At 71.9% G+C, this 115,343-nt stretch carries 82 protein-coding genes and 11 pseudogenes (2 of these 93 running past the window's edge); 42 read left to right on the forward strand and 51 right to left on the reverse strand.

What is annotated here, in order from left to right; all coding sequences use genetic code 11:
* The 4 genes and pseudogenes from ACOBQB_RS02185 to ACOBQB_RS02200 all read left to right on the forward strand — a co-directional run.
* A protein-coding gene (locus ACOBQB_RS02185) for a DEAD/DEAH box helicase (RefSeq protein ID WP_423590343.1) crosses the window boundary here: on the forward strand, positions 1-823 show its 3' portion. It extends 593 nt beyond the left edge of the window; 823 of the gene's 1,416 nt are visible here — the last part of the coding sequence; the start codon falls outside the window, past its left edge; it ends in the stop codon at positions 821-823.
* An 88-nt stretch (positions 824-911) separates the two neighbouring features.
* Positions 912-1,589, forward strand: a complete 678-nt coding sequence (locus tag ACOBQB_RS02190) for a class I SAM-dependent methyltransferase (RefSeq protein WP_423588323.1) — start codon at positions 912-914, stop codon at positions 1,587-1,589.
* 125 nt (positions 1,590-1,714) lie between these two features.
* The gene (locus ACOBQB_RS02195) at positions 1,715-2,053 is read left to right on the forward strand and encodes a hypothetical protein (RefSeq protein ID WP_423588325.1); all 339 of its coding nucleotides are present in this window, start codon (positions 1,715-1,717) and stop codon (positions 2,051-2,053) included.
* Between the two features lie 148 nt (positions 2,054-2,201).
* Positions 2,202-2,498 (forward strand): annotated as a pseudogene (locus ACOBQB_RS02200) (NUDIX hydrolase); the annotation flags it as partial.
* A gap of 133 nt (positions 2,499-2,631) precedes the next feature.
* On the opposite strand, the gene ACOBQB_RS02205 reads toward ACOBQB_RS02200, so the two are convergent.
* Positions 2,632-3,384 carry a TioE family transcriptional regulator gene (locus ACOBQB_RS02205; RefSeq protein WP_423588326.1) on the reverse strand — a complete coding sequence of 251 codons (753 nt, stop codon included), beginning with the start codon at positions 3,382-3,384 and terminating at the stop codon, positions 2,632-2,634.
* A 58-nt stretch (positions 3,385-3,442) separates the two neighbouring features.
* Here ACOBQB_RS02205 and ACOBQB_RS02210 point away from each other — a divergent pair, with 58 nt between their 5' ends.
* Positions 3,443-4,684: an erythromycin esterase family protein gene (locus ACOBQB_RS02210; protein ID WP_423588327.1), complete on the forward strand. Its 1,242-nt coding sequence runs from the start codon at positions 3,443-3,445 to the stop codon at positions 4,682-4,684.
* A gap of 164 nt (positions 4,685-4,848) precedes the next feature.
* A complete protein-coding gene (argB, locus tag ACOBQB_RS02215; RefSeq protein ID WP_423590344.1) occupies positions 4,849-5,709 on the forward strand; it encodes an acetylglutamate kinase in 861 nt (286 codons plus the stop codon).
* Positions 5,710-5,777: 68 nt separating this feature from the next.
* Here argB and ACOBQB_RS02220 read toward each other — a convergent pair whose 3' ends face one another.
* The 5 genes from ACOBQB_RS02220 to ACOBQB_RS02240 form a co-directional block, all read right to left on the reverse strand.
* Positions 5,778-6,302, reverse strand: coding sequence for a GNAT family N-acetyltransferase (locus ACOBQB_RS02220; protein ID WP_423588328.1), 525 nt, complete (start codon positions 6,300-6,302; stop codon positions 5,778-5,780).
* A 98-nt stretch (positions 6,303-6,400) separates the two neighbouring features.
* Complete coding sequence (locus ACOBQB_RS02225) at positions 6,401-7,981, reverse strand: amidohydrolase (RefSeq protein ID WP_423588330.1); 1,581 nt, start codon at positions 7,979-7,981, stop codon at positions 6,401-6,403.
* Between the two features lie 15 nt (positions 7,982-7,996).
* Positions 7,997-8,878 (reverse strand): ABC transporter ATP-binding protein, encoded by an 882-nt coding sequence (locus ACOBQB_RS02230; RefSeq protein WP_423588332.1) that lies wholly within the window; start codon positions 8,876-8,878, stop codon positions 7,997-7,999.
* A complete protein-coding gene (locus ACOBQB_RS02235) occupies positions 8,875-9,999 on the reverse strand; it encodes a FecCD family ABC transporter permease (RefSeq protein ID WP_423588334.1) in 1,125 nt (374 codons plus the stop codon). Before ACOBQB_RS02235 ends, ACOBQB_RS02230 begins: the two co-directional genes overlap by 4 nt.
* Positions 9,996-11,069, reverse strand: a complete 1,074-nt coding sequence (locus ACOBQB_RS02240) for a FecCD family ABC transporter permease (protein ID WP_423590346.1) — start codon at positions 11,067-11,069, stop codon at positions 9,996-9,998. Before ACOBQB_RS02240 ends, ACOBQB_RS02235 begins: the two co-directional genes overlap by 4 nt.
* Positions 11,070-11,340: 271 nt before the next feature.
* Here ACOBQB_RS02240 and ACOBQB_RS02245 point away from each other — a divergent pair, with 271 nt between their 5' ends.
* Positions 11,341-13,044 (forward strand): ABC transporter ATP-binding protein, encoded by a 1,704-nt coding sequence (locus tag ACOBQB_RS02245; protein WP_423588336.1) that lies wholly within the window; start codon positions 11,341-11,343, stop codon positions 13,042-13,044.
* A 77-nt stretch (positions 13,045-13,121) separates the two neighbouring features.
* Positions 13,122-14,906, forward strand: coding sequence for an ABC transporter ATP-binding protein (locus tag ACOBQB_RS02250; protein WP_423588337.1), 1,785 nt, complete (start codon positions 13,122-13,124; stop codon positions 14,904-14,906).
* Positions 14,907-14,977: 71 nt separating this feature from the next.
* On the opposite strand, the gene ACOBQB_RS02255 is transcribed toward ACOBQB_RS02250, so the two are convergent.
* From ACOBQB_RS02255 to ACOBQB_RS02275, 5 genes are all read right to left on the reverse strand, one after another.
* Positions 14,978-15,667, reverse strand: a complete 690-nt coding sequence (locus tag ACOBQB_RS02255; RefSeq protein ID WP_423588339.1) for a hypothetical protein — start codon at positions 15,665-15,667, stop codon at positions 14,978-14,980.
* Positions 15,668-15,842: 175 nt separating this feature from the next.
* Entirely contained in the window at positions 15,843-16,052 is a 210-nt protein-coding gene (locus ACOBQB_RS02260; RefSeq protein ID WP_423588340.1) for an MbtH family protein, read from the reverse strand.
* Positions 16,049-30,352, reverse strand: coding sequence for an amino acid adenylation domain-containing protein (locus tag ACOBQB_RS02265; RefSeq protein ID WP_423588341.1), 14,304 nt, complete (start codon positions 30,350-30,352; stop codon positions 16,049-16,051). Before ACOBQB_RS02265 ends, ACOBQB_RS02260 begins: the two co-directional genes overlap by 4 nt.
* Before the next feature lie 182 nt (positions 30,353-30,534).
* A complete protein-coding gene (locus ACOBQB_RS02270; protein ID WP_423588342.1) occupies positions 30,535-31,524 on the reverse strand; it encodes an iron-siderophore ABC transporter substrate-binding protein in 990 nt (329 codons plus the stop codon).
* A 194-nt stretch (positions 31,525-31,718) separates the two neighbouring features.
* Entirely contained in the window at positions 31,719-33,089 is a 1,371-nt protein-coding gene (locus ACOBQB_RS02275) for a lysine N(6)-hydroxylase/L-ornithine N(5)-oxygenase family protein (RefSeq protein ID WP_423588343.1), read from the reverse strand.
* 250 nt (positions 33,090-33,339) lie between these two features.
* Here ACOBQB_RS02275 and ACOBQB_RS02280 point away from each other — a divergent pair, with 250 nt between their 5' ends.
* The gene (locus ACOBQB_RS02280; protein WP_423588345.1) at positions 33,340-34,287 is read left to right on the forward strand and encodes a methionyl-tRNA formyltransferase; all 948 of its coding nucleotides are present in this window, start codon (positions 33,340-33,342) and stop codon (positions 34,285-34,287) included.
* Between the two features lie 122 nt (positions 34,288-34,409).
* Positions 34,410-35,178: pseudogene (locus ACOBQB_RS02285) on the forward strand (NPP1 family protein).
* Here ACOBQB_RS02285 and ACOBQB_RS02290 read toward each other — a convergent pair.
* Genes ACOBQB_RS02290 through ACOBQB_RS02300 form a run of 3 tightly spaced genes read right to left on the reverse strand, consistent with a single transcriptional unit; the run spans position 35,168 to position 38,310 of the window.
* Entirely contained in the window at positions 35,168-36,544 is a 1,377-nt protein-coding gene (locus ACOBQB_RS02290) for an ankyrin repeat domain-containing protein (protein ID WP_423588346.1), read from the reverse strand. The pseudogene ACOBQB_RS02285 and the gene ACOBQB_RS02290 sit on opposite strands and share 11 nt — an antisense overlap.
* Before the next feature lie 56 nt (positions 36,545-36,600).
* A complete protein-coding gene (locus tag ACOBQB_RS02295) occupies positions 36,601-37,611 on the reverse strand; it encodes a HEAT repeat domain-containing protein (RefSeq protein WP_423588347.1) in 1,011 nt (336 codons plus the stop codon).
* Positions 37,612-37,614: 3 nt separating this feature from the next.
* A complete protein-coding gene (locus tag ACOBQB_RS02300; RefSeq protein ID WP_423588349.1) occupies positions 37,615-38,310 on the reverse strand; it encodes a HEAT repeat domain-containing protein in 696 nt (231 codons plus the stop codon).
* Positions 38,311-38,451: 141 nt separating this feature from the next.
* On the opposite strand from ACOBQB_RS02300, the gene ACOBQB_RS02305 reads away from it, so the two are divergent.
* Positions 38,452-40,119 (forward strand): serine/threonine-protein kinase, encoded by a 1,668-nt coding sequence (locus ACOBQB_RS02305; protein ID WP_423588351.1) that lies wholly within the window; start codon positions 38,452-38,454, stop codon positions 40,117-40,119.
* Between the two features lie 139 nt (positions 40,120-40,258).
* Here ACOBQB_RS02305 and ACOBQB_RS02310 read toward each other — a convergent pair whose 3' ends face one another.
* A complete protein-coding gene (locus ACOBQB_RS02310; RefSeq protein WP_423588352.1) occupies positions 40,259-40,993 on the reverse strand; it encodes a TetR/AcrR family transcriptional regulator in 735 nt (244 codons plus the stop codon).
* 220 nt (positions 40,994-41,213) lie between these two features.
* Here ACOBQB_RS02310 and ACOBQB_RS02315 point away from each other — a divergent pair, with 220 nt between their 5' ends.
* The gene (locus tag ACOBQB_RS02315) at positions 41,214-43,538 is read left to right on the forward strand and encodes an MMPL family transporter (protein WP_423588353.1); all 2,325 of its coding nucleotides are present in this window, start codon (positions 41,214-41,216) and stop codon (positions 43,536-43,538) included.
* A 43-nt stretch (positions 43,539-43,581) separates the two neighbouring features.
* Here ACOBQB_RS02315 and ACOBQB_RS02320 read toward each other — a convergent pair whose 3' ends face one another.
* From ACOBQB_RS02320 to ACOBQB_RS02335, 4 genes are all read right to left on the reverse strand, one after another.
* Positions 43,582-44,286: a PepSY domain-containing protein gene (locus ACOBQB_RS02320; protein WP_423588354.1), complete on the reverse strand. Its 705-nt coding sequence runs from the start codon at positions 44,284-44,286 to the stop codon at positions 43,582-43,584.
* An 80-nt stretch (positions 44,287-44,366) separates the two neighbouring features.
* Complete coding sequence (ctaD, locus tag ACOBQB_RS02325; RefSeq protein ID WP_423588355.1) at positions 44,367-46,079, reverse strand: cytochrome c oxidase subunit I; 1,713 nt, start codon at positions 46,077-46,079, stop codon at positions 44,367-44,369.
* Between the two features lie 167 nt (positions 46,080-46,246).
* Complete coding sequence (locus tag ACOBQB_RS02330) at positions 46,247-47,488, reverse strand: hypothetical protein (protein ID WP_423588356.1); 1,242 nt, start codon at positions 47,486-47,488, stop codon at positions 46,247-46,249.
* Between the two features lie 145 nt (positions 47,489-47,633).
* Complete coding sequence (locus ACOBQB_RS02335) at positions 47,634-47,891, reverse strand: DUF6480 family protein (RefSeq protein WP_423588357.1); 258 nt, start codon at positions 47,889-47,891, stop codon at positions 47,634-47,636.
* A 321-nt stretch (positions 47,892-48,212) separates the two neighbouring features.
* Here ACOBQB_RS02335 and ACOBQB_RS02340 point away from each other — a divergent pair, with 321 nt between their 5' ends.
* The 4 genes from ACOBQB_RS02340 to ACOBQB_RS02355 all read left to right on the forward strand — a co-directional run bounded on the left by ACOBQB_RS02340 (position 48,213) and on the right by ACOBQB_RS02355 (position 53,533).
* Positions 48,213-49,679: an aldehyde dehydrogenase family protein gene (locus ACOBQB_RS02340; protein WP_423588359.1), complete on the forward strand. Its 1,467-nt coding sequence runs from the start codon at positions 48,213-48,215 to the stop codon at positions 49,677-49,679.
* A 30-nt stretch (positions 49,680-49,709) separates the two neighbouring features.
* Entirely contained in the window at positions 49,710-51,284 is a 1,575-nt protein-coding gene (locus tag ACOBQB_RS02345) for a GMC family oxidoreductase (protein WP_423588360.1), read from the forward strand.
* Positions 51,281-52,747 carry an APC family permease gene (locus tag ACOBQB_RS02350; RefSeq protein WP_423588362.1) on the forward strand — a complete coding sequence of 489 codons (1,467 nt, stop codon included), beginning with the start codon at positions 51,281-51,283 and terminating at the stop codon, positions 52,745-52,747. Before ACOBQB_RS02345 ends, ACOBQB_RS02350 begins: the two co-directional genes overlap by 4 nt.
* Before the next feature lie 315 nt (positions 52,748-53,062).
* Complete coding sequence (locus ACOBQB_RS02355; protein ID WP_423588364.1) at positions 53,063-53,533, forward strand: peptidoglycan-binding domain-containing protein; 471 nt, start codon at positions 53,063-53,065, stop codon at positions 53,531-53,533.
* Between the two features lie 126 nt (positions 53,534-53,659).
* On the opposite strand, the gene ACOBQB_RS02360 is transcribed toward ACOBQB_RS02355, so the two are convergent.
* Positions 53,660-53,950 carry a hypothetical protein gene (locus tag ACOBQB_RS02360; RefSeq protein WP_423588366.1) on the reverse strand — a complete coding sequence of 97 codons (291 nt, stop codon included), beginning with the start codon at positions 53,948-53,950 and terminating at the stop codon, positions 53,660-53,662.
* A 325-nt stretch (positions 53,951-54,275) separates the two neighbouring features.
* Between ACOBQB_RS02360 and ACOBQB_RS02365 the strand changes: the two are divergent.
* Both ACOBQB_RS02365 and ACOBQB_RS02370 read left to right on the forward strand, forming a co-directional pair.
* Positions 54,276-54,620: pseudogene (locus ACOBQB_RS02365) on the forward strand (LuxR C-terminal-related transcriptional regulator); the annotation flags it as partial.
* A 52-nt stretch (positions 54,621-54,672) separates the two neighbouring features.
* Complete coding sequence (locus ACOBQB_RS02370; protein ID WP_423588368.1) at positions 54,673-55,122, forward strand: SRPBCC family protein; 450 nt, start codon at positions 54,673-54,675, stop codon at positions 55,120-55,122.
* A gap of 86 nt (positions 55,123-55,208) precedes the next feature.
* Here the strand turns inward: ACOBQB_RS02370 and ACOBQB_RS02375 are convergent.
* Positions 55,209-55,594: pseudogene (locus ACOBQB_RS02375) on the reverse strand (carboxylesterase/lipase family protein); the annotation flags it as partial.
* A 7-nt stretch (positions 55,595-55,601) separates the two neighbouring features.
* Between ACOBQB_RS02375 and ACOBQB_RS02380 the strand changes: the two are divergent.
* Both ACOBQB_RS02380 and ACOBQB_RS02385 read left to right on the forward strand, forming a co-directional pair.
* A complete protein-coding gene (locus ACOBQB_RS02380; protein ID WP_423588369.1) occupies positions 55,602-56,090 on the forward strand; it encodes a hypothetical protein in 489 nt (162 codons plus the stop codon).
* 199 nt (positions 56,091-56,289) lie between these two features.
* Positions 56,290-57,504, forward strand: coding sequence for a cytochrome P450 (locus ACOBQB_RS02385; RefSeq protein ID WP_423588371.1), 1,215 nt, complete (start codon positions 56,290-56,292; stop codon positions 57,502-57,504).
* A gap of 52 nt (positions 57,505-57,556) precedes the next feature.
* Here ACOBQB_RS02385 and ACOBQB_RS02390 read toward each other — a convergent pair whose 3' ends face one another.
* The 7 genes from ACOBQB_RS02390 to ACOBQB_RS02420 form a co-directional block, all read right to left on the reverse strand.
* On the reverse strand, positions 57,557-58,171 hold the full coding sequence (locus ACOBQB_RS02390; protein ID WP_423588373.1) for a TIGR00730 family Rossman fold protein: 615 nt from the start codon (positions 58,169-58,171) through the stop codon (positions 57,557-57,559).
* 107 nt (positions 58,172-58,278) lie between these two features.
* Entirely contained in the window at positions 58,279-59,469 is a 1,191-nt protein-coding gene (locus tag ACOBQB_RS02395; protein ID WP_423588375.1) for a cytochrome P450, read from the reverse strand.
* A gap of 130 nt (positions 59,470-59,599) precedes the next feature.
* A complete protein-coding gene (locus ACOBQB_RS02400; RefSeq protein ID WP_423588377.1) occupies positions 59,600-60,772 on the reverse strand; it encodes a thioester reductase domain-containing protein in 1,173 nt (390 codons plus the stop codon).
* Positions 60,742-62,724 (reverse strand): non-ribosomal peptide synthetase, encoded by a 1,983-nt coding sequence (locus ACOBQB_RS02405; RefSeq protein ID WP_423588379.1) that lies wholly within the window; start codon positions 62,722-62,724, stop codon positions 60,742-60,744. The genes ACOBQB_RS02400 and ACOBQB_RS02405 overlap by 31 nt, the downstream gene beginning before the upstream one ends.
* A 63-nt stretch (positions 62,725-62,787) precedes the next feature.
* Positions 62,788-63,231, reverse strand: a complete 444-nt coding sequence (locus ACOBQB_RS02410) for a pyridoxamine 5'-phosphate oxidase family protein (protein WP_423588381.1) — start codon at positions 63,229-63,231, stop codon at positions 62,788-62,790.
* 843 nt (positions 63,232-64,074) lie between these two features.
* On the reverse strand, positions 64,075-64,185 hold the full coding sequence (locus ACOBQB_RS02415) for a CGNR zinc finger domain-containing protein (protein ID WP_423588383.1): 111 nt from the start codon (positions 64,183-64,185) through the stop codon (positions 64,075-64,077).
* A 658-nt stretch (positions 64,186-64,843) separates the two neighbouring features.
* On the reverse strand, positions 64,844-65,335 hold the full coding sequence (locus tag ACOBQB_RS02420) for a GNAT family N-acetyltransferase (RefSeq protein WP_423588385.1): 492 nt from the start codon (positions 65,333-65,335) through the stop codon (positions 64,844-64,846).
* A gap of 345 nt (positions 65,336-65,680) precedes the next feature.
* Here ACOBQB_RS02420 and ACOBQB_RS02425 point away from each other — a divergent pair.
* Positions 65,681-65,974: pseudogene (locus ACOBQB_RS02425) on the forward strand (transposase family protein); the annotation flags it as partial.
* A 58-nt stretch (positions 65,975-66,032) separates the two neighbouring features.
* On the opposite strand, the gene ACOBQB_RS02430 reads toward ACOBQB_RS02425, so the two are convergent.
* The 4 genes and pseudogenes from ACOBQB_RS02430 to ACOBQB_RS02445 all read right to left on the reverse strand — a co-directional run.
* On the reverse strand, positions 66,033-68,303 hold the full coding sequence (locus tag ACOBQB_RS02430; protein ID WP_423588386.1) for an ABC transporter permease: 2,271 nt from the start codon (positions 68,301-68,303) through the stop codon (positions 66,033-66,035).
* On the reverse strand, positions 68,300-68,983 hold the full coding sequence (locus tag ACOBQB_RS02435) for an ABC transporter ATP-binding protein (protein ID WP_423588387.1): 684 nt from the start codon (positions 68,981-68,983) through the stop codon (positions 68,300-68,302). The genes ACOBQB_RS02430 and ACOBQB_RS02435 overlap by 4 nt, the downstream gene beginning before the upstream one ends.
* 79 nt (positions 68,984-69,062) lie before the next feature.
* On the reverse strand, positions 69,063-69,506 hold the full coding sequence (locus tag ACOBQB_RS02440) for a hypothetical protein (protein WP_423588389.1): 444 nt from the start codon (positions 69,504-69,506) through the stop codon (positions 69,063-69,065).
* A gap of 97 nt (positions 69,507-69,603) precedes the next feature.
* Positions 69,604-69,806 (reverse strand): annotated as a pseudogene (locus ACOBQB_RS02445) (transposase); the annotation flags it as partial.
* A 149-nt stretch (positions 69,807-69,955) separates the two neighbouring features.
* Between ACOBQB_RS02445 and ACOBQB_RS02450 the strand changes: the two are divergent.
* From ACOBQB_RS02450 to ACOBQB_RS02460, 3 genes and pseudogenes are all read left to right on the forward strand, one after another.
* A complete protein-coding gene (locus tag ACOBQB_RS02450; RefSeq protein WP_423588391.1) occupies positions 69,956-70,759 on the forward strand; it encodes a hypothetical protein in 804 nt (267 codons plus the stop codon).
* Positions 70,760-71,036: 277 nt separating this feature from the next.
* Positions 71,037-71,870, forward strand: coding sequence for an FAD binding domain-containing protein (locus ACOBQB_RS02455; protein WP_423588393.1), 834 nt, complete (start codon positions 71,037-71,039; stop codon positions 71,868-71,870).
* A 55-nt stretch (positions 71,871-71,925) separates the two neighbouring features.
* Positions 71,926-74,586 (forward strand): annotated as a pseudogene (locus tag ACOBQB_RS02460) (2Fe-2S iron-sulfur cluster-binding protein); the annotation flags it as partial.
* Positions 74,587-74,743: 157 nt separating this feature from the next.
* Here the strand turns inward: ACOBQB_RS02460 and ACOBQB_RS02465 are convergent.
* Together ACOBQB_RS02465 and ACOBQB_RS02470 are read right to left on the reverse strand one after the other, a co-directional pair.
* Positions 74,744-75,382 carry a DUF4232 domain-containing protein gene (locus tag ACOBQB_RS02465; RefSeq protein WP_423588394.1) on the reverse strand — a complete coding sequence of 213 codons (639 nt, stop codon included), beginning with the start codon at positions 75,380-75,382 and terminating at the stop codon, positions 74,744-74,746.
* 673 nt (positions 75,383-76,055) lie between these two features.
* Positions 76,056-77,021, reverse strand: coding sequence for a pirin family protein (locus ACOBQB_RS02470; RefSeq protein WP_423588396.1), 966 nt, complete (start codon positions 77,019-77,021; stop codon positions 76,056-76,058).
* Between the two features lie 126 nt (positions 77,022-77,147).
* On the opposite strand from ACOBQB_RS02470, the gene ACOBQB_RS02475 reads away from it, so the two are divergent.
* From ACOBQB_RS02475 to ACOBQB_RS02485, 3 genes are all read left to right on the forward strand, one after another.
* Entirely contained in the window at positions 77,148-77,507 is a 360-nt protein-coding gene (locus ACOBQB_RS02475; RefSeq protein ID WP_423590348.1) for a tetratricopeptide repeat protein, read from the forward strand.
* A 140-nt stretch (positions 77,508-77,647) separates the two neighbouring features.
* Positions 77,648-78,214, forward strand: a complete 567-nt coding sequence (locus ACOBQB_RS02480; protein ID WP_423588398.1) for a dihydrofolate reductase family protein — start codon at positions 77,648-77,650, stop codon at positions 78,212-78,214.
* A 114-nt stretch (positions 78,215-78,328) separates the two neighbouring features.
* Positions 78,329-79,264 carry a glycosyl hydrolase family 18 protein gene (locus ACOBQB_RS02485; protein WP_423588399.1) on the forward strand — a complete coding sequence of 312 codons (936 nt, stop codon included), beginning with the start codon at positions 78,329-78,331 and terminating at the stop codon, positions 79,262-79,264.
* 76 nt (positions 79,265-79,340) lie between these two features.
* On the opposite strand, the gene crcB is transcribed toward ACOBQB_RS02485, so the two are convergent.
* The 3 genes from crcB to ACOBQB_RS02500 are packed head-to-tail and all read right to left on the reverse strand — an operon-like array spanning position 79,341 to position 80,547.
* Positions 79,341-79,715 (reverse strand): fluoride efflux transporter CrcB, encoded by a 375-nt coding sequence (crcB, locus tag ACOBQB_RS02490; protein WP_423588401.1) that lies wholly within the window; start codon positions 79,713-79,715, stop codon positions 79,341-79,343.
* Complete coding sequence (locus ACOBQB_RS02495; RefSeq protein ID WP_423588403.1) at positions 79,712-80,059, reverse strand: DUF190 domain-containing protein; 348 nt, start codon at positions 80,057-80,059, stop codon at positions 79,712-79,714. Before ACOBQB_RS02495 ends, crcB begins: the two co-directional genes overlap by 4 nt.
* Entirely contained in the window at positions 80,056-80,547 is a 492-nt protein-coding gene (locus tag ACOBQB_RS02500; protein WP_423590349.1) for a fluoride efflux transporter FluC, read from the reverse strand. Before ACOBQB_RS02500 ends, ACOBQB_RS02495 begins: the two co-directional genes overlap by 4 nt.
* 399 nt (positions 80,548-80,946) lie before the next feature.
* Here ACOBQB_RS02500 and ACOBQB_RS02505 point away from each other — a divergent pair, with 399 nt between their 5' ends.
* Positions 80,947-82,320: an amidohydrolase gene (locus ACOBQB_RS02505; protein WP_423588404.1), complete on the forward strand. Its 1,374-nt coding sequence runs from the start codon at positions 80,947-80,949 to the stop codon at positions 82,318-82,320.
* 350 nt (positions 82,321-82,670) lie between these two features.
* Here the strand turns inward: ACOBQB_RS02505 and ACOBQB_RS02510 are convergent, their stop codons facing one another.
* Entirely contained in the window at positions 82,671-83,453 is a 783-nt protein-coding gene (locus tag ACOBQB_RS02510) for a LuxR C-terminal-related transcriptional regulator (protein WP_423588405.1), read from the reverse strand.
* Between the two features lie 187 nt (positions 83,454-83,640).
* Between ACOBQB_RS02510 and ACOBQB_RS02515 the strand changes: the two genes are divergently transcribed.
* A complete protein-coding gene (locus ACOBQB_RS02515) occupies positions 83,641-86,925 on the forward strand; it encodes a cytochrome P450 (RefSeq protein ID WP_423588407.1) in 3,285 nt (1,094 codons plus the stop codon).
* Here ACOBQB_RS02515 and ACOBQB_RS02520 read toward each other — a convergent pair.
* From ACOBQB_RS02520 to ACOBQB_RS02530, 3 genes and pseudogenes are all read right to left on the reverse strand, one after another.
* Positions 86,924-87,885: pseudogene (locus tag ACOBQB_RS02520) on the reverse strand (hypothetical protein); the annotation flags it as partial. The gene ACOBQB_RS02515 and the pseudogene ACOBQB_RS02520 sit on opposite strands and share 2 nt — an antisense overlap.
* 84 nt (positions 87,886-87,969) lie before the next feature.
* Positions 87,970-88,176, reverse strand: a pseudogene (locus ACOBQB_RS02525) (hypothetical protein); the annotation flags it as partial.
* A 953-nt stretch (positions 88,177-89,129) separates the two neighbouring features.
* Entirely contained in the window at positions 89,130-90,785 is a 1,656-nt protein-coding gene (locus ACOBQB_RS02530; RefSeq protein WP_423588408.1) for a penicillin-binding transpeptidase domain-containing protein, read from the reverse strand.
* Positions 90,786-91,013: 228 nt separating this feature from the next.
* Here ACOBQB_RS02530 and ACOBQB_RS02535 point away from each other — a divergent pair, with 228 nt between their 5' ends.
* Positions 91,014-91,883 (forward strand): LysR family transcriptional regulator, encoded by an 870-nt coding sequence (locus tag ACOBQB_RS02535; protein WP_423588410.1) that lies wholly within the window; start codon positions 91,014-91,016, stop codon positions 91,881-91,883.
* Positions 91,880-92,794 carry a serine hydrolase gene (locus ACOBQB_RS02540; RefSeq protein ID WP_423588412.1) on the forward strand — a complete coding sequence of 305 codons (915 nt, stop codon included), beginning with the start codon at positions 91,880-91,882 and terminating at the stop codon, positions 92,792-92,794. Before ACOBQB_RS02535 ends, ACOBQB_RS02540 begins: the two co-directional genes overlap by 4 nt.
* A gap of 100 nt (positions 92,795-92,894) precedes the next feature.
* Here ACOBQB_RS02540 and ACOBQB_RS02545 read toward each other — a convergent pair.
* Positions 92,895-94,327: pseudogene (locus tag ACOBQB_RS02545) on the reverse strand (dihydrolipoyl dehydrogenase family protein).
* A 164-nt stretch (positions 94,328-94,491) separates the two neighbouring features.
* Here ACOBQB_RS02545 and trxA point away from each other — a divergent pair.
* Positions 94,492-94,890: a thioredoxin gene (trxA, locus tag ACOBQB_RS02550; RefSeq protein WP_423588414.1), complete on the forward strand. Its 399-nt coding sequence runs from the start codon at positions 94,492-94,494 to the stop codon at positions 94,888-94,890.
* A gap of 19 nt (positions 94,891-94,909) precedes the next feature.
* On the opposite strand, the gene ACOBQB_RS02555 is transcribed toward trxA, so the two are convergent.
* A complete protein-coding gene (locus ACOBQB_RS02555; protein WP_423588415.1) occupies positions 94,910-95,944 on the reverse strand; it encodes a LacI family DNA-binding transcriptional regulator in 1,035 nt (344 codons plus the stop codon).
* Positions 95,945-96,124: 180 nt separating this feature from the next.
* On the opposite strand from ACOBQB_RS02555, the gene ACOBQB_RS02560 reads away from it, so the two are divergent.
* Positions 96,125-97,564 carry an amidase gene (locus ACOBQB_RS02560; protein WP_423588417.1) on the forward strand — a complete coding sequence of 480 codons (1,440 nt, stop codon included), beginning with the start codon at positions 96,125-96,127 and terminating at the stop codon, positions 97,562-97,564.
* A gap of 262 nt (positions 97,565-97,826) precedes the next feature.
* Here the strand turns inward: ACOBQB_RS02560 and ACOBQB_RS02565 are convergent, their stop codons facing one another.
* Complete coding sequence (locus ACOBQB_RS02565) at positions 97,827-98,903, reverse strand: glycosyl hydrolase family 18 protein (protein ID WP_423588419.1); 1,077 nt, start codon at positions 98,901-98,903, stop codon at positions 97,827-97,829.
* Positions 98,904-98,974: 71 nt separating this feature from the next.
* Here ACOBQB_RS02565 and ACOBQB_RS02570 point away from each other — a divergent pair, with 71 nt between their 5' ends.
* Positions 98,975-99,433 (forward strand): type II toxin-antitoxin system PemK/MazF family toxin, encoded by a 459-nt coding sequence (locus ACOBQB_RS02570; RefSeq protein ID WP_423588421.1) that lies wholly within the window; start codon positions 98,975-98,977, stop codon positions 99,431-99,433.
* Here ACOBQB_RS02570 and ACOBQB_RS02575 read toward each other — a convergent pair.
* Complete coding sequence (locus ACOBQB_RS02575; RefSeq protein WP_423588423.1) at positions 99,408-100,262, reverse strand: TIGR02452 family protein; 855 nt, start codon at positions 100,260-100,262, stop codon at positions 99,408-99,410. The two genes, ACOBQB_RS02570 and ACOBQB_RS02575, sit on opposite strands and share 26 nt — an antisense overlap.
* Before the next feature lie 180 nt (positions 100,263-100,442).
* Between ACOBQB_RS02575 and egtA the strand changes: the two genes are divergently transcribed.
* Genes egtA through egtD form a run of 4 tightly spaced genes read left to right on the forward strand, consistent with a single transcriptional unit; the run spans position 100,443 to position 104,837 of the window.
* The gene (gene egtA / locus ACOBQB_RS02580; protein ID WP_423588424.1) at positions 100,443-101,783 is read left to right on the forward strand and encodes an ergothioneine biosynthesis glutamate--cysteine ligase EgtA; all 1,341 of its coding nucleotides are present in this window, start codon (positions 100,443-100,445) and stop codon (positions 101,781-101,783) included.
* Positions 101,780-103,123 carry an ergothioneine biosynthesis protein EgtB gene (gene egtB, locus ACOBQB_RS02585; protein ID WP_423588426.1) on the forward strand — a complete coding sequence of 448 codons (1,344 nt, stop codon included), beginning with the start codon at positions 101,780-101,782 and terminating at the stop codon, positions 103,121-103,123. Before egtA ends, egtB begins: the two co-directional genes overlap by 4 nt.
* The gene (egtC, locus tag ACOBQB_RS02590) at positions 103,123-103,878 is read left to right on the forward strand and encodes an ergothioneine biosynthesis protein EgtC (protein ID WP_423588427.1); all 756 of its coding nucleotides are present in this window, start codon (positions 103,123-103,125) and stop codon (positions 103,876-103,878) included. Before egtB ends, egtC begins: the two co-directional genes overlap by 1 nt.
* On the forward strand, positions 103,875-104,837 hold the full coding sequence (egtD, locus tag ACOBQB_RS02595) for an L-histidine N(alpha)-methyltransferase (RefSeq protein ID WP_423588429.1): 963 nt from the start codon (positions 103,875-103,877) through the stop codon (positions 104,835-104,837). The genes egtC and egtD overlap by 4 nt, the downstream gene beginning before the upstream one ends.
* Before the next feature lie 59 nt (positions 104,838-104,896).
* Here the strand turns inward: egtD and ACOBQB_RS02600 are convergent, their stop codons facing one another.
* On the reverse strand, positions 104,897-106,186 hold the full coding sequence (locus ACOBQB_RS02600; protein WP_423588431.1) for an extracellular solute-binding protein: 1,290 nt from the start codon (positions 106,184-106,186) through the stop codon (positions 104,897-104,899).
* A 206-nt stretch (positions 106,187-106,392) separates the two neighbouring features.
* Here ACOBQB_RS02600 and ACOBQB_RS02605 point away from each other — a divergent pair, with 206 nt between their 5' ends.
* Entirely contained in the window at positions 106,393-106,617 is a 225-nt protein-coding gene (locus ACOBQB_RS02605; RefSeq protein ID WP_423588433.1) for a dodecin, read from the forward strand.
* Positions 106,618-106,730: 113 nt separating this feature from the next.
* Here the strand turns inward: ACOBQB_RS02605 and ACOBQB_RS02610 are convergent, their stop codons facing one another.
* Positions 106,731-107,219: an LNS2 domain-containing protein gene (locus tag ACOBQB_RS02610; protein ID WP_423588434.1), complete on the reverse strand. Its 489-nt coding sequence runs from the start codon at positions 107,217-107,219 to the stop codon at positions 106,731-106,733.
* Between the two features lie 69 nt (positions 107,220-107,288).
* On the opposite strand from ACOBQB_RS02610, the gene ACOBQB_RS02615 reads away from it, so the two are divergent.
* Positions 107,289-108,293 carry an LLM class flavin-dependent oxidoreductase gene (locus ACOBQB_RS02615; RefSeq protein ID WP_423588435.1) on the forward strand — a complete coding sequence of 335 codons (1,005 nt, stop codon included), beginning with the start codon at positions 107,289-107,291 and terminating at the stop codon, positions 108,291-108,293.
* 137 nt (positions 108,294-108,430) lie between these two features.
* On the opposite strand, the pseudogene ACOBQB_RS02620 reads toward ACOBQB_RS02615, so the two are convergent.
* Positions 108,431-108,571: pseudogene (locus tag ACOBQB_RS02620) on the reverse strand (ABC transporter permease); the annotation flags it as partial.
* A gap of 83 nt (positions 108,572-108,654) precedes the next feature.
* Here ACOBQB_RS02620 and ACOBQB_RS02625 point away from each other — a divergent pair.
* Positions 108,655-111,000, forward strand: coding sequence for an ATP-binding cassette domain-containing protein (locus ACOBQB_RS02625; protein WP_423588436.1), 2,346 nt, complete (start codon positions 108,655-108,657; stop codon positions 110,998-111,000).
* On the opposite strand, the gene ACOBQB_RS02630 is transcribed toward ACOBQB_RS02625, so the two are convergent.
* Genes ACOBQB_RS02630 through ACOBQB_RS02640 form a run of 3 tightly spaced genes read right to left on the reverse strand, consistent with a single transcriptional unit; the run spans position 110,997 to position 114,409 of the window.
* Positions 110,997-111,743 carry a succinate dehydrogenase/fumarate reductase iron-sulfur subunit gene (locus tag ACOBQB_RS02630; protein ID WP_423588437.1) on the reverse strand — a complete coding sequence of 249 codons (747 nt, stop codon included), beginning with the start codon at positions 111,741-111,743 and terminating at the stop codon, positions 110,997-110,999. The two genes, ACOBQB_RS02625 and ACOBQB_RS02630, sit on opposite strands and share 4 nt — an antisense overlap.
* Positions 111,740-113,698, reverse strand: coding sequence for a fumarate reductase/succinate dehydrogenase flavoprotein subunit (locus ACOBQB_RS02635; RefSeq protein WP_423588439.1), 1,959 nt, complete (start codon positions 113,696-113,698; stop codon positions 111,740-111,742). Before ACOBQB_RS02635 ends, ACOBQB_RS02630 begins: the two co-directional genes overlap by 4 nt.
* 3 nt (positions 113,699-113,701) lie before the next feature.
* Positions 113,702-114,409 (reverse strand): succinate dehydrogenase, encoded by a 708-nt coding sequence (locus tag ACOBQB_RS02640; RefSeq protein WP_423588441.1) that lies wholly within the window; start codon positions 114,407-114,409, stop codon positions 113,702-113,704.
* A gap of 96 nt (positions 114,410-114,505) precedes the next feature.
* Here ACOBQB_RS02640 and ACOBQB_RS02645 point away from each other — a divergent pair, with 96 nt between their 5' ends.
* Positions 114,506-115,343, forward strand: partial view of a LysR family transcriptional regulator gene (locus tag ACOBQB_RS02645; protein ID WP_423588442.1) — the 5' portion only. It continues 44 nt past the right edge of the window; 838 of the gene's 882 nt are visible here — the first part of the coding sequence; the start codon lies at positions 114,506-114,508; its stop codon lies off the right edge, out of view.

Raw genomic sequence — 115,343 nt, forward strand, 5'->3', positions numbered from 1 at the left:
CGACCAGGTCCACGCCGACGGTCAGCGGATGCTGTTCTCGGCCACCTTGGACCGCGACGTCGACCAGCTCGTCCAGAGCTACCTCCATGAGCCCGTCGTCCACTCCGTCGACCCGTCCGCGGGCGCGGTCACGACGATGGACCACCATGTCCTGGTCGTCCACGGCCCCGACCGGTACGCCGTCACCACGGAGATCGCCGGCCGCGAAGGCCGCGTCCTGCTGTTCCTGGACACCAAGCACTCCGTCGACCTGCTCACCCGGCACCTGCGGGCCAGCGGGGTGCACGCCGCGGCGCTGCACAGCGGCAAGTCGCAGCCGCAGCGCACCCGGACCCTCGCGCAGTTCAAGAACGGCCAGGTCACCGTCCTGGTCGCGACCAACGTCGCGGCCCGCGGCCTGCACATCGACGACCTCGACCTCGTGGTGAACGTCGATCCGCCCACCGACCCCAAGGACTATCTGCACCGCGCGGGCCGCACCGCCCGGGCCGGCGAGTCCGGCAGCGTCGTCACGCTCGTCCTGTCCGGTCAGCGCCGCGAGATGAGCCAGGTGATGTCGGAGGCCGGCATCGAGGCGACGGTCACCAAGGTGCGCTCGGGCGAGGCGGAGCTGAGCCGCATCACCGGGGCCAGGGCCCCTTCCGGCACGCCGCTCGACGGCGGGCCCGCGGCGCCCCGGCCCAAGAACGTCAACGCCCCCTTCCGCGGTCTCGGCACCAGCAAGGACGCCTCTCGCGGTACGGGCGGCAAGTCCCGCAAGGCGGGCGAGGCCCGCAAACTCGCCGAGGCCCGCAAGGCGGCCATGGTCCGCCGGGGCCGCTGAGCGCTCAGACGCGCGACGCCGACGCGACCAGCTTGCCCTTTCGGCAAGAAATCTTTCCGTACGGCGAGGGCCTGCGCACAGTGGGCGCATGACCACCTCACGAAGCTCCGACACCGCACCCGGGGCCGGAATCGGCACCGAACCGCCCGAAGACGCGCAGCAATTCTGGGACGAGCGCTACCGCGGCGGCACGCAGCCCGGCCGCGGCCGGCCCAACGCCGTCTTCGCCGGTCTCGTCGCCGGCCTGCTGGCTGGCAGCGCCCTCGATCTGGGCTCCGGCCCCGGCGGTGACACCTTGTGGCTGGCGGGGCGGGGCTGGACGGTGACCGCCGTCGACATCTCGCCCACCGCGCTGGCGGGCGTGCGGGCCGACGCGGACGCCGCCGGGCTGGGGGGCCGGGTCCGCACCGAGCACCACGATCTGAGCGTGTCCTTCCCGAGGGGCCGGTTCGATCTGGTCTCGGCCCAGTTCCTCCAGTCGCCTCTCGCCTTCCCTCGGCAGCGTGTCCTGCGGCAGGCCGCCGAGGCGGTCGCCCCCGGCGGCCTGCTGCTGATCGTCGAGCACGCCTCGATCCCGCCCTGGGGCCGCGCGGCCCACCCGGACGTGGAGCTGCCGACGGCCGCCGGGACGCTGGCCGGGCTCGCCCTGGAGGAAGGGGAGTGGACGGTCGAGGGCGCGGAGGCCCGGCAGCGGGAGGCGACCGGACCCGACGGGGCGACCGCGACCGTGGACGACAACGTCATCGCGGCACGTCGCAGGCCGTAAGCCCTGCCCGGACCTCAGCTCCGACCGGGTGACCGCGGTCGGCCCGGTCGTGGCACGCCGCGGCCGGACCCGACCCGGCCGCCAGACTGGGCGGAGCCCGCCGCAGCCGTACACCCGGAGCCCTCATGCCCCAGTCCGCCGCCACCGGAGCGACCGACGCGAACACCTTCCCCGCGCTGTGTACGCACACGCACCTGTTCCCCGGCGCCCGCTGCCGCCTCCAGGGGCTGCCCGACCCGCACGCGTTCGCCGCCGACCCGTGGTCCATCGGCGTGGATCTGCGCTTCTCCGACGACGCGGTCGCCGACGCGGAGCTGCGCACCGGGGGGCCGCAGGGCCCCGTGCTCACCGTGCCGCCCCACACCACGGGTGCGGGCACCCGCATCGGTGAACGCGCTTGGCTGGTCCGGGAGTTCACGCGGGTGGGAGACGAGGTCGAAGTGAAGATCGGCGGCCACGCCTGAGGTGCGCGGAGCCGCGCGCGGCCTCGGCGCCGGAGGCCAACTGGTCGCGCCTCCCGTAGAGTTATGCCGTTCTGGCTTCGACACAAGCAAGGAGGCGGGAGCCGTCGACGCTCACGTGCGGACCCGTGTTTCGGCGTACGCCATCGCCGTGGACGACGACCGGCTGCTGCTGACCCGCTTGTCGGACGCGTCGCCGGTCTTCCTGCCCGGCCTGTGGCATCTGCCGGGTGGCGGTATCGACCCGGGCGAGCAGCCCGTCGAGGCGCTGGCCCGTGAGCTGCGGGAGGAAACGGGGCTCGACCTCGCCTCCGCGCGACTGGTCGACGCGCGGTCGTACGCCGTGCGGCGGCGCGGGGTTGACTGGAACCTCACCGGGCTCTTCTACGCCGTCGACCTCAAGGGCGGGGCGCCTGCGGTGGCCGAGACGGACGGTTCGACGGACGCCGCGCGCTGGATGCCTCTCTCCGGCCTCGAAGACTCCTTCCTGTCACCGGCGGCCGCCGACGCCTTCGCATGGCGGTGTCCACGGAGTGGGGTGGGCCTCTCCTCCCCAGGTAGGAGACAACGCACCACAAGGCTCAGCCGCGTTCGCGTTCGCGTTCGCGTTCGTGTGCGCGGAGGTACGCCTCCAGCTCCGCGGCCCCGGTCAGCATCGCCCGACCGCGGGCGGACAGCCGGCCGTGCCAGTCGCGCAGCGCGGCCTCCAGCGGCTCCAGGCCTCCGGCCGCCCGCACTTGGGCGATCAGCGGGGCGATCTGCTCCAGCAGGTAGCCGCCCCGCCGCAGCTGGTGGGCGAGTCGGGCGTCCCGTACGTCGGCCTCGTCGTAGACGCGGTAGCCGGTCTGCGGGTCACGGCTCGGGCGGACCAGCCCGGCGCGCTCCCATTTGCGCAGCGTCGCGGGGCGGATGCCGAGTCCGCTCGCCAGCGGCCCGATGAACGTGCCGCCGGGCTCGGTGACCGCAGGTTCGGACACAGCGGTGGGGTCCAGATCGCGCAGGGCGCTCTCCACGGCCTGGAGTGTCCGGCGGTCGTCGAGGAGTTGGGCATGGCTCTCGTCGACGAGGCGGAACGCCTCGTCGGGCGATCCCTCGTTCACCGCCCGCATGACCGAGGCGGCCGTCCGGTGCCCGTGGCCGGGCACCAGGGCGAGAAAGGCACGCAGGGCGCGCGCGTGCAGCGGCGTATAGGTGCGGTAGCCGTGGGGTGTGCGGTCGGCGGCCGGAAGGATGCCGGCCTCCTCGTAGTTCCTGACGGCCTGCGTGGACAGGCCGTGCCCGCGTGCCAGGTCGACCGGCCTGAGCCGATCACCGCTTTGAAGGTTCTGCCCCATGTCCCTGCCGATGTCGCGTAAGAGTTTCAACCGAGAGTTCAACGATACCGTTGAGGTCATGGCTGACATCGAAAACGCGGGCATCAAGAAGGCCGACATCAAGGACACCATCCATGCCGTCGACGGCGCCGCCGTCATGAGGGTGCTTCCGGCCCGGCCGAGGCTGCTCGCCCTGGGCGAGCCCACCCACGGCGAGGGCACTCTGCTCGACCTGCGCAATGAGCTCTTCCGGCAACTCGTCGAGGAGGAGGGCTACCGGACGATAGCCATCGAGAGCGACTGCCTGCGGGGCCTGGTCGTGGACGCGTACGTCACCTCGGGCACGGGCACCCTCGACGAGGCCATGGAGCACGGAATCAGCCACGGCTGGGGCGAGTTCGCGGGCAACCGCGAACTCGTGCGCTGGATGCGCGCGTTCAACGAGGGCCGGCCCGCGGCCGACCGGCTCCGCTTCGCCGGTTTCGACGGCCCGCTGGAGATCACCGGCGCCGCGAGCCCCCGCGAGGCCCTCGCCGCCCTGCACGGCTACCTCTCCTCCCACGTGGACGCGGACCTGCTGCCCTGCACCGCGGAGACGCTCGACCGCCTGCTCGGCGCCGACGGCCGGTGGACCGATCCGGCGGCGATGACGGACCCGGCCCAGTCCATGGGACAGTCGGCCGAGGCGCGCCAACTCCGGCTGATCGCCGATGACTTGGCGGCGCTGCTCGACGCGCGGACGCCGCACTTGCTCGCGGCGGCCTCCCGGGACGACTGGGACCGGGCGCGCCTGTACGGGCGTACCGCGACGGGGCTGCTGCGCTACCACCACTGGATGGCGGACACTTCACCCGCCCGTATGGACCAGCTGCTCAGTACACGGGACCAGATGATGTCCCACAACCTCCTCGCCGTCGCGGACCGTGGTCCGGCGCTCATCCACGCCCACAACTCCCATCTGCAGCGGGAGAAGAGCACGATGCGCATGTGGCAGGGCCCGGTGGAGTGGTGGAGCGCCGGCGCGCTGGTGAGCGCCCGGCTCGGCGAGCAGTACGCCTTCGTGGCCACCGCGCTGGGGACGATCCGGCACCAGGGCGTGGACGCGCCGCCGCCGGACACCGTGGAAGGGCTCCTGTACACACTTCCGGTCGACCGCTGTGTCGTCGACGCCCCGCGGCTGGCCGCGGCCCTCGGCGAGACGCGGCTCACGCCCCGCGTGTCGCCGTGGTTCGGCTACTCCGCGCTCGATCCGGCGCACTTGGCGGATGTTGACGGCATGGTGTTCGTCAAGGATGTCGGCCCACGCGGGCCGCAGCGATAGCGCCCCTCTGTCCGCCGTGGGCGGCTTCCCAGCCATCGGATGCTTAGGTTAGGCTCAGCTAAGTGACCGATGCCCTTCGAACACCGCGCCCCGCCCCCCTCGGCGCCCACGCCCCCTCCACCCCGTTCACCCCCTCCACCCCTTTCCCCGACAGCGGGGAGGCGCTGGAGACGCCCCGGCTCAAGGAGTTCCGGGGCCGCACGGTGGTGATCAAGTTCGGCGGCAACGCCATGGTGGACGACGACCTCAAGCGGACGTTCGCCGAGGACGTGGTGGAACTGCGGCGCGCGGGCCTGCGCCCGGTCGTGGTGCACGGCGGCGGACCGCAGATCAGTGCCCTGCTCGACCGGCTGGACCTGGAGGTCCGCTTCGAGGCGGGGCTGCGGGTGACCACCCCCGAGGTCATGGACGTGGCCCGGATGGTGCTCACCGGCCGCGTCCAGCGGGAGCTGGTGGGGCTCATCAACCGTCACGGGCCGTTCGCCGTGGGGATGACCGGCGAGGACGCGCACACCATGACCGCCGTGCGCCGCCCCGCCTGGGTGGACGGCGAGCAGGTCGACATCGGGCTCGTCGGCGACATCGTCGACGTGAACGCGGAGACCCTGACCACCCTGCTGGACGAGGGCCGCATCCCGGTGGTCTCCCCCGTCGCCCGGGGGACGGACGGGCAGGTCTACAACATCAACGCCGACCTCGCGGCGGCCGCGCTCGCGGTGGCGCTCGACGCGGAGAAGCTGGTGATGCTCACCGACGTCGAGGGCCTGTACGCGAATTGGCCGCACAGCACCGAGGTGATCGAGCACCTGACGGCGGACGAGCTGGAAAAGCTCCTGCCCGAGCTGGCGAGCGGCATGCTCCCCAAGATGGAGGCGTGCCTGCGGGCCGCCCGGGCGGGCGTACGCATGGCACACGTACTCGACGGCCGGGCGCCTCACGCCGTGTCGCGCAGGGTCTTCTCCGACGTCCGCCACGGCACGGTCGTGGTTCCTGAGCCGGAACCGAGCGGCGACAGGGAGCGCTGAGAGACGCCTTGTGTACGTGAACCCCGGACCGATGGGCCGGGGTTCACGTGCACAAGACCATAGGAACGTCAGAGCGTTCGGGCGAGGACCCGCGAATTGCGGGTGGGGTCCAGCGAGTCCGCCCAGGCGCGCGGCGCCAGTTCCACCGCGGCGGGCGCGAAGCCGTGCCGGAGGAAGAGCTCGCCGCCGCCGGTCGTCGCGGTGAACAGGGTTTGAAGGGACCGGGCGTCGGCTTCGGTCAGCGCCGCGCGCAGCAGTGCGTCCCCCACCCCGCGCCCCTGACTGCGCGGCGCGACGCAGAAGTTGTACAGGACGCCGGCCGGTCCGCGGTCCTCGGCCGGGTCGGCGGCGTGGACACCCACCCCCAGACAGCCCTCCAGGGTGCCGTCATGGGCCTCCACGACCAGGAAGTCGGTCGCGTCCGAGGCGTAGAGCGACAGGGGGCGCTCGCGCAGCGCTCCCGAGCGGACGAACGGCCGGGACAGCGCCTCCAGAGCGGCGGCGTCCCCCGGGCGCGCGGAACGCACGGCGAGCAGAACAGGCGGGGCGGCGCACGGCGACGGGGCACCGAGGCGCGGGGCGGCCGTGGACAACAGGTTCCCTTCCTCCGGATCAACTAAGGTTAGCCTGCCCTAAGTGAAACCTCAAAAGCCAGCCCGGGCCACCTGAGCCACCGTCACACCACAGGGTGTCAGGAAGATTCGGCGCGGCCGTCGACGTACGTCGTCACGACTTCGATGTCACCGATGCGCGACGTACTGACGCGCCGCGGGTCGTCGCCCAGCACCACGAGGTCGGCGCGCTTGCCCGGAGCGAGGGTGCCCGCGCTGTCGTCCCAGTGGCAGGCGAAGGCACCGCCGACGGTGTACGCGCGCAGGGCCTCGTCCACGGTGATGCCCTCGTGGGGGCCGATCAACTGGCCGGTCTCCGAGGCGCGCTCGACCATGAACTGGATGGCCCGCAGCGGCGCTCCGTCCGTCACGGGCCGGTCGGAGCTGCCCACCAGGGTGACGCCGTGGTCCAGGAAGCCCCGGCCCCGGTAGAGCCACGGGGCCCGCTCCTCGCCCATGATCGCCGCGTAGTCGTCGCCGAAGTAGCGCAGGAAGTTGGGCTGCACCACGGCGCTCACGCCGAGCCGGGCGAAGCGGGCGAGCTGGTCCGGGCGGATCAGCCCGGCGTGTTCGATCCGGTGGCGCGCGGCGGGGCGCGGGTGCGTCCGCTGGGCCCGTTCCAGTGCGTCGAGGGCGACGTCGGCGGCACGGTCGCCGATCGCGTGGACGGCCAGCTGCCACCCGGCGAGGTGGCCGGCCACGATGGTGTCGGCGAGCGCCTCCGGGTCGTCCTGCAACTGCCCTGTGTGGTCCGAGCCGTGGTCCGTGCCGTGGTACGGGGCGGTGAGCGCGGCGGTGCGCGCCATCATGCCCCCGTCGGTGTAGACCTTCAGCGCGCCGATGGAGAGCCAGTCGTCGCCGAACCCGGTGCGCAGACCGAGGTCGAGGGCGCGGGGGGTGTGGTCGGCATCAGGGAGGGCGACGGGATGCAGGGCGTCCGCGGCCACCATGAGCTGGACGCGCAGGGGCAGTTGGCCCTGTTCCCTTGCCAGTTGGTAGGCCGCGAGCTCGGCCGGGCTGTGGCCGAACAGGGAGCCGCCGATGCCCGCCTCGGCGCAGGCCGTCACGCCTTCCGCTCGGCAGGTCCGGGCGGCGTGCGCGATGGCGTCCGCGAGTTCCTGCTGCGTGTGCGGCGGACGGAGCGCGCGTGCGGCGCCCATGGCGCCCTCGGCGAGGAAGCCGTTCTCGTGGGGCACGTCGGCCGGGAGCAGGTCCAGGACGGCGCTGTTGACCACGCATCCGTGTCCGGAGTCGTGCAGCATGAAGACCTTGCGCCCCTGGCTGACCCGGTCCAGCTCGGCGGCGGTCAGATGGCGTCCGAGGGCCCGCTGGTCGTACCCGGCGAGGGCCACCCAGGCGTCCGGCGGCGCCTGCCGCGAGACGGCCGCCGCCACGACCGCGAGCACGTCCTCGACCCGTTCGCAGGGCGCCACACTCGGCGTACGCGCCTTCAGTCCCGTCCACGCGAGATGAACGTGGCTGTCGATGAAGCCGGGCAGCACGGTGGCGCCTTGGAGGTCGACGACCTCGCGGGCGGGCAGCGAGGTGACGGCGTCGTCCAGGCCCACGATCCTCCCCCGCCAGATCCCCACGTCATGGGCGACGGGGCGGGCCGGGTCCATGGTGAGGAAGCGGGCGTTCGTCAGTCGCGTGGAGAGCATCGGGGGCGGTCCGTCCTAGCTGGTCTCGGCCATCGCGGCGACGGTGGGCACGTCGTCCCGGGGGTCATCGGGCAGGTGGCGGCGGGGCGCGGCGGGCACCACCAGCGGGGTGCCGGTCTCGGGGTCGTCGATGATGCGGCAGGGCAGGCCGAACACGTCCTCGATGAGGTCGGCGGTGACGACGGTGGCCGGGTCGCCTTCGGCGGCGACTGTTCCGCCGGCCCGCATCACGATGAGGTGAGTGGCGTAGCGGCAGGCCTGGTTGAGGTCGTGCAGGACGGCCACGACCGTGTTCTTCTTGCGCGCGTGCAGTTCGGCGCAGAGGTCGAGGACCTCGACCTGGTGGGCGATGTCGAGGTAGGTGGTGGGTTCGTCGAGGAGCAGGATGGACGTCTGCTGGGCGAGGACCATGGAGAGCCACACGCGCTGGCGCTGCCCGCCCGAGAGGTCGTCGACGGGGCGGTCGGCGAGTTCGAGTACGCCGGTCTGGCGCAGCGCCTCGGTGACGGCCGCCTCGTCCTCGGCGGACCACTGCTTGAGGAGGCGCTGGTGCGGGTAGCGGCCGCGGGCGACGAGGTCGCCGACCGTGATGCCGCCGGGCGCGGTCGAGGACTGCGGGAGCAGTCCGAGGCGGCGTGCGACCTCGCGCGAGCGGTACGACGCGATGGCGGCGCCGTCGAGATAGACCTGGCCGGAGCGGGGCTTGAGCATCCGCGCGAGGGCCTTGAGGAGAGTGGACTTGCCGCAGGCGTTCGGCCCGATGATCACGGTGAAGGAGTGGTCGGGTATGTCGACGCCCAGCGAGGTCGCGACGGTCCGCTGGTCGTAGGAGAGCGTGAGGTCCTCGGCCCGCAGGCGGGGCGTGGGCCGGAGTGTGGGCTCGGTCGTTGCAGTCATGCGCGGCTCTTTCGCGACTCGGTGATCAGCAGCCAGATGAGGTAGAGCCCGCCGATGGTGCCGGTCGCCGTGCCCACCGGCAGCAGCGTGGGGGCGAAGACACGCTGGGCGAAGAGATCGCTGCCGGCCAGCAGCAGCGCGCCCATGAGGGCGGCGGGCATCAGCGACGGTCCCGAGGACCTGGTCAGCCGGCGGGCCAGCTGCGGCGCCGCCAGGGCGATGAACCAGATGGGGCCGGTGACCGCCGTGGCGAACGCGGCGAGCGCGACGCTGATGACGAGCAGCGCCGTGCGCGTGCGCGGCACGTTGACCCCGAGGGCCATGGCGGTGACGTCGCCCATCTCCACCATGGACAGGCGGCGGGAGAGCAGGAAGGCGAGCGGGAGCAGGACGAGCACCGCCAGACCGATGGCGTTCGCGTGCTGCCAGCCGCGGCTGTTGAGACTCCCGATCAGCCAGGCCTGCGCCTCCAGGGCCTCCTGCCAGGTCGCCCGGGTGATGAGGTACGAGTTGACGGAGAGCAGCAGGGAGCTGACGCCGATGCCGACGACGACCAGCCGGAAGCCCTGGAGTCCTCGGCCGAGCAGGAGCAGGTAGACGGCGCCGGCGGTGAGGAACCCGCCGATCAGCGCGCCGAACGCGATCTGCGCCATGCTGCCGTGCAGCACGGTGATGACGACGAGCGCGCCGACGGCCGAGCCGTTGGTGAAGCCGATGATGTCCGGGCTGCCCAGGGAGTTGCCCGTCAGGCTCTGCAGAATGGCGCCGCTGACCGCGAGGGCCGCGCCGACGCAGATCGCGGTCAGGAGGCGGGGCATGCGCAGGGTGTTGACGATGAAGTCGGCGCCGGGCGATCCGTTGCCCGTCACGGCCTTGAGCACTTCGCCGACGGACAGTTCGAAGTCGCCGGTGGTGAGCGTGACGAGCATGACGGCGATCAGCGCCGCGAACATCGCGGACGTCACGGCGAGCACCCGTCCCTGGACGCGTACGGAGGGGCCGCGCCGTCCGGCGCGGAGCACCGTCCCGCTGATGACGGGACGCGGCCGCCCGGCGTTCTCGCCGCCCGCGCCCGGGGACTTCTCCTCGGCGGGAGCGCCCGCCTCACGTACAGGACTCACAGCATGGCCAGCTTTCGACGACGGCACAGCGCGATGAACAGCGGTGCGCCGATGAACGCGGTGATGATGCCGACCTGGACCTCGCCCGGCGAGCCGAGCACCCGGCCGAGCACGTCCGACCCGATGAGCAGGATCGGCGCGAGCAGCATCGAGTACGCGAGGACCCAGCGCTGGTCGGGGCCGACGATGAACCGGGCGACGTGGGGCACGGCGAGGCCGACGAACGCGATCGGTCCCGCCGCCGCGGTGGCGGCGCCGCACAGCAGCATGACCGCGAGGGCGCCGAGCAGCCGGGTCCGGCCGACGTTCAGCCCGAGGGCCCGGCCGAGCTGGTCGCCCATCGCGAGGGCGTTGAGGGACGGGGCGAGGCAGAGCGCGATCGCCAGGCCGACGGCGACGAACGGGAGGATGGCGTAGACGACTTCGAAGTACCGGCCGGAGAGCGAGCCCACGTTCCAGAAGCGGAACTGGTCGAAGGCCTCCGGGTCGAGCAGCAGGACCGCGGAGTTGAAGGCGTACAGGACCGCGGTCACGGCCGCTCCCGCGACGACCAGGCGGTCAGGGGTGGCCACCTTGCGTCCGGAGGTGCCCAGGAGGTAGACGACGACCGAGGCGACGGCGGCGCCGATGAAGGCGAACCACACGTAGCCGAGGACGGAGCCCACGCCGAGGAAGGCGATGGCCACCACGACTCCGGCGGCGCTTCCCAGGCTGATCCCGAGCAGGCCCGGGTCGGCGAGCGGGTTGCGCGTCAGGGCCTGCATCAGCGCTCCGGAGAGGCCGAGCGCCATGCCGACGAGGAGCCCGAGGAGGGTTCTGGGGATGCGGTAGTCGTGGATGATGATCGACGTCTCGGACCCGTCGGGGTTCCACAGCGCACTCCAGGTCGCGGTGAAGGGAATTCCCCTCGTACCCACCCAAACGCTGAGCAACGCGACGAGGACCAGCGCGCCGAGCGCCACGAGCAGGCCCACGCCCCGCAGGGCGTTCACGGACCGGCCCGCTGCGGGCGGGGCCGCGACGGCGGTCGGCTCTTCGGACACCGCCCGGGTTTCGACCGACAACGACAACTCCCCCTGGCGGCAGTTCAGGCGTCGCACCGCGTCAAGCACGCAAAGAAGTCAAGAACGCAAAGAACACGGCGCGAACGGCAAGTTGAGACTTAGGTGAGGCTAACCGAATGTATCCGGCCGGGTCAACGCGCGGGTGGTGACCTCAAGATGGACGTGCGGCCACGATGGGGAAGCCGAGTATGCAGACGACGCCGGGGTGACGACAGAGGCGCACCGTCTGTTTAGAGTAGCCTTACCTAACCATCTGAACGTCTTCGCGGAGGGCCGCATGCCAGCTGGAGCACCAACCGGGGGGCACGTCCTCCGCAGGGCGATCAGGGGGCAACGACGCCGTATCGTCGCCGCCTCCCTGCTCGGCATGACCCATCAGGGATGCGAGGCCCTGGTCCCTGTGGTCATCGGCGTCGCCATCGACACGGCCGTCGCGACCGGCGACTCCGGGGCCCTGTGGCGCTGGCTCCTGGTGCTCGCTGTCCTCTTCTTCGTGCTGTCCACGTGCTATCGCAACAGCGCGCGGATCACTGAGGGCGCGGGCGAGCAGGCCGCACACGAGCTGCGGCTCGAACTCGGCGCCCGGGTCCTCGACCCGCGCGGCGGCTCCGACGCGAACCGGCTGCCGGGCGCGCTCACCAGCATCGCCACCAACGACGCCCGCCGGGTGGGCTCCGTGGCGACGGTCCTCACCTACGGCATCGCGGCGGTCGCCGCCCTGGTGATCAGCGCGGTGGCGCTGCTCAGGATCTCCGTCCCGCTCGGCCTCCTCGTCCTGCTCGGCATCCCGCCACTGCTGTGGCTCGGACACCGCATCAGCCTGCCGCTGGAGCGCCGCAGCGAGACCGAGCAGGAGCAGGCCGCGCACGCCTCCGGCGTCGCCGCCGACCTGGTCTCGGGGCTGCGGGTCCTCAAGGGCATGGGCGCCGAGTCGGCCGCCGTGGCCCGCTACCGCACGACGAGCCAGGACTCCCTGGCCGCCGCGCTCAGGGCCGCCCGCAGCCGGTCCGGCCACGAGGGCGCCGTCCTCGCCCTGACCGGCGTCTTCATCGCGGTCATCGGTGTCGTGGGCGCCTATCTCGCCATGCGCGGCAGCATCAGCGTCGGCGAACTGGTGGCGGCGGTCGGTCTCGCGCAGTTCCTGCTCGGCCCGTTCCAGCTGCTCACCTACGTCAACGCCGAGTTCGCCCAGGGCCGCGCGTCCGCACGGCGGATCGCCGAGGTGCTGGCCGCGCCCGCCGCCGTGGAGGGTGGGCAGGACATGCCGTCCGACCGGGCCGCGGGGCACATCCGGCTGCGCGGGGTGTCGCTCGGCACGCTGCGCGCGGTGGACCTCGACATCGAGGCGGGCAGCCTGACCGGCGTCGTCACCAAGGACCCGGCCGTCGCCAACGACCTGCTGCACTGCCTGGCCAGGGAGACCGACCCCGCCGACGGCCTCGTCGAGCTGGACGGCGTACCCCTGACCGCACTCGATCCGGACGGGCTGCGCCGCGCCGTCCTGGTCGCCCACCACGACGCCGACCTGTTCGAGAGCAGCCTCCTGGACAACGTGCGGGCAGGCGCGGACGACCAGGCCGGGGCCGCGGTGGTCGACACCGCCCTCACCGCCTCGGCGGCGGACGAGGTCGCCCGGCTGCTGCCCGACGGCGCGGACACGGTGCTCGCCGAACGCGGCCGGTCGCTCTCCGGCGGCCAGCGCCAGCGCGTGGCGCTCGCCCGGGCGCTCGCCGCCGACCGACCCGTCCTGGTCCTGCACGACCCGACCACCGCCGTGGACACCGTCACCGAGTCGCGGATCGCCGCCCGGCTGCGCGACGCCCGCCAGGGCCGCACCACCGTTCTCATCACCACGAGCCCGGCCCTCCTCGCGGTCACCGACCGCGTGATCGTCCTCGACGAGGGCACCGTGTCGGCCGAGGGCCGGCACGCCGAACTCGTCGCCGCCGACGAGGCGTACCGAGCGGCGGTGCTCGCATGACATCCGCGTACGCAAGCGAGACACAGAAGCCGGCGGAGACCGCGAAGCCGGGAGAGACAGAAGAGACCCCCGACACCATGAGCCCTACCAGCACGGACCGCGTCCTCCTGCCGACCGCATCCGCCTCCGAGAGCCTGGCCGCGCTGCGCACCATGCTGCGCGGCCACCGGCTCCTGGCGACGGTCGCCTTCGTGGTCCTGGCCGCGGGCACCGCAATCGGTCTGCTGACCGCTCCCCTGCTCGGGCACATCGTCGACCTGGTGGTGGACAAGCGCGGCTCCGACGCGTTGACGGTGCCGCTGATCCTGCTGGTCGCGGTGGCGCTGGTGCGCGGCGCCGCGACGGCGATCGGCAGCGCCCTGGTCGCCCGGCTCGGCGAGACCGTTCTCGCGGCCGTGCGCGAGCAGTTCATCGAGCGGGCGCTGCGGCTGCCGCTCGAACGCGTCGAGGCCGCCGGATCGGGCGACCTGGTCTCCAGGGTCACCAGCGACGTCTCCGTGATCGCGAAGTCGGTGCGCCAGGCGCTGCCGGAGTTCACCCGCTCCGCGCTCACCATCGTGCTGACCCTCGGCGGACTCGCCGTCCTCGACTGGCGCTTCCTGCTGGCGGCGCTCGTGGCCATGCCCGTCCAGGTGCTCTCCGTACGCTGGTACCTGCGCCGCTCCTCCCCCGTGTACGCCGAACACCGCGTCGCCACCGGGGCCTTGCAGCACCAGCTGCTCGACAGCATCGGCGGGGTGCGGACCGTGCGCGCCTTCCGGCTCAACACCACGCACGCCGGCCTCCTGGAGCAGCGGTCGGCATCGGCGCGTGACCTGGCGCTGCGCGGCATCCACATCGCCACCGGGTTCTTCTCCCGGCTGAACCTCGCCGAGTACCTCGGTCTCGCCGCCGTGCTCGCCGCCGGCTTCGCGCTGGTCGACAACGGCTCGGTGAGCATCGGCACGGCCACCGCGGCCGCGCTGTACTTCTACAGCCTCTTCAACCCGGTCAACGCCGCGCTGTTCCTGCTCGACGACGCGCAGTCCGCGGGCGCGAGCTTCACCCGCCTGATCGGGGTCTCGAACCTCCCCGCCGAGCGCGCGGCGGGCAACAGCGGTGCCCCGGTGGACGGCTCGGTCAAGGTGACCTCGCTCGGCCACGCGTACGCCTCGGGTCAGCCCGTGCTCGCCGACGTCGACCTGGAGATCCGCAGCGGCGAGCGGGTGGCGCTGGTCGGTGCGAGCGGGGCCGGGAAGACCACGCTCGCCAAGCTCATCGCCGGGGTCCACGAACCGTCCAAGGGGGCCATCGCCCTGGGCGGCGTCGACACGCGGGAGCTGGGACCGGCCGGGGTGCGCCGCGCGGTGACGCTCATCAGCCAGGAGGTCCATGTGTTCGCCGGGCCGCTCGCGGAGGACCTGCGCCTGGCGCGGCCCGAGGCCACCGATGACGAACTGCGCGCGGCCCTGACCCATGTGGGCGCCTTGGAGTGGGCCGAGGCCCTGCCCGAGGGCCTCGCCACCGTCGTCGGCGAGGGTGGGCACCGGCTCACGGTGACCCAGGCGCAGCATCTCGCCCTGGCCCGCCTGGTGCTCGCGGACCCGCCCATCGCCATCCTCGACGAGGCCACGGCCGACGCGGGCAGCGCGGGCGCACGCGTCCTGGAGACGGCGGCCGTACGGGCGCTGGAGGGGCGTACGGGCCTGATGGTGGCGCACCGCCTCCCCCAGGCCGCGACCGCGGACCGCGTCGTCGTCCTCGACCAGGGCCGCGTCGTCGAGACCGGCACCCACGACGAACTCGTGGCGGCCGGTGGCCGCTACGCCGCGCTGTGGGCGGCCTGGTCCGACAGCCGCCGGGAGGTTCCCGAAGGGGCCTGAACACACGCCTTCCGCCAACAGGAAAGGGGCTCGACCCGCTCGCCGGGCCGAGCCCCTTTCCGCTGCCTCGCTCACTGGTTCCGCTGTGCGGCTCCGAAGGCGGGCGGCCTCTGCTGGTCCCCGGCAGGGCCGACGTCGCCGTTTTTCCATTCCGGGTCGTAGGCGCAGGGCACGGTGGCGCCGCCGGTGAAGTACTCGCGGTCCGGGTACCAGGTGAAGGACATCCGCTCCTCGCCGTCGTCCCGCTGGACGAACAGGTCCCAGGACGTGCCTCTTTTGCCTTCGCGGTACGACGTGACGTTCCAGCCCTCGTCCTGGAGGAATCGGTGGAGGCGGCGGAGACCGGGGACCGCCTGGCTCGCCGGCACATGGTCGAGGGCCCAACTGTGGCTCATCGCGTAGGCGCCGTCGACGGTCTTGTCCTCAAGTCCCAGCAGCCCGCCGTCGTGGCAGAAGGAGGAGCCGAGCGTGTTCTCCGTGCTGACGCCGATGTCCTCGACTCCGGGGGCGATGGTGCGCTTGAAGCCCAGGACGGTGTAGGCCTTCTGGGAACGCTGGAGGGCGCGGTCCGCCATGTCCTCGGGTGCGACGCGGGGGAAGTCCGTCGACGCCCAGGAGCCCCAGGCGAGCGTGCCGGCGAGCAGCAATACGCCGAGGAGCGCGGCGCCGCCGCATCCCGGAGTGGGGCGGGCCCGAGGGGAGGCCCCCGGCTCGGGCGCGTCGGGGGTGGTGGCGGGGCTGGGCACGTTCTCATCGGGCATACGAGCACCCTAGGCAGGCGCGGCGGCATGGCAGATGGGCGCGGGGACCCGGCTGGCATGAGTACACGTACTCAGGTGGGCTGCGCGTATGGTGCTCGTCCCGTGACGTAGAAGGCGAAACCGCCGCCCCGGAGAGGATTCCTCCGGGGCGGCGGTCAGTTCTGCCGGTCGGCGGTCAGCCCTGGGCGGCGGCCAGGCTCGCGGGGCGCAGGTCGGTCCAGTTGGCCTCCACATGCGCCAGGCAGGCCTCGCGGGTGTCCTCGCCGAAGACGACCCGCCAGCCGGCGGGCACCTCGGCGAAGGACGGCCACAGCGAGTGCTGGTTCTCGTCGTTGACCAGGACCAGGAAGGTGCCCTGCGGGTCCTCGAACGGGTTGGTGCTCATGCGTTGTCACTCCTCGTGGACGGTACGGTGAACAGCTCGGAGAGCGGCTGTTCGGGCTGGGCTGCCACGGTACGCAGCAGCCTCTGAAGTTCGTCGGCCAGCTGCCGCGCCTTGGCGGTGCCGAGCCGGTCGGTCGCGTGGATCAGCCCGCAGTGCACGGGGCCGTCGCCGCGGGGTTCGTAGAAGCTCAAGGTCAGGTCGGCCCGGGCCGTGCCGGTCGGCACCGCCTCCAGCGAGCCGATGCCGCCCTCCAGTTGCTCCAGGTCGGCCTGCTCATGGTGGATCACCATGACCTGCGGCCCCGACGCAGGCAGACCGGTCGCGCGCACGACCTCGTCGAACGGTACTTCCTGGCGGTCCAGGGCGCTCAGCGTGGTCTCCCGCACCCGGGTCAGCAACTCCGCGAAGGTCGGGTCGCCCGCCGTGTCGGTGCGCAGGACGACCGTGTTGAGGAAGCAGCCCACCAAGTCGGCGAGCTGGTCGTCGGTGCGGCCCGCGACCATCGTGCCGATGGGCAGGTCGGTGCCCGCGCCATGGGCGGTGAGCAGGGCCGCGAGCGCCGAGTGCAGCACCATGAACATGCTGGTGCCGGTGGCGCGGGCGAGCCGGTCCACGGCCGCGTGCAGCTCCTCGTCGAGGACGAAGCCCACGTGGCCGCCGGGCCGCCCGGTGCCGTCCGTGAGGGAGGCGCGCGGGCCGTCCGCCGGGAGCGCCAGCTCCTTCGGTACGTCGCTGAGCGCCTGACGCCAGTACGCGAGCTGCCGCCCGCCCCGGCTGCCGGGGTCCGCGAGGTCGCCGAGGACCTCGCGGGCCCAGTCGGCGTAGTCGCCGTACGTGACCGGCAGCGGCTCCCACGCGGGCGCCGCGCCCTGCGTACGGGCCGCGTAGGCCGAGGTGAGGTCGCGGAAGAGCGGGACCACCGACCATTCGTCCACCGCGAGGTAGTGCATGGTCAGCAGCACGGCCTGGCGGTCGTCGGGGCCGTTGAGCAGGTAGGCCCGCAGCGGTGCCTCCGCCTTCAGGTCGGGTGCGTGCGCGGCGAGTTCGGTCAGGCGGCCGTCCAGGTCGGCGCACCGCTCCACGGTCAGCGCGGGAGCCTCGGCCGGCCGCTGGAGCAACGTGCCGTCGTGCTCGACGAACGCCGTGCGCAGCGGCTCGTGGCGGGTCACCACGTCGGCGAGCGCCGCGCGCAGCGCGTCCGTGTCGAGGCCTCCCGGGGAGCGGAGCACGAGCGCGTGGTCGAAGCCGGGACCTCGGCGGTACGTCTCCCACTGGGGGCGCTGGACGGGAGCGGCTTCCCGTGGCCCGTCGTGGCCGTCGGTGCGGCTGTCGGCGCGGCGCAGGGCCGGGCGGGCGGCCGCGGCACCGTCGAGCTTGCCGGCGATCCCGGCGACGGTCAGCGCGTCGAAGACGTCCCTGATGCTCAGCTCGGCGCCGAACTCGGCGCGGATACGGCTCAGGAGCCGCATCGAGGCCATGGAGTGGCCGCCGAGCGCGAAGAAGTTGTCGTGCACGCCGACGCTGTCCAGCTTCAGGATCTCGCAGAACAGGGCCGCGAGCCGGGCCTGCGTCTCGGTGGCGGGGCGGGCCTCGCCGGTCATCGCGGACCAGTCCGGCGCGGGCAGCGCCTTGCGGTCCAGCTTGCCGTTGGGCGTCAGGGGCAGCGGGCCGTCCAGCGGCACGACGATCGCGGGCACCATGTACTCGGGCAGCAGCCCGGCGACATGGGCACGGACCTCCTGAGCGTCAAGTCCACGCTCCGGTACGGCGTCGTCCTCCCGCTCCGGTACGACGTAGCCGACGATGCGGACGATGTCGCCGTCCCGGTCGGGCACCACGGCGGCCTGGGCGACCGAGGGGTGCCCGGCGAGGGCGGCCTCGATCTCCCCCAGCTCGATGCGGAAGCCCCGCACCTTGACCTGGGTGTCGACCCGGCCGAGGAAGTCGAGGTTGCCGTCCGCCCACCAGCGGGCGCGGTCACCGGTGCGGTACATGCGGCTGCCGGGCGCGCCGAACGGGTCGGCGACGAACCGCTCCGACGTCAGGGCCGCCTTGCCGAGGTAGCCGCGCGCGAGGCCGCGCCCGGAGACGTACAGCTCCCCCACCACGCCCGGCGGGACCGGCCGCAGGTGCTCGTCGAGGACGTAGCAGCGCGTGTTGGGGTCGGGGCGGCCGATCGGCACCCGGCCGCCGGTGGGGCCGCCGTGCTCGCGGGCGGGCCACAGGGTGGAGTTGACCGTCGCCTCGGTGAGTCCGTACGCGCAGATCAGGTGGGCCGTCGTACCGAACCGCTCGAAGAGGTCCGGCGGCACGGTCTCGGTGCCGACCAGGACGGTCGACCCTTCGGGCAGTTGGCAGCCGGGCGGCAGCGCGGAGACCAGGGACGGCGGCAGGATCATGTGGGTGATCCGCTGGTCGGCGAGGAAGTCGGTGAGCGCGGGGCCCGCGACGCGCGCCTCGTCGGTGATGAGGACGAGCCGCCCGCCGTGGCACAGGGCCATGGCGAGTTCGAAGACGAAGACGTCGAAGCCGATCGACGCGAACTGGAGCACCCGGCTGTCGTGCCGCAGGCCCATCCGGTCGACGGCGGTGGCGACGAGGCTGGAGATGCCCTCGTGCGGTACGAGGACGCCCTTGGGGCGGCCGGTCGAGCCGGACGTGTAGATCACGTACGCGGCCTGGTCCAGGCCGATGGGCCCGCCGTCGACAGGTGCGTCGGACAGCGTCGCCAGCTCGGCGGCGGTGTCCGGCGCGTCGAGCAGCACCACGGGGACGCCTGTCACGTCGGGGATCTTGCCCGCGACCGGTTCGGTGCCGACCACGAGGGCCGCCCCCGAGTCCTCGATCATGTACGTGAGGCGGTCGCCGGGGTGGACCAGGTCGAGCGGCAGGAACGCGGCGCCGAGCCTCAGCGCGGCGAGCACGGCGGCGACCATGTCCACGGAGCGGGGCACTGCCACACCGACCACGCTCTCGGCGCCCACACCGCGCGCGGCCAGCAGCCGAGCGATGCGGTTGGCGCGGGCGTCGAGCTGCGCGTAGCTGACCGACCGGGATCGGTCCACGACGGCGACCGCGTCGGGCCGCTCGGCGAGCCGCCGCGCGAACAGCGCGGGGAAGGTCTCCTCGTCGACCTCGCGCGGCGCGCCGTTGAAGCCTTCGAGGACCAGCTGCCGCTCGTCGGCGGCGAGGATCTCCGCCTGTGACAGGGGCCGCTCCGGGGCGGAGACGAGCGCGGCGACGAGCCTGCGCAGACGGTCACCGATCCGCTCGGCGGTCCCCTGGTCGAACAGCTCGGTGGCGAACTCCAGGCGGCAGTTCAGCGCGTCGGCGCCGCCGTCGGCGGAGGTGTGCTCGGTGAAGCTGAAGACCAGGTCGAACTTGGCCGAGCGGGCGCGGAACGGCACGTACTCCGGCCGCACGCCGGGCAGTTCCAGCTCGTCGCCGGTGCGGGCGTGGTAGCCGACCATCACCTGGAAGAGCGGGTTGCGGGAGAGCGAGCGCGTCGGGTTCAGCTTCTCGACGACGGCCTCGAAAGGCACGTCGGCGTGGGAGAACGCGGCCAGGTCGGTCTCCCGGACCCGGGCCAGGAGTTCGGTGAAGCTGGGGTCGCCGCTCACGTCGGTGCGCAGCACCAGCGTGTTGACGAAGAAGCCGACGAGTTCGTCGAGCGCCTCGTCGCCGCGCCCGGCGATGGGTGAGCCGAGAGGGATGTCCGTCCCGGCGCCCATGCGGTGGAGCAGGGCGGCCACGGCGGCGTGCACCACCATGAACATGCTGGCGCCACTCTCGCGGGCGAGCCGCCGCAGCCCCTCGTGGAGCTCGGCGTCGAACGCGATGTCGAGCTCGGCGCCGGAGAACGCGGGGCGCGCGGGGCGCGGCCGGTCGGTGGGCAGCTCCAGCTCCTCCGGGGCCCCGGCGAGCGTCGTGCGCCAGTACTCCAGCTGCCGTGCGGCCAGGCTGCCTTCGTCCTCGGGGTCGCCGAGCAGCCGCTGCTGCCACAGCGCGTAGTCGGCGTACTGGACGGGCAGCGGCTCCCAGTCGGGGGCCGTGCCGGCGAGGCGGGCGGCGTAGGCGGTGGCCAGATCGCGCAGGAACGGGCGGTCCGACCACTCGTCGGTGGTGATGTGGTGCAGCAGCAGCACGACGACGTGGTCCTCGGACGCCAGCTCCACGATGGTGGCGCGCAGGGGCAGTTCGGCGGCGAGGGCGAACGGCCGGTTGACGGCCGTGTCGATGATGCCGGGCACCTCCGCCTCGTCGGCGCGCAGGCACTCCACCACGGGGTGCGCCTGCTCGGCGGGCAGCACGCGCTGGAACGTACGGCCGTCGGTGGTGGTGACGAAGACCGTGCGCAGCGCCTCGTGGCGCGCCGTCACGTCGGCGAGCGCGGCACGCCACGCCTCGGTGTCGAGGGCGCCGCGCAACCGCATGACCAGCGGGAAGTTGTACGCGGCCGAGGTGCACTCGATCTGCTGGATGACCCACAGGCGCTGCTGGGCGTGCGAGAGCGGCAGTTCGTCGGGGCGCTCGCCCGCGGTGAGCGCCGGGCGTGCGGGACCGTCGGCGCGCTGGACGCGCTCCACCAGTTCGGCGACGGTGGGCGCCTCGAACAGGTCCCGGATCGCCAGCTCGGTGTCGAGCGCGGTGCGGGCCCGGCTGACGAGCCGGGTGGCGAGCAGCGAGTGGCCGCCGAGCTCGAAGAAGTCGCTGTCGATGCCGACGCTTCCCTCGGGCAGCCCGAGCACCTCGGCGAAGAGCGCGCAGAGCGTCTCCTCCCGCGGGGTGCGGGGCACGCGGCTCGGGCCGGTGGCGCCGAGGTCGGGGGCGGGCAGGGCCTTGACGTCCAGCTTGCCGTTGACGGTCAGCGGCAGGGTGCCCACGGTGACGAGCGCGGAGGGCACCATGTAGTCCGGCAGTCCGGCCTTCAGGTGCTCGCGCAGCCGCTGGACCAGGTCCTCGCCCCGGCCCGCGCCCTCCTCCGGTACGACGTAGCCGACGAGGCGCTTGGTGCCCGCGGTCTCGGTGACGACGACCGCGGCGTGCGCGATCTCCGGGTGGGCGGACAGGGCCGTGGAGATCTCGCCCAGCTCGATGCGGTAGCCGCGTATCTTGACCTGGTCGTCGGTGCGGCCGAGGAAGTCGAGCAGTCCGTCGGGGCGCTGCCGTACGAGGTCGCCGGTGCGGTACATGCGCTCACCGGGCGCGCCGAACGGGTCGGCGACGAACCGCTCGGCGGTCAGCGCCGGCCGGTCGTGGTAGCCGCGGGCCAGGCCGGTGCCGGCGATGTACAGCTCGCCGGGGCAGCCCGGCGGGACGGGGCGCAGCATCGTGTCGAGGACGTAGGCGCGGGTGTTGCGGATCGGCACGCCGACGGTGGAGGTCGCGCTGTCGGTGGTGGAGCCGCCGAGCGTGTTGATCGTGTACTCGGTGGGGCCGTACAGGTTGTAGCCGTAACAGCCCTCGGTGCGGCGCAGCTTCGTCCACACCGTGTCGGGGACGGCCTCGCCGCCGAGCAGGACCAGCGCGGGACGGTGCTTGCCCGCCGTCTCGTCCTGATCGAGCAGGCCCTCTTCGATGAGGAGCTGGGCGTAGGTGGGCGTCACGTTGACGACGTCGACGCGGTGCTCGTCGCAGTAGGCGACGAGCGCCTCGGCGTCGCGGCGCAACTCCTCGTCGCAGACGTGGACCTCGTGGCCCTCGACGAGCCAGAGCAGCTCTTCCCAGGACATGTCGAAGGCGAAGGAGACGGTGTGCGCGATACGCAGCCGCCGTCCACCCGCCGAGGCGATGGCCGGGTCGAAGATCTCCTTCTGGTGGTTGAGCTGCATGTTCGTCAGGCCCCGGTAGGGGGTGACGACGCCCTTGGGGCGGCCGGTCGAGCCGGACGTGTAGATAACGTACGCCGGGTGCTCCAGGCGGCCCGGCGCGCCGTGCGCGAAGGCGGGGCGCTCGGCGTCGGAGATCTCGCCGCCGGGCAGGGCCGCCAGCTCGGCGGCCACGGTCTCGTCGTCCAGGAGGAGTTCGGGGGCGACGGGGCCCTCGGTGCCGCGCAGGGTCGGGGCGACGGCGGCCGTGGACACCAGGCACAGGGGGCCGGTGTCCTCGACCATCAGGCGCAGCCGGTCGGCGGGGTGGTCGAGGTCGAGCGGCAGATACGCGGCGCCGGTGCGCAGGACGGCGAAGAGCGCGGCGACCATCTCGATGGAGCGCGGCAGCGCGAGCGCGACGACCTTCTCCGGTCCCGCGCCGCGGGCAAGCAGCAGCCGGGCGAGCCGGTTGATGTGCGCGTCGAGTTCGGCGTACGTGAGGGAGCGCTCGCCGAAGACGAGGGCGACCGCGTCGGGGGTGCGGGCGACCTGGGCGGCGAGCATGTCGGCGACGGTCTCGTCCGGTACCGGCTCGCGGCTGGCCTCCCACTCGCGGGCCAGCGAGGAGCGCTCCCCGGGCAGGAGCAGGTCGACGCCGACGGTCCGGGCGGAGCCGGGGGTGCCGCTGTCGAGTGCCGCCGCCAGCCGGTCGAGCACGGCGGTGAAGCGGGTGAGGATCGTCTGCGCCTCCGCCGCGTCGAACAGGTCGGGCCGGGCCGCCAGGGTGACCCGCATCCGGGCGCCGGGCGTGACGATCAGCGTGAGCGGGAAGTGCGTGCCGTCCACGTTGGTGACGCCGGTGATGCCGTGTCGCCGGCGCAGGGCCGCCGCGCGGTCCTCGCCGTCGGCGGAGCGCAGCACGAACAGGGTGTCGAAGAGCTTCCGGTGGCCGGTCTCCTGCTGGAGGGTGCCGAGCCCCACGTACTCGTACGGCATGACGGCGGCGCGCTCGGACTGCATGCGGCGCAACAGGTCGAGCAGGGGCTCGTCCGGCGAGAAGGCGGCGCGGGCGGGGACGGTGTTGAGGAACATGCCGATGATGCCGGCGACGTTCGTCACGTCGGCGGGCCGTCCGGAGACCGCGGTGCCGAAGGTGACGTCGGCACGGCCGGTCATCGCGGAGAGCACCAGGCCCCAGGCGGCGTTCAGCACGGTGTTGAGGGTGAGCCCGTGGCGGCGGGCGAGGGCGCGCAGCCGCTCGCTCGTCTCCGGGGTCAGCACGGCGTCGAAGTCGGCCGGGATGACCGGTCCCGCGTCGCGGCCCGAGGGGGCGAGCAGGGTCGGCTCGTCGAAGCCGGACAGGGCCGTGCGCCAGGCGTCGAGGGCGGCCGTGGTGTCCTGCTCGTCGAGCCAGGCGAGGTAGTCGCGGTAGGAGCCGGGGGCGGGCAGGCCGGTGGCGTCGCCGGAGCACTCGTACAGCGTGAAGAGTTCCTCAAGGAACAGCCACGCCGACCAACCGTCCCAGAGGATGAGGTGGTGGGTGACGACGAGCCGGTCCCGGCCGTCGCCGAGGCGGATCAGGAGCAGGCGGCACAGCGGGGCGGAGGACAGGTCGAAGCGTCGGCGCCGGTCGGCCGCGAGCAACTCCTCGCTACGGGTGCGCTGTTCGCCGGCGGGCAGCTCGGAGAGGTCCACCTCGACGAGGGGGATCTCCGCGCCGTCCACGATGAACTGGACCGGGCTCGGCAGGCCGTCGCTGGTGAAACCGGCGCGCAGGCTGACGTTGCGCTCCAGCAGCGTGCGGCAGGCGGCGCGCAGCCGGTCGGCGTCGACGCGCCGGTCGAGGTCGAGGGTCTCCTGGGAGAGGTAGACGTCGAGCGCGTCGCCCGCGTCGTAGGTGGCATGGAAGTACATGCCTTCCTGGAGCGGGGAGAGCGGCCAGACGTCGGCGACCGGATGCCCGGCGACGGCTTCGACGCGGGCCATCTCCTCGGGGGAGAGCTCAAGTCCGCCCAGAGGGCGTGGTGTTGGGGCCGGGGCCTCCTGGGGAGTGCCGGCGGCGGAGGTCAGCTGGTCGAGCAGGGCCCGCAGGGCGGGGTCGACGGCCGCGCCGGACTGGTCCTGCTGGGCCAGCATGGCCTGGAGGGCGGCGGCGGCCTGTCCGGCGTCGGTGGCGGAGACGGTCACGTTGTCGCTGGGCACGGGTGCCTCGGGGGTGGGGGCCGGGGCCGCGTCGGCGGCGGCGGTGGCGAGCGCGGCGGGAGTGCGGTGCTCGAAGACGTCGCGGGGGCTGAGCGTCAGCCCCCGCTCACGGGCGCGGGTGGCGACGGCGATGGAGGTGAGGCTGTCGCCGCCGAGGACGAAGAAGTCGTCGTCAACGCCGATGCCCTCAAGGCCGAGCACGGCGGTGAAGATGTCGCACAGGGCGCGCTCGCGATCGTCGCGGGGCGCGCGGCCACCGGCCCGCGCCGTCACGTCGGGTGCCGGCAGGGCGTTCTGGTCGAGCTTGCCGCTGGGGGTCAGGGGCAGTTCGTCGAGGGCCACGACGGCGCTGGGCACCATGGTCGCGGGCAGCACGTCGGCGAGCGCGGCGTGCAGGGCTTCGGTGTCGGGGGCGGTGGTGCCGGGGCACGGGACCACATAGCCGACGAGGGCACCGTCGCGGACGACCACGGCGGCGCGGGCGACGCCCGGCAGGCCCGCCAGAGCCGTCTCGATCTCGCCGAGTTCGACGCGGTTGCCGCGGATCTTGACCTGGCGGTCGGTGCGGCCGAGGTACTCGACGGTGCCGTCGGCGCGGCGGCGCACCAGGTCACCGGTGCGGTACATGCGCTCACCGGGCGCGCCGAACGGATCGGCGACGAACCGCTCGGCGGTCAGGCCTGGCCGGTCGTGGTAGCCGCGCGCCAGCTGCACACCCGCGAGGTACAGCTCACCGGGCACACCGTCCGGCACCGGGCGCAGGAAGGCGTCGAGGACGTGCAGCCGGGTGTTCCAGACGGGACGCCCGATGGGCACGGCGAGTCCGGCGGCGCCCTCGTAGGGGAAGTACGTCACGTCGACGGCGGCCTCGGTGGGCCCGTAGAGGTTGTGCAGCGGAACGGGGGCCTGCCCGGAGCGGGACGTCAGCTCGCTCCAGCGCCGGGCGTCCGCGCCGGTGAGCGCCTCGCCGCTGCAGAAGACGCGCCGCAGGCTCGCCGCCCAGTCACGGTGGTCGGCGGTGGCCTCCATGACCTGGGTGAACGCGGCCAGCATGGACGGCACGAAGTGCAGGGTCGTGATCCGCCGGGCCCGGATCAGGTCGGCCAGGTACGCCGGGTCGCGGTGGCCTTCGGGGCGGGCGAGGACGACGGTGGCGCCCTCGATCAGGGCCCAGAAGAACTCCCACACGGATACGTCGAAGCTGGCCGGGGTCTTCTGGAGCACCCGGTCGTCGGCGGTGAGGCCGTACTCCCCCTGCATCCAGGCGAGCCGGTTGACGATGGCGCGGTGGGTGACCGGGACGCCCTTGGGGCGGCCGGTGGAACCGGAGGTGTAGATGAGGTAGGCGGGGTGGTCGGGCTCCGCCTGCCGGACCGGCGGCGCTTCGGCGACCCCACCGGCCGCGTCGGTCTCTTCGGCCTCTTCGATGACCAGGGGTTCCAGTCCCGGTACGGCGGGCAGCCGTCCGGCCGACTCCGCCGTGGTCACGACGGTGCGCGCGCCCGAGTCGCCGAGCATGAACGCCACGCGGTCCGCGGGGTAGTCCAGGTCGACGGGCAGGTACGCGGCGCCCGACTTGAGGACGCCGAGGAGGGCGACCATCAGCTCCGCCGAGCGGGGCACGGCGACCGCGACGTGACTCTCCGGACCGGCGCCGCGCGCCCGCAGCCGCCGGGCGAGGGCTTCGGCGCGCCCGTCCAGCTGCTCGTACGTGAGGGTGGTGTCCTCGAAGACGACGGCCGGGGCCTGCGGGGTGCGGGCGACCTGCGCGGCGAAGAGCGAGGTGAGCGTGGCGTCGGGGACCGGCCGCGCGGTGGCGTTCAGTTCGCCGAGCCGCTCGCGCTCCCGGCCGGAGAGCAGGCCGGTGCGGGCGACCGTGCGGGCGGGCTCGGCGACCAGGGTGCGCAGCAGCGCCGCGAACCGGTCGGCGAGCACGGTGACGGTCGCCCGGTCGAGGCGGCCCGCGTCGTGCTTGAACCGCAGCAGCAGGTTCTCGCCCGGCTCGACGACGAGCGCGAGGGGGTAGTGGACGGCGTCGTACACCTCGGCGGCCGTGATGCGCGGTGCGTCCGGCTCTTCGGGGGCGGACACGTCGCCGGTCGGGTAGTTCTCGAACACGACGAGGGTGTCGAAGAGTTCGCCGCCGCCCGCGGTCTTCTGGATGTCGGCGAGGCCGAGGTGCTGGTGGTCGAGGAGCGCCGAGTGTTCGTCCTGGACGCGCCGCAGCAGGTCGGTGAGGGACTCGTCGGGGCGCAGGTCCACGCGTGCGGGCACGGTGTTGATGAACAGGCCGACGGCGGAGTCCAGGCCCGTGACCTCGGTCGTGCGGCCGGACACGGTGGTGCCGAAGACGACGTCCCGCTTGCCGGTGAGGGCGCCGAGCAGCAGGCCCCAGGTGCCGTGGACGACGGTGCTCAGGGTGAGGCCGTGCGTGCGGGCGTAGGACGCCAGTTCGGTGGTGAGGTCCTCGGGGAGACGGGTGTCGACGTGCGCGGTCCTGGCCTGCCCGGTCGCGTCGCCGCCGGTGGCGGGGTCACCGGCGGCCGCGAGGTCCGGCAGGCGGGTCGGCTCGTCCAGGCCGGCCAGCGCCTGGCGCCAGGCGTCGCGCGCCGCGTCCTGGTCCCGGGCCGCCAGCCACGCCAGGTACGCGTGCGGGGCGACCGGCTCGGGCAGCTCCTCGCCCCGGTAGGCGGCGGTCAGTTCGCGCAGCAGGACGGAGACGGACCAGCCGTCGGCGACGATGTGGTGCAGGGTGAGCAGCAGCCGGTGGCGTGCGCCGTCCCGGATCAGGGTGGCGCGCAGCAGCGGCGGCCGGGTGAGGTCGAAGCCCTCGGCGCGGTCGGCTTCGAGCAGGTCGTCGAGGCCGGTGCCGGCGAGGTCGGCGTGCCGCCACGGCAGCGTGACGTGGTCGGCGAGGCGCTGGACGACCTGGCCGCCGGGCAGCTGCCGGAAGGCGGCGCGCAGCAGCGGATGCCGGTCGAGGAGCAGTTGCAGCGCCTGGCGCAGCCGCTCCGGGTCGACGGGCCCGGCCAGGTCGAGGAGTTCCTGGACCACGTAGAGGTCCTGGGCCCCGGCGTCGAACTCGGCGTGGAAGAAGAAGCCTTCCTGGAGCGGGGAGACGGGCAGGGCGTCGGCGTTCAGCTCGACCTCCGGCGCCGACACAGCCGGCACCGCTTCCCCGGCCCGGGCGAGCGCCGCCACCGTACGCAGCCGGAACACGTCACGCGGGCTGATCCGCAGACCGGCCTCGCGGGCACGGTTGACCAGCTGGACGGCGACGATGCTGTCGCCGCCCAGCTCGAAGAAGCTGTCGTGGACGCCGACCGACGGCAGGCCGAGCACGTCCGCGAAGAACGCGGCGAGCGTCGTCTCGGCCTCGGTGGCGGGCGCGTCGGTGCCGCTCACGGCCGTCCAGTGGGGCTCGGGCAGGGCGCGGCGGTCGAGCTTGCCGTTGGGGGTCAGCGGCAGCGGGCCGTCGAGGACGACGACGGCGGACGGCACCATGTGGTCCGGCAGGGTCTCGGCGACCCGGGCGCGGGCGGCGGTCACGGCGGCCTCGTTCTCGGCGGCCGTGCGGCCGTCGCCGACGAGGTAGGCGACGAGCCGCTTGACACCCCGGTGGTCGTCGCGGACGAGGACGGCGGCCTGCGCGATGCCGGGGCACGCCATGAACGCGCTCTCGGTCTCGCCGGGTTCGATGCGGTGGCCGCGGATCTTGACCTGGCCGTCGGAGCGGCCGAGGAATTCGAGGTTGCCGTCGGCGGCCCAGCGGACGCGGTCGCCGGTGCGGTACATGCGGGTGCCCGGGTCGCCGTACGGGTCGGCGACGAACCGTTCCGAGGTCAGCGCGGGCCGTCCCAGGTAGCCGCGGGCGAGGCCGCGTCCGGCGACGTACAGCTCGCCCTCGACGCCGACGGGGACGGGGCGCAGCGCCGCGTCGAGGACGTAGGCGCGGGTGTTCGGGTCGGGTTCGCCGATGGGGGTCGCGCCGGTCCTGTCGGGCTCGGCGCGCCACAGGGTGGAGTTGACGCTCGCCTCGGTGAGGCCGTACGCAACGACGACCTGGACGCGCCCGGACCAGCGGGCGATGAGTTCGCTCGGCACCGCTTCGGTGCCGACCACCAGGACGGCGCCCTCGGGCAGTTCGCACTCCTGCGGCAGCGCGGAGACCAGCGACGGCGGCAGGATCATGTGGGTGGCGCGGTGCCGGGCGATGTAGTCGGTCAGGGCCGGGCCCGCGACGCGGCGCTCGGCGGGGACGACGATGACGCGGCCGCCCACGCACAGCGACATGATGAGGTCCCACACCGTCACGTCGAAGCCGACGGAGGCGAACTGCACGACACGGCTCGTCGCGTCGATGCCGATGCGGTCGGTGGCCGTGGCGATGAGGCTGCCGACGCCGTCGTGGGGGACGACGACGCCCTTGGGGCGGCCGGTGGAGCCGGAGGTGTAGATGACGTACGCGGCTTGGTCGAGCGCGACCGGCACCCCGAGCGCGGTGCCGGGCAGGGCGGCGCGGGCCTCGGCGGTGGCGGGGTCGTCGAGCAGGACGGGGGTGACGTCCGGCGACTGCGGGAGCTGGGCCGCGAGTTCCCGCACGGTGAGCACGGTGCGCGCCCCGGCGTCGGACAGCATGTAGGCGATGCGGTCCTGCGGGTGGTCGGCGTCCAGGGGCAGGTAGGCCGCGCCGGCCTTCATCACGGCGAGCAGGGCGACCACGAGCTGCGGGGAGCGCGGCAGGGCGACGGCGACGACGTCCTCGGCGCCGACGCCGCGCGAGACGAGGAGGCGGGCGAGCCGGTTGGTCTCGGCGTCGAGTTCCGCGTACGTCAGCTCCTCGTCCTCGCAGACGAGCGCCACGGCGTCGGGTGCGCGGCGGACCTGTGCCTCGAAGGCGGCGGGCCAGGACAGGTCGGTGACCTCGCGCGGCGCGGTGCCGAACTCTTCGAGGAGGCGGGCGCGTTCGTCGTCGGTGGTGAGTTCGAGGTGGCCGAGGGGGCGGTCGAGATTCTCGGCGAAGGCGCGCAGCAGGGCGAGGAAGCGGTGCTCGTGGGAGCGGAGCGTCGCCTCGTCGCAGACGTCGGCGTCCGCGTCGAGGTGCAGGTGGATGCCGCTGCCGCCGCGGGCCTCGCCGAAGCTGATGCCGAGGTCGCTGACCGGGCCCAGCCACACCGGGAGGAGTTCGGCGTCGTGGTCGGCGAAGCGCAGGTCGTCGCCGCGGGGCAGGATGTTGACGGTGGGGCCGACGAGTTCGGTCACGCCGTCGACGAGGCCGAGGTCCCTGGCCAGGTCCTCGGCGCGGTAGCGCCCGTGCGCGAGTGCCTCGGAGACCGCGTGGCGCACCTCGGCCACGAGGTCCGTGCCGGTCGTGCCGGGGCGGACGGCGACGCGCAGCGGGACGATGTTGGAGACCATGCCGGGGATGTCCGCCGTGACGGCGTCGCCGCGGGCGGCGATCGGCAGGCCGATGACGAGGTCCTGCTCGCCGGTGACGCGGTGCAGGTAGGCGGCGACGGACGCGATCAGGAGGCGGGACGTGCGGACGCCCGCGCCGCGGGCGGCGGTGTGCAGCGCCTCGACGTCGGCGGCGGGCAGTTCGACGGTGCGCCGCAGGCGGCGCGCCATGAGCGAGGGGGCGCGCTCGACGAGACGTACGGGCTCGGGCCGGTCGGCCATCCGCTCGCGCCACCAGGCGCGGTCCTCGGCGTGCTGCTCGCAGGCGCGGTAGGCCTCGTCGGCGGCGACGAGGCGATCCGGCGTCCACTCCTTGGGCGCGGGGGCCTTCTCGCCGAGGGTGTACAGCTCACCGGCGCGGCGGGTGACGAGGGCGACGCCCATGCCGTCGATGAGGATGTGGTGGTAGCGCTGGTACCACCAGACGCGGTCGTCGGCGAGGCGCAGCAGCGCCTGGGCGAAGAGCGGGCCGTGGGCGAGGTCGGCGGGCCGGTCGCGGTCGGCGGCCATCCACGCGGCGGCGGCGTCCTCGGGGGCGGCCGCGTCGCGCAGGTCGACGACGGGAACGTCCACGGAGACGGCCTTGGACCGCTGGAGGGCCCTGCCGTTCTCTCCGACGACGCTCACGTGGAGGCACCCGGCCTCCTCCACGGCTTGCCGGACGGCGCCGCCGAGACGGTCGAGGTCGATGTCGCCGTGCAGGTCCAGGGCGAAGACGATGTTGTAGGCGGAGCTGTCCGGCTCGATCTGCTGGGCAAGCCAGATGCCGGATTGCCCGCCGGTCACGGGTATCCCGGAAGCGGATGTCCGGTCCGACTCGACGTCAAACATCGTACGAAATGGCCTTTCCCTGGTGGTACGTCGGTGAAGGTGGTCCCGCGCCCGAAGCGGGTCCGCGCGCGGAGCGAGAAGGGACCAGGAGCCGCGTCGTCGACGGCGCGCCGTCCGGCGCGCCGTCGAGTGGTCGTCTCTCCTGGTCCCTCGTCAGCCGGCCCCGCCTCGGCGGAGGGGTGTTACTTGATGTCCGCCAGCATCGGTTCGATCTCGTCGATCGCGTACGGGATGGAGAGGACCGTGTTGAAGGAGAACGCGGCACCGACGTCCGGGTCCTGGTACGGGACGAACAGGTCGCGCTTGTCCTGGTGGACCTTCAGCTTCTTGTACAGCGGCTCTGCCTTGATCCGGTCGTTCGCCTCCGTGCTGGAGGTCACCCACACCAGCCGGTCGACGTCCAGGACGTTCAGCTTCTCGGCGCTGAGGTCGGCGACGTTCGCGCCCGGCTTGGCCAGCTTGTCGATCTCGGGCTTGAGCTTGAAGCCGAGCTCGGAGAAGAAGATGGACTTGGGGTCCGTCTTCGTGAACGCCGAGTACTTGCCCGCCTCGAAGCTGTCGGCGACGGAGAGGGTCTTCTTCGCGAACTCGGGGTGCTTGTCGCGGACGGCCTTGAAGCGGGCGTCGATGCCGGAGATCAGCTTCTTGGTCTCGGCCTCCTTGCCGAGCGCCTTGCCGATCTGGCGGGTCATGACCTGCCAGGACGCGCCGTAGTCGGGAGAGCCCTTGGGCTGGGCGACGACCTTGGTGAACTTGGAGAGCGTCTCGTACTGCTCCTTCTTCATCCCCGAGTACTGGGCGATGACGAGGTCCGGCTTCAGCGCGGCGATCTTCTCCATGTTGTACTCGTCGCGCTCACCGACGATCGTGGGCTTCGTGGAGCCCCACTTGTCCTTGGCCCACGGCCACTTGCCGTACGGCTTCTCCTTGAACCAGTCGACCGCGCCGACCGGCTTCACGCCGAGCGCGAGCACCGCGTCCTGGTCCGACAGGCCGAGGGTGACGACCTTCTTCGGCTCCGAGTCGATCGTCGTGGTGCCGTACTTGTGCTCGACCTTGACGGGGAAGGCGCCGGACTTGGTGCCGCTCTCGCCCGAGGACTTCGTCTCGGAGTTCCCGTCGCCGCCCCCACAGGCGGCCAGGGTGAGCGCGGCGACCGCTGCGACGGCCACGCGGGGGACGTTTCTGACGAGCCTCGTCAGCGCGGGGCGTGTTCCAGTGGACACGGTTGTTCCTTTCACGGGGTTTTCACAATGTGCGTGCCGACGCCCGCGACGTAACGGCGTACGACGGTGCCGCGGCGGGCAAGGCGTGTGGGGGGTGGTTCGGGCGCGGTGCCCCGTGGGGAGTCGGGGCGAGCGGAGGTCTAGCGCCCGGAACCGACGCCGTCGGCGACCGGCCGGGACTCGTCCAGAGCGGACTCATCGTCCAGAGCGGACTTCAGGCCCCGGTCGACGATCGAGTCGAGGATCTCACCGACCCGGATCGCGGTGTTGGAGAGCAGCGACGAGGTGATGCCGTGGGTGTGCTCGGTACCGCCCTGGAGGTAGATGCCGCAGCGCAGTTCCGGGTCGGTCGTGAGGCGGTAGTCGCGCTCGACGCGCACCCGGCCCCGCTCGTCGCGGTGGCAGTGGTTCCCGACCTCGCCGAGGACGCCGAGCGGCTCGGCGGGGCTGTATCCGGTGGCGAGCACGACGACGTCGGCGTCGAGGTCGCTCTCCTCGCCGGTGACGAGCGACTTGATCGTGGCGCGGACCTTGCCGTCGCCCTCCTTGACGCCGGTCAGCCGCGAGACGTTGATGAACCGCAGCCGCTCGGTGCCGAGGACCTTCTCCTGGTACGCCTGGCGGTACAGGTCGTCGATGAGGTCGATGTCCACCACGGAGTAGTTGGTGTTGCCGTGGTAGTCCATCAGCTGCCGCTTGATGTCGTCGGGGGCGGTGAAGTACTCGTCGACCGCCTGGGGGTCGAATATGCGGTTGGCGAAGCTGCTGTCGTCGGCGGGGCTGTAGCCGTAGCGGGAGAAGACGGCGCAGACCTCGGCCCGGGGGAAGCGGCGGTGCAGATACGCCACGTTCTCGGCGGCGCTCTGGCCGGCGCCGACCACGATGAAGCGGGTGGGGTCGGTGCCCTCCAGGCCGTCCACCTTGGCGAGCAGGTCGGAGTTGTGCCAGACGCGGTCGGTTCGCTCGACGCCCTCCGGGACGACGGGGCGAAGTCCCGTGCCGATGACGAGGTTCCGGGCGCGGTGGACCACCGTCTCCGCCCCGGAGCGGGCCGTCACGTCGACGTACTCCACCAGTCCGTCGCGCACGACGGGCTCGACGGATATGACCTCGTGGCCGTAGGAGACCATGTCGTCGACCTTCGCCGCTGCCCACTCCAGGTAGTCGTGGAACTCCACGCGCAGCGGGAAGAGGTTCTTGTGGTTGACGAAGTCGACCAGGCGGCCCTTGCTCTGCAGGTAGCGCAGGAAGGTGTACTCGCTCGACGGGTTGCGGAGCGTCACCAGGTCCTTGAGGAAGGAGACCTGCATCGTCGCGTCGTCGATGAGCATGCCTCGGTGCCAGCCGAAGTTCGGTTGGCGCTCGAAGAAGTGAGCGGTGACGGTCTCCTGCCTGCCGACCCGTGCGTTGTGCTCGCTGAGCGCAAGCGCCATGGCCACATTGGACGGCCCGAAGCCGATGCCAATGAGGTCGTGAATCAAAGGTGCGTCGCCAGGAAGAACCTGAGACATGTCACTCCCATCGTGCGGGACAGCCGCCTGTCAGGCGTGGATGAAAATCAACAGGACCGGGCACACCGAAAGGCGGCGACCAGCGGAACTTAGGTAAAGCTAACCTGATCCGGCCAACCTGTCGACCCGACAAATCGGACAGAGGGGTGCCGAGGGCCGCTGAACTCACCACAGAAGGGCACTTGTTGCACCGTTAGGTAAGGCTTGCTTTACTAAGCGCGGTTCATTTTGCTCTTCAAGGAGGAAACACATGCGGGTCGTCATGTTCGGTTACCAGACCTGGGGCCACCGGACCCTGCAAGCTCTCCTGGACTCCGAGCACGACGTCGTGATGGTGGTGACCCACCCCAAGAGCGAGCACGCGTACGAGAAGATCTGGAGCGATTCTGTCGCCGACCTCGCCGAGGAGCACGGCGTCCCGGTGGTCATCCGCAACCGCCCCGACGACGAGGAGCTGTTCGACCGCCTCAAGGAGGCCGACCCGGACATCATCGTCGCCAACAACTGGCGTACGTGGATCCCGCCGCGCATCTACACGCTGCCGAGGCACGGCACGCTGAACGTCCACGACTCCCTGCTGCCGAAGTACGCCGGCTTCTCCCCGCTGATCTGGGCGCTCATCAACGGCGAGAGCGAGGTCGGCGTCACGGGCCACATGATGGACGAGGAGCTCGACGCCGGCGACATCGTGACGCAGCGCGCGGTGAAGGTCGAGCCGACGGACACGGCCACCGACCTGTTCCACAAGACGGTCGACCTCATCGCCCCGGTGACGATCGGCGCCCTGGACCTGATCGCCTCGGGGCAGACCGAGTTCACCAAGCAGGACCGGTCGCAGGCGAGCTTCTTCCACAAGCGGGCCGAGGAAGACATCCGCATCAACTGGGACTGGCCCGCCGAGGACCTCGAACGCCTCGTCCGCGCCCAGTCCGCCCCCTACCCGAGCGCCTTCACCTTCCACAAGGGCAAGCGGCTCGAAGTCGTCTCCGCGGTCGTCTCCGAGAACCGCTACGGCGGCACTCCGGGCCGCATCTTCTACCGCGAGGGGGAGGGTGTGGTGATCGTCGCCGGCGCCGACGCCCGCACCGGCCGCAACCACGGCCTCGCCATCACCCGCGTCCGGACCGAGGACGGCCGCGAGCTGCCCGCGACGGAGTACTTCAGGTCCATGGGCGGCTACCTCACCAGCCGCCCCTGACGGCCGGGCTCCGCCACCGCTCAATTCCACGACTGTTCACAGCTGTTGCACACACGCGTCACCTGCTGATGGTGGGGGCATGACAACTCTGTCGTGCCCCCACCGTGACGCAGGAGACCGCAGTGAAGCCGAGCAGAGCCATCCGCAGAACATCCGTGTCCGTTATCGGCGCTCTCGCCCTGGCGGTCGCCTCCGTGAGCGCGGCCGTCGCCGCCCCGCCACAGGCCCTGCCCGCGAACGCCGACGGCATCGAGCAGACGTTCCAGCCCGCATACGACTATGACGGCGACGGCTGTTACCCGACCCCCGCCATCGCCCCCGACGGCACGGTCAACGGCGGTCTCAAGCCGGGCGGCGCGGTCAACGGCCAGTGCCACGACGCGAGCGACCTTGCCCACACCAACGGCTACGCCCGCGCCAAGTGCGACAACGGCTGGTGCGCCATCCTCTACGGCCTCTACTTCGAGAAGGACCAGGCCGTGCCCGGCAGCGGACTCGGCGGTCACCGGCACGGACTGGGAGCACGTGGTGGTGTGGGTCAAGGACGGCCGCGCCGAGTACGTCGCCACGTCCGCCCACGGCCGCTTCGACATCCACCGCCGCGACCAGCTCCGCTGGGACGGCACCCACCCGAAGGTCGTCTACCACAAGGACGGCATCGGCACGCACTGCTTCCGCCCCGCGAACGCGGCCGACGAGCCGCCCGAGAACCACCGGGGCGCCTGGCAGTTCCCGTCTCTCGTCGGCTGGAACGGCTATCCGGCGGGCGTGCGGGAGAAGTTGAGCGCCCACGACTTCGGCAGCGCCACCTTCGGCCTGAAGGACGCGAGCTTTCCCGGCCACCTGACCGCGGCGCTGCCCGCCGGTGTCCCCTTCGACGTCAACGCCTGACCGGAGGAGGCCCACACCCGGCGGCCTCCTCACTCCTCCGCTGCCGCCACTCCCCCAGCGCGTGGGCCCGGTGGTCGTGCTCGAAACCGGGACCGAGGGGGCCCACACGCTCGTACGCCTCTTCGGTACGCGGGTCGTCGCGCCGGGCCAGTCCCCAGGCGGCCTCAAGGCGTACGAGCTGTTCGTCCTCGTCCAGCAGCGCGAACAAGGCGTCCGCGACGGCGGGCGTGCGGTCACGGGAAGCGGCCAGCTTCACCGCGGCCCCGTGGCGCGCGGGGACGACCGGGCTCCTGGTCAGCAGGAGCAGAGCATCCGTGGCCTGTGCGCGGAGCTCATCGCCGTCCATCGCCGCCGAGGACGCGTAGAGCCGTACTTCCGCGTCCGGGTCACTCATCAGGGCGAGCATCGCGTCCTTGGCAGTCGGCGAGCGCGGGTCGCCGTCATCGTCGGAGAGAAGGCAGGGCACTTCGCGGCGTACGCGGGGGTCCGGGTGGCCGGCATGTCGGAGCCCGACGGCTTCCTGCCCCGGGTGTTCGTACTCGGCGAGCGCAGTGAGAACCTCGGCGAGCATGTCGACGTCCGTCTCTTCGGCGGCCCAGGCGGCCAGCAGTTCGCCCTCTCTCTTCCGGTAGTAGCGATGCCCGGGGTCCACCAGCGACCGCATCCGCACGTAGTCCGTCACGAACCGGCGGTACCACGGGTCGGGATGGTGACGGTGGGCGACCACGGCCGACCAGGTCTCGTCGCTCCGGCGCTGGACGAGAATCCAGCGCGCCGTCGTCCAGTCGACATGGTCCTCGTCCCGCTGCCGAACGGCACGGGCGACCAGTTCGTCGACGGGTGTCAGGACGCGGAAGGCCCATTCGAGCCAGGTGAGGACGGCGCCGTGCCCGGCCCGTACGACGCGTCCGCCGAGCGAAATCTCCTCGACCCAGTGATACGCGTCCTCCTGCACCCGGGCCATCACGGCGGGACCCCTCGCGCCGGTCCGGCGCCGCAACTCCTCGGCCGCCCCTGTCTCGTACCAGCCCCGGGCCAGGGCGAGCAGCCGCTCACGGGCGGCTTCCGGCAACCGCTCCCGCGCGTCCGAACCCAGAAGGTCGACGAAGACCGCCGGTGAGCCGCCGTCAACGGCCCGCCACAGAAGCGTGGTCCCGTCCGGCAGCACCCGGTCGGGATCGGCTCCGGCGCGCACCAGCGCTTCGGTGACCGCCTCGTCGTACGCGGCCAGCGCGACGCACAGCGCGGACAGCCCGTCCACCTCCGTGTCCGGGTCCGCGCCGGCGTCCAGCAGCGCCCGCACCGCGTCGGCGTCCCCCGCCCGGACCGCCGCCATGAGCCGCACACCGAGTCCGTTCCCGTCCATCCCTACCCCCTTGACGCGAGTGCCACTGTAAGGGCGGCTCGCAAGGGGACGACGCGCTACCGGTCGTCACGTATCCCGAGGACGTACGTCGCCGTCACGGCAACGGCGCGGTCTTCGTCATGGGAGAGATCCGCGAGGGCGCGCGCCGCCGTGCTGCCCGGGATCTCCGCGAGCGCCTCTGCCAGCCGTCGCCGACGCGCGGACGAGCCAGGGGCGTTGTCGGCGAGGCGGTCGACGAGCCCGGTGGCGATCTCTTCCGCCAACGCGGGGCTGCCGCCCGCCAGCGCGCTCAGGGCGTCCGCGGCGTCGACGTCGTTCACCTCCTCGACGACCATGTCGATGAGTACGGGGGCCGCCTCGGCCACCCCACGGGCCCCGAGCGCCGGCGCCGCGCACCTGCGGACCACGGCGTCGGAGTGGGCGAGGGCGTCCCGCAGCAGTGCGGTCGCCTCGTCGCCCGGGATCTCGGCGATGGCCTGGACGGCGCGTTCGCGCACCTCGGCCGCCGACGCCACGAGGCCCTTCGCCAGCAGAGGCCATCCGTCGTCGCCGGACTGCGCCAGAGCCCATCGAAGGGCCCCTGCGACGTTCGGATCCGTCTCGCTCAGCACCGCCTCGACCAGTGCTTCCACCGGCACCGGGACTTCGCCGACCGAGGACAGGGCCGCGCGCTGGCGCTGTTCGGGGCTCTTCGACGCCAGCGCCTGGAGGAGTGCGACGGTCTGGAGGACATCCTCCCAGCCATCCGGTTCCGCGGCACCGATCCGGCGGAGCCGGGTGAGCAACTCCGTCTCAACCGCGATGCGTTCGCGCGTCCGTCGGATGAGGTCGTCGACGAGCCCCGAGGGCGTGAAGCCCGGGTCGTCGAGCGCGCGCCCGACGTCACGCAGCGAGAGCCCGAGCGACCGCAGGCTCTCGATGTGGAAGATCCGCCGGATGTCGTCGTCGGAGTACTCCCGGTAGCCGGCGCCGGTACGGCCCGTCGGCCGCACCAGGCCGAGCGACTCGTAGTGCCTGAGCATGCGGGCGCTGACCCCGGACCGCCGTGCCACATCGCCGATCAACACTGCCTATCGCCCCTCCGTGCCCGCACCGCCGAGGGCGACGACACGCTTCGCCTCCTCGATCGCGAACTCGAATCCGGCGTCCGGGTCGCGCGACAGCCGTTCCGTGGCGAGCGCGTGCGCGCGTACGCCCGGGTCGGGATCCGTCGTCGCGGCCCGCAGAACCGGCGAGATCACGTCACCGAGCGCGACCAGCGCCCGGCTGAGGCTCAGGTGCGTCTGACGGTCACCGCGCCCGAACTGTGTCGACAATACGGCCGCCAGCTCACCTTCCTCGCCTTCGGGTACGAGCACGACCGCCGCCCGCCAGGCGCTCCGCGCCACCTCGTCGTCGGCGTCGGCCAGAAGCGCCCTCGTGATCGCCGGCCACGCCCTGCGATCCCCGATCTTGGACAGTGTGTGCAACGCCTGGCCGCGCGCCTGTGCGCACTGCGAACGGACTTCGCGGACGAGCACCGGGACCGTCAGTGACGCCGGATGGCGGGTGAGCGCCCACGTGAGCGTTTCCCGCACGGAGAAGTCGGGCTCGACCGCGCATCGTTCGATGAGCTTGTCGATGAACGTGTCGATGAACTGCGGGTCGGGATTCGTGCCGACCGCAAGCGCCGCCCGCAGCCGCACGGACGAGCGGTCGTCCTCCAGGCCTTGGAGCAGCCCTTGGCGAGCGCGAAGCGTGTGTGTGTCCGGTATGTGCTGGGTCATCGGGACCACCTCCTCGCCACGCAGTGAAGACGTTGTCACCGTGTCAAGGTCAAGTGAGGCCGCCGCCGGCGTGCCGCTTAGGATGCGGGGCGGGGTGGTCGGACCACGTCCGACCAGGGGTTCAGGGGGGGAAGAGGGGCGATGGCGGAGGCAGTCTCGGTGTTTCAGCCGCTACAGGCGGACGACCCGTCCTCGGTGGCCGGTTACCGGCTGGCCGCGCGGCTGGGCGCGGGTGGCATGGGCCGGGTCTACCTGTCGCACACGCAGGGCGGGCGACCGGTGGCGATCAAGGTGGTGCGGCCGGAGCTGGCCGACGATCCGGCCTTCCGGCGGCGGTTCCGCCGGGAGGTGGAGGCGGCGCGGCGCGTCCGGGGCGCGTACACCGCGGAACTGATCGACGCGGACGCGGACGGCGTTCCGCCCTGGCTCGCCACGCTGTACGTCCCCGGGCCCTCCCTCACGGACGCCGTCGCCCGGCGCGGTCCGCTGCCGGTGTCCGCCGTGCTGTGGCTGGTGGCGGGGGTGGCCGAGGCGCTACAGGCCATCCACGACACCGGAATCGTGCACCGCGACCTGAAGCCGTCGAACGTACTGCTGGCCGCCGACGGCCCGCGTGTGATCGACTTCGGCATCTCGCTGGCCTCCGACATCACCTCGCACACCGCCACGGGCGCCACCGTCGGCACGCCGTCGTACATGGCTCCCGAACAGGCGTCCGCGGGGGAGGTCACGGCGGCGACGGACATCTTCGCGCTGGGCCAGACGGCGGCGTTCGCGGCGCTGGGCGAGCCGCTGTACGGGGACGGTCCTTCGTTCAGCGTGCTGTACCGGATCGTGCACACGGAACCCGATCTGTCGCTGCTCCCCGAGCAGCTCCGTCCGTTGATGGCCAGGTGCCTGGCCGCCGACCCCAAGGAGCGGGCCACCCCGGCGGAGGTCGTCCACTGGTGCCGGCAGCGGCTGGGCCCCGGCACGGTCCCGGGCCCGGCCTGGCAGGAGATCACCGGTCCGGAGGTGGCGATTCCGTCTCCGGTGCCGGAGCCCACGCCTGTGCACACGCTGCCGTTGATCGCGCCGCCGCGGCCCGTGGATCCCGAGCGGCGGCGGGCCCGCAAGCGGCGTATCGCGCTGATCGCGGCCACGGCGGTGGCGGCGGGCGCGCTGGTCGTGACGGGCCTGGCGTGGACGGTGGTGCAGGCGAGGGAGAGGATCGACGCCCGGGACATCCTGGGGAAGGGCGGCGACTCGTCATCAGCTGGTTCCGGCTCCGACGCGTCCGCTCGTTCGAAGGAGTCAAGGGAGTTGACGGAGTCGGAGGGGGCGAAGGGGGCGTCGGAGGCGAAGGGGTCCAAGGAGTCGTCGGGATCGAAGGAGTCGTCGTCCGCGTCCGATACGAAGTCGGACGGCTCCCCCGCCACGACACCCGACCGGCCGCAGGCCGTCCCCTACCCCGGCCAGTGGCTGGACGAAAAGAACTCCCTGCGCCTCAAGGACCCGGTCTCGCGCAAGGACCGCAAGGGAGACCTCCGTTTCGTCTGCAACGCGACCGACTGCGCCCTGGAGAGCGACACCAGCGTGATCACCATGCTGTACAGCAAGCCGGGCGCCGACCTCGACGCGTGCCGCAGCGCCCTGACCGGCGCCACCAGCCGCAGCTTCCCCCTGGCCGCGGCTGCGGCGGGCAGTGAGATCTGCGTCAAGAACCCCTCCGGGGACATCGCGCTGCTCGTCGTCCAGACGAAATCGACGGCGCTGCCGGACAGCGGGGTCAGCTTCCTCCGCGCGGACATGACAGTCTGGCGGGCGTAGCGGGAGGCACCGGAACTGCTGGACACCGGCCCCCGTGGCTCCGCCCGCAAGCAACTGACGCCCACCGAGCTCGACGCCCTGCTGAAGAGCTGCGCTCCGGGCGCCCTCGCGCTGGAGGGGAACCGGAGCCGGCGGGGCCTCACTTCCCGGTGGGGATCCGGCCGCGTACATCCTCGAAGAGGGTGCGCATCGCCATGCGGAAGATTTCGGCCTGGTGGTCGCCGAGGAAAGAGGTGTGGCCGAACACCTCCAGGACCACCAGGCCGTGCATGTGCCCCCACGCGCTCATGAGCAGGGCGGTCGCCGGCGGGGGCAGGCCTCCCAGGCCGCTCGGCGGCAGCTGGGCCAGGTGGCCCCGAAGCGGTGCGGAGAGGGCGGGGGTGTCGGCCGCGGCCAGTTGCGCAGCGGTGAACCCGTCGAACAACTCGCGCTCGAAGATCGCGCTCATCCGACGCATCGCCCGGGTGGTCGGACCCTCGACGGGCGCCGTGTAGTACCGCAGCGGCGTTCCGTACAGGAGCTGGAACCGTTCGCGATGGGTGATGGCCCAGTGGCGGTACCCCTCGGCCGCGGCCACCAGGCGCGGCAGGGCAGGGTCGTCCGTCTCGGCGTCCACGGCGGCCCGCACCGCGTCCGCCAAGTCGTCGTACGCCTTGGTGACGAGGGCCGTCACGAGGTCGTCCCGGCTCGGGAAGTAGTGGTAGAGCGCCTGCACGGTCATGCCGAGGCTCCGGGCGACCGCGCGCAGGGACAGGGCGGCGGCACCGTGCTCGGCGATGTGGGCTTCGGCGGTGTCCAGGATCTCCCGGGTGGCGGTGGCCCGACGCCGCTGGCGCAGGGTGGGCGGGACGGCCGCGGGTTCGTCTGCGGGCATGCGGCGACCGTACGCCGGTCAACTCCCGCCCGTCATCCAGAAGTTGTCCTCTGTGAGGAAAATCTAACACTGCCAAATCCTCTGCCGCCTCGCTAGCGTCGTCCGCGGTGACGAGGGGCGCGGCCCCGCACCGTTTCCCCTGGGCCAACTGCCGCCGCACGGTGCCGTTTTCGCCGTCCGGCCGGACAAACGCACCGTAAGAACGCAAAGGAGATCGTGCGTGTTTGAACGCATAGCCGAACTGGCGATCCGCCGGTCCCGGCTGGTACTCGTCGTCACCGTCGTGGTGGTGGCCCTCATGGGCGCCTTGGGCGCCGGCGCCTTCGGGAAGCTGCTGGGCGGCGGTTTCGACGACCCGGCCTCCCCGTCCTCCCGGGCCAGGCACGTCATCGACGAGAAGTTCGGCGGGGAGACGAACCTGGTGCTGCTGGTCCGCGCCGCCGAGGGCCGCGTCGACGCCTCGGCCGCCGACCGGCGCGGCCGGGCCCTGGTCTCCGACCTCAAGAAGGAACCGGACCTTGAGAACGTCGTCTCGTACTGGGACACGAAAAGCCCCGGCCTCCGCTCCAAGGACGGCCGCGAGGCCCTGGTGCTCGCCCGGGTGAAGGGCGACGAGACGGAGCGGCAGGAGAACGCCAAGAGCGTCATCGACGACTACGCCGGAACGTACGAGGGCGCGCTCACGGTCAAGGCCGGCGGCAGCACCGGCGTGAGCCATGAGATGGGGCCGCAGACCGGGGAGGATCTCGTCCTGGCGGAGACCATCGCCGTACCGCTGATCCTCCTGCTGCTCCTGGTCGTCTTCGGCACCGTGGTCTCCGCGCTGCTGCCGCTGGCCATCGCGCTCATCGCGATCGTGGGCGTCTTCGCGCAGCTCTTCCTGCTCGGCGGAGTCACCGATGTCTCCGTCTTCGCGATCAACCTGACCACCGCCCTCGGCCTCGGACTCGGCGTCGACTACGGCCTGTTGATGATCAGCCGGTTCCGGGAGCAGCTCGCGTCGGGGGCGAGCGTGGAGGACGCCGTCCGCACGACGATGAGCACCGCGGGCCGTACGGTCGCGTTCTCCGCCGCGACCGTGGCGGCCGCGCTCGCGGCGCTCATGGTGTTCCCGCAGTACTTCCTCCGCTCGTTCGGCTACTCCGGGGTCGGCGTCGTCGTCATCGCGGCCCTCGCCATCCTGTTCGTGATGCCGGCCCTGCTCACCGTCCTCGGGCACCGGGTCAACAGCGGGCGGATGCCGTGGGCGAGGCGGAAGCGCTCCGGGCCCGGGGCGGCCGGGTGGGGCCGGCTCGCCCGTACCGTCATGCGGCGGCCCGCCCTCACCGCGCTGCCGGTGCTCGCGGTGCTGCTGGCGGCGGCGAGCCCGCTCCTTGGCATCAGCTTCGGCACGGCGGACGAACGCGTACTGCCGGAGGGCTCCGAGAGCCGTCAGGTGTCGGCGTCGCTGCGGGAGAACTTCCACGGCAACGACGCCGCGGCCCTCCGCGTCGTCATCGACGAGCCGCTGGCCGAGGCCCCGCTGCGTGCGTACGCGGCCGAACTGTCCCGGCTCAAGGGCGTCGCCCGCGTCGAGACCAGCGCGGGGGTCTACTCCGGCGGGCGGACCGAGGCGACCGGCCCCGGCAACGAGACGCTCGGCCGCCCCACGGCGCAACAGCTCAACGTGGTGAGCTCCCTGACACCGAAGTCGGACGCGGCCAAGGACCTGGTCGCGGAGGTCAGGACGGCCGCCGCGCCCGCCGGGACACACCCGCTGGTGGGCGGAGCCGACGCCGAACTGGTCGACTCCAACGACTCCATCGGCGGGAGACTCCCGCTCGCCGTGGGCCTGATCGCCGTCACCACCTTCCTCCTCCTCTTCCTCTTCACCGGCAGCGTCGTGCAGCCGCTGCGCGCGCTGGTGCTCAACATGATCAGCCTGGGGGCGACGCTCGGCGTCATGACCTGGATCTTCCAGGACGGCCATCTCTCCTCGCTGCTCGGCTTCACTCCGCAGCCGATGGAGACGTCGATGACCGTACTGATGTTCTGCGTCGCGTTCGGCCTCTCGATGGACTACGAGGTGTTCGTCACCAGCCGCATCAAGGAACTCCACGAGCTGGGCGAGGACAACGAAACCGCCGTGGCCGACGGCCTCGGGCACACCGGACGCATCGTCAGCGCGGCGGCCTTCCTGCTCGCGGTGAGCTTCTTCGCCTTCGGGACGGCCGAGATCAGCTTCCTGCAACTGTTCGGCCTGGGCAGCGGGCTCGCCATCCTCATCGACGCCCTCGCCGTACGCGGCATCCTGCTGCCGGCCGCGATGCGGCTGCTGGGCGGCTCGGCGTGGTACGCCCCCGCCCTTCTGCGGAACTTCCACGCGCGGTTCGGCCTCAGCGAAGGAGCCCCTGGGCCCGCGGCCGCTCCGGAACCGACGGCGGCGGAGCCTCCGTACGCGAAGAGCGCGACGGAGGTCCCCCGCCGCGGGCCCGCCTCGCCACCGTCGCCGGACGCCGCCAGGGCTGGTACGACGTCATGTGCACCGAGGAGGCGGCGCGTCTGACTGCCTGGCGAGTTCGGTGCCGCCGACCGACCGGATAGCTGGGTCAGTCCTTGTCGACGTGCTCCCGGAGAATCTTGCGGTTGGCCGCGTCAATGTCGAAGGTCGTCTTGTTCCAGTCGTCGGTCGTCACGACGTCTACGGACCACTTCGGCGCGCCGCCGTTGGAGTCGGAGTCGTCGAGTTCGATGGACGTGACGGTCCCCTTGGTCTTGCCCGTGGCGGTCTCGGCGGCCTGTTGCGCGGTCACGGTGGCCTTGCCCAGCCGGTCCGCCAGTTCACGCTTGTCGTCGGCGTCCTGGTCCTTCTTGGCCTGCGCCCCGTCGGCCTTGCCGGAGACCGCGTCGACGCGCACCGTGTGGGCGGCGCCGTCGGTCGTCGCCACCTCGGTCTCCCAAGTGGGCTTGTCGGCGGGCCCCTTGAGTTCGATCGAGACCGGCTTCGACTTCGGCACCGCCGCCACCGCGGTGCGCAGCGCGTCCTCGTAGTCGACCTTGGCCTTCGGGACGAGGGCCTTCCGCTCGGCCTGGTCCTCGGTGAGGCCTCCCGGCGAAGTGGTGGGCGTCGCGGTGGGTACGGGGGCCGCCTCCGCCGTCCCCGTCTTCGCGGCGCCGTCGTTGCCGTTGCCGTTGTCGTCGCCACAGCCCGTGAGCAGGGCTCCCGCCGCGACCGCGGCACAGAGCAGACCGGTGCCTCGCGAGACCGGCAGACGCCTCTGCCTGGAGGCAGAGCCATTCCTTTTTGTGATCATAAAGTGACTTTAAGCGATATGCCCGACTGTTGCCTGTAACGGTGCGCCACAGGAGGGACCGGCAGCATGACGGGCAGCGGTCAGGATCGGTCGCCTTCGTGGCCACTGGCGTCGAAGACGTCCCGCTGGCCGGTGTTCTCCTTCTGGTCGAGCTGGACGACGTCGGGGTGGTGCAGGTCGAAGGCCGGGGACTCGGAGCGGACGCGGGGCAGGGTGACGAAGTTGTGGCGGGGCGGCGGGCAGGAGGTGGCCCACTCCAGGGAACGCCCGAAGCCCCAGGGGTCGTCGACCGTGACGCGTTCGCCGTACTTCGCGGTCTTCCACACGTTGTAGAGGAACGGCAGCGTCGACAGGCCGAGCAGGAACGCCCCGAGGGAGGAGACGGTGTTGAGGGCGGTGAAGCCGTCCGCGTCCAGGTAGTCGGCGTAGCGGCGCGGCATGCCTTCCGCCCCGAGCCAGTGCTGGACGAGGAAGGTGGTGTGGAAGCCGACGAACAGCGTCCAGAAGTGGATCTTCTCAAGGCGCATGTCGAGCATGGTGCCCGTCATCTTCGGCCACCAGAAGCTGAAGCCGCCGAACATCGCGAACACGATGGTGCCGAAGAGTACGTAGTGGAAGTGCGCGACGACGAAGTAGGTGTCCGTGACGTGCCAGTCGAGGGGCGGCGAGCCGAGGATGATGCCGGTCAGGCCGCCGAAGAGGAACGTGACCAGGAAACCGACCGCCCACAGCATCGGCGGCTCGAAGGACAGCGAGCCCTTCCACAGGGTGCCGATCCAGTTGAAGAACTTCACGCCGGTAGGGACCGCGATCAGATAGGTCAGGAAGGAGAAGAACGGCAGCAGCACCCCGCCGGTGGCGAACATGTGGTGCGCCCACACGGTGACCGAGAGACCGGTGATGGCGATGGTGGCGCCGACCAGCCCGATGTACCCGAAGATCGGCTTGCGGGAGAAGACGGGGAGGATCTCGGTGATCACGCCGAAGAACGGCAGCGCGAGGATGTAGACCTCGGGGTGGCCGAAGAACCAGAACAGGTGTTGCCACAGGAGGGCACCGCCGTTCTCGGGGTTGAAGACCTGGGCGCCGAACCGCCGGTCGGCCTCCAGGACGAGCAGCGCCGCCGCCAGGACGGGGAAGGCGAACAGCACGAGCACCGAGGTGAGCAGCACGTTCCAGGTGAAGATCGGCATGCGGAACATGGTCATTCCGGGGGCGCGCATGCCGATGATGGTGGTGGTGAAGTTGACCGCGCCGAGGATGGTGCCGAAGCCGGCCAGCGCCAGTCCCATGATCCACAGGTCGCCGCCGATGTACGGGGTGCGCTCGCCGCCGCTGAGCGGCGTGTACGCGGTCCAGCCGAAGTCGGCGGCGCCCTGGGGGGTGAGGAAGCTGCCGAGCACGATCAGCCCGCCGAAGAGGAACAGCCAGTAGGAGAGCATGTTCAGGCGAGGGAAGGCGACGTCCGGGGAGCCGATCTGGAGCGGCATGATCGCGTTGGCGAAGCCGGCGAAGGTGGGGGTGGCGAAGAGCAGCAGCATGATCGTGCCGTGCATGGTGAACGACTGGTTGTACTGCTCGGCCGAGAGCAACTGCATCCCGGGGCGGGCGAGTTCGGCCCGGATGGCCATGGCCAGCGCTCCGCCGATCAGGAAGAACGCGAACGACGTGATCAGGTACAGATGACCGATCTTCTTGTGGTCGGTCGTGGTGATCCAGGAGATGATCACCCGGCCCTTGCTGCGACGTCCTTCGGTCGGTACCAGCGTGACCGGATCCGCTTGAGCAGTCATCAGTTTCCTCACATCGGTAGCGAACGCCGCGATCCGGTATCAAACTCCCGTATGCGGGCGGCGTTGGCACGCTGACGCGCTGCGAGGTGCCGCAGGTCTGACCCCGGCGGCCCCCACACGGATCGTGCTGGCTCTGCTTCCGAGAGGATCCGGTCGTCCGCTCGTTCCTAGTTCAAGGCGTCCAGCTTCACCGAGTACAGCACTCTGTCCTCCTCGCCCTCGGTGAGGCTCCAGAGTTCGTTGGTGGCGTACCAGAGGGAGAGGTCCTGCGGGCGGTACGACCAGTCCTTGCGTGCCTTGAGCGTCCAGCCCGCCGCGGCCCCGCCGACAGCGGCCGTGGAGAAGCGGCGGTTGGCCACGGTCCCCTTGGACATGTTGAAGTGCAGTGTGTCGCCGTTGGCCTGGACGCCCTGGACATCGCTGATCGCGTCGCCGGCGTTCTGGGGGACGGTGGACTTCCAGCCCTGTACGGCCGTCCGGTTCAGCCGGTAGTCGTCGCCGAACCGGTAACGGTAGACCTCGGTGCCGGCATGACTGCCCGTGGTCGACGAGGACCTGTAGTTGCCGCCGACCAGGCTGGCGCCGCCCGCGCTGTTGCGGTCCAGCGAGACGTAGTCGAAGGAGGCGCCGCCGGAGACGTAGTGCCGTACCTCCGGCAGGACGTACTGGTAGTCGCCGCCTCCTCCGTCCTTCTTCTTGTAGATCTTGCGGGTGTCGAACACGCGCACGCCGGCCTTGCCCGCGTCAGGGCCCGGCCGGCCCTCCCAGTTGGAGGTGCTGGACATGAACAAGTAGGGGCCGTACCAGGCCAGTCCGCCGCCGTGCCCGTAGATCCGCCGCTGCACGCCCGCTTCGTCGACCCACACAGGGAGCACGAAGCGGTACTTCATGTCGTCCAGGTTGACGAAGGCGAGCTTCACCGAGTTGTGGCGGTAGTCCTTCTTGGGCGGCGGCGGGTTCTCCGGGTCCGTCACCGGGTCCTGCTTGGTGTTCTGCCACGTCCAACTGACTATCGCGGCACGGTTGTCGCCGGTGACAGGGATGCCGCTCAGCTGTGCTTCGCCGGAGGTGGCGAGGCCCTGCGGCACCCAGGGCATCAGGTGCGCGTTCTCCGCGCCCTGCTTGCCCTGCATCACGGTGTCCCAGCAGTACGCCTCGCTGGTCGGCACGGTCGGTCGCGGCAGCGCGTCGGCACGTGCCGCGCACTGCGGATCGCCGCTGTCCAGCATCGCGGTGCGATCGGCGCCAAACAGCGCTCCGTTGATCCCCACAGGCGCGTACTCGGCAGTCGGCGGGGTCTGGTACGGGTTGGTCTTCTCGGTCAGTGCGTAGTGGTCGCCCGAGACGTTCAGGCTCACCAGCGGTGGCTGGGGTAGCGGGGCCGCCGCCGCGGGAACCGCTGTGAGCACGGCCATCACTGTGCCGCCGAACACGAAGAACCGCTTCCTCACATGCCAGCCCGTCAGTCGATTTCGAACAGTTCGAATTCTCGTGCGAGGTTATCAGTGACGCGGCACGGCCCCTTCATCTGTACGCCACAGGCGCACGCCCGCGTCAGAGCAGCAGGACCAGCGCGTACACGAGGAAGAACGCGGCGATCAGCACAGCGAGGCCGAGGATCAGGGCCAGCGGGCCCTTCGACCACCCCTTCGGCGGATTGTGGGCGGGCCCGGCTCCCGACATGCCGCCCTCCGCGGGCGGGGACTCGCCCGGTGGCACGCCGCCGCCCGGCTCGCGTCCTGAGGTGTTACGCGGTTCCCGATCCGGGTCCGGGTCCGGGTCGTCCGGGTGGGGGTGCGGGGAAGAAGTCATGTGATGCACGTTCCCATGTCCCGTCCCTTGAGCTGGAGCGACGCCCGGACGGCGCACACGGAGCGCGCAGGTACACCCCGGACGGGCCAGCGGCCCCTGGTCCCGACGTCACCGCGATCGCCATCCGGCCCCGCGCCCCACGACCCCGTTCGAGGACCCGGGGAAACGACCTAGCCCAACCAGGTCACATCTCCGCCCAACCCGCCCCCGCCCGGCGCGTCCGCACGGCCGGTGCGGGCCGGGCGGACGATGTTGGTCCTTGGTGTGCCGTGCCGTGGTCGCGTTCGGCGCCGGACGGATACGAGAGCCAGGGAGGCCGCGATGCCGGAACTGTTCATCGACGGGGAGTGGGCCAGTGCCGCCGGGGGCGCGCGGCGGGACGTGATCAACCCGTTCGACGCGTCGGTCGTCCAGGACGTCGACGACGCGGACGAGCGGGACGTCGACCTCGCCGTACGGGCCGCCCGACGGGCCTTCGACCGCGGTGACTGGTCGTCGGCGCCCACCCGGGAGCGGGCCGACGTACTGCTCCGGGTGGCGCGGTTCCTCCTGCGTGACCAGGAGGAGATCGCCCACGTCGAGACCCTGGACACCGGCAAGACGCTCGCCGAGGCGCGGATCGACGTGGAGGACGTCTCGAACGCGTTCCGCTACTTCGCGGAGATCGCCGACAAGGACGGCGGGCGGGTCGTGGACGTCGGCCCCGACGTGCTCAGCCGGGTCACCTACCACCCCATCGGGGTGTGCGCGCTCATCGCGCCGTGGAACTACCCGCTGCTTCAGGCCTCGTGGAAGGTCGCCCCGGCCCTCGCCGCGGGCAACACCTTCGTGCTGAAGCCCAGTGAGACGACGCCGCTCTCCACGATCCACATGATGCGGCTGATCGCCGAGGCGGGAGCCCCGGCGGGCGTCGCGAACCTCGTGCTCGGCCCCGGCGCCACCGTCGGCGCGGCCATGTCCGCCCACCCCGACGTGGACCTGGTCTCCTTCACCGGCGGTCTGGCCACCGGGCGCCACATCATGGAAGCGTGCGCGCCGGGCGTGAAGAACCTCGCGCTGGAGCTGGGCGGCAAGAACCCCAACGTGGTCTTCGCCGACTGCGACTTCGAGGCCGCGGTCGACCACGCGCTGGAGGCGTCGTTCCTGCACTCGGGTCAGGTGTGCTCGGCCGGTTCCCGGCTCCTCGTGGAGGACGGCCTGCACGACCGGTTCGTGGAGCGCCTCGCCGAGCGCGCGAAGGCCATCCGGCTCGGCAGCGGTCTCGACCCGGCGACCGAGAGCGGCCCGCTCAGCTCGGCGCAGCACCGCGAGAAGGTCGAGGGCTACTTGGAGATCGCCCGCGCCGAGGGCGCCCGGCTGGTCTGCGGTGGCCGCCGCCCGGACGACGCCGAATTGTCCCGCGGCTACTTCCTGCTGCCCACCATCTACGCCGACTGCGACCGTTCCATGCGGATCGTGCAGGAGGAGGTCTTCGGGCCGGTCGTCACCGTGGAGCGTTTCCGGACCGAGGAGGAGGCCGTGGAGCTGGCCAACGACACCCGTTACGGTCTCGCCGGCGGCGTCTGGACGAACGACGCGAGCCGCGCCCAGCGGGTCGCGGCCCGGTTGCGGCACGGCACGGTCTGGATCAACGACTTCCACCCCTACGTGCCGCAGGCCGAGTGGGGCGGCTTCGGCCGTTCCGGTTTCGGCAGGGAGCTCGGGCCCACCGGTCTGCGCGAGTACCAGGAGGCCAAGCACATCTACCAGAACCTGCGGCCGGGCCCCTCCGGCTGGTTCAAGGGCTGAGCGGGCAGGGCGGGAAGGAAAGGCGACGGCATGGACGACGAGACGACGACCTACGACTACCTCATCATCGGCGGCGGTACGGCCGGCTCCGTGCTGGCCGCCCGGCTGAGCGAGGACCCGGCCTGCCGTGTGTGCGTGGTGGAGGGCGGGCCCAGCGATGTCGGCGACGAGCGCATCCTGAAGCTGCGCAACTGGATCAATCTGCTCGGCTCCGAGTTCGACTACGGCTACACCACCGAGGAGCAGCCGCGCGGCAATTCGCACATCCTGCACTCGCGGGCCCGCGTCCTGGGCGGCTGCTCCTCGCACAACACACTGATCAGCTTCCTGCCGTTCCCGCAGGACCTCGACGAGTGGGTGGAGCGCGGCTGCGAGGGCTGGGGGCCGGAGACGATCCTGCCGTACCGGTCCCGGTTGCAGAACACGATCGTGCCCGTCGGTGCCGCCGACCGCAACGCGATCGCCGAGGACTTCGTCACGGCGGCGTCGACCCGGCTGGGTGTCCCGGTCATCGACGACTTCAACGCCCGTCCCTTCACCGACGGCACCGGCTTCTTCTCCCTCGCCTACGACGCGCGGACCAACACGCGTTCGTCGGCGTCGGTGGCGTATCTGCACCCGGTGATGGACCGCCCGAATCTGACGCTGCGGCTGGAGACGTGGGCGTACCGGCTCCTGCGCGACGGCGAAGGCCGTTTCACCCGCGTCCAGGTGCGCAACCCCGACGGTTCCGTGTCGACGCTGGAGGCCGAGGCGGAGGTGCTGCTGTGCGCCGGGGCGATCGACACGCCGCGGCTGCTCCTGCTCTCCGGCATCGGACCTGCCGACCAGCTGCGCGATCTGGGCATCGAGGTGCGCGCGGACCTGCCCGGGGTCGGGGAGAACCTCCTGGACCACCCCGAGTCGGTGATGGTGTGGGAGACCCGTGGCCCGCTGCCGCCCAACTCGGCCATGGACTCCGACGCCGGGCTCTTCCTGCGCCGCGATCCGGCGAGCGGGCCGCGCCCCGACCTGATGTTCCACTTCTACCAGGTGCCGTTCACCGTCAACACGGAGCGGCTCGGCTATCCCGTGCCCGAGCACGGCGTCTGCATGACCCCGAACGTGCCGCGTGCCCACTCGGTCGGCCGCATGTGGCTGCGCAGCGCCGACCCGACCGTCAAGCCCGCCCTGGACTTCCGCTACTTCACCGATCCAGACGGGCACGACGAGCGGACGATCGTCGACGGCCTGCGCATCGCCCGCGAGGTGGCCGCCGCCGCACCGCTCAGCGACTGGCTGCTGCGCGAGGTGGCTCCGGGCCCGGAGGTGCGGTCGGACGCGGATCTCTCCGAGTACGGGCGCCGCGCCGCGCACACCGTCTACCACCCGGCGGGGACCTGCCGGATGGGCGCCGAGGACGATCCGATGGCGGTGCTCGATCCGCAGCTGCGGCTGCGCGGCCACGACGGGCTGCGCATCGTGGACGCGTCCATCTTCCCCACCATGCCGACCATCAACCCCATGGTCACCGTGCTCCTCGCCGCCGAACGCGCGGCGGACCTCATCAGCGGCGGCCAGGCCCCGCAGCCGATGAGCACGGCAAGGGAAGGGCATGGCCGATGACCGTTCCCACATCGCCGGACGGCGCCCCGGGCACCGCGGGCGCGGAGCACGGGGAAGAGAAATCGGAGTTCCGCAAGGACATGGGACCGTGGGCGAACTTCGCCCTCGGATTCACCTACCTCTCCCCCGTGGTCAGCACGTACACGCTCTTCGGCACGGCCCTCGCCGACGGCGGCCCGCCGATGATCTGGGCCTTCGTCATGGCGGGCTGCGGGCAGTTCCTCGTCGCGCTGGTCTTCGGCGAGGTCGTCGCGCAGTACCCGGTCGCGGGCGGGGTCTACCCGTGGGCGCGACGGCTGTGGGGCACACGCTGGGCCTGGATGACCGGGTGGGTCTACATGTGGGCGCTACTCATCACGATCACCAGTGTCGCGTACGGAGCCGGGCCCTACATCGCCATCCTGCTCGGCTTCGACGCCACCGTGCACACCACCGTCCTGTGCACGATCGGGCTGATCCTCGTCGCCGTGCTCATCAACTACGCCGGTACGAAGTCGCTTTCGTGGGCGGCGCTGATCGGCTTCGGCGCGGAGCTGATCGGCGCCATCGTCGTCGGCGTCATCCTCTTGGTCACGCACCGCTTCCACGGCCTCGGCGTGCTCTTCGACGACTACGGCGCCGCCGGTGACGGCTCCTACCTTCCCGTCTTCCTCGGAGCGGCGATCATCGGCTTCTACCAGTACTACGGCTTCGAGGCCTGCGGCGACGTCGCCGAGGAGGTGAAGAACCCCGGCAAGGTGATCCCCAAGGCGATGCGCCGCACCATCTATGTGGGCGGGGCGGCGGCGACGTTCACCTGCCTGACGCTGCTACTCGCCGTCGTCGACTACCAGGCGGTGATCTCGGGGAAGGACGCCGACCCGGCCGTCAGAATCCTTTTCGACGCTCTCGGCGAGGCCGGCGCGCGGATCGTGATGGCCGTCGTACTGATCTCCTTCCTCTCCTGCACCATCAGCCTCCAGGCCGCGGCCTGGCTGATCTACTCGTACGCACGCGACGAGATGATCATCGGCCACCGGTTCCTGCGGAAGTTCTCCCCGACCCGTGCGGTGCCCGAGTACGCGCTGCTGGTCGCCGCGGTGATCCCGACGCTGATCGCCGTCGGCTCCCTGATCTCGACGGACGCCCTGACCAAGATCGTGTCCTTCGCGATCCTCGGCATCTACGCCTCGTTCCAGATGGTGGTCCTGGCCGCGCTGCGCGCCCGTCTCAAGGGCTGGAAGCCGAGCGGCGAGTACCGGCTGGGCCGGTGGGGCCTGCTCGTCAACATCGGGGCGCTGGCCTACGGGATCTTCGCCATCGTCACCATCGCGTGGCCCCGAACACCGGAGGCCGCCTGGTACGACAACTGGATCGTGCTGCTCGGCGGCGGCGTCGTGGTGGCCGTGGGGCTCCTGTACATGTTCACCACGCACCACTATGGACGCAGCGACGCCCCGTCGGCGAACGCGATCCCCGACTAGAGCGCATCCGGCGGGCAGGCGGGTGCGTGGCCGCGGTGCCGGTCGCCCACACCGCCCGGTTTCCCGTCATTCACACGTATCCCATGGTCCGCGGGGCCGTACGACCTGGCCGGCAAGAGCCGCTGAGCGACGACGCCCGGCGCACCAACCGCCCGCGTTGTTCACTCCGTTCTCAGATTGTCGCTCGGAACAAGCCTGTCCGGTTCACACGGCACTGCTCCGGCAGCCTCTCGCTCCGCCGCGGCCACACTGCTAGACATTGCGCCGCCGGGACCACAGCCGGCTCCGACCGTCCGCACACCAAGGGGGACACTCATGGCATCGAACAGGTTTACGAAGGCGCTCGTGACGACCATCACGGCTGCCGCCCTCGGCGTCGGCGCCCTCGCCGGCGCGACAGCGGCCACCGCCGCGCCCGCCCAGCAGGTGCCCAGCAGGATCATCGGCGTCCAAGCCGTCAACAACCTCGGTCTTTCCACCTCCGAGGGCAAGAGCGTGCAGTGCTACGTCCGCGACGCCGCGCCCCGCGGCCGGTACAACCCCGGCGCCATCGACGGCCGGCTCGGCACCAGCAGCTGGAAGGCCTGGCAGCTCTTCCTCAACGACCGCAACTACAACGCCGGAACCGTCGACGGCGCCGTAGGCCCCAACACCATCCGGGGCCTCCAGAGGTTCCTCGTCGACATCGGCTACGACACCGGCGGCATCGACGGCGTGGCCGGGACCAAGACCAAGGCCGCCTGGAAGGCGTTCTCCCGCCTCCCCAACGATGGAAGCTGGTGCTGACCACGTCGAGGGACGAGCGGGCGGTGGGCCCCGCGCAGCCGTGACGACGCGCGCGCGGGCCTCGGGGCAGCCGCCCGAGGCCCGCGTCGTTCCCCATGCCGACCGACGTCGTCGGCGCCCGCGGTGTCAGTTGATGACCTTGCCCAGGATCGGCAGCGCGGGGGCGGCGGACTCGTCCCGGACGTGGGACTTCTGACGGATCTCGTTGCACTGGAAAGCGCGCGCCTGGTCCAGCACCTCGATGGTGATGACGGCGTCGATGTCCTGAACGGTCGGACACACGTCCCGGATGACTTCGATGTTCTGCGACTTGTGGCCGTGGACCTCTTCGTCGGCCGTGGCCGGCGTGACTGCCATACCGGTCGCGATCAAGGTCAGCGCCGACCCGGCCAGTACCTTCTTGTTCGTAGAGTTCATATGCCCAGCGCTCCTGTCCGGTGAGACACGGCACCCGCCCGGGTGCCGACGCCGGACCCAACCGGCCCACCGCGGCAAAGGTTGCGCGAGGCGACGGGCATTCACCCGGTCGCCGCCACTCACTCTCATCGCCTGTCCCGGACCGGCGACGGCTAGGGGACGCCGGTGACGCTGCCCGCGCCGAGGCACGGCGTCGTCCACCGCGAGGCGGCGCACCAGGACGGCCCGTCCCTCGGGGTCCGGCACGCGCACCCGTACGGTCGCGCGGGAGCTGCTCGCGAGGAAGTCCGCCATGGAGGTGCGGCCAGCAGCTCTCCCCTGCCCACTCAAGGCGGACGATCCGCGGGAGTTGCTGAACGGAGTGCAGGCGGTGGCCTCCGGCGGGGCCTACCTGTCGCCGAGGGTCGCCGCCCGTGTCATCGCCGGTCTGCGCGCGCACCGGGCCGCCCGGCCCCGACGTCCCCTCCAGCACCTGACGGGCCGGGAACACGACGTGCTGGCCGGCCTCGGCGCAGGCCTGTCGAACGCGGAGATCGCGGCAGAACTGCACCTCGTGGAAGGCCCCGTGAAGCCCCATGTCCGCACCGTGCCGGCGAAGCTCGGCGCACGCAACCGCGTGGAAGCCGCCATCGCGACGCATGAGGCCGGCCTGGTGGCTCGCGGTTCGTGACGCTCGTCCTACGGTCCTGCCCCCCGCTCACACCTCGTAGGAGCCCATGACCATGCACGCGTATCACGTCACGGTGACCACCGGCGCCTCGCCGGAGGTCGTCTGGAAGTTGCTGGTCGACGCCGCGAGTTGGCCGCTGTGGTCAAAGGTCGACAGCCTGGACACGACGCGGTCGGTCGGCCTCGACCCCGGCGGCGACGACGGCGTCGGTGCCGTCCGGGCTTTCCGGACAGGACGCAACATCACCGGGGAACGGATCACCGAGAAGGTCGAGTGCCGCCTCTTGGCCTACGAAGACGCTTTCAACCCCTCGATGCACAACTACCGCGCGCGCATCGAACTGGAGCCGGCGTCCAGCGCCGGCACGGTCATCCACTGGTCCGGCGAGTACGAGACGAGCTGGTTGCTGCGCTGGGTCATGCCGCGTTACCTCCAGAAGTTCATGCGGGGCATGGCGGAAGGGCTGGCCCGCTACGCCGAGGAAGCCGCATCGGCCCGCTGAAGGCCTGCCGCGCTCGGAGGCCGCGCCGTGACGTGACCACCGGCATCCCGGCAGCCGCGCAGCGACTCCGAGCGGCTGGTGGCGGTTCAGCTCCACGCCTGTCGTTCCTGGCCGCGAGGGTCGTCGACCTGGGTCAAGTCGGCGTCGATACGCATGGTGGTCCGGCGCTCGGGGGCGTACGGGTCCCAGCCGGGATCACCCGTCGCGGCGAACCGGATCCACGTCGCGTCGCGTGCACCCGGGCGGCGAGATCGGCGGGCGGCCTTGCGGGGCCGAGCAGGGCGTGGCGACCGTGCAGTCGCGGCAGGTGCGTGAGGTCGAAGACGAAGGGCAGCTCCACCGCATCGGCGGCGCCGAGTTCCCCGTCCAGGGCGAGGGAGCGCCACGCGAACTCGTAGCGGTAGGTGGCGGCCCCGGACCGGTCGGCGTGTGCGTCGGCCAGGGCCCGACTGCCCGCGCCGAACAGCGCGTCGCCCCGCATGGGACACGCGCTGTTCGCCTCCCACATCCACCCGGCGGGCCCGGCGGACCCCGGCAACCGCCCCAACCCCGCCCGCCTGATCTTCCTCGACCCCCACACCCGCGCGCTGTACGCCGACTGGCCGAGCAAGGCAAGGGCCGTCGTCGAGAACCTCCGTATGACGGCCGGTCGGCACCCTGACGACACGCTGCTCACCTCACTCGTCGGCGAGTTGACCATGCAAAGCCCGGAGTTCGCCGCCATGTGGGCCGACCACCGGGTCAGCCCTTGTGGCTCCGCCGCGTACGAGATGCACCACCCGCTGGTCGGCAGCCTCACCGTGACGCAGCAGAGCCTGCGTCCCCCGCAGGACGAGAAACGGCACATCGTGCTCGCCATCGCCGAACCAGACTCACCGTCGCAGGCCGCACTCCAACTCCTCTCCCGGGCGACCGCCCGTCGGCCCGCACGGAGCGCCCCGCGGGCGATCTCTGAGGACCATGTCTGAGGCCGCGGCCCGTCACGTCGAGTGCGGGCGCGTTCGTCCCCCACACTGATGAGCTTTCCCGCGCCGCCGGTTACGTGTCGGCTTCACGGGCATCGTTCCAGCAGCCGACGATCCGCCGACGCTCAGGGCGGAGTAGCAACGACTCGAAGCAGCCACCGGTGACGCGGTCGGGCTGCCCCCTTCGCGAGGCGATGAATCGATGCCGGACTCACCTGACACGACCACAAGCGCCCCCGAGGAAAAGCTCCAGCCGTTTCCCATGCCCCGGCCGGACAGCATGGGGCCGCCACCGCAGTACCGGTCGCTGCGCGGCAGTTGCCCTCTCGCCAGGGTTGCCACCCCTTTCGGCGCTCCCGCGTGGTGCGTCACCCGCTACGACGACGTACGGAAACTGCTCGCCGACGACCGGTTCATCCGGCCCACCATCAACGACTGGCCGCCCGATACGGGCGATGCCTCACGCGGCCCCGGCCTGGTCACCATGATGGAGCTCGAAGGGCCGCGGCACACAGCCCTGCGCCAAGCCCTCGCGGAGCCGTTCGGCGTCCGTGCCACGCGGCGACGCCGGCCGGTCCTCCGAGCCACCGCCGACCGTCTGCTGACGCAGTTCACCGCCGCTGGGCCCCCCAGCGACCTTGTGAGCGGCTTCTTCGAACCCTTCCCGCTGCTCGCGATGTGTGAACTGGTGGGCATCCCCTACGAAGACCGCGCCTCCTTCCTCGCCCCGGCCGACGCCGCACTCGGTGCCCTGGTCACCCTGCCGGAGGGCCGCGAGGCCACCCACCAGTTGCGTGGCTACATGACGACGCTGCTCGACCACCACCGCAGCGCTCCGGGCGATGCCGTCCTCACCTCCCTGGTCCGCGCCTGCGACCGCGGTGAGGTGGACGAGGAGAGCGTCCTGGCCTTCGGCCTGTCCATGCTCGTGGCCGGTTACCGCACCACCACCATGTTCCTGGCCAACGCCGCGCTGGCCCTGCTGACCGAACGGGACCATTACGCCCGGCTCGTGCGTGACCGCGCGATGGTGTCCACCGCGGTCGAGGAACTCCTGCGCTTCCTGCCCGTGCAGAACGGCGTCGTCGTTCTGCAGGCACGGCAGGACGTCACTGTGCACGGGCACACCGTTCGCACCGGGGAGGCCCTGCTGCCCGTGCTGGCCGCGGCCAACCGTGACGAACGTGTCTTCCCGGAGGCGGACCGGCTGGTGCTTGACCGGCCGGACAACGCCCACCTGGCCTTTGGCCGTGGCCCGCACAACTGCATCGGCGCGCACCTGGCGCGCGCCCAGATGACCGTGGCCCTGGAAGCACTGCTGGACCGCCTGCCCGGGCTGCGTCTGACCGGGCAGCGCCCGGCCTGGGAGAACCACTCGCCCGTCCGGTCACCGCTCACTCTCCCGGTGACGTGGTGACGTGGTGATGTCGTGATGTGGCGGCCGTTCGTCACCCGCGCGACGCGCTTCGTCACCGAGGCGCGGAGACGGTGCTGGCCATGGGGACCGGCCCAGCCGCCCGGTCCCCGCCGTGGGTCAGGCGGCGCAGCGCGTCGTCCACGTCCGACGAGTCCTGGATGAGGGCGCGGTCGGCCGGTTCCAGGAACCCGTTGCCGACCATGGTGTCCAACATGGTCAGCAACGGGTCGAAGAAGCCGCCGTGGTTGACCAGGACAAGCGGTTTGCGGTGGAAGCCCAACTGGTTCCAGGTCGCCACTTCCAGCATTTCCTCAAGCGTGCCCAGTCCGCCGGGCAGTACGGCGAACCCCGTGGAGAGGCGGTACATCAGCGCCTTGCGTTCGTGCATCGACTCCACGACCCGCACCTCCGCACGGGTCGGATCCGGCCGCTCGCGCTCGAACAGCTGACGGGGGATCACCCCCGTGACCGGCGCCCCCGCCGCGAGCACGGCTTCCGCCACGGCACCCATGATGCCCGTGCTGCCGGCGCCGTAGACGAGGCCGCGGCCATGCAGCGCCAGCGCCGTACCGAAATCGCGTGCGAGCTGCACATGGTGGGGGGCGGTCCCGGGCCGGGTGCCGCAGAAGACGCAGACGCGCTGCGAGGACGTCGGGGAAGGGGGCATGGTCGCTCCTTCTGGTGGGAGTTGGTGGACCCGTGGGGGGAGTTGGTGGACGCGGTGGCGAGGAGTCGGTGGCTGCGGTGGCGGGGCAGCCGAGGCCGGCCCGTGCGCTACCAGTGCACGGGGACCTCGACGGGCATGAGTACGGAGTGGTGGTCCCGCCACGTGACGGGCGGTTCCGCGGCAAGCCGCAGATTCGGCAGCCTCGCCAGGAGCACGTCGAGGGCCGCCTCGGTCTGGAGCTGGTTGAGGGCGGCTGCCGGACAGTAGTGCCGCCCGTGCCCGAAGCGCAGGTGCGGGGCAGCGTCACGGTCGATGTCGAGACGCTCCGGTTCCGCGAAGACGGCGGGGTCGTGGTTGGCGGCGTCCGTGGAGATCATCACCAACTCGCCCGCGTGGACGTGAACGTCGCCGATGACGAGGTCCTCCATGGCGATGCGGGTGATGGAGTCACCCAGCAGCGGCGCCCATCGGTATACCTCTTTCACCATGAGCGGCATCAGGTCCGGCTGTTCGCGCAGGCGGTTCGCCAACTTGGGGTCGCGCGCGAGGGCCAGGACGCAGGCGGCGAGGAAGGCGGCGGGGTTGCCCAGCCCGGAGAAGGTGAGCATATGGGCGACCTCCAGCATGTCCACGGGCGGGAGCGGGTGGGGAGAGACGTCGTTGAGCTGCATCAGCCGAGGCAGGAGGCCGGTTTCCGCGAGGTCGTCCATCCAGGTCGCCAGGCGGTCGAGGGACGCGGGCCACTCCGTGGGCAGCCGCCTGTCGGCGATCGGCCCCGTCGCCATGAGCCCGAACCAGGCACTCACTTCGCTCGCCACGGCCGGGCGCAGCCCCAGTAGTTCGCAGGTCACCCGGGCGGCCCAGGGCAGGGCGAAGTCCTCGACCAGGTCGCCCGAGGTACCGCGGCCGGTCATCTCGTCGAGGAGTTCCTCCGCGATGGCCCGCACTCGCGAGAGCGGCACGTACTGCTGGCGCGGGCTCATGCCCTTGACCGCCTCCTCCCGCAGACCGGCGCGCCGGAGCATGATCATCGTGCCCACCACCGCGAGTGGCGGGGCCCCGCTGTCCTCCTGCGGCATCTCGGGGTCACTGAGCGCGCTGCGGCTCAGCCGCGGGTCCTTGAGCGCGTCGCGGGCGAGTTCGTAACCGGTGACCAGCCAGCCGGGGTGGCCGGCGTTGGTCACGACCCGGGTGACGGGCTCGTGCACCAGGAACTGTTTCAGGGCCGGGGCCAGGGCGTCGCCGCGGAAGCTGAACGGGTAGTGCGGAAGGGTGGCGGTGAGTTCGGCGTCGCTCATCTCGGTACTCCTGGGTCGCGGGGGGGGGAGGTTTGCGGGCGTGCGGATTCGGCGCGCGAACGGCGGCGTCGGGCCGCACCACGCACGTGTTGATGTCGAGCACACGTGTCAGACAGGCCGAGCACACGTGTCAGGCGGAAGGCATCGCGGTGTGCGCGACCTCGCCCGGCCGAGGGAGGTAGCCGGAGGTGAGGAAGTACTCCAGATACCGGTCCAGCAGGTGATTATCGACCGGCGGACACACCAACCCGGTGCCCTCCAGAGCGCGCTCGGTGTTGTCCCGGCCCAACTGCGGGAAAATGCCCTGGAGGTACATCTCCTTGACCGACATGTCGGCCTTATGGCTGCGGTCGACGCACAGGGAGACGAAGGGGGCCGTGGCGCTGGTGGGATGGCGCGCGACATGGCGGACCAGTTCCCGTACCCAGTCACCGTAGGGAAGCATCCGCAGGCTGAATCCCGCGGCCCGCATGCGCCCGAGCACGTCGTGCAGCAGTGCCGGGGCGGGGTTGGTCAGATGGTACGTACGGTTGTCCGCTCCGTGCCGGGTGGCGATGTGCACGACGGTCTCAGCGAGGTGATCGACGGGCACGAAGTCCATGGGGAGGGGGATATCGGGGGCCAGGCCGGTCTCGGCGATGGTCTTGAACAGCGAGCAGATGGCTGTCTCGGTGTTGCAGGCACCGCTGCGGCGGTCGCCGGTCACTTCGTAGGGCCGGTAGACCGACACCGGCAGCCCCTGGTCCGCGGCGTTGCGCAGGAGTTGCTCGGCGACCCACTTGGATTCGGCATAGCCCATGGTCAGCCGCTCGGCGTGAGCCAGCGGCTCGTCCTCCCCGACGGTGCGGACGCCGGCGGTGCCGAACCCGGCCAGCACCGCCACGGTGGAGAGGAAGTGGACGGGGACACGGCGGGGAGCGGCGAGGCGGATGATCTCGCGGGTGCCCTCCACGTTCGCGGCACGCAGCGCCTCGTAGGGGTAGAGGAAACTGACGTGCGCCGCACTGTGCAGTACCAGGTCGAGGCTGCCGCTCAACTCGGCCGCGTGGGCGGGGTCCAGGCCGAGGCCGGTCGCCGTCAGCTCGTACGGGAAGCAGCGCACCCGCGTCTCGTCGGGCCCCCGCGCGCCGAGGCCGTAGCGGTCGAACGCCGCGCGGATCCGACGCCTGGCGTGCTCAGGGGAACGGGCCCGCACCGGGCAGTGGACCACGGCTTCGGTGTCACGCACCACCCTGTCCAGCAGGAAGGCGCCGATGAAACCGCTGGCGCCGGTCAGCAGCACCTGGCGTGGCCGGCTGGGCAAGGGGCGGGTCCGGTCGGCGTCGGCAGGGTGAAGCCGAGTTCCGCCTCTCGTACGAAATGGCTCCCGGCCGCGCCGCCCGGTGCCGACGGCGCCCCGTCGCGGGCGGTGCGTACCGCTGCGGTGAAGGCGGCCAGGGTGGGGTCGGTGAGCAGGGCACGGATGAGGCTGCTGCTGTGCTCGGCGTCCAGGCCCAGTGCCGCGATGGTCCGGGTGACCGCTTCGGCCGCCAGGAGCGAATCACCGCCGAGCCCGAAGAAGCTGTCCGAGGGGGCCGGGCGAACTCGCAGTACCGTGTGCCAGATCTCGGCGAGTACGTCGCCGAGGCCACCGGCACCGGCCGCGGTGGAGACCTCCGTGCTCGCGTCACCGTGCGGCGGTGGAGCGTCGAGCGTCTGGGCGGTGCGCAGCAGAGCGTGCCGGTCGACCTTGCCCGCGGCGGTGACGGGCAGCCGTTCCGCGGCGATCAGGCGCGGTACGGCCGGGGCGGGCAGCCATTGGGCGCAGTACTGCCACAGCTCGTCCACGGCCAGGGGCGCACCGGCACGCGCCGGTGTGACCCAGGCGATGAGTGTGTCGCGCGCCGGGGCGAGTTCGACGACCGCCTCCCCCACCTGAGGGTGTGCCCGCAGCCGGGTCTCCACTTCGTCCGGCTCGACCCGGTGGCCGCGCAGCTTCACTTGCCGGTCCATCCGGCCCAGGTAGGCCAGTGCACCCGCGCGGTCGCGCACCACTCGGTCGCCGGTTCGGTAGACCCGCTCCCCCGCGGCGCACGGTGGCCGGACGAAACGCTGTGCGGTCAGTTCGGGATCGCCGAAGTATCCGAGGGCGAGCCCGTCGCCGCCCACGGCCAGTTCGCCCTCTTCGCCCGCGTCCGCCTCGCTGCCGTCCGGGCGCAGCACATAGCAGGTGGAGGCGCCATAGGGGCGGCCGACGGGCACGTGCCCGCTGTCGCAGTCGGCCGCGCGCACCTGCTGGAAGGTGGAGACCACCGAGTTCTCGGTCGGCCCGTAGAAGTTGACGACGGTGGTGCGGGGGCAGTCGCGCAGGACCAACCGCGCCAGGTCGGCGTCCATGGCCTCCCCGCCGGCCGACACGAACCGCAGACTGCTCAACGCCCGTGGCTTGGCGCGGGCCATGTGGTGGAAGACGCTGGTCGTCAGGTAGGCGATGGTCACACCGCCCTGATGGATGCGCCGTTCAAGGCCGGGGGCCGAGAGCAGTTCCTCGCGGTCGGCGATCTCGATGCGGGCGCCGTTCAGCAGGGCGGCCCAGATCTCGATGGTCGAGGCGTCCGAGGACAGGCCGTAGGCGTGCAGCACCGTGTCCTGCGGGCCGGGCGTGGACGTAGGGGGCCCGGACAGGCCCAGACGCACGACCCCGCGATGCGGGACCATCACCGGCTTGGGGCGGCCGGTCGAACCCGAGGTGAACATCACGTACGCGCAGTCGGTGGGGCCACCGAGCGTGCGGGCGCACGTGGCGGCGCCCCTGGCGCGGGGCACCGGCCGGGTGCCACCGGCCCCGAGGTCCACCCGTGCCTTGACACCACGCACCCGGCAGGTGCTGCCGGGCATCACCACGACGGTACGGACCTCCGCGTCCTCCGCCATCGCGCGCAGCCGCGCGGGCGGCAGGTCGTCGTCGAGCGGAACGTAGGCCGCGCCCGCTTTGAGAATGCCGAGGAAGGCCACAAGTGCTTCGGGTGAGCGGCGGCCGCAGACCCCTACGTGGTTACCTGAGCGGCTCCCGGCCTCGATCAGTCTGGCCGCCAAGGCGTCGGCGCGGGCGTTCAGGTCACCGTAGGACAGCTCAACACCGTGGTGCCGGACGGCGACGGCGTGCGGTCGGGCGCGTGCCTGGCGTTCGAAGAGCTCGTGGAGCGTCAGGCCGCGTGCGCGCGTGTAGGAGAGGGGGAGCGGTACCGGCTCCGGAGAAAGGTCTGTCGTGGTCACCAGTCAGACACCTTTCTGGCGCACGCGAGGTGAGCCGGGAGAGGCATGGGCGATGCCGGAGGGTCAGGCGAACTCTGCGGCGAAGGTGGAGAAATCGGCCGTTCGCCAGCGTTCCGGCCGCATGTGGAAGGTGATGTCGTCGGTCAGCTGTTCCTCGGTGGCGCGCAGGTAGGCCGCTGCCTCCACGGGCGGCAGATACCGGTGGGCCATCGCCGCACGTCCCGCCGGATCCACGGGGTCGGTCATCCGGACGACGGGGCCGGACACGCTCACGTAGCGGTAGGGCGGACGCTCATCCTGTACGCAGATGCTGAACCGCCCGGCCGCACCGATGAGCCGGGCCTTCAGGGTGTCCCGCCCGGTCTGCACCACCACTTGGCCGCCCGGCTCGTACGCGTACCAGACGGGCACGAGTATGGGAGCCGCGGGTTCCGTCCGGGTGTCCGTCACCCCAAGGACTCCTACGTGCAACTGGGCGAGGAACGCCTCGCGTTGACCGATCGGCATGACGGGCAGCACTCGCGACCTCCGAAGCGGAAGAAACAGAGAGAACTGAGCAAGCAGAGAAAGAGGAACCCCCGGTCAGGACGCCGGGGGCTTGGGCTCCGCGTCCGTCGGCTCCGGCTGAGCCTGACGAGAGGCCTTGATGGGAGCGGGCGACAACGGCCACTGTCTGCCCAGGTGACCCGGACGCTACGGCTCACCGTTGACGCCACCACCCGGTCGAGTGAAGGGAGAAAAGTTTCTTCCACCTGGATGCCGGAGCGCGTGAGCGCGCAGTACGGAGGCGTGAATATCGGCGTGAAGCCACGGGGCCGCTCAGGCGGAGCGTGCCGGCTGTCGGCCGCTCGGCGAAGCCTGGTGGTCCGGAGCCGGACCGATTCAGTCGCGCAGGGCCGCCCCGCGGGGACGCCTCGCAGAGGCGCCCCGACCATAGCCTGTCGGTCGTGGCGTCCCTGCGAGGAGTTCGCCGCCTAGCAGGCAAACAAGCACCCCAGCGCCCTGGCGACGCCTGTCACCACTGGTGGGTTGTGGCTGTTGCCGGCCCGGTGGGGCACAGCTCACTGCCCCCTTGGCCGTGGCGCGTGGGCTCGCCTCCCCTGCCGTCCGTCCTGCCCGAGGAGCGCATCATCGTCGCCGCGGCGCTTCTCATCAGGGAAAAGGGAGCCGCGGCCACGACGCTCGACGACGCGCGGGCGGCGCGGCTACCAGTAAGAATCAACTGTTCCACTACTTCCCCGAGGCAGGCCCGAGATCCTCACGGCCGTGGCCGTGGCCGAGTACGAGGCCGCACGGGCATCCGGCCGAGAGGGGTGCGGAGGCCTCTGACCCTGGGAAGTGCCTGCTCGGTCAGCCCTGAGAGCTGTGCTGCCGTGCCCGGTAGCTGGCGGCCTTGACCCGGTTGCCGCAGGTCCGCATGGCGCACCACTCCCGCCGACGGCCCGTGCTCTGCGAGAACACGGCGCGCGGGCGATCAACGCCACATCGTCAACTGCTGCCCCCAGGCGGGCCCGGCCTACGGCGAAGGCGTCCGCAAGGCGATCGAGGCCCTGGCCGCCGGCATCCTCTGATCCGGCAGCACGAAGGAACCCAGCGTGCGGTCATGCCCCAGTCGCACACGACGCGTGTGCGGGGGGGGGGATGACCGCGTGACCAGGAGGAGACACCGTATGAGCGGCGGCACACTGACATCAGAACAGACAGAGCGCATCGTCGCTGTCGCCATGGACCTGGCGCGCCCCGGAGAAAGGGGGCAGTTGCGGGAGTTCATGGAGCACGGCCTGCCGGTGGATGTGACGGACGCGGGGGCGCGTTGCTCAAGAGAGCGGACGACGTGGTCGCCGTCCTGCTGGAAGTCGGCGCGGATCTCGATGCCGGTACGCCGACGGCACGCGCGGCAGCTGCCATGTTCGGCCGCGAACACCTACTCCCGGGGTGATCCGCAGATCCGCAGATGCACTTAGGCGTCAACAGCAGGTGGCCTCCGGCCCGGCGCCTGGCTCGTCGGCTGGTCAGGCCTCGATCGCCTTGCGGGCGCCTGCGGTGTGGAGTGCAGCCAGGCAGCTGGTGGCGGTCCTGTCGTAGCAGGTCATCGGAAGCCGAAGAAGGAGCGACTGGCTCAACCAGGCGGCGTGACCGAGGACCACACGCCGAACCACTGCTCGGCGCCGTACTCTTCGAACCGCTCCACCTCGGTGAACCCCAGCTTCGCCGCGAGGCGCATCGCGCGGTCGTTGGCGGTCTGGGTACAGAGCACCACCGGCACGCCGGGGAGTACGTCCGCGAACCAACCGAGTGCCGCCGCGCATGCCTCGGCGGCGTATCCGCGCCCCCACGCTTGCGGCAGGAACATGTAGCCGAGCTCGACCTCGTCGGCATCCGGACGGACGTATCCTGGGCGCTCTGCGTCACGCCGACCGAGCGTGATCATGCCGATCATCGCTCCGTCAAGATCAATCACGAAGAAGCCGGGGCGTCGGCCGGGCAGTTCAGGAACTGCGCGTTCGAGATCCTCGCGCGATCGAGGGCCACCGATGAAGGCGCCCACCTCTGGCGATGCGAACAGTTCGATGAACGCCGCTCGGTCTCGGGCCTCGGACTCGCGGAGCACGAGCCGTTAGGTCCGTATCGGGGCGGGTGGCCAGGCGACGGGTCCGAGTCCAGGCATGGCGGCCAACTTATCGCACGCCCCTGAGAGTGCCGCGGCGTCCCGGGCTGCGGTCAAGGCGTGCGACAAGGCGGACGGCGCGGTCGCCGGGATTATCAGCGATCCGGCCAGGTGTGACTTCGACCCGCGCCGCCTGATCGCCACGACCATCGACTGCGGGGCAAACGGGAGACCTTCACGGGCGCCGATGCCATCGACGTACGCAAGAGGATCTGGCCGCGTCTTGTTTACATCGGTTGCCTTGACACGATCCACTCAGGAAAGCCAACCAGCAGCATCACGAAATTGGTCATCATCGATGCCGACACGCGCTTGGTCGTGGCCGGCGTCAGCGTGCTGGGCGACGGCGCCTACTTCAACACCGGCTTGATCGTCCCGCACCGCACACGCCAGCGCCGGCCCCGTTTACCCGGCGAAGAGGCCGACAACGCTGAGCACCGCAAGGTCCGCGCTTGAGTCGAGCACACCTTCGCCCGCGTGAAGAACTACAAAATCCTCCGCGACTGCCGCCAGTGCGGCGACGGCCTCCTCCACGCGGTACGAGCCGTCGCCCACCTGCACAACCTCGCCCTGGCTGCGTGATCAGAAAGCCCCGCAAGTCCACTCCGACCTGCCCAAACACCGCCTCCTGCAACAGCCTTCAGTCGCGTCGGATCAGTTCGGGATTGATGTGGCGTCCGACCAGGGGCAGCGTGCCGAGCACCGCCGCGATCAGGACGGCGAGCGCGGCCAGGGCGAGCAGGGGGATGCCCGCGCCGTCCCAGAAGACCTCTCCGCCGCCTGTGACGAGGTAGGAGGACTCGGCCAGCTTTCCCGCGACCAGCGCGAGGACCAGGCCGAGGGCCAGGGGCAGAACCACCTGGGCGCACTGGACGAGCCGCAGCGTACGTGGCTTGGCCCCGATGAGGGAGAGGGCGGTGACCTGCGCACGGCGCTCTACCGCGCGGTCGGTGGCTGAGACCAGGAAAGCGGCGACGCCGATCATCAGGCCCATGATCATGCCGACGGCGAGCAGGGTCTCGATGACGGTGATCTGCTGAAGCGCGTCGATGTTGATGCCGACGGGGTCGACGTCGGCGGTGGGCACGATGGCGCCGATGCGGTCGAGCACCGTTCTGACGGTCTCGGGGTCGGACGCGCTGGCGAGGATCAGACTGCCGGCCGCCGGGAGGGCACCGGGCGGCAGCTTGGACGGCGGGTAAAGGACGGGCGCGTCGACAGAGGTGATGTCGTAGCCGGAGTACAGGGCCTGTCGACGCGGCACGTAGACCTTCACGGACGTGCGGCGGTCGCCCTGCCGCAGGTGGACGGTGGAGGGGGCGACGGGCTCCTCGGTGACCGCGGGGTCGGTGAGGCGGAGCGGCGTGCCGTCCACGCAGCCCTCCAGACGGCGCACCATCTTCGCGAGCTGGCCGCAGGTCGCGACCAGGGCACGTGCGGGAATGCGCGGGCCCTCTGCCTTGGGGTCGAAGGGCGGTTCCATCACCATCGCGTGTGCGCGCAACTCCGGGATGTCGCGGAGCCTGTTCTGCTGGTCCGCGCTGAGGCCCGACAGGGACAGGCCGTACTCCTGGGTGGGTGAACTGGGCCGCAGGATCTGGTCCTCCTCGACGAGCACGCCTTGGGCCAGGGACGCGGAGAAGACCAGGAGGACCAGCCCGGTGACGACGCGCATGGCGCTGCCGGGCTCGACCTCGTTGCGGCGCATGGCCAGGTTCAGGGTGAGTGAGGAAGAGCGGGCCACGCGCTTGGCGAGGAGGTACGACAGGAGCGGCATCGTCAGGACGAGGCCGAGGCCGGTGAGGAGCACACCGAGCGGGACCAGCAGCGTGTTGATGCCCGTCGTCTGAGCCGGGCGGTCGGTGAGGCCGGTCAGACAGTAGCCGGTGACGATGCCGAGACCGGTGACGAGCAGCAGGCCGCCCCAGACGCGGGGCGCGCGAGGGGCTGCCGTGCGGCGCGTGCTGAGCGGGCTCGTGGCAGCCGCGCGGGCGCTCGCGCGGCCGACGAACCAGGCCAGGGCCGGGCAGCCGAGCAGGCAGACGGCGAGGGTGGAGGCGGACAGCGCGCCATCGGCCGGGTACCACTTGAGACCGGGCAGCCCGGTCCTGGCCATGACCTGGTTCAGCAGCCAGAACTCACCGAGGCCGAGGAGCGCGCCGAGCAGTGCGGCGGCGACGGTCTCCGCGGCGTTGACTCGCTGGGTGCCCTTGGCGCTCAGGCCGAGCAGGCGCAGCGCGGCAAGACGGCGGTTGCGGCTGGCGGCGGAGAGCTTGGCGCATACGGAAAGGAAGACCGCGAGCGGCAGGAGAACCAGCGTGCCGAGCGTGAAGCGCAGAATGTCGAGGGTAGAAGGCTCGATGGCGGGCACAGGCGCGTAGCCGGTACCGAAGCTCTTGAGGGCGCGGGTCGCACCGAACCCGGTGAGCTTGGAGCGGTCGGTGCCCACGTACGCGTACAGCTCGTTGGGGTCCGTGAGTCCCGCCGGCGAGATGGTCCCCTTCTGCCGGCCGGGCAGCAGCCCCCTCAAGGCGGGCTCACGCTTGAGCTGGTCGCGCAAAGCCGGGGAGACGAACACCTCGCCCGGCGACGGGAGTTCGCTCAGACCCGGCGGCGGCTTCGGAGTGTCGCTTGTGCCGCGGGCGAGGAAGACACGGTGAAAGGGCTTCGAGCCGTGCGGGTCGGACCGCTCCAGTACCAGGGTCCGGTCACGCTTGGGCTCGCCGGGGAAGACGACGGTGGCGCGGTCGGCGGCCCGGCCGTCCCGCGCGTCGAGGATCGCCGGAATCGTCAGGACGAGCGCGAGGCAGCACACCCCGAGCGACCCGCCCACGGTCATGAGCAGAAAGCGCACCCGTGTGCCGCGCCCGGAGCCGAGGAGCAGCCGCAGCCCGAGCAGGAACTCCTTCATTCCGAGGCCCCCTTGAGGGCGAGGACACCGTCGGCCATCGTGCAGCGGCGGTCCGCCTGCGCGGCAACCGTCCGGTCATGCGTCACCAGGAGCACAGCGGTGCCCTGGGAGCGGGCCAGGGACAAGAACTCCTTCAGCACGGCGTCCGCGTTCGCGCTGTCGAGCGAGCCGGTGGGTTCGTCCGCGAACACGACGGCAGGCCGGTGCACCAGCGCACGGGCGACGGCCACGCGCTGGCTCTGCCCGCCGGACACCTGCGACGGGCGCCGCTCGCGCAGCTCGGCGATGCCGAGGCGGTCAAGGACCTCGGCAGCGGCCTTCAGCGCGGGACGCTTGCGAACGCCCGCCAGCCGCAGTGGCAGTGCCGTGTTCTCCTCGATGGTCAGCTCGGGCAGCAACTCGCCGTACTGGAACACGAATCCGAATCGCTCACGCCGCAGCGTGCTGATCTCCTCGTCGCCGAGGTCTCCGAATGCCCGTCCCTCGAAGCGCACCTGCCCCCGGGTGACCGGCAATACCCCCGCCAAGCAGTACAGAAGCGACGACTTGCCGGAACCGCTGGCCCCGGTGATCGCCACGACCTCGCCGCGGGCGAGGCTCAGATGCGCGTCACGCACGGCGGCAGTGGAGCCGTAGGAGAGGTCAACTCCTTCGGCAACCAGGACTTCCGACGTACTCACTGTTTTCCCCCAACGGGCCGGGTGGGCCCCGGCCGAAGGACCGGGGCCCACAAGGTGGTGACACTGTCGCCGGTAGCGCTTATCGCCGGTACCGCTTGGTCGGCGAGCAGTTGTCCGGGTGGAACGAGCCTCGGTCACGGCACGCGCGTATCCGAGCGTCGTCCGTGTAACGGTCGGCCGGGGCCCACACGAGATAGTCCTTCCACACCGACTTCCGCTGCTTGCCGTTGAAACGGTTCCAGTCGTGGCCTTCCGCCTTCACCTGGACATAGACGTTGTGACCATCACCGGCACTGGTGTCCTTGAGCCAGCCCTTGTAGTGGAAGGCGCCATGCGTCCTGGGCCCGGCGGGCTCCCACTTGTACTTGCCCGAGTGGAACGAGACGCCGGCACTCTTGCGTGTCGGGATCTTGTGCCACGACGCGGCCGCCTCGACGTCACCACTCGCCTCCGCGAATGCGGCCCCTACTCCGGCGAAGAAGAGCCCAGCGGTAAGCGCGCCGACTGCCAACTTCCGATTCACTTATGTGTTGTGCTGCCGTTGACCGCATGTCCATGATCAGCAGCCACGGGATCTTAACAGTCGGTCACCGCATGGACACGGGGGCCCCGGCGTGAGGGTCGGCGCGGGACTCATCAGACTGGCAGTAGCCGTACGCATTGCGATCAACTCCTTGCTGGCGTCCGCAAGTACGCCCATGACGACGATCACGCAGGACTTCGCCTGGGCCAGGCGGATCCGCAGTTGGATACCGTCGGCACACACGTAGACGTAGTCCGTGACCGACAGGTCGCGCTCACCGAATGCCTTGTGATCGGCCTGCCGACGCCCTTTGAGCGCTGGCGTCCCCCATTCGTCCCTCACTCGCCCCCCATTCGGTGAGGCTGCCGGGCGCGTCGGAGCCGTTGCCCTTCCGCACCGGCCGGGTCGGGTCATGATCTCTGCCGGACCGACTCACAGGCGGAGTTCTCGTGACCATCACCATCGTCGTAGCAGCTCTGGCACTCGTCGCGGGCGTGATCGGGCACTGGGTGCTCCGTGGCCGCCTTGAGGCCGGGGAAACGCCTTCGCTGACGGTGCGCGACTTCATTTTGCCGTTGCAGACTCTGACCGTCTTCGTACTGGCGTTCGTCCTGGTCACCGCATCGACGTCGAACGGCAAGGCCGACCAGGCGGCACGGGATGAGGCCGGCGTGGTGGACCACCTCTACGAGGTCGCCGAGTACGCGCCTGGCGCCCAGCGCCAGCGGCTCCAGGCCGACACCGTGTGCTACGCCCGGGCCGTGCGCGCGCATGAATGGGCTGCCATGGCGCACGGGCACGGTGCGTCCGATCCCAGCGTCTGGACCACTGACCTGCGCGTGGCCCTGAAGCAGATGCAGGATTCCGCCACCTTCGGCATGCTGGTCTCCGCCGACCGGAACCGCTCCGAAGCCCGGCAGACCCGTATCGCCGAGTCGACCCCCGCCATCCCCGGCGCCGTGTACTGGCTGATGCTCGCCGCCCTCGCCTTCCTCGTGGTGACCCTGGGGCTGTGCCTGCCCCGGAAGAACACCGCCCTGGTCACCGTCGGTCTCGTCATCCTCACCGCGCTGCTGACCTCCGTCCTGCTCGTGATCCGGGACGTCGAGCGCCCCTTCAGCGGCGTCATCAAGATTCCGCCGACGGCCATGACCGCAGTCGAAACCGACATCACCGACGACTACACCAACGCTTACGGCAAGGACCGGCTCCCCTGCGCCAGCGACGGCACACGGCTACGCCCGACCACCTGACACGACCTCACCCCGTCCGCCCCGCGGCTCTGTGGAAGTGTTCGGGGAAGGTTCACGGCGGTCGTTCCCCGAACGAGTCACCGGCACACGCCGCCGTCAGCGTCCAACTCCCGCAGATACACGTCTCTGAGCCCCCCGGCCCGGCCCCCAGGCGACCAGCCGCTCAGATGATCACCGGGTGACGCCATCTGTGTCCGCTCGTTGAGGCCGGGTGACAAAGGCAGCCCGCCCCATCACCGATCAGCGGGTCCGCGCCCGACCCGAGGAGTGTGACGCGGTGGACCTGACGACCGTGCGGGAGGTATGCGACGCGCGGCACCGGGGGCGGTGGGAGGCGGGTGACGCCTGGCTGGCCGGAGGGACGTACCTGTTCTCCGAGCCGCAGCCCCGCCTGCGCAGGCTGCTGGACCTGGGGCGGATGGGCTGGGACGCGTTGCGGGTCACGCCCGGCGGACTGGAGATCGCCGCGACGTGCACGGTCACTCAGCTGAACGCCTTCGTCCCACCCGAGGCGGTGACATGGCCTGCGGCCGAGGCGCTGTTCGCGCCCTGCTGCCGTGCCTTCTCCTCCTCGTTCAAGGTGTGGAACGCCGCCACCGTCGGCGGCAACATCTGCCTGGCGCTGCCGGCCGCTCCCCTCGTCGCCCTGGCAGCGGCGCTGGAGGGCGAGTGCCTGCTGCTGGCACAGGACGGCAGTGAACGACGGCTTCCGGTAACGCAGTTGATCACCGGCGCCGGACGTACCGCGCTGACGGAGGGTGAGCTGCTACGGTCGGTGCGGCTGCCCGCGAAGGCCCTGTCGCGGCGAGCGGCGGTGCGCCGGGCGGCGCTGCGCCCCCAGGGCCGTTCGGCCGTGTTGCTGATCGGCACGATCGACCTCAAGGACGGGACGTGGCGGATGACGATCACCGCTTCGACACAGCGGCCGGTGGTGATGTCGTTCGACCGGCCGCCTACCGAGCGATCTCTACGGGAGGCCGTGGAACAGGCAGTTGGCCCGGACGGCTGGGTGGACGATGTGCACGGTCATCCCGCATGGCGGCGCCACATGACGCTGCTGCTCGCCGAGGAGCTGCGCACCGAGCTCACCGCCGACGAGGAGCGGGCGTGACGTACCGAATCACCGTCAATGGACGGCTTCAGACCCGTCGGCCCGCTGCGGGACAGTGCTTGCGGACCTACCTGCGGGCGAGCGGCTGGTATGGGGTGAAGAAGGGCTGCGACAGCGGGGACTGCGGGGCGTGCACCGTGCACGTCGACGGGCAGGCCGTGCACTCCTGCCTGTATCCGGCACTGCGCGCCGACGGCCACGAGGTCACCACCATCGAGGGCCTGGCCACGGGTGAGCAGCCGCATCCGGTGCAGCAAGCCTTTGTGGACGGGCACGGTTTCCAGTGCGGGTTCTGCACGCCGGGCATGGTGATGACCGCGACCGCCCTGACGGACGAACAGCGCCAGGACCTGCCGGATGCCTTGCGTGGGAACCTGTGCCGCTGCACCGGCTACCGTGCCGTCGTCGCCGCCATTCGCACCGCGGCCGGCCGTGGCGGTGGCGCCGGTCGCGTCGCGGAGGAGCCGCCGTGCGGCGCGGCGGTGCTCGGCGGCAGCGCGCCTGATCCAGCCGGCCACGCGGTGGTCACCGGCGCGGCCCGCTACACCCTCGACGTCGACATGCCGGGCGTACTGCACCTGAGGTTGCTGCGCTCCCCACACGCCCACGCCCGCATCACCGCCATCGATACCGGTGACGCGCTGAACGTTCCCGGCGTACGTCTGGTCCTCACCCACCACGATGTTCCGGCCCTCCGGTTCTCCACCGGCATGCACGAGCAGGCCGATGCCGAACCCTTCGACACCCGCGTCCTCGACGACGTGGTCCGCTACGCCGGTCAGCGGGTGGCGGCGATCGTCGCCGACAGCGAGGCCGCCGCGGAAGAGGGCTGCCGTCAGCTGCGCGTCGACTACGCGGTACTGCCGGCGGTCACCGACCCGCACACCGCCCTCACCGGGACGGCGCCGCGCGTCCATCAGGGCGGCAACGTGGTGCACGAGGTCCACCAGACGGTCGGTGATGTGAACAGCGCGTTCGCGCGGGCCGACTGCGTGTACGAGGAGACCTTCCGCACCCAGCGGGTGCAGCACGCCGCGCTGGAGACACACGCCGCCCTGGCCCGGGTGGACGAGGAGGGCCGGCTGGTGGTGCGCACCGCGACCCAGACCCCGCACCTGGTGCGCCGGGCCCTGTGCCGTCTGCTGGACCTGCCGTCGCGGCAGGTGCGGGTGGTGGCCGGGCGGGTAGGAGGGGCTTCGGCGGCAAGCAGGAGATGCTCTGCGAGGACATCGTCGCGCTGGCCGCCTGGCGGCTGCGCCGCCCGGTGCGGCTGGAGTACACCCGCGGTGAGGAGTTCACCGCCACCACCCGTCATCCCTTCGACATCCGCCTTCAGGCCGCGGCCCGCCGGGACGGCACCCTGAGCGGACTGAGGATGCGCGTCGTCTGTGACGCCGGGGCGTACGGAAACCACTCCCCCAGCGTTCTGGAACGCGCCTGCCAAGACGTGGCGGGCATGTACCGCTGGGGTGCGGTGGCCGTTGACGGCTACGCCGTCTACACCCACACTGTGCCGTCCGGGGCATTTCGCGGTTACGGACGCGCGCAGGTCACCTTCGCCATGGAATCGGCCCTCGACGAACTCGCCCGCCGGCTTGGTATCGACCCGGTGGCCTTGCGCCGGCGTAACGCCGTCCCTGCGGGTGAGGACATCACCGCGCTGGACGGCACCGTCCTCGCCCGTGCCGACGGCGGCCTCACCGCCTGCCTGAACCTGATGGAAACCCTCCGCCGGCGGCCCGAGCGGCCCACCGCCCGCCCGCCGGAAGGCTGGCTGACGGGTGAGGGGGTGGCCGCCGCCATGCAGCCCACCGTGCTCGCGGGCAGCCACCAGGCTCAGGCCCGGCTGCGCCTGGGCCGTGACGGCAGCTATGAACTGGCCATCGGCGGCCCGGAGTTCGGCAGCGGCGCCACCACCGTGCACCGGCAGATCGCCGCTGACGTGCTGCACACCCGACCGGCCGCCGTGCTGGTACGCCAGGCCGACACCGATCTGGTCGACCACGACACCGGCGTCTTCGCCTCCACCGCCACCACGGTCGCCGCCCACGCCGTACGGCGCGCCGCCCACGCCCTGCGGCGGCAGATTCTGGCCGCGGCCGGCGAGCGCACCGGCACTGCCGCCGCGGACTGCCGTCTGACGGCCCAGGCCGTACTCGCCCCGGGCAACCGGCGGTTGCCACTGCACGAGCTGGCCTCCTGGCTCTGCTCGGCCGGGCGGGAGCTGAGCGCGAGCGGCGAGGCCAACGGCGCGTGCGGGCAGGCCGCTTTCAACGCCCAGTATTTCCGCCTCGCCGTCGACCCCCGCACCGGTGAGACCCGCATCCTCGACAGCGCCCACGTCGCCGACGCCGGCGCCGTCCTCAACCCGGCGCAGAGCCGCGGCCAGATCGAAGGCGGCATCGCCCAGGGCATCGGCACCACCCTGCTGGAGGAGCTGCCTCTCGACGCCGACGCACACCCCGTGGTCACCACCCTGCGCGACTACCCCATCCCCCAGCTCACCGACGTACCCCCCACGCACATCACCTTCGTCGGCCGCTCCGACGTGCGGGGCCCCACGGCTGCCAAACCCCTAGCCGAGTTGACCATCGGCCCGGTGGCCCCCGCCCTGGCCAACGCCCTTCGCGACGCCACCGGCATCCGCTTCACCGCTCTGCCACTACGCCCGGACACCATCTGGGCCGCACTCGCCGACCGCGAAGCCGAAGCGACGTGAGCGGAGGCCTCACCACACATCACGGTCGGGGCACGGAGTGTCGGTGCCGTGCGGCGGCTGACCGGTGCGTGCCCCTCAGAAGGGACAGACCGGCCACCGCCCCCTGCGTGCTCTCCTCACGTCGTCAGGCCCGACGGCGCAGTGGCGTCGTGTGTCACTTCGTTACCGGGCTGACGAAGTTGCCCGGGTGTGTGGCTGCTTCCTGGCGCGTGACCGGGCCCCAACGCCACTTCAGTTCCTTCGACGTCTTGCCGTTGGGGGGAGTGATCTCAGCGACCCCCGGGACGATGACATTGTCCTCGCTCACCTTCGACGAGAGGAAGGTGAGCGTGAAGTGGGCGGAAGCACCCGGTGCGAGGGTGAGCGGCTTGGGCCGGACCGACGTCTGATCGCGGAGGGTTTCGGTCTGTACTCCTTCCGTCTCCGTGCCCATCTTCAGGGTCACCTCCGGATAGCCGCGGAGGGCGCATGCGTGGGATCCGGTGTTCTTCAGCGCCACCACGGCGGTCACCTGCTCACCGGGAACGCCTTCGGGTTTGGCCGACCCTCCAGGGGCCCAGGACGGCGCCAGGGCACTGGTCTTGCACGGACCGGGCTGTCCGGCCACGGCTGGAACCGCCGCGATGGCGGGAGTCATGGACGCGGCCATCAGGCCGGCGACGAGGAGGGCAGTTCCGCGAGGGGACAGTCGTGCCATGGTCCACCTCCAACGTAGGGGATTTCGGCCGGTGCGACGACACGCCGCTGTTCCGCGTGCCGCTGGGGGCATGGGCAGCCACCGACGACACCACATACGAGTATCGACGATCACGCCGATTCGCACATCCGCACGAGATGGCGTCGGCGCGGACGCTACGGCGGGGGCCCTTGGAGAGGGCCAGGTCCTGCGCGGCCGGGGCAACCCGTGCGGCCCACTGCCGCGTCACGGCTGCCCGCCGATGACCAAGGGTGGCTCGGCTGCGGGAACCGTCCGGGCCGGGAACTTCCCTGCGCACGAGGGAACGCGGCCGGCGCAGCACCGGTCCGGGCATCAGGGCCTCAGCAGTCCGCCCACCCACCAGTCGTGCGGTTCGCCGTCGTTGGCGATGCCGCGAGGCCGTGATGGCCTTCCTCCACCGCCCAGTGACCGAGCTCCCAGACGCCGCGGCTGACGAGGGTCAGGCAGTACGACAGGCTTCGTGCACCGCGTCCATGTCGGCAGGTGTGAAGGCCCGCAGCACCAGACGGTCGGTCTCAAGCGTCACCGGATCCATCGCGGCAGTATGACCACCATGCACAAGCGGCGGCCATCGAACAACCCGACCGAGCACCGCCCAACACAACACTCTCGGAAGCTCTTACGCCGTTCCGGCCGCACAGTCACACCGTGGCTCAGGACCGGGATGATCGGACCTGCGGGCTCGTTCGGGCACAGATCACCCGCCGAGAGTATCCTCGGCTGTCCGCGCCAGGCGTGAAACCCCTGCTCAGCGCACCCGTCCCCGCGGTTTCAGCGTCACCGGGGGCAGTTCGGGGGCGCGGAGCGGGGCGCCCTCGTAACCCTTCACCTCGCCGAAGCGGTCGCCCGTCGTCCAGTCGGCGCGGGCCTGTTCGATGTCCTCCTGGGTGCGGCCGACGAAGTTCCACCACATCACCAGCTCCTCCTCGAACGGCTCGCCGCCCAGGAGCATCAAGGACGCCTCCGACTCGGCGCGCAGCGGGAGTTCCGTGCGGCCGCAGCCCAGGTAGAGCATGGAGCCGGGGAGCACGGGGACGCCGTCGACGTGGGATTCGCCGGACATGGACAGGACCGCGTACTCGAAGTCCGGTTCCAGGGGGAGGCGTACGTCCGCGCCGCGGGCCAGTGTCAGGTCCACGCCGACGATCGGGGTGTACGTCGTGCCGGGTGAGCTCGCCCCGTCGAGGCTGCCGAGGATCAGCGTCGCGGTCAGGCCGGGGGCCGTGATCCGCGGCAGCTCCGCGTGGTGCTCGAAGCGCGGGGCCGTGTGGCGGTCGGTGTCGGGGAGCGCGACCCACAGCTGTGCGCCGTGCAGGAAGCGGGCGTGGGCCCGCGGGCTCTCCTCGGAGTGCGAGATGGCGCGGCCCGAGGTCATCAGGCCGAGCTCGCGGGGGCGGATGGTCTGGAGGCTGCCGGTGGAGTCGCGGTGCAGGACCTCGCCGTCGTGCAGCCAGCTGACGGTCTGCAGCCCCATGTGCGGATGCGGCGGCACTTGCATGCCGGGCTCGTCCGCGATGTCGTCGGGGCCGTAGTGATCGACGAAGCACCATGCGCCGACCATGCGGCGCCCCAGGTTGGGCAGCAGGCGGCGGACCTCGGTGGACTCGCCGAGCTTGACGTGGCGGGGACTGAGGAGTTCCCGTACCGGTTCCGCGACGACGAAGCCCCGGCCGCCGCACCTGCTCGGCACCGCCTCGCGATCAAGATTGCTCATGCCGCACAACCTAGTCCCGTGGGCGCCGCACGTCAGTCACCTGTCCGGAGCCGCCACACATTAGTGGAATATTCAACCACCAAGCTTCGTTGCAGCGTCCGAAGGAGGCAGACGATGGAGCAGACGATGGAAATGGCCTATTACGACCACGGGACCGGGACGGAGCGCTGGGCGCGTGCGCAGCGGTTCTTCGAGGCCAAGGAGTACACGACGGCCGCGGGCATCCTTCGCACCCTGGCCGACGAGGTGCCCGAGCAGGTCGCCCCGCGTCTGCTGCTCGCCCGCGCCTACTACCACTCGGCCCAACTGCTGCGCTCCGAGGCCGAGTTGCTGAAGGTCCTCGAACTGGACCCGGTCGAGGGCTATGCCCGGCTGATGCTGGGGCGCACGCTGGAGCGGCAGGGCCGGGCGGCCGACGCGGTCCCGCACCTGCGGTTGGCCGCGGCGCTGAGCGGTGACTTCGGGCAGGTGCGGCGGAGCGAGTGAGGTGACGTGCGGCGGGCGGAGGCCGAAGCCGCCGCCCGTCGCGTCACACCCGTCCCGCGCCCGGACCCCGGCGTATCGTCGCGGCAGGCGCCACGGCCGCCAGGACCGCGGCGACGAGGACCGCGAGGAGCGCGACCGCGATGCGAAAGATCATCTGGATGATGTCGGCGTCCCTGGACGGCTTCATGGAGGGGCCGGACCGCGAGATCGACTGGCATACCGTCGATGACGAACTGCACCGCCACTTCAATGACAAGGTCCGTGTGATGGGCGGCATCCTGCACGGCCGCGCCACGTGGGAGCTCATGGCCGAGTACTGGCCCACCGCCGACCAGGACCCGGCGAGCGGCGACGTCGAGGTGGACTTCGCCGGGATCTGGCGTGACATGCCCAAGTACGTGTTCTCGCGCACCCTGCGCGAGGCCGGCTGGAACACCACCATCCTGCGCGAGGTGGCGCCCGAGGAAATCCGGGCCATCAAGGAGAGGGCGGCGGGGGACCTCGTCGTCGGCGGCGCCGATCTCGCCGCGTCCTTCCTGCGCCTGGGCCTGATCGACGAGATCCACACCTACGTCCACCCCGTCGTGCTCGGCCGCGGCAAGGCCATGTTCCAGGCGCGGGACGTGCGGGCCGACCTCCGGCTCGCCGGGACCCACGCCTTCGGCAACGGAGTCGTACAGCTCCGTCATGAGGTCCTGAGGGCATGAGGGCATGGGGGCATGAGGGCATCAACTAATGCGCATTAGCTCTGTCTCTCCCTAGCCATTCGCCGTGGCTCCCCGTAAGAATTGCGGCGACTTCGATCCAGGGGAGAGATGAGCATGAAGAGGCGCAGCGTCCTGCTCGCGGCAGTGGCTCTCACTGCCGCGTCGGGCGGTACGGCGATGGCGGCGAGAAAACCGTCCGCGGCGGGGAAACGCGTGGTCGTCTATTACCAGACGCAGTACGCGAACGGCACGTACGTGTCACCGCTCGCGCTCACCGAGCGCCGCACCGGCGTCACCGACGTGCTGGTGGCCGCGGTGCACCTCAACGATCTCAACGGCCCTTACACACCGGTGCACTTGAACGACGATCCGCCGAACGCCGCCAAGTACGACCGGATGTGGCGCGATCTGAAAACCCTGCGCCGACACGGCGTGCACGTGCTGGCGATGGTCGGTGGCGCGGCGCCCGGCAGCTTCACCCGGCTCGACGAGGAATTCGACACGTATTACCCGCTGCTGCGGGACTTCATCCGGCGGTACGAGCTCGACGGCGTCGACCTCGACGTGGAGGAGCGGATGTCGCTGGCCGGTATCGAGCGCGTCATCAGCGCGCTGCGCGCCGACTTCGGCGCCGATTTCATCATTACGCTCGCGCCGGTGGCCAGCGCGCTCAGCGGCGGCGGAAATCTCTCCGGCTTCGACTACGACGCGCTTTACCGCAGCCGGGGTGGTGACATCGCGTGGTTCAACGCGCAGTTCTACAACGGCTGGGGCGACATGAACTCCACGGCCGATTACGACGACATCATCGCCCGCGGTCTGATTCCCGCCTCGAAGGTGGTCGCGGGAGCCCTCACGTCACCGGCCAACGGCGGCAGCGGTTACGTCGGCATGACGGCGCTGAGGTCCACGATCGGCTCGCTCGTCTCGAAGCATCCGGGCTTCGGTGGGGTGGCCGGCTGGGAGTACTTCAACTCCCGGCCCGGTGGCACCGCCGCGCCCTGGAGGTGGGCGGCCGAGGTCTCCTCGGCGCTGAAGGTCCGCCGCTGACCGTGCGCTGCTGAAGATCCGCCGCTGACCGGCTGGGTCGCGCGGGCTGCCCCGCCCCCGGCAGTCGAGTCGCGCGTCACAGCCACAGGGCCTCGGCGACGGCCACCCCCAAAAAGGCCGCGCCGAGGCCCGCGACGACGCTGCCGAGCACGTTCGCCGCCGCGTAGAACCTCGCCCCGTTCTCGGTGAGCCGCAGCGTCTCGTACGAGAAGGTCGAGTACGTGGTGAGGGCCCCGCACAGGCCGGTGCCGAGGAACAGCTGCGTGGAGGCGGAGGCGGCGCCCGCCGTGACGGCCCCGGCGAGCACGCCGAGGACCAGGCAGCCCACGACGTTGACGGTGAAGGTGCCCCACGGGAAGACGGTGTCGTGGCGGCTCTGCACGGCGCGGTCGGTGAGGTGGCGCAGCGGGGCGCCGATCATCGCCCCGGCGATCACGGACAGCCAGTTCACCGGTCCTTCTCCCGTCCCACGTAGCGGATGACCTCGCAGTCGTCCAGAATCGCCAGGCCCTCGGCGACGAGTTCGTCGAGCTGCGGCAGGAACGCGCGGATCTTGTCCCCCGCGTCCACGATCACCACGGCGACCGGCAGGTCCTCGCTGAGGGAGAGCAGCCGGTGCGTGTGGACCAGCGATGAGGCGCCGAACCCCTCGATGCCCCGGAAGACGCTCGCGCCGGCGAGCCCGGCGCGGTGCGCGCGGTGCACGATCTCGGTGTAGAGCGGCTTGTGGTGCCAGAGGTCGGACTCCCCGATGAAGATCGTCACCCGCAGCGCCGTGCCCGTGAGCCTCGTCATGACCGCCTCCGCGCCACCAGGCGGCGCGTGGTGCACGCCGCGCTCCACACCGCCGCGAGGGCCGCGAGCAGCGTCAGTGCCAGATAGGCCAGCCCCGTGCGGGCGTGGCCGCCGCTCACGAGTCGCTGGATGTCCACCGCGTACGTCGAGAAGGTGGTGAAGCCGCCGAGCACGCCCGTGCCGAAGAACGGCCGCACCAGGCGGTGCGCCGCCCACACCTCGGTGATCAGCACCATGAAGACACCGATCACCGCGCATCCCACCGCGTTCACCGCGAGCGTCGGCCAGGGGAAGCCGTCGGCTGCGACGGGCCAGGCCAGGGACACGCCGTAGCGCGCCGATGCCCCGATGGCGCCGCCCGCCGCCACCACGGCGAGGACCGGCCCCTGCCCGTGCAGCGGTCCACTCCGTCGCCGTCGTGCGGGCGGGGACAGGTCGAGGTCGGGATCCGCGGGTTCGTCGACCGCTCCGGACGGCTGGGCTTCCATGGGCATGCGCCTCCTACTCGCGTCGCCCGTCTCCGGGCGCACTCGCTCGCAAGTAGGGACCGTTGTCGGCGTCCTTCGCCGCGGTTCGGGTACGGCGGGCCCCACCGCCGCGCGGCGCCCGGGAGGCCGGGCGGGCCCGTGCCCCGGGAAGATCGCCGCTGACACCAGGCTAACCGCCCGGACGGGACGCCGCGCCACCAGGCCCCGGAAGGCCCCTGCCGGGCAGGGCCGACGGGACGGGGCGCGTGGCGGGGCCCGACGTCGCCTTGAGTTGAGTGGACTTCGCCTCCCTGGCGTCGGGGGCGTCCCTTGTGGCCATCATGGCCGACGCCACTCTCAGAACAGCGCCACCCTGCGGGCCACCGTGGCCCGCCTCGTCCCTCTCACCTAGGAGCACTCATGACCTCTCGTGACGACCACCGCGCCCCCGCCCCTTTTACCCCGCTCCTGTCGGGTCTCGACGGCCGGCTGCCCGCGCTGCGCACGCTCTACGAGGATCTGCACGCCCACCCCGAGCTGTCCTTCCAGGAGGTGCGTACGGCGGGCATCGTCGCCGCGCGCCTGCGGGAACAGGGCTGGGAGGTCACCGAAGGCGTGGCCGGCACGGGTGTGGTCGGCGTTCTCACGGCGGGCGCCCCCGCGGAGCGCGTCCGCACGGATGGCACCGCCACGGCGGACGTCCTCACGGCGGGTGAGGGGCCCGTGGTGCTGCTCCGCGCCGACATGGACGGCCTGCCCGTGAAGGAGGAGACCGGCCTGCCCTACGCGTCCGAGCGCACCGCTGTCGACGGCGACGGCCACGAGGTGCCGGTGATGCATGCCTGCGGCCACGACATGCACGTCACCTGCCTGCTGGGCGCCACCGCGCAACTGGCCGCCAACCGGCGGGAGTGGCGCGGCACGGTCGTGGCGGTGTTCCAGCCGGCCGAGGAGGTGGGCGGGGCCCCGGCGATGATCGAGGACGGTTTCCGCGAGCGCTTTCCGCACCCCGAGGTGTGCCTCGGCCAGCATGTGGCGCCCCTGCCCGTCGGCTTCGTCGGCACCCGGCCGGGGCCGGTGATGGCGGCCTCGGACGGCCTGCGGGTACGCCTGTTCGGGCGTGGCGGGCACGGTTCGATGCCCGAGAGCACGGTGGACCCGGTGGTGATGGCCGCCGCGGTCGTGATGCGCTTGCAGACGGTGGTCTCGCGCGAGGTGGCGGCTGCCCGGACGGCCGTGGTGACGGTCGGGGCGATCCACGGCGGCACCAAGGAGAACATCATCCCGGACTCGGTCGAACTGAAGGTCAACATCCGCTCCACCACCCCGGCCGTACGGGAGCAGATCCTCGCGGCGGTCGAGCGGATCGTCCGCGCCGAGGCGGCCGCTTCCGGCGCCCCCAAGGAGCCCGAGATCACGGCGCTGAACTCCTTCCCGGTCACCGTGAACGACCACGCCGCCACCGCCACGGTGCGGTCCGCGCTGTCCGCCGCGCTCGGCGAAGGGCACGTCTTCACCCTGCCGGAGGTGCTGATGGGCAGCGAGGACTTCGGCACGTTCGGCAGCGCGCTCGACGTCCCCTCGGTCTTCTGGCACTTCGGCGGGGCCGACCCCGCCCAGTTCGAGGGCCTCGACCCCGATGCCCTCCTGGAGAACGGCATCCCGCCCACCGTCCCCGCCAACCACTCCCCTCTCTTCGCGCCGGTCCCGGGCCCGGCCATCGAGGCGGGCGTGAAGTCGCTGCTCGCGGCGGCGGCACAGTGGCTTGCGGCCGGTAGCGGCGCGGACGTCTGACCGCCCGGAGGTGACAGCCGTGCCCTCGTCGGCGAGTTGGGCGAGTTGGGCGAGGACCGTGTGGTCGGCGGTATCGCGGTGGTCGGTGAGGTGGGCGTGGGGCCATGACCGGGATGCTCGACTCGCTGGGGGCGAAGAGCCTGATCCGCGTGAGCGCAGCGGTGCCGACCGCAGGGCCATACCCAACGCCGTGCGCATCGTGCTGCCCGGCGAGAGGCGTGGTGTCGTGGACGAAGCCCGGCGGCGCCGGCGTCCCCGCCGGGACGAGGCGCCGGGGAACTGCCCGCAGCTGGCATGGAGCGGCGGGGGGCGTGAGGCCGTGTGCCGTCCGGTGTCGCATGCGGAGAGGGTCAACTCCCGCCCTGCGTAGGGCCGACCCCGTGATCGCCGGAGCGTGGGCTCTGTCGCGCGGTGGGTGTCGACACCTCGGGCGGCCACGCTGTCACGTCGAGGAGACCCAGTACGTAGGCGCGGGCCACCAGTGCCGTCCGGTTCTGGACCCGCAGCCGACGGCACAGCCGGGTCAGGTGGTAGTTGACGCCGTCGACGCCGATGCCGACGGCGCGCGCCACGACCGCCGTCGTGGCGCCGCCCGCGACGAGCCGCAGCACCCGCGCCTCCTGCGCGCTGAGCGCCGGGTGCGCGTACTCCTCCCCCGCCTCGCCGGGACGCGGCGCGCGCCCCGGCCCGGACGGCCGCGGCGCCCGCTCCTGTGCGACGCGCAACGTCACCAGCAGGGGCGGCGTCTCCTCCAGCGGGTCGGTGACCGGCTCCACGGTCACCTGGCCGTGGCGAACCGCGTCCCCGGCCGTCCAGCTCACCTCGACCGGGTAGCGGGACCTGCGGCCGGAGCGCATGGCCTCGTCGAGCTTGCGGAGCTGCTTCCTGTTGGTGGGCGTGAGCAGATCCAGCAACATGCGGTTCGCGACCCGGCCCGGCTGGAGGCCGAGTGCCCCGGCGAAGGCCGGGTTGGCGACCGCGACCAGCCCTTCGCCGCTGCTGATGGCGGTCGGCGCCGGGGAGCGGTCGAGCAGGCTCAGGAACCTGCCCCGCCACACCGCGGCGTCCGCCACCTTGGGCCTGCCCGGTTCCGGCGCGTCACCGCCGCGCGGTCCACCGGCTGTTCGGGACACGTCCCCGCCTCCTCTCCGCCCCGTCACACATGTCATTCCGGTCCGCGCAAGCGACTGCGCGGAAAAGCCCCCTACAAGATTATGTAGTTCTCGCGGCGGGCGGCCGCCCGGGTCACGGGACGGTGGAGTGCGCGCCCAGCACGTCGGGCGCTCGACTCCCCCACGTCCTTGGGAAGAGGCACTTGCCATGAGCGAATCCCCCACTGTCGAGGTCCACGGTCTTCGGAACGACCCGGACCCCGGACCGCCCATCGTCGATGTCACGGCAACGGGGCTGAGCACCACGCCCGTTCAGCAGGCCGTGGAGCTGGCGCGCCGGTACGGCCCGCTCTACGTCCGCCGCTACCACGGACGCGACAGCGTCTGGGCCTCCTCCCTGGAGCTGGTCGAGGAGCTCTCCGACGAGACGCGCTTCGCCAAGGGGGTCGGTCCCGCCCTGGAGAACGTCCGGGGCATCGCGGGTGACGGCCTGTTCACGGCGTACGACGACGAGCCCAACTGGGCGAAGGCGCACGACATCCTGCTCCCCGCGTTCGCCATGAACTCGATGCGTACGTACCACCCGCACATGCTGCGGGTCGCCCGGCGCCTCATCGCCTCCTGGGACGGCCGGTTCGCGCCGGGTGCGGCGCGGTCCGCTCCGGTGGAGGTGTCGGAGGACATGACCAGGATGACCCTGGACACCATCGGCCTGTCCGGCTTCGGCTACGACTTCGAGTCCTTCGCCCGTACCGATCCCCACCCCTTCGTCGAGGCACTCGTACGCTCGCTCGGGCACAGTCAGGCGAAGCTGGCCCGGACGCCCGGCGGGGACTACTCCGCCGAGGACGCGGAGCTCGCCGCCGACGCCGCCTTCCTGGCCGAGGTCGTCGACGAGGTCATCGAGGCCCGCAAGGCCGCGGGCGACACCGCCACCGACGACCTGCTCGGTCTGATGCTGGGCTCCCCGCATCCGGGCAGCGGGGAGGTCCTGGACGAGGCCAACATCCGCAACCAGGTCATCACCTTCCTGATCGCCGGGCACGAGACGACCTCGGGCACGCTCTCCTTCGCCCTCTACCACCTTCTGAAGAGCCCGGCGGCCCTGCACCGCGCGCAGGCCGAGGTGGACGCGCTGTGGGGCAGCGCCCCCGATCCCGAGCCGTCGTACGAGGACGTGGGCCGGCTGCGTTACGTGCGGCAGGTACTCAACGAGGCGCTGCGGCTGTGGCCCACCGCCCCCGCGTTCCAGCGCCGGGCCCTCACCGACACGACGCTCGGTGGGCGCCACCGGATGCGGGCAGGCGAGTTCGTGGTGGTGCTCACGCCGATGCTGCACCGCGACCCGGTGTGGGGCGACAACGTCGAGGAGTTCGACCCGGAGCGCTTCGCCCCCGAGGCCGAGGCGGCCCGCTCCCCGCACGCGTACAAGCCGTTCGGGACCGGTGAACGCGCCTGCATCGGGCGGCAGTTCGCGCTGCACGAGGCCACCATGCTGCTCGGCATGCTCATCCACCGCTACCGGTTCATCGACCACTCCGGCTACCAGCTGAAGGTCAAGGAGACCCTCACCCTCAAGCCCGACGGTTTCACGATGACCCTCGCCGCACGCACCTGCGAGGACCGCGAGCGGAGCCGGTCCGCCCTGCGTGAGCTGGTCTGCCTCACCGGCGCGGACGGCTCGGCGGGCGCGGCCGACCGCCCGGTGGACGGGCTGCCGACCCGCGTCCCGGCGGGCACCGCGCTGACCGTGCTGCACGGTTCCAACTTCGGGACCTGCCGTACGTACGCGGAACAGCTCGGCGAGCAGGCCGCCGACCTCGGCTTCGACGTGCGCGTCGCGCCCTTGGACGAAGCCGCCGGCGCACTGCCCACCGATACGCCGGTGGTGATCGTCGCCGCCTCCTACAACGGCCAACCGACCGACGACGCCCGCGCGTTCGTGTCCTGGCTGGCGGACGCGGCGCCGGACGCGGCCGCCGGCCTGCGGTATGCGGTCCTCGGCGTCGGGGACCGCAACTGGGCGGCGACCTACCAGCGGGTGCCCACCCTCATCGACGACGCGCTCGCCGCGTCGGGCGCGACCCGGCTCCTGGAGCGTGCCGAGGCCGACGCCTCCGGGGACCTGTCCGGTGCGGTACGGCACTTCGCCTCGACGCTGCGGGACACGCTGCTGCGGCGGTACGGCGCCCCGGAAAGCGTCACAGCCGCCGGCACCGCCGCCGTCCCGGCCAGGACGTACGACGTCGTGGAGGTCACCGGCGGGCCGCTGGACGCGCTGGCCGCCCGGCACGGCGCGGTGGCGATGACGGTCGTGGCGAGCGCCGACCTCGTCGATGTGACGCACCCGCTCGCCCGCCCGAAGCGGTTCCTGCGCGTCGCGCTCCCGGACGGCGTGACCTACCGCACCGGCGACCATCTGACCGTGCTCCCCGCCAACCGTCCGGAGGCGGTCGAGCGCGCGGCGGCCGTACTGGGCGTCGATCTGGACGCGGTCCTGAACGTACGGGCGCACAGGCCGGGCCGGGCCACCCTGCCGCTCGACCGGCCGATTGCCGCCCGTGAACTCCTGTCCCGCTACGTGGAGTTGGGAGACGCGCCGACCCCGGCGCAGGCCGCGCTGCTCGCCGAGCACAACCCGTGCCCGCCCGAGCGGATCGCCCTGGAGCAACTGGCCGCCGATCCCGAGGCGTTGGCGGCCCGGCAGGGCAGTCTGCTCGATCTGGTCGAGGACCACCCGGCGCTGCGGGGGCTGCTGCCCTGGCCCGTGCTGCTCGAACTGCTGCCGCCGGTCAGGACCCGCCACTACTCGATCTCGTCGTCACCCGCCGCCTCACCGGGCCACGCCGACCTGATGGTCTCCCTCCTGTCGGCCCCGGACCGCGCCGGTCGCGGCACCTTCCGCGGCACGGGCTCCTCGTACCTGCACGGCCTGCGGGCCGGTGACACGCTCCACGCGCGCGTGCAGCCCTGCCGGGACGCCTTCCGCCTGCCCGACGACGGGCGCACGCCGGTCATCATGGTCGGCGCGGGCACCGGCCTCGCCCCCTTCCGGGGGGCGATCGCCGACCGCCTGGACCGGCTGCGCGCGGGCGCTCAACCGGCCCCCGCGCTCTGCTACTTCGGCTGCGACCATCCTGACACCGACTATCTGCACCGCGCGGAGCTGGAGGACGCGGAGCGCGCGGGCGCGGTGTCCATGCGTCCCACGTTCTCCAAGACCCCCGAGGGTGACCTGCGCTACGTCCAGCACCGGATCGCGGCCGAGGCCGAGGAGATCTGGCGCCTGCTGGAGGCCGGAGCGACGGTGCGTGTGTGCGGTGACGGTTCCCGGATGGCCCCCGGCGTGCGCGAGGCGTTCCAGCGCATTCGTACGAAGTACGCGGGTGGCGACGCCGCGGCGGCCGAGGCCTGGTGGCAGGGCCTGGTCGCCGCGGGCCGCTACGTCGAGGACGTGTACGCGAGCGCTCCGGTCGGTGCCGTGCCGAGGTGACCCTGGCGGTCAGGAGGTTCGGGTCCTCGTCGGTGAAGTAGGCGCCGCTGGCGACGTACGCCTTGGTGCCGCGCACGGCGAGGGACGTCGGGTTCTGGAGGCCGTCGGCGGCGGTCAGCACGATGGTGTGCCGGCCGTCCGGCCGCACCAGCGCGACCTCGTTGGCCGCGTTGATCGCGGCCGGCAGGGTGTCGCCGCGGCCGGTGAACGCGAAGTCGTCGATGTCGCCGAGTCCGGTGGCCCGAACCTCCACAGGGCCCGCGGCGCCGTGCCGCGCGATCGGGATGCGCAGGACGGTGCCCTTGTCCAGGTTGGTGACCCAGGCCGCGCCGTGGTGGATCTTCACGCCGTTGGCCCCCAGGAAGCCGGTGCGCGCCGGCTCGGGGGCGGTGGCCCACTTGGTGGGGGTGCCGCCGCGGGCGGGCACGCGCCGGACCGTGCCCAGGACGGAGTCGGCGGCGTACAACTGTCCGTTGCGCTCGTCGAGAGCCAGGCCGTTGGGGAGGCCCTCGGGCGGAAGGGCGGCGATGCGCTGCGGGGCGCCGCCCGGGCGCAGGCGCCATACGCCGGTCAGGTCGCCGCTGCGGTGGCGTACAGGAAGTACAGCGTTCCGTCGTCCGCGCGGACGATCCCGCCGAGGAACGGCGAGGCGAGGACGGGGCTGCTGCTGCCGGCCGGGGGCTTCGGCAGGGTCGCGAGGACGCGCACCCGGCCGTCGGGGCCGATGCGGGCGATCCGGCGGCTGAAGGCGAAGGTGACGTAGGCGGCGCCGCCCGGTCCGAGGGTGATGTTCTCCGGGCGCTGTCCGGCGGCCATGTCCAGGTGCGATACGACGCGTACGTGTGACACCGGGGGACTCGCCGCGTGGGCGTGGCCGACGACGGCGGTCAGGGCGACGGCGGTGACGACCGTCCTGGGGAGAAGGTGCCGTCGCCGCGGCACCAGGGTGGGACTCGGCATACTCTGTGCTCTTCTCTCGATCAGGTCGACGACGCGCCCGGGGTGGGAGAGCATCACCAGGTGAGAGGAGTCGACCTCGACGGTGGTCATGCCGGCCCGCTGGTAGCCGTAGCGCTCGACGTCGGGGTTGATGGTGCGGTCGGAGGTGGAGACCAGGCCCCAGGAGGGCTTCGTCCGCCAGGCCGCGACCGGCGCCGCCTCACTGAACGCCTGGGCCGCCAGAGGACATTGGGAGGCGGCGAGGACGGAGGCAGGGCGGAGGCGAGGCCGGGGTCGATGTCCGCGGCGAAGACGGCCGGGAACGTGCCGACGCGCACCGACACGTCGATGCCCGGGGTGTTCGACCTCTCGACGGGGAAGGGCGTCTGAACGAGCGCGGCGGCAAGGTCGGAGTCCGGGAAGCGGCCCTGGAGTTCACCGAGGCTCTCCCCCTTCTCCAGGGCGTAGCCGGCGAGGTGGACGAGGGCCCGGACGTTGTCCTCCGCGCCCGCGACGGTGATGACGGCGCCGCCGTAGGAGTGCCCCACCAGGACGACGGGGCCGGGTATCTGCCGGACGGCCGAGGCGACGTAAGCGCGTCGCCGATGAGGCTGCGATTGGGCACGGCGGGCGCCACGACGTCCGGGCCGCGGGCGATCAGGGCGGGGATGACCCGGGCGTAGCTGGACGCGTCGGCGAAGGCGCCGTGGACCAGGACGATGGTGGGCTTCTCGGTTTCGGGCATGGGTGACTCCGTTGGCTAGAGGGTGTTGGGCTGCGCCTGACTCGCACACCCCGGGGACGTAAGGAGTATTGAGGACGAACGACCGGGGGCTTTGCCTGTCCGCGCCCTGCTCCTGGCCTGTGCGTGCCATGCGGGGCGCTGTGTCCGTACCGGCGACGAGGACCCCAGGACGGCTTCGTCCGTCAGGCGGCGGCTGCGGCGTTTCCCCCCGACGCGCCTTGGACCGGCGGCTCTTGGGTCGCGTGGGGACACCCTCGGCGCGGCCCGGCTTGTTTACTTGGGCCACGCCCTGGTCCAGCACGTACCGAATGATCTCCGCGCCCGGGCGGCCCTGGAGGTGCTTGAAGACCTTGCCGCCGGTGGCGTCGGCGAAGAGGTTCAGTCGCGCGTCCATGGTGTGCTCCCTCGGTGCTCGTCAGTGGCTTACACCCCCTGGGACGAGGTGGCCCGCCCCCCCTGTGACATGGGCAGATGTGACCTGCGTCTCGCCCCGCGCCCGCCGGGCCGCGCCACCTCCCGCTCAGTCGGCCAGGTTGCGCAGGAACCGCGCCGCGACGGGGCCCGCGTCGGCGCCACCGGAGCCGCCGTCCTCCAGGAGCACCGCCCACGCGAGATCGGAATCCCCCTGGTAGCCGATCATCCAGGCGTGGGTGCGCGGCGGCTTCGCGGTCCCGAACTCGGCGGTTCCCGTCTTGGCGTGGGGCCGGCCGGGCAGGTCCTTCAGCGCGTGGGCCGAGCCGGAGGTCACGGTGGCACGCATCAACTCGCGCAGGTGGGCGTTGACTTCGGTGTCCAGGGGGACCGGAGCCTCGTACTTCTTCCGCACGGCGTCCGGTACCAGCACCGGCTGCTTGAACCCGCCGCTCTTGACGGTGGCCGCCACGGACGCCATCACCAGCGGTGAGGCCTGGACGCGCGCCTGGCCGATGGTCGCGGCGGCCTTGTCGTTGTCGCTGTTGTTGACGGGGACGCTGCCGTCGTACGTCGTGGTGCCCACATCCCAGTGGCCGCCGATGCCGAACGCGCGCGACGCGTCGCGCAGGTCGGTGTCGGACAGACGGCTGCGGGCGTTGACGAAATACGTGTTGCAGGAGTGGGCGAACACGTCCGCGAAGGCGGAACCGGGTGGGAGGTCGAACTGGTCCTGGTTCTCGAAGCGCTGCCCGTCGACGTGTGCGAACTTCGGGCAGGCCGCGCGGTCTTGGGGGCGCAGGCCGCCCTTGAGGAGTGCCGCCGCGGTGACGACCTTGAAGACGGAGCCGGGCGGATAGCGCCCTTCGAGGGCGCGGTTGAGGCCGCCGGGGCGGTTCGCGGCGGCGCGTATGTGGCCGTTGGCCGGGTCGATGGCGACGATGGCCGCCTTGTCGTCGACGCCGTCCAGGGCCTTGGCCGCCGCCTCTTGGACGCGCGGGTCGATGGTGGTGCGCACCGGGCGGCCCTCGGCCTTCTCCGCCTCGGTCAGTTCCTTGACGGCGCGCCCGCTTCGCCGGTCCGCGACCACCAGGGATCTGTTCGCTTCCTTGCCGCCGGACAGGACGTCGTCGTAGCGGGCCTCCAGGCCGGAGGTACCCTTGCCGCTGACCGGGTCGACGGTGCCGACGAGGCTGCCGGCCCGCAGCGGGTCGCCGTTGCTGTCGAGCACCTTCGCGCGCGGGTTGCCGCCCTTGAGGGCGAGCGTCTGGCCCGGCTTCAGCTCCGGATGGATCATCGGCGAAGTGAACACCACCTTCCACTTCCCCGACGTGCGCTTCACGCGTGCCTGCGACTCCCAGGAGACCTTGCCCGCGCCGGGGAGCGCCATGGTCACCGTGAAGGGGAACTCCGCCTTCCGCTCCCCCGTCAGCCGTCCTTCGCCGCCGAGGATCGTGGTCTTGGAGGGTTTGAGGTTGGTCAGCACCGACGTGAGCAGGGAGGCGGCGCCGTCGGGGGTGTCGGTGTAGCGCGCCGCCTTCCGCGCGTCCTTCGCAGCCCACGCGTCGAGGAACACCGTCAACTGCTCGCGGGCGGCGGCCACTTGCGGGTCTTCGTCCCGCGCGTCGTCGCCGAGCGCCGCGTACACGCCGTATCCGCCTCCCGCGAGCAGAAGAAGGCTGACGAAGATGCCGAGCAGTCGCCGCCGCTCACGCCGTGACCGCCCGTAGGAGTCGGGGCGGTGAGGGATGTCGGTAAGCGTCAAGGTGCTCTCCGTTTCGAATCGGGCCTGAACAGCGCGGTCCTCGCCGAGCCGGGGCGGCCGGCCGCGCGGTCCCTGCCGAGCCGACGCGGCCGGCCGCGCGGTCGTTGCCGGGCCTGGCGCCTCGGGACCGCGTTCGGGAGTCAAGCCCGCACCCGTCCCGCATGTCGAATACGATCTCGCCATCGCCGCGATTCATAACCCGTATCGCCGCATGTCAGGAGGAGCGGAGTGCTCACGGAACGGCATCTGGAAATCTTCGTCGCGCTCGCCGAGGAGGAGCACTTCGGGACCGCCGCGCAGCGGGTGGGCATCACTCAGCCACCCCTGTCGCAAGGCCTGCGCCGACTGGAGGCGCTGCTCGGCGTGCGCCTCTTCGACCGCGAGCGAGGAGTCTCCCTCACCGATGAGGGCACTCTGCTGCTTCCGCACGCACGCAGAGCGCTGACCGCGCTCAGGGAACTCCGCGAGACCGGCGCCCGCGAACACGCCGGCGGCCGGCGCCTGCGCCTCGGCCTTGCCCCCGAGGTACCGGCGTCGCTCGCGGCCGGCGTGGCGGCGGCGCCGGTACGGGCGGGTGAGCGGGCCCGCATCGGCATGGTGACGGCGTCCACCGCCGCGCTGCTCGGTGACGTGGCCGCCGGGCGCCTCGACATCGCCGTGATCCGGCACCCCTCCGTGCTGCACGGCCTCGCCGCCGGGCGCGTGATCCTCCTGCCGACCTGGATCCTCGCCCCGGCCGGGCTCACCGATGCCGGTGGTACGCCGACGCGCCTGCCCGTCGCCGTACGTCCGCGTGCCGAGGCCCCGGCGGCCCACGACCTGTTCGTCGACACCCTGGCGAGCCGCGGCCGCAGGGTGGAGACGGTGGTGGTCTCCGACGAGCGCGCCGGCCTGGCCCTGGTGGCCGCCGGGCAGGCCGTGCTGGTCACGGCCGACGAGACGCTGACGGCCACCGGGGTCGAGCGGCGGGAGGCGGCGGACCCCCCGCTTCCGCTGCGGCTGCGGGTGGCCTGGGACCCGCGGCGGCCGGACGCGGAGCGGACGGCGGAGACGGCACGGCTCCTTGAGGACGCCCTGGCCCGAAAGGTGGCGCGGTGAGCGGGCGGAGGCCGGGCAGCGGTGTGGAGCGCGAGATCCGCGGCATGTTCGACGACGCGGGCGTCCGCGGCTGGCTGCACGTGGCGGAGCTGCGCCGCCCGTCGGCGCGGGTGACCATCGACCCCGGCGAACGGCTGCCCATCGGCTCGGTCTACAAGGTGCCTCTGATGGCCGCCTTCTGCCGGCTCGCGGACGCGGGGCTCATCGACCCGCGCCGCAGGGTGACGCTGGAGCCCGGCGAGCGTGTGCCGGGGCCGACCGGCATCTCCATCCTGAGCGACCCCGTCACCATGTCGCTGCGCGACCTGGTGGTGCTGATGATGACCATCTCCGACAACTCCTCGGCCGACGCCGTGCTCAAGGCCGTCGGCCCGGAAGCGGTCGACGCCCTCTGCCGCGACCTGGACATGCCCGACACCCACATCCACGCGGGCGTGGTCAGCAACTTCAGCCGGCTGGTCGCCGAGACAGGCGCACGCTCGCTGGACGCGGCCCTGGCACACGTGGCGGACAACGACACCGTCGTGCCCCCGGGCGTGTACGACCCCGCGTTCAAGGCGTCCAGCACGGCGGCGGACATGGCACGGCTGCTGCGGGCGATCTGGACCGGAGAGGCCGCCTCCGACGAACGCTGCGCGTTCATGCGCGACGTGATGCGCAGGCAGGCGTGGGCCCACCGGCTCGCCTCCGGGTTCCCCTACGACGACGTCACGGTCTACGGCAAGACCGGCACCTTCGGCTCCCTGCGCCACGAGGCGGGCGTCGTCGAACTCGCCGACGGCGGCGCCTACACCGCCGTGGTCTTCACGCAGGCCGCCCGGTCCGACACCAAGCTGCCGCGCGCCGACGCGGTGATCGGCGCGGCGGCCCGGGTCGCCGTGGAGGAGCTGCGGGGGCGCCAGGACACCTGAGGAACCGCCGGAAAGGGTTCTCGCCCAGGCCACGGCTGAGAGCGGCCGACACCACGACAGCCCACGCGGGCTCCCCGGGGCTCGGCCGCTCCCGTCCCTCTCAGCCGCGGTACGTCTCCAGGAGGCGCAGCCACACCTCACTGATCGTCGGGTAGGAGGGAACCGCGTGCCACAGGCGGTCCAGGGGGACCTCGCCCGCGACCGCCACGGTCGCCGAGTGGATGAGTTCGCCGACGCCGGGGCCGACGAAGGTGACGCCGAGGAGGATCTCGCGGTCCAGGTCGACGATCATGCGGGCCTTGCCGCGGTAGCCGTCGGCGTACAGCCCCGCGCCCGCGACGCCCGACATGTCGTAGTCGACGGCGCGGACCCGGTGCCCGGCGGCCTCGGCCTCCGTGAGGGTCAGCCCCGCCGAGGCCGCCTCGGGGTCGGTGAAGACCACCTGCGGGACGGCGGCGTGGTCGGCGGTGGCGGAGTGGGCGCCCCAGCGGTCGGTCTCCAGGAGGGGGACGCCCTGGGCGCGCGCGGCGATGGCGGCGCCCGCGATACGGGCCTGGTACTTGCCCTGGTGGGTGAGGAGCGCGCGGTGGTTCGCGTCGCCCACCGCGTACAGCCAGTCGCTGCCGTCCACGCGCAGGCTCTCGTCGACCGGCAGCCACGCGCCGGGCTCCAGGCCGACTGTCTCCAGGCCGATGTCGTCGGTGCGCGGGGCGCGGCCGGTGGCGAAGAGGATCTCGTCGGCCCGGAGGGTGGAGCCGTCGTCCAGGGTCGCCGTGACGGTGCCGTTCTCACGCTTGACGGCGGTGACCGAGACTCCGCAGCGGACCTCGGCGCCCGCCTCGGTCAGGGCCTCCTGGACCAGCTCGCCCGCGAACGGCTCCATCCGGGGCAGCAGGCCGCCGCCGCGCACCAGCACCGTCACCTCCGAGCCGAGCGCCCGCCAGGCCGTGGCCATCTCCACGGCGACGACGCCGCCGCCCACCACCAGCAGGCGGCCCGGCACGTGGTCCGCGGCGGTCGCCTCGCGGCTGGTCCACGGCTTGACGTCGGCGAGGCCCGGCAGGTCGGGCAGGGCGGCGCGGGTGCCGGTGCAGACGGCCACCGCGTGGCGGGCCCGGAGCCGGTGCTCGGTGCCGTCCGTTGCGGTGACCGTGACCGTGCGGGGCCGGCGAGGCGGCCGTGGCCGCGGTACAGGTCGACGCCGATGCCCTCCAGCCAGCCGACCTGGCCGTCGTCCTTCCAGTGCGAGGTGTAGTCGTCGCGGTGCGCGAGGACGGCCGCCGCGTCCAGGGGGCCCGCGACGGACTGCCGCAGCCCGGGGACGCGGCGGGCGTCGGCGCGGGCGATGACGGGACGGAGCAGGGCCTTGCTGGGCATGCACGCCCAATAGGAACACTCGCCTCCGACGAGTTCGCTCTCCACGATCGCGGCGCTGAGGCCCGCCGCACGGGCCCGGTCCGCGACGTTCTCCCCCACGGGTCCGGCTCCGATGACTACTACGTCGTACGTCTTGGCATCCGTCATGTCCGTCATGGGGACAGTCTGTCGCCAGGTGTGCGCCGCGGCCACATGGGTAAGCGCGCGAGACGCGCCTGTGCCCGCACGGAACATCTGTGTGCGCGCGACAGGCGGAATACGTTCGTACCATCGGCCGTTGTCGACAGCGGCCATGCCCCACATCAGGAAGCAGGGACACCATGAGCAACGCGACACTGGAGCTCACCAAGGAGAACTTCGACCGGACGGTCACGGACAACGAGTTCGTTCTGATCGACTTCTGGGCTTCGTGGTGCGGTCCTTGCAAGCAGTTCGCCCCGGTCTACGAGAAGGCCGCCGAGGCCAACCCCGACCTGGTCTTCGCCAAGGTCGACACGGAGGCGCAGCCGGAGCTGGCCGCCGCCTTCAACATCCAGTCGATCCCGACCCTGATGATCGTCCGTGATCAGGTCGCGGTCTTCGCCCAGCCGGGCGCCCTGCCCGAGGCGGCGCTCACGGACGTCATCGGCCAGGCCAGGAACCTGGACATGGACGAGGTCCGCCGGCAGGTCGCCGAGGAGCAGGCCAAGCAGCAGGGCGAGCAGGGCCAGCAGCAGTAAGCCACAGGTGGGGGCCGGGTCAGCTGGACTCGCGGTGCACGACGTCCGCTCCGAGCACGTCGTGCACCTCGGGTTCGGTGCCCGGGTCGCGCACCACGCGGTCGACAAGTTCCGCGAGGCCGCGGCCCGAGGGCAGCTCGATGCGGACGGTGCTGAGCCGGGGCCTGAGGAGTCTGCCGAACATCAGGTCGTCGGAGCCGATGACGGCCGCCTCCTCGGGGATGGCGATGCCTTCGTCCTGAAGGGCCCGCATGAGCAGCATCGCGTACTCGTCGTTGTACGCGAAGACGGCCTCCAGGCCCAGGGAGCGCCAGCGCGCGGCGAGCGCGGCGGCGGACTCCTCCGTGTGGGCGAGGGGCAGTTCCGTGACCGAGGCGCCGGTGGTGGGTGCGGCCTCGACCGCTTGGCGGAGCCCTTCGACGCGGGGCCGGGAGAAGATCTCCAGGCCGGTTTCCGTGGGCACGATCGCGCCGATCCGGCGCCGCCCGCGGGCCAGCAGGTGCAGGGCCGCGGCCTCCCCCACCCGGCGGCCGTCCATGAGGAGCGCGTGGGCGCCCTCGACGCGGTGCGGTCCGAGGGTGAAGACGGCCTTGGCGCCCGACCGCTTCAGGACCGTCACGCCGCGCGGCCCGAGCGCGGAGGCGTCGGGCGCGAGGACGGCCACCGGGCGCAGCTCCGCCCAGGCGCGGGCGGCGTCCTCGCCGGTCATGCCGAGGCTGGCGTACTGCACGACGGTGTAGTCGAGGCCGCTGAGCGCCCACTGGAGTTCGTTGAAGAACTTGCTGAAGAGGGGGCCCATCGGGATCTCCGGGGTGGGCATGAGGACCATACGGCTGTGTCCGGCGCGCAGGCTGCGGGCGGCGGCGTGCGGGACGTATCCGAGTTCCCTGGCGGCGTCGTGGACGCGGCGGCGCGTGGGCTCGCTGATGCGTACGGCGCTGGTGTTGTTGAGGACGTAGCTGACGGTCGCGCGGGAGACTCCCGCCAGGCGGGCGACGTCGGCGCTCGTCGGCACGGAGCGCTGGGCGGGCTGCTGGTTCGGTATCTGCACCATGACACGGGCATCCTCGCAGACGGCTGCGGGGCGAGGGCGGGCGGGCGCCGACCCGCGCGCGACCTCTGCGCACGCCGTGTGCCGCGCGGCGGTCGGCGTGAAGTCCCTTGGCGGCGTTCCGTGTTGGGCTACTCGCCGGTTAACGTGCGGGCAACCGTCGTCGACCGAAGGTGCCCCCACATGACTGCCGACCGTGACCGAGCCGATGGGCTGGCGCGCACCGCTCGCGCGCTGGCCGAGGGAGAGGTGTCCTCGCGTGCGCTGACCGAGCGGACGCTGGCCAGGATCGAGGCGGCGCAGCCCTCGCTGAACGCGTTCAAGCGGGTGCGGGCAGAGGCCGCGCTCGCCGAGGCGGACGCCGCCGACCGGGAGTTGGCGGCGGGCGGGCCACTGGCGGACCGGCCGCTGCTGGGTGTGCCCCTCGCGGTCAAGGACGACATGGATGTGGCGGGCGAGCCGACCGCGTTCGGATGCCGGGGCGACTTCCCGCCGAAGTCGCAGGACTGCGAGGCGGTGCGGCGGCTGCGCGCGTCCGGTGCCGTGATCGTCGGCAAGACGAATACGTGTGAGCTGGGCCAGTGGCCCTTCACGGAGGGCCCCGGTTTTGGCGACACACGCAACCCGTGGCACACCGGCCATACGCCGGGCGGGTCGTCGGGCGGCTCGGCGGCCGCGGTCGCCGCGGGTCTGGTGCCAGCCGCGCTGGGCTCGGACGGCGCGGGCTCGGTGCGCATACCCGCCGCCTGGACACATCTGGTCGGCATCAAGCCGCAGCGCGGGCGGGTCTCGACGTGGCCGTGGCCCGAGGCGTTCCAGGGCATCACCGTCAACGGCCCGCTCGCCAGGACCGTCGCCGACGCCGCGCTGCTCCTCGACGCGGCGAGCGGCAACCACCCGGGCGATCCGCACCGGCCGCCCGCCGTGCGCGCCGCCGAGGCCGCGACGCGCGACCCGGGGCGGCTGCGGATCGCGCTGTCCCTGCGCATGCCGTTCACGGCGACACCCAAGCGGCTGGACCCGGCGGTGCGGCGGCGGGTCGTCGCACTGGCGGACCGGCTCGCCGCGCTCGGGCACGACGTCGAGGAGGCGGACCCGCCCTACGGGCGGATAGGCCTGGCGTTCGTGCCGCGGGCCACGGCGGGCATCGCCGAGTGGACGCGGCACGTGCCGGACGTGGCGCTCCTGGACCGGCGTACGCGCGAAGCGGCCCGAATGGGGCGACTGTTGGGCGGCCCGCCGCTGCGGCTGGCGCGCCGTGCGGAGGCCGTGCTGCACCGCCGGGTGGGCGCGGTCTTCTCGACGTACGACGTCGTGCTCACGCCGACGACCGCCACTCCCCCGCCGAGGATCGGCACGCTGGCGGCCCTGAGCGGCTGGCGCACCGACCGGGCGATGATCGCCGCCTGCCCCTACGCCTGGCCGTGGAACGTCCTCGGCTGGCCGGGCGTCAACGTCCCCGCCGGACACGTCGCGGGCGGCCTCCCGGTCGGCGCCCAACTGCTCGGACCCGCGGGCAGCGAACCACTCCTGATCTCCCTGGCCGCACAGCTGGCGGCGGACCAACGGTGGCACGAGCGATGGCCCACGCCCGAGACAGAACCCGCTCCCCCACGCACCTGACCACAGCCGAGCACGCACCGGGCCACCAGCGGGCGCCACAGCTACGTCCCCGCCGGCCACGTCGCCGACGGCCTCCCCGCCGACGCCCAACTGCTCGATCCCCCAGGCAGCGAACCACTCCTGATCTCCCTGGCCGCACAGCTGGAAGCGGACCAACGGTGGCACGAGCGGTGGCCGGTGCCGGTGCCGGTTCCGATGCCGGTTCCGGACGCGACGTCGGCGTCGGCGTCGGCGTCGGCGTCGGCGTCAGGTGGCTCCCGCGTCACGGCGTCGCCAGCGTGCGCCACAGTTCCGGGTCCTCGAAGCCGAGCGCCCACAGCACGGTCCGGTCCACGCCGTGCCGTCGCAGCACGGGCAGGTGGGCGGCGGTGCCGCGGGCGTCCTGGTACCAGACCTCGCGGGTCGTGGCACCCTCCTTGTACGTGAAGTGGGGTGTGCTGGAGGCGGGGTCGATGCGGTAGGGCGCGCCCACTTCGCGGCGCAGCACCTCGGCGCTCTTGGACGTCACGTGCCGGGCGCGGCCGGGTCTGCCGACGGCCCAGTCCCAGCCGTAGGCGGGCAGCCCCATCTCCAGTTTGGCGCGCGGCACTTCGGCGGTGGCGCGGGTCAGGATGTCGTCGTACCAGGCGGGGGTGGAGAGCGGTCCTGGCCTGCCCTCGGCCCAGTGCAGGTTGTAGGCCATGATGCGCAGCCGGTCGGCGGCGGCGCCCAGGCGCGTGTAGTCCCAGACGCGGCCGGTGCCCGCCGTCTTCGGGGAGACGGTGATGACGCACTGCTTGCGCAGGGCGCGCAGTTCGCGGCAGAGGTCGGTGACCAGCGTGGCGTAGCCGTCGCGGACCTTCGGGTAGTCGGCGTCGCCGGTCGGCGCGATGGTCTCGTAGTCGAGGTCGAGGCCGTCGTAGGCGTGGCTGTTCACGGTGGTGAGCAGGTTCTTGATGTGGGCCGCGCGGCGGCCGGGGTCGGTCACCAGGGCGGCCAGGGCGCCGCGCGGCATCTTCTCCATGACGGTGGGCACGACCTGGATGCCCGCGCCGTGCAGCCCGTCGATGACGCGCTGCTCCTCGGCGCTGAAGTGCTTGGCGACCCGTCCGTCCGGTTTCGCCTCGTACCAGAAGGGGCTGACGGTGTGCAGTTGGCCGGCGTGGCGCAGGGCGGTCTCGTACGCGTTGTCCTGGTCCCAGTACGGGAGCCAGGCGGAGACGGTGCGAGGCGGTGGGGCGGCGGCGGGCGGCGGGGCCGGGTCGGAGGCGGCCGGGAGCGGGGCGAGCGCCGCGGCCGCGACGGCGAGGGAGGCGAGGACGGTGAGAGCGCGGGTCCTGCGCGGGAGTCGAAGCACCATGCACCGAGCCTGCGGGCCCTGCGGGAAGCCCGCCCCGCGGATTGGGCCGGACAGGTTCTACGGTGACCCTTGTGACTGCCTTCATCGACGACCCGCACCACTCCGCCTCCCCCGGACGCCACGGAGCCACCGCCACCACGGAGGTGATGCCCCGTGAGGTGGGCCGGGTCCGCACCGCGTACGCGCCGGACCGCGATGGCGACCCCGACCCGGGGGAGATCGTCTGGACGTGGGTGCCCTACGAGGAGAACGACGGACGCGGCAAGGACCGGCCCGTCCTCGTCGTCGCCCGCGAGGCGGCGGGCACGCTGCTGGCCGTGCGGCTGTCCAGCAAGCGGCACGACCGTGACAGGGAGTGGGTGCCGATCGGCAGCGGCCCGTGGGACCGCGAGGGGCGCGAGTCCTGGGTGGACATCGACCGGGTGCTGCGGGTGCACGAGCGCGGCATGCGGCGCGAGGCGTGCGCGCTCGACCGCGTGCGGTTCGGCCTCGTCGTACTGCGTCTCAGGGAGCGCTACGGCTGGCGCTGACGTCCTTGGCGAACACCCGCTCGAAAGCCGCGCGCGTCACGCCGCCCTTGGTGCGGTCGAGGACCCCGAACACGACGTGGTCGAACTGCCCGGCGAACCGGCCGCCTTCGCCGAGCAGCGCCCGGAAGGCGCCCGCGACGTGCGCCGGGTCGTTCATGAAGACGCCGCAGCCCCACGCGCCGAGGACCAGGCGGCGGTAGCCGCACGCGAGGGCCGTCTCCAGGACGCGGGCGGCGCGCTCCGCCACGGCGTGCGGGATGCCGGCGGCGCGCTCGGGGGCGCTGCGGCGGATGACCCCGGCGTTCGGCGCCGCCGAGGTGAGGAAGCCGACGACGTAGGGCGACTCCAGCAGCTGCCCGCGGTCGTCGCGGAAGACGGGAACGCCTGGGCTGTGTATCACGCGGTCGGTGTAGAAGGGGTCGCGGTGGGCGCGGTGGTGGTCGTAGAACGCGCGTGCCTCCAGCAGGCAGGTGTAGAGCGCGGAGGCGCGGCACAGCGCTTCCTCCTGCGCCTGCGCGCCGTTCAGATAGCCGCCGCCGGGGTTGCGCGCGGACGAGAAGTTGAGGACCGCCACGCCGCCGGAGCCCCCTGGCGAGGCCGCGGCGGAGCTCTCGGTGAGTCTGCGCGCCGCTTCCAGGCTGCTCTCGCCGGTGACCTCGAAGACGGTCGGGACGGGCTCGCGCCGGGGCGCGTCGGCGTCCACCGGCTGTGGCCCGTACATCCGGGTGCCGGTGCGGGCCGTCGCCACCAGGTCGGCGATGTCCGCCCGCCGGCCACCCGGCGCGCCGTACACGCCCGCCGCGACGATCCGCTCCGTCTCCTGCGCCACCGCGCGCAGCCGGGCGCTTACGCCCGCTCCCCCGTGTCGTTCATGAACGCATGGTGATCCGGGCACGTCGGGCGGCGCAACAGGATTCCTGGTGCGGCGGCGGCCTCAGGGGCACTCTTGTGCGATCGGCCTCAAGGGTTTTGGGTGTGACGAGCACTCTCGACCGGAAAGGAGTCCCCCATGCACGAGGGAGACTGTACGAAGCGCCGCCCTCCGCCTCGCACGAAGGCGCCGGACCCGGTGACCGAGGCGGAAGTGGAGGCCCTGGTCCGCGGCATCTGCTTCAAGACGGGGCCGCCTCGCACCACCGGGGTCGAACTGGAATGGCTCGTCCACGAACCGGGGCTGGCCCACGTGCCCGTCCCCGCCGCCCGCCTCGAAGCGGCCTACGCCGCACTGCGGGCCCTGCCCCTGAACGCGTCCCTCACCGTCGAACCCGGCGGCCAGCTGGAGCTCAGCTCGCTGCCCGCCGCTTCCCTGACGGAGTGTGTCGCGGCCATGCGGGCCGATCTCGGCCTCGTCCGTGACGCGTTACGCTCCCACCGCCTCACCCTCAGCGGGATCGGTGCCGACCCGTGGCGGCCCCCGTCACGGTTCCTGCGCGAGCCCCGCTACGACGCTCTGGAGTCCAGCCTCGACCGCGGCGGGCCCGCCGGGCGCCGCATGATGTGCTCGACAGCGTCCGTGCAGATCTGCCTGGACGCCGGGTACGAGGAGCCGGGCCCGCTCGGTTACGCGCGCCGCTGGCGCCTCGCGCATCTGCTCGGTCCCGTCCTGGTCGCCGCGTTCGCCAACTCGCCGCTCCAGGACGGCCGTGCCACCGGCTGGCTCTCCACCCGGCAGGCCGTGTGGGCGGGCATCGAACCCGGCAGATCCGGTGCCCCGCCGCTGGACGGGGAGCCGCGCGAGGCCTGGACGCGGCATGCCCTGGACGCGCCGGTCATGTGCGTCAAGGAAGCGCCGGGCGGCGGCCCTTGGCACGTACCGGAGGGCCTCACGTTCCGCGCCTGGACCCGCTCGGGTCTGCCGCGGCCGCCCACCCGTGACGACGTCGGCTACCACCTGACCACGCTGTTCCCGCCGGTACGCCCGCGCGGCCACCTGGAGCTGCGCATGGTGGACGCCCAGCCGGGCGACGACGGTTGGATCGTGCCGCTCGCCGTGACCAGCGCGCTCTTCGACGACCCGGAGGCGGCCGAGACCGCCTACCGCGCCGTCAAGCCGCTGGCCGAGCGGGACGGACCGCCGGGCTCGCCCGCCGCGCCGCACAGCCCGCTGTGGCTGGACGCGGCGCGTCACGGTCTCGCCGACGCCGAGCTGCGCGAGGCGGCCGCCGTCTGCTTCGCCGCCGCGGTCGACGCGCTGCCCCGGATGGGCGCGGACGCCTCGACGCGGGACGCCGTCGCCACGTACGCCGACCGGTATGTCGCGCGGGGCCGCTGCCCCGCCGACGACCTGCTGGACGGCCTCGGCGACGCCCATCGACACCATGACGCCTCGGGGAAGGACGCCCGACGATGAACGGCTCCACCACGGACCCGGGGACCCTGCGCGAGCGCGCGCTCGCCGCGCTCCTGACCGCCCGGGACCGCACCACCCTCCTCACCTCGTGTGTCGAGGACAGTGAACTGACCGCGCAGCACTCGCCGTTGATGTCGCCGCTGGTCTGGGACCTCGCGCACATAGGCAACCAGGAGGAGCAGTGGCTGTTGCGCGCGGTCGCGGGCCGCGACGCCATGCGGCCCGAGATCGACTCGCTCTACGACGCCTTCGAGCATCCCCGCGCCGCGCGGCCGAGCCTGCCGCTGCTCGCGCCCGCCGAGGCCAGGGGGTACGCGGCACAGGTGCGCGGCCGGGCGCTCGACGTGCTGGAGAAGACACCGCTGCACGGCACTCCGCTCACCGACGCGGGCTTCGCGTTCGGAATGATCGCGCAGCACGAGCAGCAGCACGACGAGACGATGCTCATCACACACCAGCTGCGGTCGGGCCCCACCGCGCTCACCGCGCCGAACCCGGAGCCGGGGCCGCCCTTCACCGGCCCGGCCGAAGTCCTCGTCCCCGGCGGCCCGTTCACGATGGGCACCTCCACCGAGCCGTGGGCCCTGGACAACGAACGCCCTGCGCACCGTCGTCTGGTCCCGCCGTTCTTCATCGACACCACGCCGGTGACGAACGCCGCGTACCAGCGTTTCATCGACGACGGCGGCTATGAGGAGATCCGCTGGTGGACGCCGGCGGGCTGGGCGATGGTCCGGCGGAACGGGCTGCGCGCGCCGCTGTTCTGGCGCCGTGAGGGAGGGCAGTGGCTGCGGCGCCACTTCGGGACGGTGGAGCCGGTGCCCGCCGATGAACCGGTGCTGCACGTGAGCTGGTACGAGGCCGACGCGTACGCGCGCTGGGCGGGCCGACGCCTGCCCAGCGAGGAGGAGTGGGAGAAGGCCGCCCGGCACGACCCGGTCACCGACCGCTCCCTGCGCTACCCGTGGGGCGACGCGGACCCGACCCCCGAGCACGCGAACCTCGGCCAGCGGCACCTGCGCCCGGCCCCGGCGGGCAGCTATCCGGCGGGTGAATCCCCGCTCGGCATAAGGCAGTTGATCGGTGACGTGTGGGAGTGGACGTCCAGTGACTTCCTGCCCTACCCGGGCTTCGCCGCCTTCCCCTACCGCGAGTACTCGGACGTGTTCTTCGGCGGTGACTACAAGGTGCTGCGCGGCGGGGCGTTCTCCGTGGACGCGGTGGCCTGCCGGGGCACGTTCCGCAACTGGGACCATCCGGTGCGGCGGCAGATCTTCTCCGGGTTCCGCACGGCGCGGGACGCCGGGCCGGCCGACGCCCCCGAACCCGAGGTGTCCTGATGTGCCGTCACATCGCTTTCCTCGGCCCGCCGGTGCCGCTGGGAAGCCTCCTCGTCGAGCCCGCGCACGGCCTGTACCGCCAGTCATGGGCACCGCGAAGACAGCGGTACGGCACGGTCAACGCCGACGGCTTCGGCGTGGGCTGGTACGCGGACGGAGATCCGGTGCCCGCCCGCTACCGGCGCACCGGGCCGATCTGGGCTGACCAGTCCTTCGCCGACCTGGTCCGGGTGGTGCGCTCCGGGGCGCTGCTCGCGGCGGTGCGCGACGCCACGTTGGCGGGCGCGGACGGGGAGGCCGCGGCAGCCCCGTTCGCGGCCGGGCCCTGGCTGTTCAGCCACAACGGCGCGGTGGCGGGCTGGCCCGGCTCGCTCGCCTCCCTGGCCGAGGGGCTGCCGCCCGCCGAGCTGCTGTCGATGGAGGCGCGCTGCGACTCAGCGCTGGTGTGGGCGCTCGTCCTGCACCGGCTGCGGCGGGGCGACGAGGCCGGGCAGGCCCTGGCCGACACCGTCCTGGACGTCGCGGGAGCGGCCCCCGCGTCGCGCCTGAACCTCCTGATGACCGACGGCGACACGATCACCGCGACCGCCTGGGGCGACACCCTCTGGTACCTCGCGGAGCCCGGCCGCCGCACCGTGGTCGCCTCCGAGCCCTACGACGACGACCCGCACTGGCGTGAGGTGCCCGACCGCACCCTGCTCGCCGCAAGCCGCACCGACGTACTGCTGACCCCGCTCAAGGAGCCCCCCGCGTGAGCCCGTTCCTGCTGACCCGCACCCTGCCCGAGGACGCCACCGGAGCCGCGCTGCGGGCCGACGTCCTGCACGGCCTGACCCGCACCCCGAAGTCGCTGCCGCCCAAGTGGTTCTACGACGCCCGCGGCAGCGCCCTTTTCGAGGAGATCACCGCCCTGCCCGAGTACTACCCGACCCGCGCGGAGCGCGAGATCCTCCTCGCCCGCGCCGCCGAGATCGCGGGGGCCACCGGCGTACGCACCCTGATCGAGCTGGGTTCGGGCTCCTCGGAGAAGACCCGTCATCTGATCGACGCGATGACCTCCCTGCGCACCTACGTCCCCGTGGACGTCAGTGAGAGCGCGCTGACCGGCGCGGCGAACGCGCTGCTCGCACAGCGGCCGGACCTCGACGTGCACGCCCTGATCGCCGACTTCACCCGCGGCCTCGCACTGCCGGGCACACCGGGGCCGCGCCTGGTCGCGTTCCTCGGCGGCACACTCGGCAACCTGCTGCCCGCCGAGCGCGCGGCGTTCCTCTCGTCGGTGCGGGGGCTGCTCTCCCCCGGGGACGCGCTGCTTCTCGGCACGGACCTGGTGAAGGACGAGTCGGTGCTCGTAGCGGCGTACGACGACCCGGCGGGCGTCACGGCCTCGTTCAACAAGAATGTCCTGTCGGTGATGAACCGCGAACTGGAGGCGGACTTCGACCCGGACGCCTTCGACCACGTCGCCGTCTGGGACCGCGAGTACGAATGGATCGAGATGCGGCTGCGCTCCACGGCCGCGCAGACGGTGAAGATCCCCGCGCTCGGCCTGGCCGTCGACTTCGCGGCCGGTGAGGAGATGCGTACGGAGGTCTCGGCGAAGTTCAGGAAGGAGGGAGTGCGGGCCGAACTGGCCGCCGCCGGGCTCGACCTGACGCACTGGTGGACGGACGAGCGCGGCCGCTTCGCGCTGACGCTGAGCTCGCCGGTGTAGGGGGCGGCCCGATCCCGGTGCCGTACGCACCACGCGTACGGCACCGGGGCCCGGCCCCGTCAGAGGCCGCCGAGGCGCAGTGCCCTGGTGATCTCGCGTGAGGCCTCGCGGGCGTGCGTCGCCGGGTCGCCGCCCGTCAGGACGGCGGTCATGTAGCCCTTGATGGGGTTGTCGGCCTCGACGGCCGCCCAGCGCGGGGAGTTGGGGGTTGCCCGGCCGTTCGCCGCGCCGACGGCCATCGCCGCGACGCCCGCCTCCCCCGCGACGGCGGGGGCCAGTTTCGCCTTGTTGGGCACGTAGTTCATGGTGCGGGCCAGGTCGGTCTGCCACTTCCTGCCCGCCAGCGCCGCGATCACCTCGACGGCAGCCGTGTGGTCGTCGCTGCGCTCGGGCACGACGAGATCGGAGCCGCCGGTGAAGACCGCGCCGGGCTTGCCCGCCTTCTTGCCGGGGATCGGGAAGTAGCCGAGTTTCCCCTTCAATTCGGGATTCTTCTCCTCGATGGCCCGCGCCGCGCCGGGCACGGCGATGATCTGGGCGACGTCGCCCCGCGCGAATACCCCGGCCTGTGCCGGGTGTTCCTCGTCGGCGTCGCGCGGGCCCCGGCCGAGCGCCTGGAGGCGCTGGTAGAACGCCATGCCGCGCAGGGCCGCGGGTGTGTGCAGGCTGCCGCGCCAGTCGCCGGAGGACTCCTTGGTCTCCTTGGCGAGGTCGCCGCCCTCGTCCCAGATGAACCCGGCGAGCGTGTACCAGTCCTGGCCCGCGAGGTAGATGCCCTGGTTTCCCCCGGTGTTGAGCTTCTGCGTGTCCGCGATCCACTCCTCGCGGGTGCGCGGCGGCCGGGTGATGCCCGCCTTCGCGAAGAGGCCCTTGTGGTAGATGACGACGCGGTTGGCGGCGTACCAGGGGATGCCGTACTGGGCGCCGTTGTAGCGGCCCGGCTCGGCGAGGCCCGGCAGCCAGTCGTCCATGCCGAGGTCGCGCGCCGACTCCAGGGTCAGGTCGTACAGGCCGCCCTCGTCGACGTACTGGGCGACCTGGGTGTTGCCGACCTCGATGACGTCGGGCCCGTCGCCGTCCTTCTCCTTGAGCGCCTTCTTGACCTTGGTGCCGATGCCCGTCCACTCCTGGACGCGGACGTCCAGGTCGATGTCGTCGTGCTCCTCCTCGAACTCCTCGGTGAAGCGCTCGACGAACTCGGGCGAGGCGCTGCCCCGCATCAGCCAGACGGTGACGGTTCTGCGCTCGTCCCCGCCGGGCAGCACGCCGCAGCCGGCGAGCAGGACGGCGGAGGAGAGGGCGAGGGCCAGGGGTGTGGCGGCGCGGCGGTGCGGTCTCACGTGGGTCACTTTCTGCCTGCGGACAGGGGAAGGTCAGCCCGACGCGGGGGGTGAGCAGCTGGCTCGAACGGGTGCTCGCTGGATTTTGGTATGTACCAATCGCCCGGTCAAGGGGGTACGGGATCCGATACGCCGTCTCGCGCGTCCGCGCGGCCTGGTGCACGGTGGAGTGACGCACTTCGCGACGTCGCACCACGGCTGGGAGGAACCCCCGCATGTCGAACCACACCTACCGCGTGACCGAGATCGTCGGCACCTCGCACGAGGGCGTCGACCAGGCGATCCGCAACGGCATCGCCCGGGCCTCGCAGACGCTGCGTTCACTGGACTGGTTCGAGGTGACGCAGGTGCGGGGGCATATCGAGGACGGGCAGATCAAGCACTATCAGGTGGGGCTGAAGGTGGGGTTCCGACTGGAGGACGGTGACGGCGGCGTGTGAGCGGGCGGGGGGTGCGGGTGGTTTTGGCTCCGGGGTGGTGGGGCTGGGCTCGTTTTGCGCAGTTCCCCGCGCCCCTGACAGGGGGCTTTCTTCGGTTGGCGGGCCGCGGCCTTTTAGGTTCGGCCCTCTTGCTCCTGGGCTGATTTCAGGGACTCGGATGTGTGGGCCCAGTCGGCTCGGAGCACCGTGAAACCCGCCCGTACCGCCTCGTCGCAGACCAGTTCGTCGTCGTCCACGAGCATACGGACCTCGCGCTTGCGGGCCAGGCTGCGCAGGGTGTCCAGTTTCGTGCGGCGGGCGGGCCGCCGGTCGTCGTTGCGGCGCATCCAGATCCGGCCGGGCGGCAGGCCCTGGCGGGCGAGCCAGGCCTCGGTGTCCGCCCGGCAGCGCTCGGGGCGTCCGGTCAGGTAGACGACCTCGCACTCCTGCGCGCTCCGGCGGGCCAGGTCGACGCCCTGCGCCAGCGGCGGGTCATGGGGCGCCGCGGCGAAGAACGCGTCCCAGTCGCGGGGCCTTCGCTCCAGGTACCGCTGCCGGTGCGCGGTGTCCGCGAGGGTGCCGTCCAGGTCGAACACGGCCAGAGGTCTGCTGTCGTCGGTCACGTCATCAGCGTAATCAGGGCGACTGACAGCTGACGGGAATCCTGGCGGCTCCCCGGTGTTGAACCTGGCGTGAGCTCAGTGATCGCGGCAACCCGGTTCTCCGTCCTCGACCGCTCGCGCACCCGTGAGGGGCACGACGGTCCGGGCGCCCTGCGCGACACCGTGCGCCTGGCCCAGGAGGTGGAGGCGCTCGGCTACCACCGCTTCTGGGTCTCCGAACACCACGGGGTGCCAGGCGTCGCGGGCTCGGCGCCCACCGTCCTCGCCGCGGCCGTCGCGGCGGCCACCCGCACCATCCGGGTCGGCACCGGCGGTGTGATGCTGCCGAACCACCAGTCGCTGGTGGTGGCGGAGCAGTTCGGGGTGCTTGAGTCGCTTTTTCCCGGCCGGATCGACATGGGGCTCGGCCGTTCCGTCGGATTCACGGACGGGGTGCGCAAGGCGCTGGGGCGCGACAAGGACGACGCGGAGGACTTCGCCGCGCAACTGACGGAGCTGCTGGGCTGGTTCCGCGGCACGTCGGACACGGGCGTACGCGCGCGTCCGGCGGAGGGGCTCACCGTGCCGCCGTACGTCCTCGCGGTCGGGGAGGGCGCCACGATCGCGGCCCGGGCGGGGCTTCCGCTGGTCATCGGGGACATCAAGGGGCGCGAGAAGATGCTCCGCGGCATCGACACGTACCGCGGCGCGTTCCGGCCCTCGCCCTGGCTGGCCGAGCCGTACGTCATGATCGCGGGCACGATCGCCGTCGCCGGGAGCGAGGAGGAGGCCCGCCGGCTGCTGATCCCGGAGGCCTGGTCGATGGCGTACTCCCGTACGCACGGCACGTTTCCGCCGCTGCCGCCTGCCGAGCGGGTGGAGGCGCTGACGATGACGGAGAAGGAACGCGGCTTCTACGAGTCGGGGCTGAGCGGCCAGCTGTACGGCACGCAGGAGCAGGTCGCCGACGAGCTGGAGCGGCTGATCAAGGAGAGCGGCGCGCCGGAGGTGCTGGTGACGACCAGCACGTACGACCGCGCGGGCCTCCTGGACTCCTTCCGGCGCCTGGCCCAGGTGGCGGGGCTGACGCGGTGACGACGGACTGAGGACCCGCCCCGCGCCGCGGGCGGAGGGGTGGCGCGGGGCGGGGGGCGGTGCCCCCGTGGCACGGGGGATGGTCCCGGCGGGGACACCGCGGTCTCAGAGGCGGTGGCAAGCGGTGGCTACGGACCTCAGGTGGCGGCCAGTACCCCGGCCGGGGGCAGGCGCGCGGCTCGCACGGCCGGACAGGACCCGGCGAGGCCGCCGATGACGAGGGTGGCGACCGCCCCGCCCGCCATCGCCCAGAACGGGACCAGGGACGGCCAGCCCTGGACACATATCCCAGGTACCCCTGAGCTCCGGCCCACGGCCTAGAATCGTGGGGTTTGTCCCCGAGCCGCGTACGGAGCCCACCATGCACAGCCCTCACGATCCGTTCGTACGCGTCCGGGGCGCCCGGGAGCACAACCTCCGGGGCGTCGACGTGGACATCCCACGTGACGTGCTCGCGGTCTTCACCGGTGTCTCCGGCTCCGGGAAGTCCTCGCTCGCCTTCGGGACGATCTATGCCGAGGCCCAGCGGCGCTACTTCGAGTCCGTCGCCCCGTACGCCCGGCGGCTCATCCACCAGGTGGGTGCCCCGAAGGTCGGTGAGATCACGGGCCTGCCGCCCGCCGTCTCGCTCCAGCAGCGCCGCTCGTCGCCGACCTCGCGCTCCTCCGTCGGCACGGTGACCACCCTGTCCAACTCCCTGCGGATGCTCTTCTCCCGCGCGGGCAGCTACCCGAAGGGTGCCGAGCGGCTCGACTCGGACGCCTTCTCGCCGAACACGGCGGCCGGCGCGTGTCCGCAGTGCCATGGCCTCGGCCGTGTCCACCGGACCACGGAGGAGCTGCTCGTCCCCGACCCCTCGCTGTCCATCCGGGAGGGCGCGATCGCCGCCTGGCCCGGCGCCTGGCAGGGCAAGAACCTCCGGGACGTCCTGGACACCCTCGGCTACGACGTGGACCGTCCGTGGCGGGAGCTGGACGCCGCCGACCGCGAGTGGATCCTCTTCACGGACGAGCAGCCGGTGGTGACCGTGCACCCGGTGCGCGAGGCGGGCCGCATCCAACGCCCGTACCAGGGCACGTACATGAGCGCCCGGCGCTACGTCATGAAGACCTTCTCGGACTCCAAGAGCCAGACGCTGCGCACCAAGGCGGAACGGTTCCTGGCGAGCGCGCCCTGCCCGGCGTGCGGCGGGAGCAGGCTGCGTCCCGAGGCGATGGCGGTGACGTTCGCGGGCCGGACGATCGCCGAGCTGGCCGCGCTCCCGCTGTCCGAGCTCGCGGACGTCCTCGCCGGGGCCGCGGACACGTCACAGACGGCGCGCGTGCTGACCGAGGATCTGCTGGCCCGCATCGCGACCGTCACCGAGCTGGGGCTCGGCTATCTCAGTCCGGACCGGGCCACGCCCACCCTGTCGGCGGGAGAGCTCCAGCGCCTGCGGCTCGCGACGCAGCTCCGTTCGGGCCTCTTCGGGGTGGTGTACGTGCTGGACGAGCCGTCAGCGGGGCTCCATCCGGCGGACACGGAAGCCTTGTTGACGGTGCTCGACCGCCTCAAGGCCGCGGGCAACTCCGTCTTCGTAGTGGAGCACCATCTCGACGTCGTGCGTCACGCGGACTGGCTCGTCGACGTCGGCCCCCATGCGGGCGAGCACGGCGGCCGGGTGCTGCACAGCGGCCCCGTCGCCGCGCTCGAAGGCGTCAGGGAGTCCGCGACCGCCCGCTTCCTCTTCGGCCGCGAGCCCGCCCCCGTACGGGACGTGCGCGCCCCCCGGGGCTGGTTGAAGCTCGGCCCGGTCACCCGGCACAACCTGCGCGCGGTGACGGCGGAGATCCCTCTCGGCGCCTTCACGGCGGTCACGGGCGTCTCCGGCTCGGGCAAGTCCACGCTCGTCGGCGAGATCACCGAGGAGCTCGCGGGGGTCGGCCGGCTGGTCTGTGTCGACCAGAAGCCGATCGGCCGCACACCGCGCTCCAACCTCGCCACCTACACGGGCCTCTTCGACGTCGTACGCAAGGTCTTCGCGGGCACGGAGGCGGCGAAGGAGCGGGGTTACGGCGTCGGGCGGTTCTCCTTCAACGTGGCGGGCGGGCGGTGCGAGACCTGCCAGGGCGAGGGCTTCGTCTCCGTCGAGCTGCTCTTCCTGCCGAGCACGTACGCGCCGTGCCCGGACTGCGCGGGCGCGCGCTACAACCCGGCGACGCTGGATGTGACGTACCACGGGAAGAACATCGCCCAGGTGCTCGACCTGACGGTGGAGGCGGCCGCGGAGTTCTTCGCGGACACACCGTCCGTCGTACGCAGCCTGCGCACGCTCCTCGACGTCGGCCTCGGCTATCTGCGGCTCGGGCAGCCGGCCACGGAACTGTCCGGCGGCGAGGCCCAACGGATCAAGCTGGCGAGCGAGTTGCAGCGCGTCCGGCGCGGTCACACGCTCTACCTGCTCGACGAGCCGACGACGGGGCTGCACCCCGCCGACGTGGAGGTGCTCACGCACCGCCTGCACGAACTGGTCGACGCCGGGAACTCGGTGGTCGTCGTCGAGCACGATATGGCGGTGGTCGCGGGCGCGGACTGGGTGATCGACCTGGGGCCCGGCGGCGGCGACCAGGGCGGGCTGATCGTGGCGGCGGGCACCCCGGCGGAGGTGGCCCGGGCCGAGGGCAGCCGCACCGCCCCGTACCTGGCGCGCACGCGGACGCCCTGCTAGCGGCCTGCCTTCCTCGTCGCCCTCAGCCACTCCTTGTTCATCGCCGAGATGGACGGCAACGGAATCCCCTTAGGACAAGCGGAGGCGCACTCGCCGGTCAGCGTGCAGCCCCCAAAACCCTCCTCGTCCATCTGCGCCACCATGTCCAGCACGCGGGTCTCGCGCTCGGGCGCACCCTGCGGCAGCACGTTCAGGTGGTTGACCTTGGCCGAGGTGAACAGCATCGCCGAGCCGTTGGGGCAGGCGGCCACGCAGGCCCCGCAGCCGATGCACTCGGCGTGTTCGAAGGCGGAGTCGGCGTCCGGCTTCGGCACGGGCGTGGCGTGCGCGTCGGGCGCGGAGCCCGTGGGGGCGCTGATGTAGCCGCCGGACTGGATGATCCGGTCGAAGGCCGAGCGGTCCACCACGAGGTCCTTGACCACCGGGAAGGCGGCGGCACGCCACGGCTCGATGTCGATGGTGTCGCCGTCCTTGAAGGACCGCATGTGGAGCTGGCAGGTGGTGGTGCGCTCGGGGCCGTGCGCGTCGCCGTTGATGACGAGCGAGCAGGCGCCGCAGATGCCCTCGCGGCAGTCGTGGTCGAAGGCGACGGGGTCCTCGCCCTGGACGATGAGTTCTTCGTTGAGGGTGTCGAGCATCTCCAGGAAGGACATGTCCGAGGAGATGTTGTCCACCTCGTACGTGGACATCGCGCCGTCGGCGTCGGCGTTCTTCTGGCGCCAGACGCGCAGGGTGAGCTTCATGCGTAGCTCCGCTGAGTGGGGTGGACGTACTCGAAGACGAGGTCTTCCTTGTGCAGGACGGGGGCTTCGCCGGTGTCGGTGAACTCCCAGGCGGCGGCGTAGGAGAACTCCTCGTCGCGGCGGGCGGCCTCACCGTCCGGGGTCTGGGACTCCTCCCGGAAGTGGCCGCCGCAGGACTCGGCGCGGTGCAGGGCGTCGAGGCACATCAGCTCGGCGAGCTCCAGGTAGTCGACGATGCGGTTGGCCTTCTCCAGGGACTGGTTGAACTCCTCACCGATGCCGGGGACCTTGATGCGGCGCCAGAACTCCTCGCGGATCTGCGGGATGCGTTCCAGGGCCTTGCGCAGGCCGCTCTCGGTGCGGGCCATGCCGCAGAACTCCCACATCACTTCGCCGAGTTCGCGGTGGAAGGAGTCGGGGGTGCGGTCGCCGTCGACGGACAGCAGGAGGTTCAGCCGGTCCTCGGTCTCGGCCAACGCCTCTTGCACGACGGGGTGTTCGGTATCGATCTCGTCCTTGTGCGGGTTGCGCGCGAGGTAGTCGTTGATGGTGGACGGCAGGACGAAGTAGCCGTCGGCGAGGCCCTGCATGAGCGCGCTCGCGCCGAGCCGGTTCGCGCCGTGGTCGGAGAAGTTGGCCTCGCCGATGGCGAAGAGGCCGGGGACGGTGGTCTGGAGGTCGTAGTCGACCCACAGGCCGCCCATCGTGTAGTGCACGGCGGGGTAGATCCGCATCGGCACCTCGTACGGGTTCTCGGCGGTGATCCGCTCGTACATGTCGAAGAGGTTGCCGTACTTCTCCTCCACCTTCTTCTTGCCCATCCGCCGGATGGCGTCGGCGAAGTCGAGGTAGACACCCTGGCCGCCGGGGCCCACGCCCCTGCCCTCGTCGCACACGTTCTTGGCGGCGCGGGAGGCGATGTCGCGGGGCACGAGGTTGCCGAAGGAGGGGTAGACGCGCTCCAGGTAGTAGTCGCGCTCGTCCTCGGGGATCTCGTTCGGCGGCCGCTGGTCGCCCTTCGCCTTCGGCACCCAGATGCGGCCGTCGTTGCGCAGCGACTCGCTCATCAGCGTGAGCTTGGACTGGTGGTCGCCGGTGCGCGGGATGCAGGTGGGGTGGATCTGCGTGAAGCAGGGGTTGGCGAAGTACGCGCCGCGCCGGTGGGCCCGCCAGACGGCGGTGGCATTGGAGTTCATGGCGTTGGTCGACAGGTAGAAGACGTTGCCGTAGCCGCCGGAGGCGAGGACCACGGCGTCCGCGAAGTACGTGTCGATCTTGCCGGTGATCAGATCGCGGGCGACGATCCCGCGCGCCCGCCCGTCGACCACGATCACGTCGAGCATCTCGGTACGCGGGTGCATCTCGACGTTCCCGGCGGCGATCTGCCGGCTCAGCGCCTGGTAGGCGCCGAGGAGCAGCTGCTGGCCCGTCTGCCCGCGCGCGTAGAACGTACGGGAGACCTGGACGCCGCCGAAGGAGCGCGTGTCGAGCAGGCCGCCGTACTCGCGGGCGAACGGCACGCCCTGCGCCACACACTGGTCGATGATCTCGACGGAGATCTGCGCGAGGCGGTGCACGTTGGACTCGCGGGCGCGGAAGTCGCCGCCCTTGACGGTGTCGTAGAAGAGGCGGTGGACCGAGTCGCCGTCGTTGCGGTAGTTCTTCGCGGCGTTGATGCCGCCCTGCGCGGCGATGGAGTGGGCGCGGCGCGGCGAGTCCTGGTAGCAGAACTGCACGACGTGGTAGCCCTGTTCGGCGAGCGTGGCCCCGGCGGAGCCGCCGGCCAGGCCGGTGCCGACGACGATCACGGTGTGCTTGCGCCGGTTGGCGGGGTTGACCAGCTTGGCCTGGAAGCGGCGGGTGTCCCAGCGGTCGGCGATGGGGCCGCTGGGGGCCTTGGTGTCGACGAGCGGCTCGCCGGTCGCGTACGCGGAGTACTCACTGGAGTGATTCATGGTTCAGCTCACCAGTCCGGTCATGACGGCCACGGGTACGGAGACGAAGCCGACGGTCAGCACCAGCGCGAGCCCGTTGGCCAGCGGCTTGAGGACGCGGTCGCGGGTGGCGGTGCCGACGCCCAGGGTCTGCGCGGCGCTCCACAGTCCGTGCCGGACGTGGAGGCCGAGGGCGGCGACGGCGACGATGTAGATGACGTTGCCGTACCAGGTCGAGAAGGTGTCGATGATGTTCTGGTACGGATGCAGGTGCTGGTAGCCGCCTGGGTGCACGGTGCCGGTCGTCAGGTCGAGGATGTGCCAGACGATGAAGAGGCCGAGGATGACGCCGCCCCAGCGCATGGTGCGGGTGGCGAAGCTCGCCCGGGCCTTCTTGTGGACGTACTTGGTGGGGCGCGCCCTGATGTCGCGGCGGCTCAGCTGGTAGGCGGACGTGGCGTGCGCGACGACGGCGGCGACGAGGACCACGCGGACGAGCCAGAGCGTCCACTCGTCGTGCATGAACGGCTCGCCGACGGTGCGCAGCCAGTGCGCGTAGTGGTTGATCTCCTCGGGGCCGAAGAAGATCTTCAGGTTTCCGACCATGTGCGCGACCAGGTAGAGCAGCATGATCAGACCGCTCACCGCCATCACGGTCTTCTTGCCGAGGGTGGAGTCCCAGAGCGTGCGGGTCATGGACGGCCGTTTGTCCGTCCGCGTTGCCAGAGCCATGGCAGCGACGCTACGGCCGAAAGTCCCGATCGGTCCAAGAGATGATTCGGCTCAACTCGATAGCCTGAGCCTATCGGGCGCCGTAGGGTGGCCTGTATGCAGTTCCAGCAGCTCCTCTACTTCGTGGCGGTCGCCGAGACGCGGCACTTCACGCGGGCTGCCGAGGAGGTCCATGTCTCCCAGCCGTCCCTGTCCCAGCAGATCCGGGCCCTGGAGAAGGAGCTCGGCGCGGAGCTGTTCAGCCGGGCCCGGGGCAACATCGCGCTGACCGACGCGGGCGAGGCGCTGCTACCGCTGGCCCGCCGCATCCTGGCGGACGCGGACACCGCGCGGATCGAGGTGCAGGAGTTGGCGCAGCTGCGGCGCGGCCGGATCCGGCTCGGCGCGACCCCGAGCGTGTGCACGGGGCTGCTCCCGGAGGTGCTTCGCGCCTTCCACGACCGGCATCCGGGCATCCAGCTGCTCATCGAGGAGAGCGGCTCCCACGATCTCGTACGGGAACTGGCGCGCGGGGCGCTGGACCTGGCGCTGGTGGTGCTGCCGCTGCCGAGCCCGTCGCCCGCGCTGACCACGGTGGAGCTGCTGCGTGAGGACCTGGTCGTGGTGTCGTCCCCGCGGGCGCGGCGCCGACTCGGTAAGTCCGTGCGGATCGCCGACCTCCAGGGGGAGCGCCTGGTGATGTTCCGGCACGGATACGACCTGCGGGAGCTCACCGTCGCCGCGTGCCGCGCCGCGGGGTTCGAACCGGAGTTCGCGGTGGAGGGCGGTGAGATGGACGCGGTGCTGGGGTTCGTACGGGCGGGGCTCGGGGTGGCGGTCGTGCCGCGCATGGTGGCCGAGCGGTCGGGGTCCGATCTGCGGGTGACGCCGCTGGCCGGGCCCAGCCTGCATCGGACGATCGCGCTGGCGCACCGCAGTGACGTGGCGCCGCCAC

Origin of the sequence: Streptomyces sp. G5(2025), assembly GCF_049542075.1 — a bacterium.
GTDB lineage: Bacteria > Actinomycetota > Actinomycetes > Streptomycetales > Streptomycetaceae > Streptomyces.

What these genes read in the sequence shown, in the direction of transcription:
- ACOBQB_RS02190 (WP_423588323.1), top strand. Translation starts at nt 912, where the DNA reads ATGACCACCTCACGAAGCTCCGACACCGCACCCGGGGCCGGAATCGGC.
- ACOBQB_RS02195 (WP_423588325.1), top strand. Translation starts at nt 1,715, where the DNA reads ATGCCCCAGTCCGCCGCCACCGGAGCGACCGACGCGAACACCTTCCCC.
- ACOBQB_RS02205 (WP_423588326.1), bottom strand. Translation starts at nt 3,384, where the DNA reads ATGGGGCAGAACCTTCAAAGCGGTGATCGGCTCAGGCCGGTCGACCTG.
- ACOBQB_RS02210 (WP_423588327.1), top strand. Translation starts at nt 3,443, where the DNA reads ATGGCTGACATCGAAAACGCGGGCATCAAGAAGGCCGACATCAAGGAC.
- ACOBQB_RS02225 (WP_423588330.1), bottom strand. Translation starts at nt 7,981, where the DNA reads ATGCTCTCCACGCGACTGACGAACGCCCGCTTCCTCACCATGGACCCG.
- ACOBQB_RS02230 (WP_423588332.1), bottom strand. Translation starts at nt 8,878, where the DNA reads ATGACTGCAACGACCGAGCCCACACTCCGGCCCACGCCCCGCCTGCGG.
- ACOBQB_RS02245 (WP_423588336.1), top strand. Translation starts at nt 11,341, where the DNA reads ATGCCAGCTGGAGCACCAACCGGGGGGCACGTCCTCCGCAGGGCGATC.
- ACOBQB_RS02250 (WP_423588337.1), top strand. Translation starts at nt 13,122, where the DNA reads ATGAGCCCTACCAGCACGGACCGCGTCCTCCTGCCGACCGCATCCGCC.
- ACOBQB_RS02255 (WP_423588339.1), bottom strand. Translation starts at nt 15,667, where the DNA reads ATGCCCGATGAGAACGTGCCCAGCCCCGCCACCACCCCCGACGCGCCC.
- ACOBQB_RS02260 (WP_423588340.1), bottom strand. Translation starts at nt 16,052, where the DNA reads ATGAGCACCAACCCGTTCGAGGACCCGCAGGGCACCTTCCTGGTCCTG.
- ACOBQB_RS02265 (WP_423588341.1), bottom strand. Translation starts at nt 30,352, where the DNA reads ATGTTTGACGTCGAGTCGGACCGGACATCCGCTTCCGGGATACCCGTG.
- ACOBQB_RS02275 (WP_423588343.1), bottom strand. Translation starts at nt 33,089, where the DNA reads ATGTCTCAGGTTCTTCCTGGCGACGCACCTTTGATTCACGACCTCATT.
- ACOBQB_RS02280 (WP_423588345.1), top strand. Translation starts at nt 33,340, where the DNA reads ATGCGGGTCGTCATGTTCGGTTACCAGACCTGGGGCCACCGGACCCTG.
- ACOBQB_RS02290 (WP_423588346.1), bottom strand. Translation starts at nt 36,544, where the DNA reads ATGGACGGGAACGGACTCGGTGTGCGGCTCATGGCGGCGGTCCGGGCG.
- ACOBQB_RS02300 (WP_423588349.1), bottom strand. Translation starts at nt 38,310, where the DNA reads ATGACCCAGCACATACCGGACACACACACGCTTCGCGCTCGCCAAGGG.
- ACOBQB_RS02305 (WP_423588351.1), top strand. Translation starts at nt 38,452, where the DNA reads ATGGCGGAGGCAGTCTCGGTGTTTCAGCCGCTACAGGCGGACGACCCG.
- ACOBQB_RS02310 (WP_423588352.1), bottom strand. Translation starts at nt 40,993, where the DNA reads ATGCCCGCAGACGAACCCGCGGCCGTCCCGCCCACCCTGCGCCAGCGG.
- ACOBQB_RS02320 (WP_423588354.1), bottom strand. Translation starts at nt 44,286, where the DNA reads ATGATCACAAAAAGGAATGGCTCTGCCTCCAGGCAGAGGCGTCTGCCG.
- ctaD (WP_423588355.1), bottom strand. Translation starts at nt 46,079, where the DNA reads ATGACTGCTCAAGCGGATCCGGTCACGCTGGTACCGACCGAAGGACGT.
- ACOBQB_RS02335 (WP_423588357.1), bottom strand. Translation starts at nt 47,891, where the DNA reads ATGACTTCTTCCCCGCACCCCCACCCGGACGACCCGGACCCGGACCCG.
- ACOBQB_RS02340 (WP_423588359.1), top strand. Translation starts at nt 48,213, where the DNA reads ATGCCGGAACTGTTCATCGACGGGGAGTGGGCCAGTGCCGCCGGGGGC.
- ACOBQB_RS02345 (WP_423588360.1), top strand. Translation starts at nt 49,710, where the DNA reads ATGGACGACGAGACGACGACCTACGACTACCTCATCATCGGCGGCGGT.
- ACOBQB_RS02350 (WP_423588362.1), top strand. Translation starts at nt 51,281, where the DNA reads ATGACCGTTCCCACATCGCCGGACGGCGCCCCGGGCACCGCGGGCGCG.
- ACOBQB_RS02355 (WP_423588364.1), top strand. Translation starts at nt 53,063, where the DNA reads ATGGCATCGAACAGGTTTACGAAGGCGCTCGTGACGACCATCACGGCT.
- ACOBQB_RS02360 (WP_423588366.1), bottom strand. Translation starts at nt 53,950, where the DNA reads ATGAACTCTACGAACAAGAAGGTACTGGCCGGGTCGGCGCTGACCTTG.
- ACOBQB_RS02370 (WP_423588368.1), top strand. Translation starts at nt 54,673, where the DNA reads ATGCACGCGTATCACGTCACGGTGACCACCGGCGCCTCGCCGGAGGTC.
- ACOBQB_RS02380 (WP_423588369.1), top strand. Translation starts at nt 55,602, where the DNA reads ATGGGACACGCGCTGTTCGCCTCCCACATCCACCCGGCGGGCCCGGCG.
- ACOBQB_RS02385 (WP_423588371.1), top strand. Translation starts at nt 56,290, where the DNA reads ATGCCGGACTCACCTGACACGACCACAAGCGCCCCCGAGGAAAAGCTC.
- ACOBQB_RS02390 (WP_423588373.1), bottom strand. Translation starts at nt 58,171, where the DNA reads ATGCCCCCTTCCCCGACGTCCTCGCAGCGCGTCTGCGTCTTCTGCGGC.
- ACOBQB_RS02395 (WP_423588375.1), bottom strand. Translation starts at nt 59,469, where the DNA reads ATGAGCGACGCCGAACTCACCGCCACCCTTCCGCACTACCCGTTCAGC.
- ACOBQB_RS02410 (WP_423588381.1), bottom strand. Translation starts at nt 63,231, where the DNA reads ATGCCGATCGGTCAACGCGAGGCGTTCCTCGCCCAGTTGCACGTAGGA.
- ACOBQB_RS02430 (WP_423588386.1), bottom strand. Translation starts at nt 68,303, where the DNA reads ATGAAGGAGTTCCTGCTCGGGCTGCGGCTGCTCCTCGGCTCCGGGCGC.
- ACOBQB_RS02465 (WP_423588394.1), bottom strand. Translation starts at nt 75,382, where the DNA reads ATGTGGTGTCGTCGGTGGCTGCCCATGCCCCCAGCGGCACGCGGAACA.
- ACOBQB_RS02470 (WP_423588396.1), bottom strand. Translation starts at nt 77,021, where the DNA reads ATGAGCAATCTTGATCGCGAGGCGGTGCCGAGCAGGTGCGGCGGCCGG.
- ACOBQB_RS02475 (WP_423590348.1), top strand. Translation starts at nt 77,148, where the DNA reads ATGGAAATGGCCTATTACGACCACGGGACCGGGACGGAGCGCTGGGCG.
- ACOBQB_RS02480 (WP_423588398.1), top strand. Translation starts at nt 77,648, where the DNA reads ATGCGAAAGATCATCTGGATGATGTCGGCGTCCCTGGACGGCTTCATG.
- ACOBQB_RS02485 (WP_423588399.1), top strand. Translation starts at nt 78,329, where the DNA reads ATGAAGAGGCGCAGCGTCCTGCTCGCGGCAGTGGCTCTCACTGCCGCG.
- ACOBQB_RS02495 (WP_423588403.1), bottom strand. Translation starts at nt 80,059, where the DNA reads ATGACGAGGCTCACGGGCACGGCGCTGCGGGTGACGATCTTCATCGGG.
- ACOBQB_RS02500 (WP_423590349.1), bottom strand. Translation starts at nt 80,547, where the DNA reads ATGGAAGCCCAGCCGTCCGGAGCGGTCGACGAACCCGCGGATCCCGAC.
- ACOBQB_RS02505 (WP_423588404.1), top strand. Translation starts at nt 80,947, where the DNA reads ATGACCTCTCGTGACGACCACCGCGCCCCCGCCCCTTTTACCCCGCTC.
- ACOBQB_RS02515 (WP_423588407.1), top strand. Translation starts at nt 83,641, where the DNA reads ATGAGCGAATCCCCCACTGTCGAGGTCCACGGTCTTCGGAACGACCCG.
- trxA (WP_423588414.1), top strand. Translation starts at nt 94,492, where the DNA reads ATGAGCAACGCGACACTGGAGCTCACCAAGGAGAACTTCGACCGGACG.
- ACOBQB_RS02555 (WP_423588415.1), bottom strand. Translation starts at nt 95,944, where the DNA reads ATGGTGCAGATACCGAACCAGCAGCCCGCCCAGCGCTCCGTGCCGACG.
- ACOBQB_RS02560 (WP_423588417.1), top strand. Translation starts at nt 96,125, where the DNA reads ATGACTGCCGACCGTGACCGAGCCGATGGGCTGGCGCGCACCGCTCGC.
- ACOBQB_RS02565 (WP_423588419.1), bottom strand. Translation starts at nt 98,903, where the DNA reads ATGGTGCTTCGACTCCCGCGCAGGACCCGCGCTCTCACCGTCCTCGCC.
- egtA (WP_423588424.1), top strand. Translation starts at nt 100,443, where the DNA reads ATGCACGAGGGAGACTGTACGAAGCGCCGCCCTCCGCCTCGCACGAAG.
- egtB (WP_423588426.1), top strand. Translation starts at nt 101,780, where the DNA reads ATGAACGGCTCCACCACGGACCCGGGGACCCTGCGCGAGCGCGCGCTC.
- egtC (WP_423588427.1), top strand. Translation starts at nt 103,123, where the DNA reads ATGTGCCGTCACATCGCTTTCCTCGGCCCGCCGGTGCCGCTGGGAAGC.
- ACOBQB_RS02605 (WP_423588433.1), top strand. Translation starts at nt 106,393, where the DNA reads ATGTCGAACCACACCTACCGCGTGACCGAGATCGTCGGCACCTCGCAC.
- ACOBQB_RS02625 (WP_423588436.1), top strand. Translation starts at nt 108,655, where the DNA reads ATGCACAGCCCTCACGATCCGTTCGTACGCGTCCGGGGCGCCCGGGAG.
- ACOBQB_RS02630 (WP_423588437.1), bottom strand. Translation starts at nt 111,743, where the DNA reads ATGAAGCTCACCCTGCGCGTCTGGCGCCAGAAGAACGCCGACGCCGAC.
- ACOBQB_RS02635 (WP_423588439.1), bottom strand. Translation starts at nt 113,698, where the DNA reads ATGAATCACTCCAGTGAGTACTCCGCGTACGCGACCGGCGAGCCGCTC.
- ACOBQB_RS02640 (WP_423588441.1), bottom strand. Translation starts at nt 114,409, where the DNA reads ATGGCTCTGGCAACGCGGACGGACAAACGGCCGTCCATGACCCGCACG.